Consider the following 103,003-nt stretch of genomic DNA (forward strand, 5'->3'; position numbering starts at 1 on the left):
CCTGTTAAAGAGCGGTGCCGATCGCTGCGTCGTCATCACCGGAACTGTTTTGTTTCCGCTGTTTCGTTCGCTGCGTCAGCTGAGGAGGCGAACTATACGCCCGGGACCCACACCCGTCAACACCTTTCGCCACAAAAAATGCAAAAAGATGGCGGAAGAACACGCAAACCATTGATAAACCATCAATATGACACAAAAAGAATTTCAGCTCTTCATGAAAAACGCCGCGATCCGCGGCGTTTTCGCTGCACTCCGTGCCCTGCTACGCGGCCTCAAGGCTGCGCGGGAGCGGCCGGCGGCTTCAGATAGGGCAGAAAAGCGTCCACCACTTCCGGCGCGTCCGGTTTCGTGCGGGTGGAGATGCTCACCACCTTGCTCGCGCCCGGCAGGATCAGGTACTTGTGGAAGTTCCACACCGGCGCGTCGTCGGTGGCGGCGATCAACGCCTTGAAGAAAGGCTGCGCGTCGCCGCCGCGCACGTGGCCCTTGCCGGCCATCGGAAAGGTCACGCCGTAATTGGCCTGGCAGAACGCGCCGATCTCGCTGGGCTGATCCAGTTCTTGGAAGAAATCGTTGCTGGGAAAACCGATCACCACCAGGCCGCGCGGACCGTATTGCTTATATAGAGACTCCAGCTGGGTGAACTGCGGCGTGAAGCCGCAATGGCTGGCGGTGTTGACCACCAGCACCGGCTGCTCCGCGTACTGGCACAGATTGATCTCGCCGCCCATCAAGCCCGGCACCTTGTAATTGAGCAATGGCGGGCACGCGGCCAAGGCGGCCTGCCCCCATAGCAACAGCAGATATCCCCAACGTTTCATGACGACCTCCCCGCCGGATGCGCCACCCGGCTTTGCTCCAGATATAAGAATAGGGCAATGCGCCCGCGCACTGCCCCATCCTCTCACATCGCGGCGGCACGCGCCGCCGGCCTGTCATTCCGGCTGGCTGGCGATTTCCGCGCGCACCTTGTCCATGTCCAAGTCCCGCAGGCTCTGCAGCAACTGCTCGAACTGCGCGCCCATCATCGCGCCGGCCTGGTTGAAGACCATGATGCCATCCTTGATGGCGATCAGCGTCGGAATGGAGCGGATATTGAAGTGGGCGGCCAGGTCGCGCTCGTCTTCGGTATTGATCTTGCCGAACACGATGTCGGCGTGCTTTTCCGCCGCCGCCTCGAACACCGGGCCGAACATCTTGCACGGGCCGCACCACGGCGCCCAGAAGTCCAGGATGACCAACCCTTCTTCCCTCATATTGGCGTTGAAATTGTCGGCGGTGAGGTTGATATAAGACATGGCGGCTCTCTTTCGTAATCGGGTGGCCCGCCAGCGGCGGGCTGTCTGCCATCAAGATATGAGCGGCCCCGGGCCATTGCAAGCGATCGCGCCGGTTGTATTTTTCAATCCGGCCGATAGCCCGCTCAGCCGACGAAGGGCAAAGCCAGGTACAGCTTGATCACGATGGCGTTGACGATGTCGATGAAGAAAGCGCCCACCATCGGCACCACCAGAAAGGCCAGATGCGAGGGGCCGAAGCGCTCGGTCACCGCCTGCATATTGGCGATGGCGGTGGGCGTCGCGCCCAGGCCGAAGCCGCAATGGCCGGCCGCCAGCACCGCGGCATCGTAGTTGCGCCCCATCACGCGGAAGGTGACGAACACGGCGTACAAAGCCATCGCCAGCGTCTGCAGCAGCAACAGGGCGAAGATAGGCAAGGCCAGCGCCGCGAGGTCCCACAGCCGCAGCGACATCAGCGCCAGCGCCAGGAACAGCGACAGGCTGACGTTGCCCACCACCGATACCTCGCGCTCGAAAACCTTGTACCAACCCAGCGCCGCCAAGCCATTGCTGATCAGCACGCCGACGAACAGCACGCAGACGAAAGTCGGCAGCTCGAAAGCCGTGCCTTTCAGCAGGCCGCCGAGAAAAGTGCCGCCCAGCAGGCAGACCGCGATCAATGCCAGCGTTTCGATGAAGGAATGCGGCGTGATCAGCCGCTGCGCGTCCGGCTGCTCGAAGCCTTGCGGCGGCTGATCGGCGTTGTGCTCGGCGCCCGGCGTATTCACCCGCTTGACCAGAAAGCGCGCCACCGGCCCGCCGATCAGGCCGCCCAGCACCAGGCCGAAGGTGGCGCAAGCCATCGCCAGTTCGGCGGCGGAGGCCAAGCCGTACTTGTCGGCGAAGGTGCCGCTCCAGGCGGCGCCAGTGCCATGGCCGCCGGACAAGGTGATCGATCCGGCCAGCAAGCCCATCAGCGGGTCCAGCCCCAGCGCGCTGGCCACCGCCACGCCCAAGGTGTTCTGCACCAACAGCAGGCCCACCACCACGCCGAGGAAGATGCCTACCGACTTGCCGCCCTGCTTCAGGCTGGCCAGGTTGGCGGTCAGGCCGATGGCGGCGAAGAAGGCCAGCATCAGCGGCGTTTGCAGCGAGGCGTCGAAGCGCACCTCCACACCGGAAAACTGCCGCGAGGCCAGCAAGGCGGCCGCGACCAGCAGGCCGCCGGCCACCGGCTCGGGGATATTGTAGGTGCGCAGCGCGCCGCTATGGGCGACCAGTTTGCGCCCCAGCAGCAGGACCAGCGAGGCGGCCACCAGCGTGCCGTAGAAGTCGAGTTGGATCATCGGTTCTCCCTTTATCGTTTTCGAGCGAAAACGCGTCCGCGGCGCGGCGCAGACAAACCGATGAATCAGGAAGGCATGGAGGCGCTCCACATCCCGCCGCTGGCGCGGCGAGGCGGCGCGAAGGCCGCCGGCTGGCTGGTCGGCGACTCCATGCGGAAACGCGCTTTCTTATAGGAGAGCGGAAGCGGAGAAAAAGTTCGCGTAAAAACTTTTTACAATCAGCGGCATGCGTTCGTCAGCCGCGGCTGATCTGCCAGCACTGGTGGATCTTGCGGTTGCGGAAGTCTTCCGGCACCGACTGCTCGCTGATATCGCGGATCTGATAATCGCCGCGCAGACGCTCGTCCAGCGCGAAGCTGCGCAGGTTGTTGGAGAAGTACAGCTTGCCGCCCGGCGCCAGCAGCGCCATCGCGTAGTCGATCAGCCAGACGTGGTCGCGCTGCACGTCCAGGATGTCGCGCATCTTCTTGGAGTTGGAAAAGGTGGGCGGGTCCATCACGATCAGATCGAACTGCTTGCCGGCGTCCACCGCCTCTTCCAGATACTGGAACACATCGGCGCGCACCAGCTTGTGCCGGGACGAGTCCAGGCCGTTCAGCTCGAAATTGCGGCGCGACCAGTCCTGGTAGGTATTGGACATGTCCACCGTCTCGGACGACGCCGCGCCGCCGGCGCCGGCGTAGACGGTGAAGCTGCCGGTATAAGCGAACAGATTGAGGAAGCGCTTGCCTGCCGCCTCTTCGCGCACCCGTTTGCGGGTGTTGCGGTGGTCGAGAAACAGGCCTGTGTCCAGATAGCGGTCCAGATTGACGATGAAGCGCTGGCCGAATTCCTCAACGATGAAATCGTCACCCTCGCGGCCCACCTTTTCGTATTGGCTGACGCCCTTCTGGCGGCGGCGGTTCTTCAGCGTGACGGCGGCAGCGGCAATGCCGGTCACTTGCTCGATAGCCGCCACCACCGCGTCTATCCAGGCGCGGTAGTCGTCGTCGGCCATTTCCCAGCCGGTGTCGTACTCCTGCAGATGCACCTTGCCGCCGTAGATGTCGACCGCGAACGGGAACTGCGGCACGTCCTTGTCGTAGGCGCGCCAGGCGTCCAGCCCCTGGCGGCGCGCCCATTTGGCGTAATGCTTGTAATTCTTGGCCAGACGGTTGGCGAAGGCGCTGACATCCTGCATGGCTATCCTCGAGACGGCAAAACAAACGCGCCAGACGAATCTGGCGCGGCTGGTGATTCAAAACCGCATTATAAGCGCTATTGCTGCGAATACATCGCCAGCATCTTGCGATAGACCGGCTCCGGCAGGTATTGGCGGATCATCCCTTCCCAGCCGCGCGGCCCCACCAGGCCCTTGACCATGGTGGACGACACCTCGGCGTATTCGCGCGGCGGCAGCAGGAACAGCGTGGTGATGTCCGGGTGCAGGTCGGAGTTGATGTAGCGCATCGTGCGTTCATATTCATAGTCGCTGGCGGTGCGGATGCCGCGCACGATGTAATTGGCTCCCACGCTTTGCGCGTAGTTGACCAGAAACTGGTTTTCAAACACGTCCACCCGCAGCTTGCTGAAGCCGGCGGTGACTTCGCGCAGCAGCCCCACCCGCTGTTCGACATCGAAGGTGCAGTGCTTGTCCGGGTTCACCCCGACCGCCACGATGAGTTCGTCGAACAGTTCCACGGCTTCGCGAATCATCCACAGGTGGCCATTGGTCACCGGATCGAAGCTTCCGGCATACACGGCTCTCTTCAATTGACGTTTTCCTTTGGATTTTGGCATGAGTTCCATGGCGAATGTATCTTGCGAAGGCGGGAGGGTAAAGGAATATTTGTGCGATGCGGCAAAACGGCGCCGCACCGCCCACATTGTCAAAATTCTGTCACAACTGGCAGTTGATCATCCAGTTGACGCCGAATTTATCACTAAAACAGCCAAAAAGCGCATTCCAAAAAGTCTTGCCCAGCGGCACCGTCACCTGCCCCCCGGCGCTGAGCGCCGCGAAAGCCTTCTCCGCCGCCGCGGTGTCGCCGTCCAGGTTGATCGACAGCACAATCTGCTGGCTGGGCGGCGCCGGCCGGTCGGTGTCGGAAATCATCAGCACATTGGCGCCGAACGCCAGCCGGGCGTGCATCACCCAGTTCGGGTCGATATCGCCCATCGGCGGCGTGTCCTTCGGCGCGTCCGAATAACGCATCAGCATCGCGATGTCGCCGTTCAAGGCCTCGCGGTAGAACTGCAGCGCCTCTTCGGCGCGTCCGTTGAAATTGAGATACGGATACACATGCATGGCAAGCCTCCGTCAGTGGTGGGAAAGCCAGTGTACGCCCGCGCTTACGACAATGAAATGAAAAAAGCCCGCGCCTTGACCGCGCGGGCTTGCTTGTCGGCAGGGCCAAGGCCTAGCCGTTGATCTCCTCGGCGCGGTGGCAGGCCACCATCCGCGCATCCAGCTCGCGCAGCTGCGGCACCTCGCTCTTGCAGCGCTCGTTGGCATGCGGGCAGCGCTTGTGGAAGGCGCAGCCGGACGGCGGATTGAGCGGGCTGGGCAGCTCGCCCTCGATCTTGATCTTGACGCGGCGGTCCTCCGGATGGATGGACGGCGTCGCCGACAGCAACGCCTGGGTGTACGGGTGCAGCGGCCGGTCGTAGACGCGGTCCTTGGCGCCCACCTCCACCGCGCGGCCCAGATACATCACCATCAGGTCGTCGGCCACGTGCTCCACCACCGCCAGGTTGTGCGAAATGAACACATAGGCGGTGTTGAACTCTTCCTGCAGGTCCATGAACAGGTTCAACACCTGCGCCTGGATCGATACGTCGAGGGCCGAGGTCGGCTCGTCCGCCACCACGATCTTGGGGTTCAGCATCATCGCGCGGGCGATGGCGATGCGCTGGCGCTGGCCGCCGGAGAACATGTGCGGATAGCGGAAGTAGTGCTCCGGACGCAGGCCGACGCGGGCCATCATGCCCCTGACCTTCTCTTCCCGCTCCTTCGCCGACAGCTCGGTATTGATCAGCAGCGGCTCGGACAGCTGGTCGCCGATTTTCTGCCGCGGATTCAGGGAGCCGTACGGGTTCTGGAACACCATCTGCACCTTGCGCCGCATCGCCTTCAGCTCGGCGCCGCCGGCCTTGGCCGCATCCTGGCCGTCGAGGATCAGCGAACCGGAAGTCGGCTGCTCGATCAGCGTCAATTGGCGCGCCAGCGTGCTCTTGCCACAGCCTGACTCGCCGACCACCGCCAGCGTGCGGCCGGCCGACAATTCGAACGATACGCCGCCCAGCGCCTTCACCTGCGCCTTGGGCTTGAGCCAGCCCTGCGCCACATCGTAGTAACGGGTCAGGTCCCGCGCTTGCAAAACGCTAGTCATGCTGCTTCTCCTTGGCCAGCAACGGGTAGTGGCAACGCACCGCGCCATTCGGCTGCGGCGTGAGTCCCGGCCGCTGGCTGCGGCAGTTCTCCTGCACATACGGACAACGCGGCGACAACAGGCAGCCGCTCGGACGGTCGTATTGTCCGGGCACGATGCCGGGCAACGTCGCCAGCCGGCGCGCGCCCTTGCTGTGCTCCGGAATCGACGACAACAGCGCCTCGGTATACGGATGGGCCGGCTGGCGGAAAATGCCGGGCACGCCGCCCACCTCCGCCGACTGGCCGGCGTACATCACCACCAAGCGCTGCGCGACTTCGGCCACCACGGCCAGATCATGGGTGATCAGGATCAGCGCCATGTTCTGGCTCTTCTGCAGACTCACCAGCAGCTCCATGATCTGGGCCTGGATGGTGACGTCGAGCGCGGTGGTCGGCTCGTCGGCGATCAGGAGCTTGGGGTTGCAGGCGATGGCCATCGCGATGGCCACGCGCTGGCTCATGCCGCCGGACAGCTGGTGCGGATAGGCGTCCAGCCGCGAAGCCGCGGCCGGAATCTCCACCTGCTGCATCAGTTCCAGCGCGCGCGCTTTCAAGGCGGCGCCGCGCAGGCCCTGGTGCACTTTCAGCACTTCCATGATCTGGTAGCCGACGGTATAGCTGGGATTCAGCGCCGTCATCGGATCCTGGAAGATCATCGAGATATCCTTGCCGACGATCTTGCGGCGGCCGCGCGCGGAGATGGTCAGCAAGTCTTTGCCGTCGAAGCTCAGCTCGTCGGCGACGATGCGGCCCTGGCCTTCCAACAGGCCCATCATCGCCATCATGGTGACCGATTTGCCGGAGCCGGACTCGCCGACGATGCCGACGATTTCCCCTTGCGCCACAGTCAGGTCCAGCCCCTCCACCGCGCGGAAGGGATTTTTCTCGGCGCCGAACTCCACCGACAGATTCTTGATTCGCAACAGACTCATGTTTCTTATCCTCAGGCGGCGCGCTTCAGCTTCGGATCCAGCGCGTCGCGCAGGCCGTCGCCCATCAGGTTGATCGCCAGCACCGACAGCAGAATGGTCAGGCCCGGCAGCGTCACCACCCACCAGGCGCTCTCGATGTAATCGCGGGCCGAGGCCAGCATGGTGCCCCACTCGGCGGTCGGCGGCTGCACGCCCAGGCCCAGGAAGCCCAGCGCGGCGATTTCGAGAATGGCCGAGGAAAAGCTCATGGTGGCGTGCACGATCAGCGGGGCCATGCAGTTGGGCAGCACGGTGACGAACATCAGCCGGAACAGGCCGGCGCCCGCCACCCGCGAAGCCACCACGTAGTCGCGGTTCAGCTCGGTCATCGCCGAGGCGCGGGTCAGCCGCACGTAAGCCGGCAACGACACGGTGGCGATGGCGATCATCGCGTTGGTCAGGCCGGGGCCGAGGATGGCCATGATGGCCACCGCCAGCAGCAGGGACGGCAACGCCATCATGATGTCCATCAAGCGCATGATGGAAGCGCCCAGCGCCTTCGGGAAAAAGGCGGCCAACAGCCCCAGCACCACGCCGGGGATCAGCGCCATCAGCACCGACATCAGGCCGATGAACAGCGACAGTCTGGCGCCGTGGATCAAGCGTGACAGGATGTCGCGGCCCAACTCGTCGGTGCCGAACAGGAACTGCACGCTGCCGCCGGCCTCCCAGGCCGGCGGGGTCAGCATGTGGTCGCGGTACTGCTCGATCGGGCTGTACGGCGCGATGACAGGCGCCAACAGCGCACAGGCGACGATGAACAGCACGAAGATCAGGCCGGCGACCGCGCCCTTGTTGTGGGAAAAGCCCTGCCAGAACTCCTTCAGCGGAGACGGATAAGACAGCGCCAGGTCGGCCGGGGCCGCGTTTTGCTTGGTTTGGCTCATAATGCGTCCCTGCTTACTTGGCGTGACGGATGCGCGGGTTGGCGATGCCGTACAGGATGTCGACGATGAAGTTGGTGACGATCACCAGCGTGGCCACCATCAAAATGCCGTTCTGCACCACCGGGTAGTCGCGGCGGGCGATGGCGTCGATCAGCCATTTGCCGATGCCGGGCCAGGAGAAGATGGTCTCGGTCAGCACCGCGCCGCCCATCAGCGTGCCCACTTGCAGGCCGATTACGGTCAGCACCGGGATCAGCGCGTTGCGCAGCGTATGGATGAAGATAACGCGGGCGGGCGACAGGCCCTTGGCGCGCGCGGTGCGCACGTAATCCTCGCGCAGCACTTCCAGCATCGACGAGCGGGTCATCCGCGCAATCACCGCCAGCGGAATGGTGCCCAGCACGATGGACGGCAGGATCAGGTGGCTCAGCGCGCTCTTGAACGCGCCGGCGTTGCCTTCCGGATCGGCCATCTCGGCCAGATAGCTGTCGATCAGCATGAAGCCGGTGCGCGGATGGATGTCGAACATCAGGTCCATGCGGCCCGACACCGGCGTCCAGCCCAGCTTGACCGAGAAGAACATGATCAGGATCAGGCCCCACCAGAAGATGGGCATCGAGAAACCGGTCAGCGAAATGCCCATCACGCCGTGATCGAATAGCGAGCCGCGCTTGATCGCGGCCAGCACGCCGGCCAGCAAGCCCCAGACGACGGCGAACAACAGCGCCGACAGCGCCAGCTCCAGCGTGGCCGGGAACAGGGTCTTGAACTCGGTCCAGACGCCCACCTTGGTCACCAGCGATTCACCCAGATTGCCGTGCAGAAGGTTGGTGACATAGTCGAAATATTGCGCGTACAAAGGCTTGTCCAGCCCCAGACGATGCAGCGCCTCGGCGTGCAGTTTGGGATCGAGCGTGCGCTCGCCCACCATCACTTCCACCGGGTCGCCGGGAATCATGCGGATCAGGCCGAACGTGAGCAGCGTGATGCCGAAGAAGGTGGGCACCAGCAGGCCCAGCCTCCGCAGAATGAATGCAAACATGGATAAACCTCTCCTGGACGCAGGCGCGGCCTCGAACGCCGCGCGCGCCATCTAACCCAGACATCGCGTGCAAGGAATCGACACAGGAAAGGAAAACGGATCGCCTCTCGGCGAAGGGAGAAAAAAGGGTGCCGGGCAGCGGACAGGCAACTAAACCACCCACCAGCCTTAGCTGCAGCCACTGCCGCGGCGAGGAAAACGATATCAGCGTCCCTCTTCCCGCGGCTTGACGCAGGTCAAGCCGGCTGCAAGCCGCCCCTCCCGCGTTCCACTCCATTCCTGTGCAGATACTGCCATGTCGGCGCCGGCGCCCTCTCTGCCGGACGGCTGTCAACGCCTACACTTGTCGCCAGGCGGCGGGGAGCGAGCTCCCCGCCGCCTCGTTCTGAAATAACGCCTTTTTCAGGCCAGCCTTACTTGATGCTGACGCCGTAGAAGGAGTTCATGCCGAACGGACTGACCTTGAAGCCCTGCACCGACTTCAGCATCGGCTGGTTGACGGTGGAGTGCGCGATGGTGGTGTAAGGCAGTTGCTGCTTCACGATCTCCTGCGCCTTCATGTACAGCTTGGTGCGTTCGGCGACGTTGGCGGTGGTCTTGCCCTTCTGGATCAGGTCTTCGAACGGCTTGTAGCACCACTTGGTGAAGTTGTTGCCGTTCAGCGCCTCGCAGCCCAGCTGGGTGCTCAGCCAATTGTCCGGATCGCCGTTGTCACCGGTCCAGCCGATCAGCATCGCATCATGCTCGCCCGCCTTGGAGCGCTTGATGTATTCGCCCCATTCATAGGAAGTGATCTTGGCCTTGACGCCGATCTTGGCCCAATCGGACTGGATCATCTCGGCCATCAGCTTGGCGTTGGGATTGTACGGGCGCTGCACCGGCATCGCCCACAAGGTGATCTCGAAACCATTGGGGTAGCCGGCCTTGGCCAGCAGCGCCTTGGCCTTGGCCACATCGTACGGCGCGTCCTTCAGGCTCTTGTTGTACGACCACTGGGTCGGCGGCATCGGGTTGGTCGCGGCTTGGCCGGCGCCCTGGTACACCGCTTGCAGGATGGCCTTCTTGTTGATGGACATGTCCAGCGCCTGGCGCACTTCCAGCTTGTCCATCGGCTTATGCCGGACGTTGTAAGCCAGATAGCCCAGATTGAAGCCTGCTTGCGAGATCACGTGCATTTTCGGATCCGCCTTCATCGCCGGGATGTCGGTCGGGCGCGGGAAGGTGGTGATCTGGCACTCGCCGGCCTTCAGCTTCTGGTAGCGCACCGAGGCGTCGGTGGTGATGGCGAACACCAGGTTGTCAACCTTGGGGCCATCCACTTTGTCCCAGTACTGCTTGTTGGCGACGAAACGGATCTGCGCGTCCTTCTGGTAGCGCTTGAAGATGAACGGGCCGGTGCCGACCGGCTGCTGGTTGATCAGCTGCGGCTTGCCATCCTTCAGCAGCTTGTCGGCATACTCGGCCGACTGGATGGAGGCGAAGCTCATCGCCATGTTCTGCACGAAGGCGGCATCCACCTTTTTCAGGCCGAACTTGACGGTATACGGATCGAGCTTCTCGATCTTGACGATGTTCACGTCCATGCTCATGTCGGAGAAGTACGGGAACTCGGTCGGGTAGGCTTTGCGGAACGGATGGTTCTTGTCGATCATGCGGTTGAAAGTGAACAGCACGTCGTCGGCGTTGAAATCGCGGGTCGGCTTGAAGTAGTCGGTGGTCTGGAACTTCACGCCCTTGCGCAGATGGAAGGTGTAGGACAGTCCGTCAGCGGAAACATCCCATTTTTCGGCCAGGCCCGGCACTACCTTGGTGCCGCCGCGCTGGAATTGCACCAGCCGGTTGAATACGGTTTCGGCCGAGGCGTCGAAGTCGGTGCCGGTCGTGTACTGGCCGGGGTCGAAACCCGCCGGACTGCCTTCCGAGCAGAACACCAGAGTACCCGCGGCATGCGCCGCCAATGAAGAGCCCGCGACCACGCCAGCAACCAGCAGCTTCTTGAAAGCTTGCATAATGTTTCCCTTTTCCTTTGTACAGACCGTTAAAGTCTTTTTCTGATAGTCAACCTGAGCCTTGAGACTTGGCTGGTGGGGGATACATTATGCACAGAGGGCGCTTTTGACAAGCGCCCTCTGGCTTTTTTATGCGGACGGCAGCCGCGATCGCGGCAGCCAAGGCGGCGGACTATCGCTTCTTCAGCACCACCGACCCGACGGAATAGCCCGCGCCGAAAGAAGAAATGACGCCGACATCCCCAGCCGCAAGATCATGCGAATGGAGATGGAAGGCGATGATGGAGCCGGCCGAACTGGTGTTGGCATAACGATCCAGAATCACCGGCGCCTCCACATTGTCGGCCTCGCGGCCCAGCACTCGCTTGGCGATCAGCTGGTTCATCGCCAGGTTGGCCTGGTGCAGCCAGAAACGGCGCACGCCCTCCGGCGCGATGTCCAGGCTGCCCAGATGCGCGACGATGTGCTCGCCCACCATCGGACACACCTCTTTGAATACCTTGCGCCCCTGCTGAATGAACAGCTTGTCCGGCTGGCCGACGCCGGCCTCGTCGCAGCGGTTCAGGAAGCCGAAGTTATTGCGGATATTGTTGGAGAACACCGTGGCCAGCTTGCAGCCCAGCACTTCGAAACGCTGCGCCGAAGTGGCCGCGTCGGCGCGCTCCAGCACCACCGCGGTGCAGGCGTCGCCGAAGATGAAGTGGCTGTCGCGGTCGCGGAAGTTCAGGTGGGCCGAGCAGATCTCCGGGTTCACCATCAGCACCGCGCGCGCCTGGCCGGTGGCGATGGCGCCGACCGCGGTCTGGATGCCGAAGGTGGCGGACGAGCAGGCGACGTTCATGTCGAAGGCGAAGCCGGCGATGCCCAGCGCCTGCTGCACCTCGATCGCCATCGCCGGATACGGGCGCTGCATATTGGAGCAGGCGACGATCACCATGTCGATGTCGGCGGCGGCGCGGCCGGCGGCTTCCAGCGCCTGGCGCGCGGCGGCCACAGCCATCTCGGCCTGCAGCGACAATTCGTCATTGCCGCGCTCCGGCAGATGCGGCGCCATCCGCGCCGGATCCAGCACGCCGCCCTTGTCCATCAGGAAGCGCTGCTTGATGCCGGAGGCCTTTTCGATGAATTCGGCGCTGGATTCGGCCAGTTCCGCCACCTCTCCCGCGTCGATGGCCGCCCGGTTGGCGGCATTGAAGTCGCGGACGTAGGCGTTGAACGCCTCCACCAGCTCGGCATTGCCGACGGCATGGGGCGGGGTGAACAGGCCAGTCCCGCTGATAACAACCTTATGCATGTTGATTTGTCCTTTTTCACCCGCGGGCGCGGGAGCAAACATGGCGGCCAGCCTATGCGGCCGAATATTGCCGCGATTTTACACAAGCCCCCGCAAAAAGTAAGAAATCCATAGCCCGCAACAAGTTAAACCTAGTAAAATGCTCGACTTTGCGGCATGCGGTGGCGGTTGCGCCTGACAAATACTTGACTAATTTAGTCGGATATTGGGTATAATCCGTACAGTACCACCACCCACCGGAACGAAAAACATCATGCGCCTCACCACCAAAGGACGTTTTGCCGTCACAGCCATGCTGGACCTCGCCATGCGCGAGGAAGGCGGCCCGGTCACGCTGGCCGGCATCAGCGAACGCCAAAGCATCTCGCTGTCCTATCTGGAGCAGCTGTTCGGCAAGCTGCGTCGCGCCGAGCTGGTCGACAGCGTGCGCGGTCCCGGCGGTGGCTACACGCTGGCCAAGGAGACGCACGAAATCACGGTGGCCGACATCATCGTCGCCGTGGACGAACCGGTGGATGCCACCCAGTGCGGCGGACGCGAAAACTGCCGCGGCAGCCAGCGCTGCATGACCCATGACTTGTGGACCAACCTCAACGTCACCATATTCGACTACCTCTCCAAGGTGAGCCTGGCCAGCCTGGTCGCCGAGCAGCACGCCAAGGAGACCAGCGTGGTGCAGGACAAGCGCGATAGCTGTAGCACCCCTCACCTTGCCGCTGCCAGCCGAGCCCTGTAAGCGCCCCGAAATCTTGTGGAGATTATGCAAATGAGCCAGCCCAAGCTGCCGATCTATCTGGATTACTCTGCCACCACGCCGGTGGACCCGCGCGTCGCCGAAAAAATGATTCCCTACCTGACCGGGAAGTTCGGCAACCCCGCCTCGCGCAGCCACAGCTTCGGCTGGGAAGCGGAGGAAGCGGTGGAAAACGCGCGCGCGGAAGTGGCCAAGCTGATTGGCGCCGATCCCAAGGAAATCGTCTGGACCTCCGGCGCGACCGAGTCCGACAACCTGGCGATCAAGGGCGCCGCCCAGTTCTACAAGAGCAAGGGCAAGCACCTCATCACCGTCAAGACCGAACACAAGGCGGTGCTGGACACCTGTCGCGAACTGGAGCGCCAGGGCTTCGAAGTCACCTATATGGACGTGCAGGAAAACGGCCTGCTCGACCTGGAGGCCTTCAAGGCCGCCATCCGCCCGGACACCATCCTGGTGTCGGTGATGTATGTGAACAATGAAATCGGCGTGATCCAGGATATTCCGCAAATCGGCGAAATCTGCCGCGGAAAAGGCATCATCTTCCACGTCGACGCCACCCAGGCGCCGGGCAAGGTCAAGATCGACCTGAACACGCTGAAAGTGGACCTGATGAGTCTGTCCGCGCACAAGGCTTACGGCCCCAAGGGCATCGGCGCGCTGTACGTGCGCCGCAAGCCGCGCGTGCGCCTGGAAGCGCAGATGCACGGCGGCGGCCACGAGCGCGGCTTCCGCTCCGGCACCCTGGCCAGCCACCAGATCGTCGGCATGGGCGAAGCTTTCCGCATCGCCCGCGAGGAAATGGACGGCGAATGCGAACGCATCCGCATGCTGCGCGACCGCCTGTGGAACGGCATCAAGGACATGGAAGAGGTCTACATCAACGGCGACATCGACCAGCGCGTGCCGCACAACCTCAACGTCAGCTTCAACTTCGTCGAAGGCGAGAGCCTGATCATGGCCATCAAGGATCTGGCCGTGTCCAGCGGCTCGGCCTGCACCTCCGCCTCGCTGGAGCCGTCCTACGTGCTGCGCGCGCTGGGACGCAACGACGAGATGGCGCACAGCTCGATCCGCTTCACGCTGGGCCGCTTCACCACCGAGGAAGAGATCGACTTCACCATCGCCCTGCTGAAGTCCAAGATCGGCAAGCTGCGCGAGCTGTCGCCGCTGTGGGAGATGTTCAAGGACGGCGTGGACCTGAATAGCGTTCAATGGGCGGCCCACTGAGCCGATAACGGATTATCGGCCGCGGCAACTCCAACCGCCGCGGCCCGCAGGAGAAAAGACATGGCATATAGCGAAAAGGTAATGGACCACTACGAGAACCCGCGCAACGTGGGTTCCTTCGACAAAGGCGACGACAGCATCGGCACCGGCATGGTCGGCGCGCCGGCCTGCGGCGACGTGATGAAGCTGCAGATCAAGGTGGGCGCGGACGGCGTGATCGAAGACGCCAAGTTCAAGACCTACGGCTGTGGCTCCGCCATCGCCTCCTCGTCGCTGGTGACTGAGTGGGTGAAGGGCAAGTCGCTGGACGAGGCGCTGACCATCAAGAACACCGCCATCGCCGAAGAACTGGCGCTGCCGCCGGTGAAGATCCACTGCTCCATCCTGGCCGAAGACGCGATCAAGGCCGCGGTGGAAGACTATAAACAGAAACACGGCAAGTAAACCGGGGAACGGTCATGGCACTTACTCTCTCCGAACGCGCCGCCGCCCACATCAGCGCCTTTATCGCCAAGCGCGGCAAAGGCCTGGGCGTGCGCCTGGGCGTGAAAACCTCCGGCTGCTCCGGCATGGCCTACAAGCTTGAATTCGTCGATGTCGCCAGCGACGACGACGTGCGCTTCGACAGCCACGGCGTCTCGATCTTCACCGACGCCAAGAGCCTGGCCTACCTGGACGGCACCGAGCTGGACTACGCCAAGGAAGGCCTGAACGAGGGCTTCAAGTTCCACAACCCCAACGTCAAGAACGAGTGCGGTTGCGGCGAGAGCTTCAACGTCTGACCCCTCGCGGCCGGGCGGAGCGTTGGCGCGGCACGCGTCATCCTCCGCCTTGCGCTTTTGCCGGCCGCCCAGCCCCCTGCCTCTCTGGAAGCCTGATGAACACCGATTTCAGCCAAGACTTCTTCAGCCTGTTCGGCCTGCCGCGCCGCTTCGCCATCGACAGCGCCCTGCTCGACAACGCCTGGCGCGCTGCCGCGGCCCAAGTGCATCCCGACCGCTACGCCGCCAGCCCCGATGCCGAGAAGCGCAGCGCGCTGATGCTGTCCACCCGCGTCAACGAGGCTTACCGCACGCTGAAATCGCCGCTGTCGCGCGCCCGCTACCTGCTGCAACTGTCCGGCGTGGACACCCAGGAAGAGAGCAATACCGCAATGCCGGGCGACTTCCTGATGGCCCAGATGGAGTGGCGCGAAGACATAGACGATGCCCGCCGCGACCTCGCCCGGCTGGAAGCGCTGTCCAGCCGGCTGCGCGCCGAAGCCAATGCACTGCAGGCGGCGCTGGCACAGGCGCTGGACAGCCGCGCCGACTTGGACGGCGCCACGGTTCTGGTGCGAAAATTGCGATTCATGGAAAAGCTGGACCAGGAAATCGGCGACGCCATCGAAAGCCTGCTGGACTGAAACCGGCCGCGACGCCGCCCTGAGCAACGACACAAAGACCACCACGACATGGCTCTACTGCAAATCGCCGAACCCGGCCTCTCCGCCGCTCCCCATCAACACCGTCTGGCCGTGGGCATAGACCTGGGCACCACCAACTCGCTGGTCGCCACCGTAAAAAGCGGCTCCGCCGTCGTGCTGCCGGACGAGCACGGCTGCAGCCTGCTGCCGTCGGTGGTGCGCTACGTCGACGAAGGCGAACCGGAAGTGGGCTACGAGGCGCAGCGCGAACAAAACCGCGATCCGCACAACACCATCGTCTCGGTCAAACGCTTCATGGGCCGCGGCCTGTCCGACCTGAAAGACGCCGGCAGCCTGCCCTACCGCTTCGTCGACGCCCCCGGCATGGTGCAACTGCACACCCGCGCCGGCGTGAAGAGCCCGGTGGAAGTGTCGGCCGACATCCTGCGCGCGCTGAAGGTCCGCGCCGAAGCGAGCCTCGCCGGCGAGCTGACCGGCGCGGTGATCACCGTGCCCGCCTATTTCGACGACGCCCAGCGCCAGGCCACCAAGGACGCGGCCCGCCTGGCCGGCCTCAACGTGTTGCGCCTGTTGAACGAACCCACCGCCGCCGCCATCGCCTACGGCCTGGACAACGGCAGCGAAGGGACTTATGTGGTGTACGACTTGGGCGGCGGCACGCTGGACGTGTCCATTCTCAAGCTCAGCCGCGGCGTGTTCGAAGTGCTGGCCACCAGCGGCGACTCCGCGCTGGGCGGCGACGACTTCGACCACCGCGTGTTCTGCTGGGTGCTGGAAAGCGCCGGCCTGTCCGGCCTGTCCGCTCACGACATGCGCCTGCTGCACACCCGCGCCCGCGAAGCCAAGGAAGCGCTGACCGACCACGCCGGCACCCGCATCACCGCGATACTGTCCGACGGCCAGACGCTGGATCTGGAACTGGACCAAGCCACCTTGCACGCCATCACCAAAACGCTGGTGGACAAGACGCTGCTGCCGGTGCGCAAGGCGCTGCGCGACGCCAAGATCACGCCCGAAGACATTCAAGGCGTGGTGATGGTGGGCGGCGCCACCCGCATGCCGCACGTGCAAAAAGCCGTCGCCGACTTCTTCGGCCGCGCGCCGCTGACCAATCTGGACCCGGACAAGGTTGTCGCGCTGGGCGCCGCCATCCAGGCCAATGTGCTGGCCGGCAACAAGCAGGACGACGAGTGGCTGCTGCTCGACGTGCTGCCGCTGTCGCTGGGCATCGAGACCATGGGCGGCCTCACCGAAAAGATCATCCCGCGCAACAGCACCATCCCGGTGGCGCGCGCGCAGGACTTCACCACCTTCAAGGACGGCCAGACCGCGATGTCGATCCACGTGCTGCAGGGCGAGCGCGAACTGGTGTCCGACTGCCGCAGCCTGGCCAAATTCGTGCTCAGCGGCATTCCGCCGATGGTGGCGGGCGCTGCGCGCATCCGCATCACTTTCCAGGTGGACGCCGACGGCCTCTTGGCCGTCACCGCGCGCGAGCAAACCTCCGGCGTGGAGGCCAGCATCGAGGTCAAGCCGTCCTACGGCCTGTCCGACGACGAGATCAGCCGCATGCTGACCGAATCGATGAGCCATGTGCAGGAAGACATCGAAGCGCGCAAGCTGCGCGAAGCCATCGTCGACGCCGACAGCCTGGCGGAAGCCACCCGCAACGCGCTGGCCGCCGACGGCGACCTGCTCTCCGACGCCGAGCGCGCCGAGGTGGAAACCGCGGTCGCCGCCATCGCCCAGGCGATCGCCGGCAATGTGACCCGCCGCATCAACGAGGCCACCGCCGCGCTCAACCACGCCACCGAAACCTTCGCCGCCCGCCGCATGGACCGCAATATCCAGCGCGCGCTGAAGGGCCACAAGATTACCGATTTGTAAGGATACGCCCCCATGCCGCGCATCATCGTACTGCCCCACGCCGACCTATGCCCGGAAGGCGCCGTGATAGACAACGCCGAAACCGGCCAGAGCATCTGCGACGTGCTGCTGGCCCACGACATCGAGATCGAGCACGCCTGTGAGATGTCCTGCGCCTGCACCACCTGCCACTGCATCGTGCGCGAAGGCGGCAACTCGCTGAACGAGGCCGACGAACTGGAAGAAGACTTGCTGGACAAGGCCTGGGGCCTGGAAGCCCAGTCGCGCCTGTCCTGCCAGGCCATCGTCGCCGACGAGGACCTGGTGATCGAGATTCCGCGCTACACCATCAACCACGCCCGCGAACATCACTGAGCCAGGAGACGCGCAATGAAATGGACCGACGTCAACGACATCGCAATCGAGCTGGCCGATGCCCATCCGGAAGTGGACCCGAAAACCGTCCGCTTCGTCGACCTGCACAACTGGGTGGTGGAGCTGCCCGGTTTCGATGACGACCACAGCCGCGGCGGAGAACGCGTGCTGGAAGCCATCCAGCAAGCCTGGATAGACGAGGCGGAATAATCCCATCCTCCTGACCGGCCGCGAGCGGGGCTCCCCGCCCCAGCCATAGCTCGCGCCGGCGCCTTCCCTTCCCGCTCGACACTCCCCTTTCCGCATCGCGCAATGCGCCACAGCCACGCCACCAACCCAAGTTTCTCCTGTCAGCCGACTCCCGCCCCGCCCTCCGGCAGCGTCAGCGCTCGCGCTCCGCTCCTGCGCGCCGAATCCGCTCTCTAAAAAATCCAAAATAAATATTAATTTGGATTGACCAATGTCAAACATTGTCTAAAATGACAAATTCATAGTGACGCAAGCGGAGAACCTCTGTGGAAACAGTTGAAGCATTGAAATTCTTGTCGCCGGAAGAAATCCCTCATCTGGCAGAACGCTATGGCACGCCTCTTTTTGTGTACGATCTGGACACCATCAAGAGAAACTACGACTACTTCAGCCAAATACCGGCGCCGTACGGCCTTACCGTGCGCTATTCCGTAAAGGCCAATCCGACTCGCGCCATCCTGGCCTATTTCAACCAGCTGGGCGCCTCGTTCGATGTCAGCTCGGTGTGGGAAGCCCGCCGCTGCGTCAATGCCGGCATTGATGCGAGCAAAATCCTGATCACGGCGCAGGAGGTGTCCGCAGGCTGGGAAGAACTGTGCGAAGCGGGGATGGAATTCGATGCCGGCTCGCTGCAGCAGCTGCGCGCTTACGGCGAGAAATTCCCGGGCGGCCAGGTTTCCCTGCGCATCAATCCGGGCTTTGGCTCCGGCCTGGTCAAGAAGCTCACCAGCGGAGGCGACCACTCCAGCTTCGGCCTGTGGTACGCCCAGTTTGACGAAGCCCTCGCGCTGGCCGAGCGTTATTCCCTTTCCATCAAGCGCATCCACCTGCACATCGGCTCCGGCCATGATTCCGGCATCCTGGAAAAAACGGTCAATCGCGCGCTGGAACTATGCGCCCGCGCGCCTGGCGTCACCCATCTGAACCTGGGCGGCGGCTACAAGGTCACCGCGCTGAACAGCGACCCCCAATACGATCACCACGCGGTAGGCGCTCGCATCAGCGCTTCGCTGGAGCAGTTCCACCGCGAAACCGGACGCCAACTGCATCTGGAAATGGAGCCCGGCACCTTCGCCATGGCATTGGCCGGCTCACTGATCACCCGGGTCATCGACGTGGTCAACACCGGCGGCGATGGCTATCGCTTCATCAAGATTGACGGCGGCCTCACCGAACTGATGCGCCCGTCTTACTACGGCGCGCTGCACCCATTGGTCGTGGTCAAGAAGGATGGCTCGCTGGGAACCCATGACGTCACTCCGCAGATGGTCTGCGGCCACTGCTGCATCGCCGGAGACAGCCTGACGCCGGTAGCGGGCAATACGGAAGATTTCACGCCGGTGCCGCTGGCCCGCGCGGAAATCAACGACTATCTGGTGGTGGAACGCACCGGCGGCTACGCCGCCAGCATGAGCGTGAAAAATTTCAACTCCTATCCGGAGGCCGCCGAGGTCTGCCGCGCCGGCAAAGGCAGTTATCACAAGATTCGGGAACGCCAGACCCTGGAGCAGATGACGCAGAACGAGCGCGACCTGCCTCTGGAGCGTTGAGCCCGCCCAGCCGCCAACAACCCCTCCCTTTCCAGGCAAGCGCCAAGCTTGCCTATGAGCCGCCGGCAAGCCAGGCATCGCCGGCGGCGGGGAGACTGTTGCCCGGCGGATCCGGTTTCACACCCGCAACTTAGTTTTGCATGGCCCAACTCAGTTTCCCCCACTCCCTCGCGGAGAGTTCAGGTTCAGGAAACGCTGTCACTTTAGGAGCAAATGTGAGTACGACGAATACGACCGCATACGATCTTCTGGCCGGCGATTTGGAAGGCAGCACCGATGTGCAGCTCGCGCCGGTCAAGGGCCAGGATTTGCGCCGCAACCTGCCGCGCGAATACTTCGTTAAGCGCCCCGCCCTGTTCACCGCCAAAATCCTGTTCGCCTTCGCCCTGATCGCCTTGGGCTGGTACGGCATCTGGTACGCGCTGACCACACCCGTCACCACCGTTTCGATACTGGCGGCGGTTGGCGGCTTTTTCCTGAACGGCCTGATTTACGCCCACCTGATCGAGCTGCAGCACGAATGCCTGCACTGCCACGCCTTCAAGTCGGTGAAGCTCAACCGTCTGTTCGGCGCTCTCGCCGGCGTATTCATGTTCAGCTCCCATTCGCACTACCGCTACGACCATCTGCGCCACCATGCCTACCTTGGCACGGAACGCAATCTGGAGCACTTCGACTACCGCTTCAATGATCTCAACTCGCTGACCGGCTTCGCCATCGCCTTCTTCGACTTGAACCGTTACAAGCGCGTATTCAACATCCTGGCCGCCGCCCTGACCGGCAAGCCGATAGCCGGGGTCGCCAAAGAGGAAGCCCAACGCCACATCAAGCAGGAGTATCTGATCTACGCGCTGGCCTTCATTGCCAGCGTGATCGCCTCGCTGCATTTCCACACCTGGCTATTCGCCCTGGCCTGGTGGCTGCCGACGCTGATCATCGCCGAAGGCGCCCACTTCATGATCGAGATGCCCGAACACTACGGGCTGAATACCCAAACCGCGCCCGATGTGCTGGAAAACACCCGCACCATCCGCACCAACCCCATCATCGCCTGGTACGTGAACGGCAACCACACCCACACCGCCCATCACTTTCACCAAGGCGTGCCCATGTGCAACGTCAAAAAGCTGAACGCGCTGATCAAGCCGCAATTGCAAGTCGTGGAAACCTCGTACTTCGCGTTTTATTGCGATGTGATCCGCGGACGAATCAGCCACCGCTACGACGCGACTTGCATGGCCAGATGAGGATGATGGTTAGCGTTGCCGATCATGCAACTCGGCTCAATGAATATTTCTTATAAATAACTTTGCCCGGCGCCCGATGACTAATGACAGTCGATCGGGTGCTGAGGTATAAGAAGTTGAGTTGAATAATTCGCAACACCCTAACTTGAATGGAAACAGGCTCATGAAGAAAGTTGGTTTGGTCGGTTGGCGAGGCATGGTCGGCTCGGTCCTGCTGCAACGCATGCAGGAAGAGAACGATTTCCATGGCATTGATCCTCACTTTTTCAGCACATCCAACGCCGGCGCCGCGGGTCCCGCCATCCATGGCGCCACCCACCTGCTGAAGGACGCCAACGATATCCGATCGCTGGCGGAAATGGACATCATCATCACCTGCCAGGGCGGCGACTACACCAAGGCAATCTACCCGGAGCTCAAGGCCAGCGGCTGGCAAGGCTACTGGATCGACGCCGCCTCGGCGCTGCGCATGGACAAAGACTCCTGCATCATCCTCGACCCGGTCAACCGTCCGCAGATTGACCAAGCCATTCAAGATGGCCTCAAACTGTTTGTCGGCGGCAACTGTTCGATCACGCTGAGCCTGATGGGCCTTGCCGGCCTGATCAAGGCCGACTTGATCGAATGGATGAGCCTGATGACCTATCAATCCGCCTCCGGCGCCGGCGCCAAACAGGTCCGCGAGTTGATCGCCCAGAGCGGCTACATCAGCTCTCGCCTGGAGCAGGAAGGCCTGACGAAGCAGGATTCGATTCTGCCGCTGGTCAAACGCGTCTGCGAACTGATCTCCAGCCCGGAGCTCCCGACCGAAGCGCTGGGAGCGCCGCTGATGGGCAGCATCATCCCCTGGATCGACAGCGATCTTGGCGACGGCAATAGCCGCGAGGAATGGAAGGGCGAGGTGGAGACCAACAAGATTCTCGGCCTGGCGCCCGGCACGATTCCGGTCAACGGCCTATGCGTGCGCGTCGGCGTGATCCGCTGCCACAGCGCGGCCATCACCATGAAGTTGAAGCGCGAGGTCAATGAACAGGAATTCGCCGCACTGGTGAAGGACGCGCATCCGTTCGTCAGCTACGTGCCCAATAACAAGCAGCAGAGCGTCACGCAGCTGACCCCTGCCGCGATCAGCGGTTCGCTCAAGGTGGGCATCGGCCGCTACAAGAAAATGTCGCTTGGACAAGAGCCTATCTATTCGGTGCTCACCGTCGGCGACCAGCTGCTGTGGGGCGCAGCGGAGCCGCTGCGCCGCATGCTGAACATCCTCCTCGGCCGCGCATGATGACAACCAGGGCGGCGCCTGCCGCGCCGCCCGCTTAAGGAAGCATTATCTTCATGGGATACCTCGCTGCTTACGGATGGTGCCTGGTTACCGCCTTTTCGATGCTGTTGACCGGCGAAGTCAGCCAGCGGCTGAGTCCTTTCATCGTCTGCTTTTTCACTTTCGCGCTGGCGACAGCCATTTTCCTGTCCTACAACGCGCGCCATCTCGGATCCCTCTGGCGCCGCATCCGCGAAAAACGCGTGCAGGGCCCGGTGCTGGCCATCAATCTGAGCAGCTTCGCCAGCTGGGGCTTGATGATCTACCCGCTCACCTATCTGCAGCCCACCTTGGTCGCCACCATGATTCTCGGCATCAATCCGTTGGCTACCGCCCTGATTACCCGCCTGTTTCTCAAACAGCGCTCGCCGGACAAGCTGGTGGTCACCAGCCTGGCCCTGTTCGCGGTGATCGTTTTCCTTTCCTACCGCAGTTGGCAAGGCGAAAACAGCATCCCTGGCACGCCTCACCAGCAAATCGCGCTCTCGCTGCTATGCTGCGTGCTCTCCGGCATCGCCACTTCGGTCAACAACATCCTGACCAAAAGAATCATGTCGAATGCTTTCGGCATCATCGATGTGATGTGCATGCGTTTTTACTTCACCATCCTGATTTCCGGCGTCATCGGTTTCTCCAGCCATCAGGTGGCGCTCAATCAGGATCTGGCGGTTTCCATCCTGCAAACCACGCTGGTATTCGTGGTGGTGCCGTTGATCCTGCTGCAGATCGCTTTGAAGAAGCTGGATCCGCTGCGCGTCGCCATCATCTCGCCGCTGATGCCGGTGCTGGTGGTATTGATGCAACTGTATGGCAATATCGCCGCCCTTTCCGCCGCCGCCATCGGCGCCGCGCTGGCCACCTGGCTGCTCGTATCATTGGGCACCTATTGGGCCATGCAGAAAAACTGACCGTTCCGAACGCCTGGCGCCAAGCCAGGCGACTCGCCAGACCGCAGTGTCAAGACGATGCGGGCTCGGCGGCCCCGGATGATTCTCTTATCGTCGCAAAGGATGCCGTAAATGTCGAAATTGTATTTGAAGCCCAATACCATCCTCGAACCCTTGCTGTGGAACTGGCACGCATGGTCGCATCTGATGAGCCCGCTGACCGCATCCATGCACATCAAAAACCGCCATCTGCGCATCATGCAGCGCTTTGTCGAAACCGGCAGCAAGCCTCAGGTCAAGAACCAGAAATTCGAAGGCGGCCCAGTCGTGCAGCTGGACGGCTCCTTTGCCCGCGATGTGGAGCGCTTGCTGAACAAGACCCTGGACGAATGCCAGGACCTGATCGCGCTGGCGGAAGGCATCGAAGACGCGTCGCAAAAAGTGCTGGAGCCCGCCGGGAAAACCCTGGAGCCGCTGTACGACTCGCTGCAGCCGGCAGTCAAGGGCCTGCTGGAGCTGGTATACAACCTCGACTTCCAGCCTGGCCTGAAGTTTTACGAATCACTGGTGTGGCAAGACTATTACTCCACCCAGCCGCAGGCCATCGCCTTCTCCCAGATCCACTCCGACCGGCGTCCTTTCATCCTCGGCACGCCGGTGCTGTCAACCGCGGACAATCTCGTTCTGCCGCTGCCGTTCGCCTCGTCCATCATCGACGACATCCAGCGCTCCACCCAGCACGGCATTGAGCGGCAGACGCTGCTGGACCAGCTGCAGCTCGATCCCTCCCAGCTGGACTCCTTGCTGCGCTTTTTCAGCACCGAGCCGATCGCCACCCGCCACAAGCGCTACGACGGCGAAGGCGTGCGAGTGCGCTATTACGGCCACGCCTGCTTGCTGATCGAGAGCAAGGACACCGCCATCCTGATCGACCCGCTGATCAGTTATGACTACCCGGCCGAGATCGAGCGCTTCACTTACAGCGACCTGCCGGATCAGATCGACTACGTGCTGATCACGCATGCCCACCAGGACCATTTCTCCATCGAGACCTTGCTCAAGATCCGCCACCGCGTGAAGAACATCGTGGTGCCGCGCAACAACCGCGGCGACCTGGTCGATCCGTCGCTGAAGCGCATCCTGCAGCACATGGGCTTCGCCAATGTGATCGAACTGGAGGAAATGGACCAGGTGCCGCTGCCGCATGGCGAAATCACCGCCATACCGTTCATCGGCGAGCACGCCGAACTGGATATCCAGACCAAGCTGGTTTACAACGTCCGCCTGCATGGCCGCTCCTACTTCGCCGGCGCGGACTTGAACAATTTCGACGGCGATGTCTACCGCCGCTCGTTCCGCAAGCTGGGCGAGATAGAAGTCGTCTTCATCGGCATGGAGTGCGACGGCGGCCCGATCCACTGGCTGTACGGGCCGCTGATCACCCGCAGCTATGACAAGGAAGCCACCCGCAGCCGCACGCTGTCCGGCTCCGACTGCGCCAAAGCCAGCGCGCTCATCGAAAGCATAGGCGCCAAGCATGCCTACGTTTACTCCATGGGAGAGGAGCCCTGGCTGAACTACATCATGAACATCAATTACTCCCCGGAAGCGCTGCAAATCATCGAGTCGGACCGTTTCATCCGGCAAAACCAGCAGAACGGGCTGCACTCACGCCGCCTGTTCGGCAAGGACGAGTGGCTGTTCTCCTGACGGCCTCACCTGCCACGGCGGCCCGCCGGGCCCGGTCGGGCCTGGCTCGCTGACGGACGCTTTGCGCGGCCGCGACGGAAACGCTTCCGCACTTCCACAAAACAATAAGGAGTTGCCCATGCCTCAACGCAACAAACTCGTCATTATCGTGGATGCCTATGGCCCCGCCCGCCACTTCCGCCACTACTTGCAGCAGCAGGGCTATCTGTGCGCGCACCTGCTCGGCACCCCCCAACCGCTGCCGCGGCTGAAGCTCACCGAGCTGGATCGTTACGATGCGGCCTTGATCCATCACGGCGACCTCGCCGCCACCGCGCGGCGCATCGAGGAGCTGGCGCAGGAACTGGATGCGGAACTGCAGGAGATTCTGCCGGGCGTGGAGCCCGGAGTGCTGCTGGCGGACCAGCTCAGCCATCGCTTCCAGTTGCGCAGCAACGGCATCGCGAAAAGCCTGGCGCGGCGCGACAAATCGGTCATGGCGGATGTCCTGTCCGCCGCCGGCGTCAAGGTGCCATCGTATTGCCGCACCGCCAGCCTAGACGAGGCGCTGGCGTTTTCCCGCGGCCAGCAATGGCCGCTGGTGCTCAAACCGCTGGACAGCGCAGGCACCAACGGGGTGTTCTTCTGCCATTCCGAACAGGAACTGGCCCACGCCTTCGATCAAGTGATGGGCGCCGAGAACAATATGGGCCTGATCAACCAGGCGGTCTTGGTGCAAAGCTTCCTGCAAGGCAAGGAGTACATGGTCAACACCGTCAGCCGCGACGGCCGGCACCTGATAACGGATATCTGGTTTGCCGAAAAGACCCGGATCTCCGGCTATGCCTACATCTACGACAAAAACCACTTGATCGACAGCGGCTCGGCAGAATACGCGCTGCTGCGCGACTACGTCTTCACGGTGCTGGACGCGCTGGATATCCGCTATGGCCCCGCCCACGCCGAGGTCATCATCACGCCGGACGGGCCGGTGCTGGTGGAAGTGGCTTCCCGCATCAGCGGCGGCGTCGATCCGGAATTCAACCAGCTTTGCCTGAGCCATGACCAGATCACGCTGACCCTGGAAAGCTATCTGCGGCCGGACGCCTTCCTGCAGCGCATCGGCCAGCGCTACCAGATCCGCAAGCATGGGCTGCAGCTGTTCCTGTCGTCCAGCCAGGCCGGCGTCGTGACGGCATTCGACTTCCCGGAACATTTGTCGCGGATCGCCAGCGTGGTGAACTACAACCTGAAACCCAAGGTAGGCGATACGCTGGCGAAAACGATAGATCTGAGCAGCTCGCTGGGCATCGTCCACCTCGCCGCGGACGACCAGGCCACGCTGCAGGCCGACTACCAGCACATTCAGCATCTGCTCGCGCGGCATCTGCAGTTTGCCTAGGCGATGATCTGGCGCAAGGGGCCGCCCGGCGCGCCTCTTGCTCCCGCCCGGGAATTGGCGTCAAATGGCCGGATAGCCCTGCGGAGGTGGACATGTTCACGCTGGTCATAGGCAACAAGAACTTCTCGCCCTGGTCGCTGCGCCCCTGGCTGGTGCTGAAAATGCTGGACGAACCGTTCAAGGAACAGCAGATCGATCTTTACCTATCCGACAGCAAGGCCCGCATTCTCGCCGCCAACCCCGCCGGCAAGGTGCCGGTGCTGGTCGACGACAAGCTGCGGGTCTGGGACTCGCTGGCGATCTGCGAATACCTGGCAGAGTGTTTCCCCGCCGCCGGCTTATGGCCGGACGATAGCAAGCTGCGCGCCGTCGCCCGGTCCATCATGGCGGAAATCCACTCCGGATTCGCCGCTTTGCGGCATTCCTTGTCGATGGACATCTCGCTCAGGCAAATAGACTACGAAACTTCGCCCGCGGTGGAATCGGACATCGCGCGCGTCGTGTCGCTCTGGGAAGAGCATAGACAGCGGCATGTGGCTGACGGCGAATTCCTGTTCGGCCGCTTTTCCATCGCCGACGCGTTTTTCGCGCCGATCTGCACCTGCTTCGAAACCTACAACGTCAAGCTGCCGCCGGTATCGCAGGCCTACGTCCGCCATATCCTGTCGCTGCCCGCCATGCAGGAATGGTATCGGGCTGCCCGCCAGGAAAGGCAGCGGCAAGCTTAGTCAATTCTGTCGCAAATCGAGTGGAACAACGCGCCATAAGTCATTAGAATGGCGCGTTTTTTATTTTTTCATTACACCGAGGAATCCGACATGAGCACCCCCTTCATCATTGGCGTGGCCGGAGGCAGCGGCAGCGGCAAAACCACGGTTACCAACAAGGTGCTGGAAACCATTGGTTCCGAGATGGCGGCGGTGATCATCCAGGATTACTACTATCGCGACCAGAGCCACCTGACCTTCGAACAACGGCTCGGCACCAACTACGACCATCCGCAAGCCTTCGACTGGCCGCTCTTGATCTCGCACATCGACGATCTGCGCAACGGCCGCGCCATCGAGATGCCGGTGTACGACTTCGCCAACCACACCCGCTCCGACCAGACCATCACCGTGCAGCCGGCGCCGGTGATCGTGATCGAAGGCTTGTTCCCGCTGTACGACGCCGCGCTGCGCGAAATGATGTCGCTGAAGATCTTCGTCGACACCGATTCCGACGTGCGCTTCATCCGCCGCCTGAAACGCGACATCGCCGAGCGCGGCCGCACCATGGAAAACGTGATCGAGCAATACCTGTCTACCGTGCGCCCGATGCACAACCAGTTCATCGAGCCGACCAAGCGCTTCGCCGACGTGATCCTGCCGCACGGCGCCAATGATCCGGCGGTGGACATCATCACCACCAAGGTCGCCAGCCTGATGGTGTGACGGCCCCGCGCGCCAAGCCATGAAGCCGCCCAAGGGCGGCTTTTTGCTTGCCCGATTGACGCCGCGGGCCGCGCAGGCGGACAATCGCCGCTCGCGCCATCCGGCGCTTCCACACCGAGACAAACATGCACACCATCAAACCGCGCAATCCGCTGGCTTGCGCCGCCATCCTGAAAAAGGGCGGCGCCCACGGCCGCAGCCGCTCCGGCCAGCGCCAATCGCAAAAACAGGCGCTATGGGCCGAACTGGATCAAGACTGGAATCTGGAAGCCGATCTTCCGCCATCGCCGCTCGCGGCTCGCGCCGGCCAAGACGCCGACGAGGCTTTTTCGCCGCGCCAAGCCCCAAAAGAAACAGGCCATCGCAAGATGGCCTGTTTCTTTTGGGCGCATGCCGCCTGACAATCCGGCACACTTCGTTTACACAGAATCACACGCCGCGCCGGTAAAATGCGGCATCGCCTCATTCAAGATGGACATACCGCCATGAAATGGATCGCCACCACCCTGCTGATGTTGCTGCTGGCCGGCTGCGGCTCGCTGGGCCTGAAGAAGCCGCAAGTCGGCCTCAGCAATATCGAACCCGGCAACAGCACGCTATTCGAACAGAACTTCACCGTAACCCTGCGCATCCGCAACCCCAATCCGATACCGCTCAGCGCCAGCGGGCTGAATTTCGAACTTATGCTGGGCGGCGAAAAACTGGGCGGCGGCGCCAGCAACCAGGCCTTCAGCGTGCCGGCCCAGGGCGAGAGCCTGGTGCCGCTGCAGGTTCACACCTCGCTGGCCGCCTGGATCCGTCAGCTCGCCAACTGGCAAAAGCTGCCCGACGGCAAGCTGGATTACCAAATCCGCGGCGAGCTGCAAGGCCTGAACGGCCTGGCCACCCTGCCCTTCGACAACAAGGGCGAATGGAAGCTGCCAGCCCGGGGCCGCTAAACCTCACTGGCGCGGCAACGCCACGCAGTCGTTGCCGTCGAAGCTGACGCTCAGCACTTCCTGGGTTTTCTTGTCCACCACGAAATTGGTGGTGCACTTGTAGTGAATGGTGCCGCCGCCGCTGACGCCGTCGCTGACCCAACGGCCCGGGGTTTCCACCACCTTGGTCTGGCCGTTGCTGTCGGTCACGCTCAGCTTGGTGCCGGGCTCGTAGCGGGTGTTCTGGGTCAGCGGCTGCTGCTGGGTGCTTTCCTTGACATAGGCATACAGCGTGTTGCCGTTGGGCATCTTCAGGCTGTTGCTGGGCGCGCCCCACTCGGCCAGCAGTTCGTTGACGTCGCGGCCTTGCCAGCGGTACACCTTTTGCGCATAGCCCTGCTGGGTGGGAATCATCGAGCAGCCGGCCGCCAGCAAAGCCAGCAGCGGTAAGCACAGCTTCTTCATCGTTTGCCTCGTCTGATTAGCAGATTCGGCCATTGTCACGTCTGTTGCGCGAAAACGCCAGCGCCGGCAATCCGCCATCGCTGCCGCCGGCGTCGACGGCGCCGCCCAAAACCAAACCCCGCGCCTGACGGCAGCGGGGTTGGGCAAGACATCGGCAAGCGCTTACAGCTTGAAGCGGCTGAAGGCCTCCTGCATGCTGCGCGCCACGCCGTCCAGGGTTTTCAGCGTCTGCTGCGCGCTTTGCAGCGCGGCGTCGGAATCCAGAATCTTGTTGTTGATGGATTCGGTGCTCTGCGCCATCGCGGTGGTGGCGTTATGCTGCTCGCCGGTGGACAGCGCCACGTCGCCGATCTTCTCCACCACCTGCCGCATCGCGCGGGTGATGTCCACCAGCCGCTCTCGCGCCGCCTCGGTCTGCGCGGCGCTGCTGTCCACCGCGCCGATGGTGCTGTTCATATTGCCCACCGCCTTGCCGGTTTCGGACAGGATGTTTTCCACCATCTTGCCGATCTCCACCGTCGCCGAACCGGTGCGCTCGGCCAGCTTGCGCACTTCGTCGGCCACCACCGCGAAGCCGCGGCCCTGCTCGCCGGCGCGCGCCGCTTCGATCGCCGCGTTCAAGGCTAGCAGATTGGTCTGGTCGGCGATGTCGCTGATCACGCCGGTGATCTTGGAGATCTCCTGCGAGCGTTGCTCCAGCGACGCGAGCAAGCCGGATAGTTCGCCCACCGACTGGCTGGTGCGCGCCATCGCGCCGCTGATGCGCTGCAGCTCCTCGGCGCTGGCCTGGGAGTTGGCGCCGGTGTCGCGCGCCAGTTCGTCGGTTTCGCGGGTGGCGTCGGCGATGTGCGAGATGCTCACCGTCACCTGCTCGATCGCCGCCGCGTTGGAGCTGGAAATGTCGGCCAGCGTGTGGGAATCCTCAGCCAGCCGCTCCACGTCGCCGCCGACCGCGATCACGCCGTCGGCCAGCTGCACCGCCTCGCTGCGCAATTCGCGGAACAGGCGGTTCAGGCGGCCGACGAACTGGTTGAAGGCTTCGGCCATTTGCGCCACTTCGTCGTCGCCGGCCGCTTCGATGCGGCGGGTCAGGTCGCCTTCGCCCTGGGCGATCTCGCGCAAGGCGTCGCGCACCTGCAGCAGGCCCTTGAGCAGGCGGCGCAGATAGGCGCCTGCCAGCAGCTGGGTCAGCGCCAGCACCGCCAGCAGCGCCAGCAGCATGTCCACCATCATCTGGCGCAGCGGCGCGTCCAGCAATTCGCGGTCCACCACCACGCCCAGCACCCAGTCGCTGCCGGCCACCGAGCTGAGGCGCAGCAACCGGCTGCTCCCCTCCAGCTCGACCGTCGCCAGTTGCTGCTTGTCCAGCAGGCTGCCGATGCGGTCGGCGTCCATGCCGGGCATCAGGTCGGACAGCGGCTTGAGCGCGGTGTCGGCCTTCGGGTAGGCGATCAGCTTGCCATCCTTGCCCATCAGGAACACGAAGCCGTTGCCCGGCAGCGATACCGACAGCACCGACTTCACCAACTGGCCGATGGCGATGTCGCCGCCGACCACCTTGTTGCCGCCCGGCAGCGCCTGGGCGATGGTGATCACCAGATCCTTGATCGACGCGCTGGCCGGCTGGTAAGGCGCGGTGACGATGGTCTGGCCGCTGGCCTTGGCCATCTTGAACCAGCCGCGTGAAGCGGGATCGTACTCCGGCGTCGGCTTTTGCTTGCCGGGAATGGAGTAGACCATGCCCTTGGTGTCGCCGTCGCCGACGAAGAGCTGGGTGTAGCCGCCGGCCTCGGCCAGCTGCTGCAGATAGAGAGTGGGATCGGCTTCGTTGCCGTGGCGCAAGGCGCTGGAGATGATCTGCCGGCGCTGTTCCAGCCAGGCCGACACGAAGCGCTGCTGGCCGGTGATGGCCAGGTCCAGTTGGGTATCCACGCTGTCGGACAGGCTGTCGCGGAATTTGTAATAGGCGCTGACGGCGGTGCTGCAGGTAGCCACCAGGATGGCCAGCGCCAGCAGCAGGGCGATCTTGCTACGGATGGATTTCATGGCAATCAGCTTCTCATCGACTGTTGCCAACCCGCTGCGCGCGAAACAGGGCCGGTGCGCCAGGCCCTTTTCGCAGCAAACCGCCCACGCATCGCTGGGGGCCAAGTCCATGCCTGGAGCTTGATAGACTGTCGTTTGGCGAGTTGGCGTTTTTAGACCGGGGGATTGTAAACAACGCTTACAAATACCGCGATAGATTAAAACACAAATACTCGAACAGCCTGATTGTCATACCAATAATAGTGACCCGACATGGCATTTTCGCCACACCGGCCGCAGCCGGCGCGGCAAATCCGCCTGCCTGGTCTTTATAGCTTGAAGCGGCCAAACGCGCCCTGCATGCTGCGCGCCAGCTGATTCAACGCTTCCAGCGTCTGCATCGCGCCTTGCAGCGCCGAGTCGGAATCCAGTATCTGGTTATTGATGGATTCGGTGCTTTGCGCCATCGCGGTGGTGGCGTTGTGCTGCTCGCTGGTGGACAAGGCGACGTCGCCGATCTTGTCTATCACCTGCTGCATCGCGTCGCTGATGGCGATCAGGCGGCCGCGCGCCTGGCTGGTCAGGTCCACGCTGGTATCCACTGCCGACACGGTGCGCTGCATATTGCCCACCGCCTTGCCGGTTTCGGACAGAATGTTCTCCACCATTTGGCTGATTTCCACCGTCGCCTTGCCGGTGCGCTCGGCCAACTTGCGCACCTCGTCGGCCACCACCGCGAAGCCGCGGCCCTGCTCGCCGGCGCGCGCCGCTTCGATCGCCGCGTTCAAGGCCAGCAGATTGGTCTGGTCGGCGATGTCGCTGATCACATTGGTGATTTTGGATATCTCCTGCGAACGCTGCTCCAGCGACGCCAGCAGGCCGGACAGCTCGCCCACCGCCTGGCTGGTCTGCTCCATTTCGCTGCTGATGCGCTGCATGTCGCCGGCGCTCTCGCGCGAATGCTCGCCGGTGTTGCGCGCCAGCGTGTCGGTTTCGCGCGTCGCTTCGGCGATGTGCGAGATGCTGACGGTCACTTCCTCGATCGCCGCGGCATTGGAGCTGGAGATGTCGGCCAGCCGGTGCGAATCGTTGGCCACCTGCTTCACCGCGCCGCCCACTTCGATCACGCCGTGCGCCAGTTGCTCGGCCTCGCCGCGCAGTTCGCGGAACATGCCGTTGAGGCGGCCGACGAACTGGTTGAAGGCCTCGGCGGTCTGCGCCACTTCGTCTTCGCCATGCACCTCGATGCGGCGGGTCAGGTCGCCTTCGCCCTGCGAGATTTCACGCATCGCGTCGCGCACCTGGATCAGGCCGCGCAGCAGGCGGGTCAGGTAGCCGGAGCTCAGCGCCACCAGCACCAGCAGCACCACCGCCACGCCGCCGGCGATCAGCCAGATCAGTTGGGTCACCGGCGCCAGCACCGCGTCTTCGTCGGCGGCCACGCCCAGCACCCAATCGGTGCCTTCCACCTGGCGCAGGTCCACCAGGAAGGTCTTGCCATCGATCTCCATCGGCGTCACATCGCCGCTGGCCACCAATTGCTGGAAGCGGTTGTCGTCCAGCGCCGGGATCAGCTCGCTCACCGGCTTCAACTCCTGGCCCGGCTTCGGATAGGCGATCACCTTGCCCTGGCGGGTCAGCAGGAAGGCATGGCCGTCGCCGGCCAGCTTGATGTCCAGCACCGACTTCACCAGCTTGTCGATCAGGATGTCGCCGCCGACCACGATCTCCTGGCCCTGCGCCTTGTCGGCGATGGTGATCACCAGCTTGTCCTTGGTTTCCGGCTCGGAATCCTTATACGGATCGGTGACGATCAGCCCGCCCTGCGCCTTGGCCTGCTGATACCAGGGGCGCTGCGCCGGCTGATAGTCGGCGCTCGGCTTCACCCGGCCCGGCACAGAGTAGAACATCTCGCCGCTGTCGCCATGGCCGGCGTAGATGATGTTGAAGCCGCCGCCCTTGGCGATCTGTTGCAGATAGTAGCTGGCCTGCGGATCGCCGGCCTTCGACAGGCTGGCGCTGATCAGGCTTTTGCGCACGCCCAGCCATTCCGATACCAGTCCGCCCTGCAGTTGCAGCACCTGGGTGACTTCGCGCTTGGCTTCGTCGTAAGCGTGGTTGCGGATATTCAGGCAGGCGATGATGGCGACGCTTAGGGTGGCGACCAGGATGGAAACCGCCGTCAGCAAGATGAGCTTGTGTCGGATGGAGCGCATAAGATGATTAGCCGATGCTGATAAAAGGGCTATTATCCGTCATAGCCAACAACATGCATCGTTAAAAATAACATTATATTTAAATAATATTGCGGTCTTTAAATCAAATTACTCAGAAAATATCGCCGAATGATTGCTGCCAGCGCTCGGCCAGCCGCGCGGATTGATCCCGCACCAGCGCGTTGAAGAAGTTTTGCAGCGGATCGGCATTGCGGCGCGGATGCCACAAGTGCTCGATGCCGATCTGCAATTCGGCGTCGGCCAGCCGCTGCGCGGCCAGGCCGTTGTCTCCCCTGCGCAACACCCCGGCGATCAGGTCCGGCAGCACCGCCACCGCCGGCAGCTGCGCCAGGACGGCCGGAATCGCCAACAGGCTGGCGGTGGAGGCGATCACCCGCCGCTTCAGCCCCTGCCCGCTCAGATAATCATCCACCAAGCTGGCGCTGTCGCCGGCGTAGGAAGTATGGATGTGCGGCGGCCGCGCCAAGTCTTCGGCCCGCAGCGTCTGCGGCATCCGGATTTGCGCGGCGTGGTAGAAACAGACGAAGCGGCTGACGAACAGCGCCTGCCGGCCCAGCCGCGCGGAGGCATGCGGAAAATAGCCTATCGCGCCGTCTATCCGCCTCCGCTCCAGCGCGTCTTCCACCTCGCCGGCCGGCATCGCCACCACTTGCAGGCTCAATCCCGGCGCCTGCGCCTGCAGGGCGACGATCAGCGCCGGCAGCAAGGCCGCCTCCAGCAAATCGGGCATCGCCAGCCGGTATTCGGCCCGCAGCGCGGCCGGATCGAAAACCTGCGGCCGCAACAGCCGCTGCCCCTGCTCCAGCCAAGCCTCCAGCGGCGGCAGCAAGGCCTCCGCCAGCGGCGTCAGCTCCATGCGCCGGCCATGTCGGCACAACAGTTCGTCGCCGGTCAGCGCGCGCAGACGCTTGAGGATGTGGCTGACCGCCGGCTGGCCCAGGCATAGCCGCTCGGCGCTTTGGCTGACGCTGCGGGTACTGAGCAGCGCATGCAGCGCCACCAGGCTGTTCAGGTCCAGCTTGCGCAGCTGGACCGCATCAATATTATTCACAGTAATATTTTAGATGAAAAACATCGATTTTATTAAATAAATCGGGCTTTCTACACTGGGCGCATCCCCATCGCCGGATTCGCCTTCATGTCCCAAGCCCCCTCCGCCCGCCCGCTGCCGCGGCTGCTCGCCATCATGCTGATCGCCTGGCTGGAATTCCTGCAGAACGGCATGCTCAATTTCGCCTCCTCCCACGTGATGGGCGGCGTCGGCGCCGGGCCGGAGGAGTTCAGCCTGGCGGCCATGGCTTACGCGCTGTGCGCGGTGGTGGCGCTGTTCAACCACCAATGGTGCGTCGAGCGCTTGGGCTCGCGCCGCCATCTGCAAATCTCCCTGCTGCTGTTCGGCCTGGGCGCGCTCCTGGCCGCCAATGCCCAGACTCCGGCCGCCTTCATCGCCGGGCGGGCAGTGCAGGGCCTGGGCGGCGCGGCCTTCTTCACCGCCGCCAGGCTGGAGGCTGCCCAGCTGCCCCCGGCCTGGCGCGCGGCCGGGCTGGTGGCCTTCGGCCAGGCGCTATTGCTCGGCTCGGCGCTGGGGCCGCTGCTGGGCGGCATGATATTGCGCGCCGGCAGCTGGCGCGGCATCTTCTGGGCCATCCTGCCCTGCCTGCCGGCCGCCTGGTGGGCGGCGCGGCAACTGCCCCTGCGCCCGCCGGCGCCGCAAGCGCCGCGCTATCACCCCGCGGCTTTCATCTGGCTGGTGGCTGCGGCCTTTCTGCTGCAGTGGCTGATCCAGCAACTGCCCTACCAGCTGTTCGGCCATCCGCAATGGCTGCTGGGTTTGCTGGCGGCCGCGCTGGCTTGCTGCGCCGCCCTGCGCCTGCGCCATCCCGGCGGCGCCAGCGACCGCGAGCGCTGGCGGGCGCTGAAGCAGCCGGGCTACCTGCTGGGTCTGTTTTGCTACGCCTGCTGCTACCTGCTGGTTTCGGCCAATAGCTACATCCTGCCGGCGGTGGCCATCCAGGCGCTGGGCTTCGACGTGCCGACCAGCGGCGCGCTGCTGGCCGTCAGCTTCTTCGCCGGCATGGCCGCGTCCCTGCTGTACGCCGTCCTGCTGCGCTCGCGCCGCCCGCCCAGCCTCGCCGCCGCCATGCTGTGCGGCTGCCTGTTGCTGGCGCTGTACGGCTGGCGGATGAGCGCGCTGAACGCCGAAGCCAGCCAGCTGCGGCTGACATTGACGCTGCTGCTCAACGGCGGCTTCATGTCGCTGTTCATCATGGCCACCGCGCAACGCGCGTTCCGCGACATCGCGCCGGCCGCCTTCGGCCACGCGTATCAAACCAAGAACATCGTGCGCCAGGTGTCCATCTCCGCCGGCGTGGCGCTGGCCACCGTGTTCCTGCAGGCGCGCAACGCGCTGCACTACAGCCGGCTGGGCGAGAATTTTTCTTGGAATACGCCACAGTTTGTCGAGGTTTTGCATCAAATGCGACAATTGATGCCCGAATTGAGCGATACTCAACGCTTGGGAGTGCTGGCCGGCGAACTCGCCCGGCAGGCCACGCTGCTGTCCTGCCTGGACTTTTTCCGGCTGGAAAGCGGCATCGCGCTGGGCCTGGCCGCTGCCATCGCCTGCCTGCGCAAGCGGATGTGAGCGCCGGCTCCCGACTGTGTCCGTGTCATCAGGAAGAATCATCATGCGTAAAAGCGGCAGCCAATCGCCGACCTTTGACAAGATCATCGAAGCCAGCCTGCAGCTGTTCAACCAGGAGGGCGAGCGGGTGATCACCACCAACCACATCGCCGAGCGGATGAACATCAGCACCGGCAAGCTCTACTACCACTTCCGCAACAAGGAAGAGATAGTCAATGAGCTGTACCAGCGCTACGTGAAAGGCATGGGTGAACAACTGTCCGCCGCCATCAACCATTGCAACTCGATAGAGGCGATGGTGGGCGCGATGGAAAAGACGCTGCGCCACATCTGGAGCTTCCGCTTCCTGCCGCAAAGCCTGCCCAGCCTGTTTTGCGTCAACCCGACGCTGGCCGAGAACCACCAGCAGATTTCGCGTGGCCAGCTCAGCGACAAGCTGGCCCAGCTGTTCGCCCGCCTGCGCGAACAGGGCATGCTGCAAGGCGACGACAGCCAGCTGCAGCACCTGGTCCAGCATTTCCAGATGGTGCAGACCGGCTGGATCAACACCATCAAGCAGAACGCCAGCCCGGCCGAGCTGGAAAAACTGATCCAGTCCGGCTGCCGCAGCCTGATGTATCTGCTGACGCCCTACGTCAGCCCGCGCTTCCAGTCGCCGTTCGAGCGCGCCTGCGCGCGCTTCGCCTGATACGCCTGCGTCCCCGCGGGCATCGCCTTTGGCGTACCCGCGCGCTGCGAGGCGCTAAATAAAAAAACACCCCGCGATCGCTCGCGGGGTGTTTTCGCTCAGGCCAGGAAAACCGGGCTTAGATCATGCCTTTGCTTTTCAGCAGTTCGAACATGGTTTTGCCGATTTCGGCCGGGCTGCGGGTGTAGGCGATGCCGGCCTTCTCGAAAGCCTTGAACTTCTCTTCCGCCGTGCCCTTGCCGCCGGAGATGATGGCGCCGGCGTGGCCCATGCGCTTGCCCTTCGGCGCGGTGACGCCGGCGATGTAGCCGACTACCGGCTTGGTCACGTAGGACTTGGCGAACTCGGCCGCTTCTTCCTCGGCGGAACCGCCGATTTCGCCGATCATCACGATGGCGTCGGTGTCCGGATCATCCTGGAACAGGCGCAAGGCGTCGATGTGGCTGGTGCCCGGGATCGGGTCGCCGCCGATGCCGATGCAGGTGGACTGGCCCAGGCCCAGCGCGGTGGTTTGCGCCACGGCTTCGTAGGTCAGGGTGCCGGAGCGGGACACGATGCCGATGCGGCCCGGGTTGTGGATGTGCCACGGCATGATGCCGATCTTGCACTCGCCCGGGGTGATGATGCCGGGGCAGTTCGGGCCGATCAGGCGGATGCCGGCTTCGTCGACGGCCTTCTTCACGTACAGCATGTCCAGAGTCGGCACGCCTTCGGTGATGCAGACGATCAGCTTCACGCCGCTGTCGATGGCTTCCAGGATGGAATCCTTGGCGAAGGCTGCGGGCACGTAGATCACCGAGGCGTCGGCCTGGGTCTGACGCACGGCGTCCTTCATGGTGTTGAACACCGGCAGGCCCAGGTGCTCGGAACCGCCCTTGCCCGGGGTCACGCCGCCTACGACCTTGGTGCCGACCTTCAGCGCCTGTTCGGCGTGGAAGGTGCCGTTCTTGCCGGTGAAGCCTTGCACCAGCACTTTGGTGTCTTTGTTTACCAATACGCTCATTTTGTATTCCTCAGCTCAGTGCGGGTCTCAGGCCACGGCCTTGACGGCGGCGACGATCTTCTCGGCAGCGTCGTTCAGACCCTGGGCGGAAGTCAGTTTCAGGCCGGATTCGTCCAGGATCTTGGCGCCCAGCTCGGCGTTGTTGCCTTCCAGACGCACCACCACCGGCACGGTCACGTTCACTTCCTTCACGGCGGCGATGATCGCTTCGGCGATCATGTCGCAGCGGACGATGCCGCCGAAGATGTTGATCAGCACGCCTTGCACCGAGGTGTCGGCCAGGATCAGCTTGAACGCTTCGATCACGCGCTCTTTGGTGGCGCCGCCGCCCACGTCCAGGAAGTTGGCCGGCTGGCCGCCCTTCAGCTTGATGATGTCCATGGTGGCCATCGCCAGGCCGGCGCCGTTCACCATGCAGCCGATATTGCCTTCCAGGGCCACGTAGTTCAGGTCGAACTCGGAAGCCTTCACTTCGCGCTCGTTCTCCTGGCTCTTGTCGCGCTGGGCCAGCAGTTCCGGGTGGCGGTACAGGGCGTTGGAGTCCAGGTTGATCTTGCCGTCCACGCAGGCCAGCTCGCCGTTTTCGCGCAGCGCCAGCGGGTTCACTTCGAACAGGGCGAAGTCGTTTTCGACGAAGGCCTGGTAGGAGCCCAGCATCAGCTTGGAGAACGCGGCGACTTGCGCGCCGGACAGGCCCAGCGCGAACGCGGCGTCGCGCGCCTGGAACGGCTGCATGCCGACCAGCGGGTCCACTTCGATCTTGATGATCTTTTCCGGGGTTTCTTCAGCCACCTTCTCGATTTCCACGCCGCCTTCGGTGGAAACCATGAACACGACGCGCTGGCTGCCGCGGTCCACCACGGCGCCCAGGTACAGTTCGCGCTGCACCGGGTACATGTCTTCGCAGACCAGAACGCTGTTCACCGGCTGGCCGGCGGCGTCGGTCTGGTAGGTCACCAGGTTGGTGCCGATCAGGGTCTTGGCGACTTCGGCGGCTTCTTCGCGGCTCTTCACCACTTTGACGCCACCGGCCTTGCCGCGGCCGCCGGCGTGCACCTGGGCCTTGACGACGGCGAATTTGCCGCCCAGCTTGTCGTAAGCGGCAGCCGCTTCTTCCGGCGACTTGGCCAGAATGCCTTGTTGCACCGGCAGGCCGTAACGGCTCAGCAGCTCTTTCGCTTGGTATTCATGCAGGTTCATCTATGGTTTCCTTTATTGGAAATCAGACGGGGACACGCCCCATCCTAATCTGCTTCCGCCGCATTTGCGGCAGCCATCACTTTGCGGGAACACGTTTTACCATCTTGTCAGTCCCCATAACAAGAGAACTCCGACAAGCGCCACCCCCAGTGGCATCGGCAGGCGGCTCCTGGCCTTCTCTGAACAGATGAATACTGAACAGGGAAAACCAAGCGCCGCCACAAGCAGCACAACCCCATGCAATCCATCCAGCGCGCCAGCTTCGTCAAAGGCGATCTTCACCGCCCACAGTAGCGAGCCCACCATCAGCAATATCGCGATGATAGCCAGATGCATGGTCAGGGTCATGCCGAGTTCCCGCGCAACTTAGCCGTGCAACGCGCGCTTGTCGGCGGCGAGCGCGGCTTCGTGGATCACTTCGGACAACGACGGGTGGGCGTGGACGATGCGCGCCAAGTCTTCGCTGGCGGCCTTGAACTCCATCGACACCACGCCTTCGCTGACCAGCTCGGACACCATCGGGCCGATCATGTGCAGGCCCAGGATGCGGTCGGTCTTGGCGCAAGCCAGGATCTTCACCGTGCCTTGCGCCTGGCCCAGGCCCAGCGCGCGGCCGTTGGCGCCGAAGCCGGAGGTGCCCTTCTTGTACTCGACGCCCTCGGCCTTCAGCTGCTCTTCGGTCTTGCCGACCCAGGCGATTTCCGGCGAGGTGTAGATCACCCACGGAATCACGCCGAAATCGACATGCGGCTTCTGGCCGGCGATGCGCTCGGCCACGGCCACGCCCTCTTCCGACGCCTTGTGCGCCAGCATCGGGCCGCGCACCACGTCGCCGATCGCCCAGACATTGGGCAGATTGGTGTGGCAGTGCTCGTCCACCGCGACGAAGCCGCGCTCGTCCAGTTGCAGGCCAACAGTCTCGGCGCCCAGGCCCTGGGTGTTCGGCACGCGGCCGATGGAGACGATCAGCTTGTCGAACTCGGCCTTCACCGCTTCGCCGTTCAATTCGTAATTGACGGTGACGCTCTTCTTGCCAGCCTTCACTTCGCCGATCTTCACGCCCAGCTTGATGTCGAGGCCCGTATCTTTAGTCAGCGTCTTGAAGGCTTCCTTGGCGATCTGCTGGTCGGCGGCCGCCAGGAAGGTCGGCATCGCTTCCAGAATGGTCACCTCAGCGCCTAAACGCTTCCAGACAGAGCCCATTTCCAGGCCGATCACGCCGGCGCCGATCACGCCCAGGCGCTTCGGCACGGCGGAGAGCGCCAGCGCGCCCTCGTTGTCCAGCACCAGCTGGTTGTCGGTGGCCAGGCCCGGCAGCGCGCGCGGGCTGGAGCCGGTGGCCACGATCACGTGGCCGGCTTCCAGCGTGTCCACCACCGCGCCGTTGTCGGTGACTTCGATCACCCACTTGTCGCCCTGGCGGCCCTTGAAGGCGGCCAGGCCGTGGATGTTGGCGACCTTGTTCTTCTTGAACAGGAAGCTGATGCCCGAAGCGTTCTTGGTGATGATGTCGGTCTTGCGGGCCAGCATCTGGCCGACGTCCATCTTGGCGCCGGACACGCTGATGCCGTGCTTGGCGAAATCATGCTGCACCGCGTGGAAGTTTTCCGACGACTGCAGCAGCGCCTTGGACGGAATGCAGCCTACGTTCAGGCAGGTGCCGCCCAAGCTGGGCTTGCCTTCCGGGTTTTTGAACGCGTCTACGCAGGCGGCGCTGAAGCCCAGCTGGGCCGCGCGGATGGCGGCAACGTAACCGCCTGGGCCGCCGCCGATCACTACCACATCAAACTGTTGGCTCATGGTATTCCCTTGGGATCAGGCCTTGCCGACTTTGAACAGCAAGGCCCCGAAAGCGATCATGAACAGCGCGATGACGATCTTGCCCACCCGGCTGTAGCTGTCCTCACGCACGCCGCGCTGATGCTTCTTCCAGGTCAGGAAGAGCAGCACCACGCCGGCCAGCACCGAGGCCACGCCGTAAAACCAGTCAGGCAGATTCATTCTCGCTCCGTTCTTGCAGATTCAGACAGGCCGGCTCGCGCCGGCCCTTGTCGTTACAGGTCGAGGATCAGGCGGGCCGGATCTTCGATGGCGTCCTTGATCGCCACCAGGGACAGCACCGCTTCGCGGCCGTCGATGATGCGGTGGTCGTAGGACTGGGCAAGATACATCATCGGGCGCACCACGACTTGACCGTTCTCAACCACGGCGCGCTCCTTGGTGGCGTGCATGCCCAGGATCGCCGATTGCGGCGGGTTGATGATCGGGGTGGACATCATCGAACCGAAGGTGCCGCCGTTGGAGATGGTGTAGGTGCCGCCGGTCAGCTCTTCCACGGTCAGCTTGCCTTCCTGGGCGCGCTTGCCGAAGTCGGCGATCTGCTTCTCGATGTCCGCCAGGCTCAGCTGGTCGGCATTGCGGATCACCGGCACCACCAGGCCGCGCGGGCTGCCTACCGCCACGCCGATGTCGAAGTAGCCGTGGTAGATGATGTTGTTGCCGTCGACGGAGGCGTTGACGATCGGGTACTTCTTCAACGCCGAAACCACAGCCTTGACGAAGAAGCCCATGAAGCCCAGCTTGATGCCGTGCTCTTTCTCGAACTTGTCCTTGTACTTGTTGCGCAGGTCCATCACCGGCTTCATGTTCACTTCATTGAAGGTGGTGAGGATGGCGTTGGTCTGCTGGCTCATCACCAGGCGCTCGGCCACGCGCTGGCGCAGGCGCGACATCGGCACGCTCTGCTCCGGACGGCCGGACAGGATGCCGGCGATGTTGACGGCGGCCGGGGTCGACGACAGCGCCGCGCCGGAGGACACCGGGCCGGCTTGCGACGGGGCGGCCGGCTTGGCGGCGGCTTGCACGTCTTCCTTCAGGATGCGGCCGTCGCGGCCGGAACCGGCGACATTCGCCAGGTTCACGCCGGTTTCGGCGGCCAGCTTGGCGGCGGACGGCATGGCGGCGGCGCCTGCCGCCGGCGCGGCGGCCGGGGCTTGAACCGGAGCCGGCGCGGCTGCCGGAGCGGCGGCTGCCGGGGCAGGAGCGGCGTCGCCGGCTTGGGCTGCGGTGTCGATCTTGGCGATCAGCTGGCCGGACACCACGGTGGCGCCGTCCTGCTCGATGATCTCAACCAGCACGCCGGCTTGCGGGGCCGGCAGCTCCAGCACCACCTTGTCGGTTTCCAGGTCGATCAGGTTTTCGTCGCGCTTGACGAATTCGCCGACCTTTTTGTGCCAGCTCATCAGCGTGGCTTCGGATACGGATTCCGGCAGTTGCGGGACTTTGACTTCAATCAGCATGTTCTTCTCCATGGCGGGACGGCGGCCGGCCGTCCCTGACTTTCTCGTAGGCTCAGCGGGCGACCGACATCGCTTCTTCGACGAAGGCTTTCAGCTGGGCGACGTGCTTGCTCATATAACCGACCGCCGGCGACGCCGACGACGGGCGACCGGCGAACGACAGTTGCTGCTTGGCGGACAACAGGCCTTCCAGGCGGTGGCGGATCTGGTACCAAGCGCCCTGGTTGCGCGGCTCTTCCTGCACCCACATCACTTCCTTGGCCTGGGTGTAGCGCGCCAGCTCGGCGGCCACCTGCTCGGTCGGGAACGGGTACAGCTGCTCGATGCGGACGATGGCGATCTCATCTTCCAGACCGCGTTCCTTGCGGCCGGCGGCGAGGTCGTAATATACCTGGCCGGCGCACAGCACCACGCGCTTGACCTTCTTCGGATCCTTGACGATGGCGTCGCCGATCACCGGGCGGAAGCTGCCGCTGGTCAGGTCTTCGATCGGGCTCATCGAATCCTTGAAGCGCAGCAGGCGCTTGGACAGGAAGATCACCAGCGGCTTGCGGTACGGGCGCAGCACCTGGCGGCGCAGCATGTGGAACATCTGGCCGGCTTCGGACGGCATCACCACTTGCATATTGTGCTCGGCGCACAGTTGCAGCCAGCGCTCCAGGCGGGCGGAGGAGTGCTCCGGGCCCTGGCCATCGTAGCCGTGCGGCAGGATGGTGGTCAGGCCGCACAGACGGCCCCACTTGGTCTCGCCGGAAGAGATGAACTGGTCGATGGCCACCTGGGCGCCGTTGGCGAAGTCGCCGAACTGGGCTTCCCAGATCACCAGCTGGTCGGGAGCGGAACAGGCGTAGCCGTATTCGTAGGCCAGCACCGCTTCCTCGTTCAGGATGGAGTCGATCACCAGGAAATCGGCCTGGTTGTCGGACATATTGCGCAGCGGCACATAGGCGCCCTGGTCCCAGCGCTCGCGGTTCTGGTCGTGCAGCACCGCGTGGCGGTGGCTGAAGGTGCCGCGGCCGGAGTCTTCGCCGGAGATGCGCACGCCGAAGCCGTTGGTCACCAGGCTGGCGTAGGCCAGCGTCTCTGCCATGCCCCAGTCGACATTCTGCTCGCCGGCGGCCATCGCCTTGCGCGCGGCCAGCACTTTCTGCACGGTCGGGTGCAGCTTGAAGCCTTCCGGCAGCGAGGTGAACTTGTCGGTCAGGCGCTGGATGTCGGCCTGCGGCAGCGAGGTGTCGGTCGGGTGCGCCCAGTGGGTGCCCAGGTACTGGCTGAAGTCCAGCGCGTGTTCGCGGCGGTAGTTGGTCAGCGCGGTCTGTTCGACATGCTCGCCCTTGTCCAGCGCGTCGCGGTAGGCCTGGATCTGCGCGTCGCCTTCTTCCGCCTTCAGCACGCCCTCCTGCACCAGGCGCTCGGCGTACATCGCGCGCACGCCCTGGTGCTTGGCGATCTTCTTGTACATCATCGGCTGGGTCAGGAAGGGATCGTCGCCTTCGTTGTGGCCGAGCTTGCGGTAGCACACCAGGTCGATCACCACGTCCTTCTTGAAGGTCATGCGGTAATCCAGCGCGGCCTGCATCACGTAGCAGACGGCTTCCGGATCATCGCCGTTCACGTGCAGGATCGGCGCTTCGATCATCTTGGCCACGTCGGTGCAGTACATCGTCGAGCGGATGTCGCGGGTGTCCGAAGTGGTGAAGCCCACCTGGTTGTTGATGACGATGTGGATGGTGCCGCCGGTGCCGTAGCCGCGGGTCTGCGACAGGTTGAAGGTGCCTTGGTTGACGCCCAGGCCGCCGAAGGCGGAGTCGCCGTGGATCAGCACCGGAACAGCGGTCTTGCGTTCCGCGTCCTTGCGGCGCTCCTGGCGCGCGCGCACCGAGCCCTCCACCACCGGGTTGACGATTTCCAGGTGCGACGGGTTGAACGCCAGCGACACGTGCATCGGGCCATTGGCGGTCGGGATGTCGGACGAGAAGCCCATGTGGTACTTCACGTCGCCGGAAGCCATCTGCTGGGCGGCCTTGCCTTCGAATTCGGCGAACAGGTCGCGCGGCTGCTTGCCCAGGGTGTTGACCAGCACGTTCAGGCGGCCGCGGTGGGCCATGCCGATGATCAGTTCCTGCACGCCTTGCGCGGTGGCGTTCTGGATCAGGTGGTCCAGCGCCGCGATCGCGGATTCGCCGCCTTCCAGCGAGAAGCGCTTCTGACCGACGTACTTGGTGTGCAGGTAGCGTTCCAGCGTTTCCGCCGCGGTGATCTGCTTCAGGATGCGCTGCTTCTTGGCCGCGTCGTAGCGCGGGGTGGACAGGTCGCCCTCGAAGCGCTTCTGCACCCAGTGTTTTTCATCGGACTGGGTGATGTGCATGAACTCGACGCCGATATTGCCGCAGTAGGTCTGCTTCAGGCGCGCCAGGATGTCGGACAGCGGCAGCTTCTGCGGGCCCACCAGCGAGCCGACGTTGAACTGCACCGCCATGTCGGCGTCGGTCAGGCCGTGGGTGGCCGGATCCAGTTCGCGCAGCGTCTGCTGGTCCATCCGCTTCAGCGGGTCGAGGTTGGCCTGGCGCGAGCCCAGCACGCGGTAGGCCGAGATCAGCTTGAGCACGCCCACCTGCTTCTGCATCGCGTCCCAGTCGGCGGCGGCGCTGCTGCGCTGGCCGGACAGCGGCTTCTTGGCCAGCTGGATGAACGACTCCTGGATCGGCTGGTGCGGCACGTCGCGCTCGGCGGCGCCCGGCGCCTGCGCCAGCTTGTCGAAGTAGTCGCGCCACTCGTTCGGAACCGAATTGGCGTCAGCGAGGTACTGTTCGTACAGCTCCTCGATGAACGGTGCATTCCCACCGAACAGGTAAGAATGGCTGTACATGGATTGCATCATGATCTGGCTACCCTTTGTCTTTACGTTGCAGCATTCACTCAAAGCGCTTGGGCAAGGCGGCCTTGCCCCAGCGCTCTGTAAAAAAGGGCTGGCTGAAGCCCCCGCTTCAACCAACCCTGGTGTTTCACATCAGCGCTTCGCCACTTCCACGAAGTCGCGGCGCGGAGCGCCGGTGTACAGCTGGCGCGGACGGCCGATCTTCATGCCCGGGTCGCCGATCATCTCGTTCCAGTGCGCGATCCAGCCCACGGTGCGGGCCAGCGCGAAGATCGGGGTGAACATCGAAACCGGGATGCCGATCGCGGACAGCACGATGCCGGAGTAGAAGTCCACGTTCGGGTACAGCTTGCGCTCGATGAAGTACGGGTCGTTCAGGGCGATCTTTTCCAGCTCCATCGCCAGCTTGAACTTCGGGCTGTCGCCCAGGCCCAGTTCCTTCAACACTTCGTCGCAGGTCTGCTTCATGATGGCGGCGCGCGGGTCCATGTTCTTGTACACGCGGTGGCCGAAGCCCATCAGCTTGTAGCGCTTGTCCTTCACGCCCTGCATGAAGTCGGCCACATTGTCCACCGAGCCGATCTCGTCCAGCATCTTCAGCACGGCTTCGTTGGCGCCGCCATGCGACGGGCCCCACAGGCAGGCGATGCCGGCGGCGATACATGCGAACGGGTTCGCGCCGGAGGAGCCGGCCAGACGCACGGTGGAGGTGGAGGCGTTCTGCTCGTGGTCGGCGTGCAGGGTGAAGATGCGGTCCATCGCGCGGGCCAGCACCGGGTTCACCTTGTACTCTTCGCACGGGGTGGAGAACATCATGTGCAGGAAGTTTTCCGCGTAGTTCAGGCCGTTTTTCGGGTAGGAGAACGGCAGGCCCTTGTTGTAGCGGTAGGCTTGGGCGGCGATGGTCGGCAGCTTGGCCACCAGGCGGTGGGCCGAGATGCGGCGGTGTTCCGGATTGGAGATGTCCAGCGAGTCATGGTAGAACGCGGACAGCGCGCCCACCACGCCCACCATCACGGCCATCGGATGCGCGTCGCGGCGGAAGCCCTTGAACAGGCTCATCAGCTGGTCGTGCAGCATGTTGTGGCGCATCACGCCGCGTTCGAATTCCTTGCGCTGCGCCGCGGTCGGCAACTCGCCGTTCAGCAGCAGGTAGCACACTTCCAGATAGTCGCTCTTCTCGGCCAGCTGCTCGATCGGGTAGCCGCGGTAGTACAGATGGCCGAGGTCGCCGTCGATGAAGGTGATGCCGGATTCGCAGCTGGCGGTGGCGAGGAAGCCCGGGTCGAACGTGAACATCCCGGTCTTGCCGAAAGAGCGGATGTCTACGACGTCCGGACCCAGCGAGCCCCCCAGGACCGGCAGGTCGATGGAGTCCTTACCCTCGTTGTAGCTGAGCGTGACTTTGCGATTAGTTTCCACAGCAATACTCCCAGTCGGTTTATATCGTTGTTGTTGGAGTGGTTTCGGCCTTACAGCGATCGGAGGATCGCCACAATGGCCATCTCTTCCGGATCCTCGAGATCGGCCTTGCCGCTGACGATATCCAGAAAATCGGTGTCGGCCAGATCCAGCAGACGGCGGTAGGCCTCGATCTCGGCCGGGGCCAGCCGCCCGAACGGCCCGGCCAGGAATTTCTCCAGCACCAGGTCCAGTTCGAGCAGGCCGCGGCGCGAGCGCCAGCGCATCCGCTTCAGTTCTATCGGATCGTAAGTCGTCATACCGCGCGCTTGACCATCAGGTCCTTGATCTTGCCGATCGCCTTGGTCGGGTTAAGGCCCTTCGGGCAGACGTCGACGCAGTTCATGATGGTGTGGCAACGGAACAGGCGGTACGGGTCCTCCAGATTGTCCAGACGCTCGCTGGTGGCTTCGTCGCGGGTATCGGCGATGAAGCGGTAGGCGGCCAACAGGCCGGCCGGGCCGACGAACTTGTCCGGGTTCCACCAGAACGACGGGCAGGACGTCGAGCAGCACGCGCACAGGATGCACTCGTACAGGCCGTCCAGCTCCTTGCGGTCCTCCGGCGACTGGCGGCGCTCGCGTTCCGGCGGCGGCGTGTCGTTGATCACGTACGGTTTGATCGAGTGGTACTGCTTGAAGAACTGCGCCATGTCCACGATCAGGTCGCGCACCACCGGCAGGCCCGGCAACGGACGCAGCTCGATCGGCTGCTTCAGGCCGCGGAAGTCGGTGACGCAGGCCAGGCCGTTCTTGCCGTTGATGTTCATCGCGTCGGAGCCGCAGACGCCTTCGCGACAGGAACGGCGGAAGCTCAGCGTGTCGTCCTTGATCTTCAGCTTGACCAGCGCGTCCAAGAGCTTGTGCTCGGTGGCGTCCATCTCCACGCTGATGTCCTGCATGTACGGCTTGGCATCCTGGTCCGGGTTGTAGCGGTAGATGCGGAATTTGATGGTTTCGGTAGTCATCTCTGGTTCAACCCTTAGTAGGTGCGGGCCTTCAGCTTGATCGTGTCCACGGTCAGCGGCTGCATGTTCACCGGCTTGTACTCCAGGCGGTTGCCGTCGCGGAACCACAGCGTGTGCTTCAGCCAGTTGACGTCGTCGCGGCCGTTCGGGGTGGCCTCGGTGTCCAGCGCGTCGTCGCGGACGTGGGCGCCGCGGCTTTCGGTGCGGGCATTGGCGGAAACCATGGTGGCCTTAGCCACTTCGATCAGGTTCTCCAACTCCAGCGCCTCGATGCGGGCGGTGTTGAACACCTTGGACTTGTCGCCGATTTCGGTCTTGGCGACCATGTCGGCCACTTCCAGGATCTTTTCCACGCCTTCGGCCAGCATGTCCTTGAAGCGGAACACGCCGCAGTGGGCCTGCATGGTGCGCTGCAGCGCGGCGCGAGCCTCGTGCACCTGCACGCCGTTGGTCTGGTTGTCCAGACGCGCGACGCGGGCGACCGAACGCTCGACGTCGGCCATAGCCAGCTCCGGCAGGTCTTCCGGATGCTGCTTGATGAATTCGATCATCGAGTTGGCCGAGCTCTTGCCGAATACCAGCAAGTCCAGCAGCGAGTTGGTGCCCAGGCGGTTGGCGCCGTGCACCGACGCGCACGCGCATTCGCCGGCGGCGTAGAAGCCATGCACCGCCTCGCCGTGGATCACCACTTCGCCGTGGTAATTGGTGGGGATGCCGCCCATCTGGTAGTGGCAGGTCGGCACCACCGGAATCGGGGCCTTGATCGGGTCCACGCCGGCGAACTTGATCGAGATCTCGCGGATGCCCGGCAGCTTGGACATGATCACCTCGGGGTCGAGGTGGGTGATGTCCAGCAGCACGTGATCCTTGTTCGGACCGCAGCCGCGGCCTTCGTTGATCTCGGTCACCATCGCGCGCGACACCACGTCGCGGGAAGCCAGGTCCTTGGCGTTCGGCGCGTAGCGCTCCATGAAGCGCTCGCCCTGCGCGTTGCGCAGAATGCCGCCTTCGCCGCGCACGCCTTCGGTGATCAGCACGCCCGCGCCGGCCACGCCGGTCGGGTGGAACTGCCAGAATTCCATGTCTTCCAGCGGGATGCCGGCGCGCGCCGCCATGCCCACGCCGTCGCCGGTGTTGATGAAGGCGTTGGTGGAGGAAGCGAAGATGCGGCCGGCGCCGCCGGTGGCAAACAAGGTGGCCTTGGCCTGGAACACCACGATTTCCGAGGTTTCCATTTCCATGGCGACCACGCCCTGCACGCGGCCTTCGGCGTCGCGGATCAGGTCAAGCGCCATCCACTCGACGAAGAAGTGAGTGTTGGCGCGCACATTGCGCTGGTACAGCGCGTGCAGCATCGCGTGGCCGGTGCGGTCGGCCGCGGCGCAAGCGCGGCGAACCGGCTTGCCTTCGCCGAAGTCGGACATGTGGCCGCCGAACGGACGCTGGTAGATGGTGCCATCCGGATTGCGGTCGAACGGCATGCCGTAGTGCTCCAGCTCCACCACCACTTTCGGGGCTTCGCGGCACATGAATTCGATCGCGTCCTGGTCGCCCAGCCAGTCCGAACCCTTGACGGTGTCGTACATGTGCCAGTGCCAGTTGTCCGGCTCGGAGTTGCCGAGCGAAGCGGACACGCCGCCCTGGGCGGCCACGGTATGGGAGCGGGTGGGGAAAACCTTGGACAGCACGGCGGTCTTCAGGCCGGCTTCCGACAGTTGCAGCGCAGCGCGCATGCCGGCGCCGCCGGCGCCCACGACTACCGCATCAAAATGACGAACAGGAATACCCATTACAGCCCCCAAACCACTTTAACGGAATAGATGAAACAGGAAACCAGCCAGACGATGGTGAACATGTGCAGCGCCAGGCGGATGCCCACCGGCTTCACATAGTCCATCCACACGTCGCGGATGCCCACCCATACGTGCAGGAACAGCGCCAGCAGCGTGGTCTGGGTCAGCACCTGCACCCAGGTATGGCTGAAGAGGTCTTTCCAGCCTTCATAGCCGGACGGCAGCGCCAACAGGAACAACGCCAGGGCCACGGTGTAGATCACCATCACCACGGCGGTGACGCGCTGCATCACCCAATCGCGCAGGCCGTAGCCGGCGCCGACAACATTGCGGTTTACCATAGAGCGATGCCTCCCAGAACCAGGGTCAGCGCCAGGCTGACGACCAGCACGGTCTTGGCGGTGGCGCGGGCGGTCTCAAGTTCCAGACCTTTGTGAATATCGAGAAACAGGAAGCGGATGCCGGCGCAGAAGTGATGCATGTAAGCCCAGATCAGGCCCAGCAGCACCAGCTTCATCAGCGGGTGGGCGACCACGGCGCGGTAGGTTTCAAACGATTCGGCCGAACTGAGCGAACCGTGCAGCAGATAGATCAACAGCGGGAGGGAGAAGAACAGCGCCACACCACTGACCCGGTGCAGGATGGAGACGAAGCCCGGCACGGGCAGTCTGATCCTGGCCAAGTCCAGATGCTTCGGTCTTTGCTTCTGCATAAGGCTTTCCTTGGATGTTTTTTGTGACCAAGAGGGTTACATGGCGACCGCCCACCACGGGAGGCCGCCCGGCCGGCTCTGCCCTTGTGTCGGGCGATGCCTGCCTTTACCTGGCACATTGCCGACGATTCATTTGCAATATGCGCCGGGGATTCTAACAAATCTCGGACTACCCCGTACTGCTTCCGAGTCTTTTAATCTGCGTCAAAGCGGCCAGCCTTCAGCCGTGTTTCACTGTATAAGCCAGCTGGTGCGTCAGGCAGTAGCGCTGCCGCCATTCCAGCGGACTGCCGTCCATGCCTTCGGACAAGCGCAGCAGGCACAGCGCCGGCACATCGGCCACCATGCCGGTCACGCCCAGAAGCCCCGCCTCTTCCCGCGGCAGCATCTCGGCGCGGAACTGCTCGCTGCGCACGCGCACGCGCACGCCGAAACGCTGCTGCAAGGTGGCGTAGACGCCGGCCGAATTGCGCAGCCAGCGCGCTTCCATGCCATCGAATCTTTCCGCCGGCAGCAGCACGTCGTCCAGCGCCACCGGCGCGCCGTGCCAGCGCCACAGCTGGCGAATTCTCAATAAAGGCGCCAGGCGCCGCAATTGCAACGCGTCGGCGATGTCCTCGCTGGCGTTCAGCCGCGACAGGCCCAAAAACTCCCGCGCCAGATCGTCCGGCTGCTCGCCGAACAGCCCAGGCGTCAGCAGCGCCGCGTCGCCCCAGTCGCCCGGCACCGGGGCCACATAGGTGCCGCGCCCCTGCTGCCGGTAAAGCAGGCCGGCGGCCTCCAGTTCGGACAAGGCCTTGCGCACCGTGCCTTGGCTCGCGCCCAGCTCGCCAGCCAGCTCCCATTCGCTGGGCAGCGCCTCATGCGCCTGCCACTCGCCCTCGCCCATTCTTTCCAGCAGCCGCTGTTTGACCTGGGCATAAAGCGGCTGTCTTTTCAGGGTATTGGCCGTCATGGTCTGTGTTTTAACACCAAACAAATCAAGCGTAAAGGCAAGTCTTATATAAGACACAAGACTTAAACGAGCGTTTGATGCCATATTCTTGACTGATTAGTCCAAATCGATAAACAGCCGTGATACACTCAGGCCACACCTATACTGCAGGGCAACATCTGCAGCTCATTATCGGATAAGTCAAAGGAGAGTCCGCCAATGAAAGCCCCCGTTCGCGTTGCCGTAACCGGCGCTGCCGGCCAGATCGGCTATAGCCTGCTGTTCCGTATCGCCAGTGGCGAAATGCTGGGCAAGGACCAGCCGGTCATTCTGCATCTGCTGGATCTGCCGCAAGCCCAAACCGCGCTGAAGGGCGTGATGATGGAGCTGGAAGACTGTGCCTTCCCGCTGTTGGCCGGCATGGTGGCCACCGACGACCCGAACGTGGCCTTCAAGGATGTCAAGGTTGCCCTGTTGGTCGGCGCCCGCCCGCGCAGCAAGGGCATGGAGCGCAAGGACCTGCTGGAAGCCAACGGCGCCATCTTCACCGTGCAGGGCAAGGCGCTGAACGACCACGCCGCCCGCGACGTCAAGGTGCTGGTAGTCGGCAACCCGGCCAACACCAACGCCTGGATCGCGATGAAGTCGGCTCCGGATCTGGACCCGAAAAACTTCACCGCCATGTTGCGTCTTGACCACAATCGCGCGCTGTCGCAGATCGCCGCCAAAACCGGCAAGCCGGTGGCTTCGATCGAGAAGCTGGCGGTATGGGGCAACCACTCGCCGACCATGTACGCCGACTACCGCTTCGCCACCATCGACGGCCAATCGGTTAAAACCCTGATCAACGACGACGTGTGGAACCGCGACGTGTTCCTGCCCACCGTGGGCAAGCGCGGCGCCGCCATCATCGAAGCGCGCGGCCTGTCCTCCGCCGCCTCCGCCGCCAACGCCGCCATCGACCACATCCACGACTGGGTGCTGGGCAGCAATGGCAAATGGGTGACCATGGGCGTGCCGTCCGACGGCTCCTACGGCATCCCGGAAGGCGTGATGTACGGCGTGCCGGTAGTATGCGAAAATGGCGAATACAAACGAGTTGAAGGCTTGGAAATCGACGCGTTCAGCCGCGAGCGGATGGACCTGACCCTGGCCGAACTGGAAGAAGAGCGCGCAGCCATCGCTCACCTGTTTGGCTGATACCCGAGCCGGATCGAAGAAAGCGCACCGCAAGGTGCGCTTTTTGTCTTTGGTCAAACCGCCATTCCGCATTTGCATTTATTGATTACCATCGACTGCCATTTGGAGTAGAGCATGATTGAAGTTGAAGTCCTGAACCAAATCGCGGCCAAGATCGAAGACCTGGCCGCCCGCGCCGCCGATATTCGGGGGTATCTTTGACTACGACGGCAAAAAAGACCGTCTGGAAGAAGTAAGCCGCCTCACCGAAGATCCGGATATCTGGAACGATCCGAAAAAAGCCCAGGACCTGGGCCGCGAGCGCAAACAGCTGGAAGACGTGGTGCTGGTGCTGGACAGCATCAACGCCACCCTCGCTGACAGCCGCGAACTGTTCGACATGGGCAAGAGCGAAGACGACGACGACACCATCCTCGCCGTGCAAGCCGACCTGGAAGGCGTGGAAGAGAAAGTGGCGAAGATGGAATTCCGCCGCATGTTCCACGACCCGATGGACCCCAACAACTGCTTCCTGGACATCCAGGCCGGCGCCGGCGGCACCGAAGCCCAGGACTGGGCCGGCATGCTGCTGCGCATGTACACCCGCTACGCCGAACGCAAGGGCTTCAAGGTGGACGTGCTGGAAGTGTCCGAAGGCGAAGTGGCCGGCGTCACCAGCGCCACGCTGAAGATCGAAGGCGAATACGCCTACGGCCTGTTGCGCACCGAAGTGGGCGTGCACCGCCTGGTGCGCGTGTCGCCGTTCGACTCCAACGCCCGCCGCCACACCTCGTTCTCGTCGGTATTCGTCTACCCGGAAGTGGACGACAGCTTCGAGATCGACATCAACCCGGCCGACCTGCGCGTGGACACCTACCGCGCCTCCGGCGCCGGCGGCCAGCACATCAACAAAACCGACTCGGCGGTGCGGATCACCCACATCCCCACCAACACCGTGGTGCAGTGCCAGAACGACCGTTCGCAGCACCGCAACCGCGACGAGGCGATGCAGATGCTGCGCGCCAAGCTGTACGAGCTGGAACTGAAAAAGCGCAACGAAGCCAAGCAGGCGCTGGAAGACACCAAGACCGACGTGGGCTGGGGCCACCAGATCCGCTCCTACGTGTTCGACCAGTCCCGCATCAAGGATTTGCGCACCAGCCACGAGGTGGGCAACATCAAGGGCGTCATGGACGGCGACCTGGACGGCTTCATCGAAGCCAGCCTGAAGCACGGCGTCTAAGCCAAACCGGCCGGCTCCCCGCGGGAGCCGGCCAAGCCGTTTTTATTGTTTTGCCGCAGGAACCCAACCCGGCACGGAGTCATCATGTCTGATCACGAACAAGCACCGGCGCAAAGCCAAGACGAAAACCAGATCATGGCGGAACGCCGCCTGAAACTGCAGGCGATCCGCGAAAAAGGCATCGCCTACCCCAACGACTTCAAACGCAGCCACTTCGCCAAACCGCTGCAGGACGACCACGCCGCCAAAGAAGCGGAAGCGCTGGAAGCCGAAAAAATCGAAGTCGCCGTCGCCGGCCGCATGATGCTGAAACGTGTGATGGGCAAAGCCAGCTTCGCCACCCTGCAGGACGTGAGCGGCCGCATCCAGGCCTTCATCTCCCGCGACAACGTGGGCGAAGACGTCTACGCCGACTTCAAGCGCTGGGACCTGGGCGACATCATCGCCGTCAAGGGCGTGCTGTTCAAGACCAAGACCGGCGAACTGACGGTGCAGGCCAGTGAAGTGCGCATGCTGTCCAAGAACATCCGTCCGCTGCCGGAAAAATTCCACGGCATCAGCGACCAGGAAACCAAATACCGCCAGCGCTACGCCGACCTGATCATGAGCGAGGAAAGCCGCGACACCTTCATCAAGCGCTCCAAGATCGTGCAGAAGGTGCGCGACGTGATGGTGGGCGAAGGCTACCTGGAAGTGGAAACCCCGATGATGCACCCGATTCCGGGCGGCGCGTCGGCCAAGCCGTTTGTCACCCACCACAACGCCCTGGACATGCCGCTCTACCTGCGCATCGCCCCGGAGCTGTACCTGAAGCGCCTGGTGGTGGGCGGCCTGGAACGCGTGTTCGAAATCAACCGCAACTTCCGCAACGAGGGGATGAGCACGCGCCACAACCCCGAGTTCACCATGATCGAGTTCTACGAAGCGTACAGCGACTACCAGCGCATGATGGAGATGACCGAAACCATCATCCGCGAATGCGCGCTGGTTTCCTGCGGCGCCACCACCGTGAGCTACCAAGGCAAGGAAGTGGACCTGGGCAAGCCGTTCGACCGCTTCACCATCGTGGAAGCGATCAAGCACTACAACCCGCAATACACCGACGCGCAACTGTCCGACTCCGCCTGGGTGGCCAGCGAGATCAAGCGCCTGGGCGGCAAGCTGCCCCCGGCGCCGGGCCTGGGCAGCCTGCAGCTGGCGCTGTTCGAAGAATGCGCCGAGTCGCTGCTGTGGAACCCGACCTTCATCATCGACTACCCGGTGGAAGTCTCCCCGCTGGCGCGCGGCTCCGACACCCAGCCGGGCCTGACCGAGCGCTTCGAGCTGTTCATCGTGGGCCGCGAGCACGCCAACGGCTACTCGGAGTTGAACGATCCGGAAGACCAAGCCGCGCGCTTCCAGGCGCAAGTCGCCCAGAAGGATGCCGGCGATGATGAGGCGATGCACTACGACGCCGACTACATCCGCGCGATGGAATACGGCCTGCCGCCGACCGGCGGTTGCGGCATCGGCATCGACCGCCTGGTGATGCTGCTGACCGATGCGCCGTCTATCCGGGATGTGATCTTGTTCCCGCACATGCGTCCGGAGTAAGCTTTAGCGAGTTGACATTGGGCTAAAGAGAAAGCCGCTCACTGCAAGGTGGGCGGCTTTATTTATATTTAAAAAATACCTTGGGTTTTATTTCCACCCAACAAAGTGACAGGAGAAAAAAATTAAAAAAACAAATACAACCCAAGTCAAGATGTAAAAATAAGTACTTGCAAACTTCCAAGCCAAAGTAGCACAAAATGACTCAAAGCATGTCATTGCAGGAACATTATCCGACTTTCTAAATTCATCTGAAAATCTATGCTTACTAATAAAGTAGGTATCATCGACTGGCTCATGATTATATGAGCAAGAGGTACGAATCTTAGCGTATTCTAAAGCTAGCTTCTCATACTGTTCCACTGTGAGAGAAGGAGCTTTTTTTTCACACTCGACAATGATTGAAATACGCGTTTGAAAATCATTAAGCTCTTCTGCATTTCGATAAAGAGCATCAGCCTTAACTCCACTCCCCCCCGCCCACTCAACCAGTGTCAATACCAAAATCAACAAACCAAGACAAGCAGAAATAGCAGTCAGATAATTATCCAAAGAAGAACCTGATATGACAAAAATCTTCTGTATAAATGCAACCGCTATAATAGAAGCTGAGAATAAAGATAAGCTTAACGTTGAAAATATATCTTTTCGCCGTATTCGCCTCGCAGAATTATACCTAGCACTAGCAGTACGCCAAGCCTTTTTCCGAAGCTCTTCCAAACTGTCTTTCATGCGCCTCCTGCCTATTTAGGGCAGACCTCTCCAATACAATCTATTATATCCTCTCCCACAAAATTTATAGTGGAAGGTTCCGATTTTACGGACCTAGAATCAGGTAATGTTCACTTCCGCCCCCAATGCAACTAAAGTCCATCGAGAGGTATGCGCATGCATTGAGAGGTCTGCTTAGCTATTCTACTACAATCTCATCAATACACAACCCCTTCATCCGCATGCATTGATGACAATACAAACCTCTTATAGCTTTGAAATCGGCTTTCTATTTGCTCATCACTCAAAGACTCATCTGGTGCGACTCTACCCCTCGCTACTAAAAATTCTAACTTATCAACCAAACTAACAATTGAATCATAATTTTTAACATAGCCACCTGTCGGGTTAAACTTCATCTCCCAGTATGCTCTAGACAATTTTTTCAAATTGGGTGGGGCCGTAAAATCAAACTCACCAAGCCGGCCAAACAAATTACTAATCGCATTGTCAATTCTATACAGCAAACTCATATCATTTATCTGATTAAAATATGCAATCCAACCATATCTTTTATTATCTGATATAGCACCAGCCACCTTCTCATTTAGCTCAGAAACAAATATATCTTTTAACCTGCTTGAATTTAAATAACTTAATCTTTCCAGTCTTTTACTTTTATTATGTCTAAAATCACTAAACTTTGCTGCAATGGACTGCAAAAACCTTTCAACTGTGGCATGCCTAACCGTGAGAGTATCACCATCAAAACGATATCCAAGGTATAAAAATGGCTCGCATCGCCTTCCAAAGTGTGTCTTTTCTGAACTTAAGGGATGTAGTTTCAACCCCCTAGTCTGAAGCCTCCTTTTCAAGGATTTAAATGCAAATTCCACACTATCTCTCTCACCATACATTAACACATCATCTACATACCGATGATACCCAACACCCATCCCCACCATACCATCATCTATTGGCTGCATATAGATAGATGACAATATATTTGATATAGCAAGACCCTGAGGTATTCCACACGCCCTCTTATATTTATGATATAAATTTTTAGAGCAATTTTTCGGAACCGTCGGAGTAACCAAAGAGCTCTTAATCAGTTTCAATGCAATTTTCGATTTAATACGGCGAGAAAGCAGTGCAATCAACCTACTTATATCTACATCATCATAAAATGTAACAATATCTGCCCCACAAACCCACGTGGAATCCATAGGTAGCTCAGCTAACTTTCCAGAAATATCCCGAATATATACGCTTGCGATGTTCCTAGTAACTCTTTCAGGATAGATTATCGACAGAAACTTATTTAGCTGGGAAAGAATTATTCTATCGCGTATTGTTGGAACGGAAATTAATCTGGGTGGCTTTTCTCTATTTTTTACCTTAAGAACCTCTAAGTAAGGAGAAAATCTATACGTCCCATTTATACTTTTCTCACAAGCCAAATATATTTCCGCAGCAGCCCTCGATGAAAATTGAAAGCCATTAATCCTATCAATACCTTTTGCGGAACTATTTTTATATTTCGCCTGATAAATATCAATCAAAAAATGAGCCGAAAAAAGGCTGCGAAACAAGCCATCATCATCAATCACCCCATCATTATACTTTTTAACTATGCCCTCTATCATAACAAAAAAGCCTCTATAAAATAAATACCGCAACCTTTACGCAAAAGCTATCAATTAAACTATACCGCTCTAACTATAACATTAACCACATAATATATATTTGTTTGGTGTCCGCTCCGCGGACTGATCCTTTAATGCCGGTTCCGCCCGGCTTGACGGGTCCATTTCTTTTGCTTCGCCAAAAGAAATGGACGAAAGAAAAGGCGACCCAACAGCGCTGCGAAACCCCGCCTCCAAAGCCCTTTCCAAGGCGCCGCCGAACTCGCGGGGCGCTAACGTCGCCCCGCTCAAACAAACGGCGGCTTAAAACCTTGGAAAGGGCTTCGGAGTCGGCTTGCGCTGATGGGATAGGGGCAAGTTGGTTCGACTCTACAACCAGCAAAAAGCAAAGACATTGAGATGATACAACATCAGCATAACTCATTCATCATGTCAGCAAGTTTGAAGCTCTCCATGACATGGAGGAAGACAAGCCTGTAGGAATCTTGGTCAGCAGTTCTGAGATATCCACACGGTAGTGTGGACTGGCAGACGAGAAACAAGCACGTTTGCGACGTGCCCCATCCCCTTCAAGCCTGCCGTCGGGTGGCAGGCCCGAGGTTTTAAGCGGCTGCCTGTTTGAGTCCCGCGACGTTAGCGCAGGACGAGTTCAGCCGCGCCTCGGGTCTGACGGGAACCGGCGGGAAGCCGCAGGCCAGGCTTGCAGGGTGGCCGGGATACCGAGTGAGGCCATAGAGCAGGCAAATATCCCCTCCCTGCCGCCGGGCAGCCCCGGCAACCCAAATCATCATCCGCGCAGCGGATTCCCAAAAGCACATCACAGGCAAACCGCCCGCTACTTGCTCGCCTTATCCAGCAAGCCGCCAAACATCTCCGGGTCAACCAAGTCTCTCAGCGCCACGCCCAAGGCGTCGGCCAATGCTCCCATATTGTCGATGGAGACATTGCGCTCGCCGCGCTCGATCTCTGACACATAGGTTCTGCTCATCCCCGCCTGCAAAGCCAACGCCTCCTGCGACACATCGTGCAGACGTCTGGCAATCCGCAGGTTGCGGGCGAAAACCGCGCGGGCGGTTAAGGGTTTTGTTGTGTTTTCCATACCCCGATAGCATCAGCGCTTGCTAGCGCTCAAGCCACACGGTATGATTTGCAAAATGTTAACTATAAGTGACTTTTTGATTGTTATTGATATCTTCATGACACTCATTATGTGCTATGCGCTGCTTTGCCAGCCACACATGGGGGTGCTTATGCAGAAAATTCCCATTCCGTGATCTACGGCGCTTTGCCGCTCCCGCTCTGTCTTGACCACATGCAGAACGTTGCCCACCCGACCACGACAACGTTCAATCAAAATGAGGGTTTTGCCATGCCTAGCATCACCCGCAGTTCATCGCATCTCGCGCTTTCCCTGAAAAACCGCCACCCCGCCCGCAGCCGTTGGCTGCTGCACAACCCAGTCCCCACCCATCCGCCCAGCCTGCTGGCCATGACCCGGCTGCACGAAGCCTTTGCCGCCTTGCAAGAGCAACTGGCCGGCAAGGATCAAGCCAAGGTCAGAGAACCGGCCGCGCGCGTGGCGCATTTGTGCCACGACATCGAGCAGGCGGTGGTGGAGTCCATCTGCCACCTCGCCCATGGCCAATTGGGTTTGCAATCCGTGATCGAGCTGCTGGCTTGCCTGGGCGACGATGTCCGCCTGCCTTCCAGCCGCATCACGGAGTTGCTGTCGCCGCTGGACAAGCGCATGGACGAGTCGCTGTCGCTGCTCACCCGCGTGCTGTAAGCCCTGCTCCATGAGCCAACAGCCTGCCCGCTTCCCAGCGACAGGCTGTTTTTGATTCGACGGATTTTGTAGGGTGGAATCCCGGCAAAGCCGGGAGTTCCACCGCAATGCGATTCACTGCGATATGGCGGTGCAATGCCCGGCTGAACAATGGCTGCATCCAATCGTTTCAAGCCGGGTATTGCACCCTACGCTTGCGACGCCCGCCAGCCCTCCAGCCGTATCACCGAGTTGCTGATGCCGCTGGGCAAGCGCATGCACGAGTCGCTGACACTGCTCACCCGCGTGCTGTAAGCCCTACATATCTCGCACAAACATTAAAACGTATACGATGCGCCCTATTCCCCTTCAGCACGCGCCGGGCAAAAAGCGTTGGGCGGGGTTTTAAGACGCCGGCGGTTCGACGCCGCGCGACATTCGCGCGCGGCTAGTTCCGGCGGCTCCTCGCCCGGCGCTTTTTGGCCGGGGTTTCGCGGGCTGCTGGGGCGGCCTGGGGTCGAAAGGGGGCTGGCCGCGCAGCCCCCTTTCCCGTTTGCCGGGCGGAACCGGCACTTAAACATCGTCCGCGCAGCGGACTCCATGCCGCGCGCAAGCTATGGCGGGCCGTGGCGGGAGCATCATTCCGATGCGCCGGTGGTGAAGCCGGTACGCCAATCCCGCCATGCGCCTGCCGCCCTGCCCCGCAAGCGGCAGGTCAAAGCGCTTCACACGTCAATTCCAAATCGATATAGTCTGCCGGGTTGCCGCGCCGCGCGCGGCTGCGCTTCTTGGCGCCACATGGAGATGCAGATGAGCGAGAAATACACCGGGCAGTGCCTGTGCGGCGCAATCCAGTATGCCGCCGCCGCCGAACCGCTGTTCACCGGCAACTGCCACTGCCTAGATTGCCAGCGCAGCTCCGGCAGCGCCTATATTCCGGCCATGGTTTTTCCCGAAGCGGCGGTGGAAATTGTCGGCCAGGCCAAATACTTCGCAACCACCGCCGATAGCGGCAATACCCACAGCCGGGGCTTCTGTCCGAACTGCGGCTCGCAATTGTTCGCCAGATTCAGCGCCATGCCCGGCCTGCTGGGCATCAAGGCCGGCACGCTGCACGACACCTCGCGCTACGCGCCCAAGCTGGATTTTCACGTGGCCAGCGCCGCGGCCTGGGACTACATGAATCCGCAGTTGCCGAAGAAGCCGGGGCCGGCGCAAGGCTAACAAGCCCATAGCCCGTCCACATCCGGTCTGTCAGCCCCAATCAGCAGCCAGTCCGCCCGCTGGCTGTTTTCATTCGCAGCCTTTCCAACGCCGTGGCATCGCCTGGCCATGAGCACGCTTTTCCTGCCGGCCTCACCGTCAGCGGCAGGCTCTCCACTCGTCGATTAATGCCAATGACATCTATCGGCTTTATAAATAGCCGGCTGACGCGCCATGCACCAGGCGCGCGCGATTGCCCACCCCCAGGAGACGTTCAATGAACATGCCATTCGCGGCCTGGATGCGCCGCCTTGCCCCGGCCGCCTTGCTGCTGCTAGCCGCCCACGCCAGCGCCGCCACCGAAACCATCGTGATGATCCGCCACGGCGAAAAACCGGACCAGGGCCTCGGCCAGCTGACCTGCCAGGGCCTGAACCGCGCGCTGGCGTTGCCGCGGGTGCTGACCAGCGCCTTCGGCGCGCCGGACGCCATCTTCGCGCCCGATCCCGCCACCCAGGTGTCCGATTCCGGCGCCAACTACTACTATGTGCGGCCGCTGGCGACGATAGAGCCCACCGCCATCAGCCTGGGCCTGCCGGTCAACACCGCTTACGGCTTCACCCAGACCGCCGACCTGGCCTCGCGGCTGCTGGCCTCCGACTATGCCGGCTCCACCGTGTTCGTGGCTTGGGAGCACAAGAAGATCGTCACGCTGGCCAAGCAGATCTTCGCCAACCTCAACCAATCCGCCAATATTCCGGCTTGGTCGGGATCGGACTTCGACAGCATCTACGTCATCACCATCAATAGCTCCGGCAGCCGCCGCACCGCCTCGTTTTCCATCCAGGCCCAGGGCCTGAACGGCCAGAGCACGGCCTGCCCCGGCCCCAACTAGCCGCAGACGGCGGGATGGCCTGCGCCATCCCGCCGTGTTTTCTAGCCGCCATTCCGCCCCGCAGTCGCCGTGATCCAATCGGAAATAATCAACCGCGCGATATTTCCACGCATTGCGAATCAAATTAAGACGCCTTCTTATTGGTAATGTCGAATCATTCGTATTTACGCTTAATTTTATCGATTCATGCCAAGCCTCTCCCTCCGACATATGGCAAACCATCATAAGCTATTGAAAATAATCCGTATTTACACTTAGTTTTTATTCAAAAAAGGGGGAAATATAAAAAACAACACTAATACTCAAATCTCAGCCAGCCTACTGACGGAACTCATCGCCATGACTGTGTCCAAGAAAATCCTTCTGCTGATTCTGCTCTCCATCCTGGCCCAGATCGGCATCAGCGCTTACAGCCTCCATACCCAGTCCCAGCTGGCCGACACCGCCACCAGCTTCGCAAACGTCGACTATCCCAGCCTGATTAACTTAGGGCAGTTCAGCAATGCGGTGGGAACGCTGCGCTTGGCCGGCCTGCACGAATTGACCTCCACCACCGCCGCCGACCGCGCCGCGGCCAGAAGCAAAGTCGGCGACGCCTACCAGAGCGCCAAGGCGGCCTTGGGCGAATACCAGAAAATGATCAACGACGATGAAGACCGCGGGCACTTCAACGACGATGGCCGCCTGCTGGACCAATACTACGCGGCAATGCAGCCTATGCTGGCAGCGGCGGAGCGCAACAATCTGGAAGACGCGCTCAAGATTCGCGCCGATGCGGTGACGCCGGCCGGCAATGCGCTGACCAAGGCGATCAGCGCCCACATCGACTACAACAAGCGCTATGTCGAAAAGGAAGTGGCCGAGGCCCAGGCCTTGATCGGCAGCACCCGCGTCATCACGCTGGCCACCACCGCGGTGCTCACCCTGCTGCTGGGGGCGCTGGGCCTGCGCACCTACCTATCCATCACCCGTCCGCTGCATGAGCTGAACCACGCGATGAACCAGATCGGCGAGCGCCTGGACTTCACCCGCCAGGTCAAGGTGCATAACGCCAAGGACGAAATCGGCAATACCGCCGCCGCCTTCAACCAGCTGGTGCAGCGCATCCGCCACAGCCTGCGCGACATCCTGCACAACTGCGGCAAAGTGGCGGGCTACAGCGCCGACCTCGGCCAGGCCGCCAACCACGTGCAGACCGCGGCGGAAAACCAGAACCAGGCCTCCGCTTTCATCGCCGCCACCATGGAGCAGCTGACCGTCAGCATCAACCACGTCGGCGATCGCGCCGAGCAAAGCAACCAGCAAAGCGAAGAGGCCAGCCGCCACGCCGGCAACGGCCACCAGGTGATCGCCAAGACCGTGGAGGAAATCCGTTCCATCTCCGATACCGTCGGCCACGCCAATACCAGCCTCACCGAACTGGAGGCGCAAAACAGCCGCATCGCCAACTCGGTGGGCAGCATCAAGGACATCGCCGATCAGACCAATCTGCTGGCGCTGAATGCCGCGATAGAAGCGGCGCGCGCCGGCGAAACCGGGCGCGGCTTCGCCGTGGTGGCGGATGAAGTGAGAAAACTGGCCGAGCGCACCGCCATCCTCACCAGCGAGATCGACCAAGTGATACGCGGCGTCACCGACACCTCGCGGCAAACCACCAGCCGGATGAGCGAAACCCAGCAACTGGTCGCTTCCGGCGTGGTGTGCGCCGACGAGGCGATGACAGCCATCGGCGAAATAGGCAAATCATCCGGCACCGCCATGCAGATGGTCAGCGAAATCACCGACGCCATCCGCGAACAGGCCAATGCCTGCAACAGCATCGCCAACCAGGTGGAAAAGATCGCCCAGATGGCCACCCAGTCCAGCGCGGCCGCGCAGCAAACCGCCACCACCGCCCAACAGCTGGACAAGGCGGTGCTGGCGATGAACGAGGCGGTCAAACGCTACACGCTGTGAGGCCAGGCGGCCGGCGTCAAGGGCTGGCGAAGCGCGCCGAGTATTGCCAGGTGAAGCAGCCGCTGCTGTCTGAAAACAACTCCTTGGTCTGGTCGTCGGCCGCCCGCAGCCGGGTGCGCAGTTGTTCCAGCGGCAGCGATGCCAGCGCCGGAGCGTTGAGCGGACGAATCAGCGAGCGCACCACGGTTTCGCCGCTCAGCTCCTCCAGTCGGCAGCGTATGCCGGAAATCGCGTCATTGCGCTCCTCGGCCAGCGCGCCCACCTGGCTGCGGAAGTCGGCCTGCTCGTCCTGCAGCGCTTTCAGCATCGCGTTCAGCTGGTTGAGCTGCTTGAGCTTGGGGGCGGCCTGTTCCGACAACCGCTTCCAGCCTGCCTGCTGCTCGGCCGACAGTTGCAGTTCGCCCTTTTTCAGCCGCGCCGCCAGGCCCACGTAACGCTTGACGGTTTCATCCCCCATCAGCGCCGCCACCGCCTGCTGCGCCGTCGCCGTTTTCTGCGCCCCCTCCTGCTGCCGCTTTTCCAGCCAGTCCTGCCGGGCGGCGAAAGCCGACAAGTCCGGCAGCAAGATGGAAATCGCCGTCTCCTGGCTGGCGCGCGCGCCGACGCGGGCTATGCGCACCGACTTCGCGGCGATGGCGCAACCCATCGCGCTGTCGATATCGACTTCATCGGCGACGATCACGCAGCGGCTGGCCTCGGCGATGCGCACCTGCCGGCCGATCACCAGCGCGTTTTCCGCGCGCTGGATGGTGATGTCGCCGCGCTCGGCGCGCACCTGGGCGTTGGACACCATGCCCTCGACGCTGATCGGCCCGTCGTCGTTCAGCGCGGCGCCGCCCACCAGGTTTTGCTTCAACAGGATGCGGCCGCCGGTGGAGCGGACCGTGCCGTACACGTCGTTGCACAGGGTCAGGTTCTTGCCGGTGACGATCCGGCGCTCCTGCACTTCGCCGTGCTCTTCGTATTCGTCGCCCTGCAAGGCCAGGTCGCCGGTGGTGCGGACACTAACGCCTTCGCGGTTGACGATCTTGTCGACGATGGCGATCTGGTTGGTTTCGGCGTCGATGCTGAGAAAGCCGTCGCGCACCGCGACGATGAACTCCTGGCCCTCCATCTCCCGCACCTCGGTGCCTTCGCCGGCCAGGGTGGCCAGGTCGAAATCGCGCGGCGCGGCGATGGGGATCACGCAGCCGTCCAGGCCGCGCCCCGGCCGGCTGGGCACACTAGGTGTCTTCATCAGCAGCGCCGTATTCGCTTTGATTTGCGGGTAGCGGTTCTGGAACTGGGTCAGGTCCACCCGGCCGCCGGACAGTTTGCGCGGGTGGTCGTCGCGGCGGATCGCCGCCGTCTTCTCCTGCACGCCGGCGTCCACCCCGGGCACCGGCGGCTGCGGACAGGCGATCAGAAAACGCCCCACCTTGCGCTGGGCCAGGCAGTCGTCGATGACGGCGCGGTTCAGCCCGAAGCGGATGCCCTGCTGCCACAGATGGGCGACCATCTCGTCGAACTCCAGCCGGGAAGGCAGGGTTTGCGACTCTTCGCGCTGGCCGACCACCATCGGCTGGCCCGCCGGGTCGCGGCCGTAGACCGGCGTCGCGACGTTTCTGGTCAGGAACACCTGCTCGAACAGGTATTCAACGCCGGCCTCCACCTGGATCACCGCGTGATACAGCGCGCGCCGTTCCTCGGCGAAAGACAGGATGCATTGCGCGATCCGCTGCCCAGGGCCGGCGTTGGCCGCATCGAAGTCGTACAGGTAGTAACACAGTTTCGGGTAATCGAGGCCGGACAGGAAAAAACCGGCGGCGAAGATCTGGTCTATCGCCTGGCGGAAGGCTTCGGCGCCGCTCAATAGCTCGGTCGCGACAAAAAAGCCGTCGGCGCGCAGTTGGATGAAATCCGGCAGGGTGAACGGCTGGCCGGGATCGGGCGCGGAGCCGGACCCGGAAGGCGGGTGTTGCGGGAGATCTGTCGTGCTTGCCATGATCGCGCCTGCCTGAACATGCCGCTGATTGCCGGCCGCAGCCCCCAGCTTGCGCGCAAGCACGGCCCGCGGAGAAAGGAAGCCGCGCCCCCTTTCTACAAAGGTAGCAAACTCATGCCGGCTTTGCGCGCCCGGCGCGCGGCGCCGTCCACCTCGCCAGCCTGCGGCATTCCTTTTGCATTAAAATGATCATCAGGCGCACAGTCCGCGCAGACGCCGCCAGGCTGGCCAACCCCATCACCAGGGATTGAGGTATCGCATGAAACAGGATTTTGTCATCAGAGCCGCGCAAACAGGCGATTACGCCGGCTGGCGGCCATTGTGGGACGGCTATAACGCGTTTTACGGCCGCGCCGGCGACACCGCGCTGCCGGAGGCCATCACCGCGCAGACCTGGGCGCGCTTTTTCGACCCGGCCGAGCCGGTGGACGCGCTGCTCGCCGAGCAAGACGGCCGCATCATCGGCCTGGTCCACACCGTCATCCACCGCAGCACCACCCGGCTGGCGGACGTCTGCTATCTGCAAGACCTGTTCACCGCGCCGGAGGCCAGGGGCCGCGGCGCGGCGCGCGCGCTGATCGAGGCGGTGTATCGGCAGGCAGCCGCGCGCGGCTGCAACCGCGTCTACTGGCAAACCCACGACAGCAACCGCGCGGCGCGCGCGCTGTACGACAAAGTGGGCGAGAACAAGGGCTTCATCATCTACGGCCTGGAGCTGCCGGCCTAAGCGCCGCCGGCCCTCCCCCGCCGCTCGCTTTACTGCCAGCGCCCCCAGCGTACCGCCAGCGAGGCCAGCGCCAGCAGCGCGGCCAGCGTGGTCACAGCCAGCCAGCCCCATTGCGCCAGCAACATGCTGCCGCACACCGCTCCGCCCGCCATGCCGATGAACACGCTGACGAACAGCACCGCGTTCAGGCGGCTGCGCGCGCCGGGGTCGATGCCGTAGACGATGGTCTGGTGCGCAATCAGCGAAGCCTGCACGCCGAGGTCGAAACCCACGGTGCCCAGGCCCAGCAGCCACAGCTGGGCGACGGGGTCCAGCAGCGGCATCAGGCACATGGCGGCGAAGGACAGCGCGCTCAGCCCCGCGCCCAGCCGGGCCACCACCGCCGGGCCGCGGCGGTCGGCCAGATGGCCGGCCATCGGCGCGGCCAGCGCGCCGGCGGCGCCGGCCAGGCCGAACGCCCCCGCGGCGGCGCTGCCCAGATGAAACGGCGCCGCGTGCAGCATCACCGCCAAGGTGGACCAGAAGGCGCTGAAGCCCATCGACAGCAAGCCTTGCGCCAGCGCCGCCTGGCGCAGGCTGGCGTGGCGGCGCAGCAGCGCCCATAGCGAAGCCAGCAGTTGGCGATAAGGCAGGGCCGTGGTCGGCGCGAACTTCGGCAGCCACAGCCAGGCGGACACGCCGATCAGCGCCACCCCGCCGGCCGCCAGCATGAACATGCTGCGCCAGCCCCAGTGCCCGGCCACCACGCCGCTCACCACCCGCGACAGCAAGATCCCCATCAGCAGGCCGGTCATCACCGTGCCCACCACCTTGCCGCGCCGCTGTTCATGCGCCAGGGTAGCCGCCGCCGGCACGATGTCCTGCGCCAGCGTGGCCGTCAGGCCGATGGCCAAGCTGGCCGCCAATAGCCAAGGAAGCGAAGGCGCCATTGAGCAGGCCAGCAGCGCCAGCACCAGCAGCGCCGCCTTGGCCAGGATGATGGCGCGCCGGTCGTGGCGGTCGCCCAGCGGGGCCAGCAGCAAAATCCCCAAGGCGTAGCCCAGCTGCGTCAGCGTCGGCACCAGGCCGATCTCACGGCTGCCGGCGCCAATGTCGGCGGCCAGAATGCCCAGCATGGGCTGGCTGTAATACAACGAGGCCACCGACAGCCCCGCGCCGGCGGCCAGCAGGAAAGTCAGCGCCTTGCCAGGCTGGTCGGCGCGCGACGGCGCGGCGGCCAAAATCTGGTCATGCGTTTTTTGGATGGAAGTCATCGGGGTGGGCTCCGTTTCACGAATGCCCGCAGTGTGCATGCCGCCGCGCTGCGATGGTAGTGGGCCGCCGCGCAGATTTGTTATACATTTTACGTATGAAAAAACCCATCATCAGCGATCTGTACCCGCAGCCGGGCGTCAGCCTGCCGGCCAGCGCCGGCGACCGGCTGGAACTGATGCAGACCTTCGTCCGCATCGTCGAGGCCGGCAATCTGTCGGCGGCGGCCCAGCAACTGGGCACCACCCAGCCGACCATCAGCCGCCGGCTGCAGGCGCTGGAAAAATCGCTGGGAATGAAGCTGTTGCAGCGCTCCACCCACAGCATGCGGCTGACCGACGACGGCGAACGCTGCTTCGCCCGCGCCAAGGAGCTGCTGGCCGGCTGGGCCGCCTTCGAATCCGACCTCAGGGGCGCGCGCGAAGAGCCGGAGGGCATGCTGCGGGTGGTGGCGCCGCACGCCTTCGGCCAGGAAAGGCTGGTACGGCCGCTGGCCGATTATCTGCAGCGCTATCCGCGCATGAAGGTGGAGTGGTTGCTGCACGACGACAGCGCGGCGCAGGACTTCATCGCCGCCGGCATAGACTGCGCGATCCAGGTCGGCGAGGTGACCGATTCGTCGCTGGTGGCGATCAAGCTGGCGGAAGTGCCGCGCATCGTGGTGGCGTCGCCGGCGCTGCTGGCGGGCGGACCCATCCCGCAAACCCCGGCCGAGCTGGCCGGCCTGCCGTGGCTGGCGCTGCGCACCTACTACCGCCACGAAATCCGCCTGCGCCGCGTCGACGGCGAAGAAGAGGCACGCCTGCCGATAGAGCCGCGCCTGAGCACCGACAGCCTGTACGCGCTGCGCAGCGCGGCGCTGATGGGGCTGGGGGTCGGCGTGGGTTCGGCCTGGGTGATGACGGAAGACCTGGCCGCCGGCCGCCTGATCCAGCTGACGCCGGACTGGCAGGCCGCGCCGCTGCCGGTCAGCCTGGTGTATCCGTACAGCCGTTTTTATCCGGCGCGGCTGCGCGGCTTCGTGGAGGTGATGCGCGCCGCGCTGCCCGACGCGATCCGCGATTAGCCGCCCGCCTCGCAGCGCGTCCGGCCGCCCAGCCGCCTGGCCAGCTCGGCCGGCCCCTTCGGCGGATCGGTCAGGAACACCCGCGCGCGCAGCTGGTAATCGATGACCGCGGTGAGGTCGCCGCAGGGCAGGAACACCAGCCGCAATGAGGCCGGATCGTCGTACTTGGGCAAGTTCAACAATACCCGGTGCGGGGTGGGCGCCTGCGGCTGCCCGCCCGGCCGCGCCGGGCTCTGCGTCCACTCCACCAGCGCCTGCAGCCCGGGGCGCCACTGCCGGGGCAGGCCGTAGCAGCAGGTGTCGGTGTGGATGCGCTGGAAAGTGGAGCCGTTGAACGACTTGCTGTCGCGGATATCGTAGACGTCGGCGTTCTCTTGCTCGCCGGCGTAGCGGTTGACCACCATCATGTAGGAGCCGTTGAAATAGACATCGCGGATCCACACCTCGGGGTCGGTTGAAATCGCCGCGCCGCCCACCCCGATCTCGCCGGGGGCGATCGCCTTGTCGGCTATCACGATATAGCCGCCGCCATCCGCCGGCCAGCCGGCGCAGCCGGTCAGCCACAGCGTCAAACACCAAACCACCCATCCGAATCGCATGTTCATTCCTCGCCCAAGCTCCCTGTCACTCGCCGGCCCGCGGCGGCTGGCAATCGCCGGCCGCGCCCAAGCGGCGGCGGATTTCTGCCTCATACGCCTGGCCGCCGGGCAAATTCCCCATCACGCGGCGAATGTCTGCGGCGTCGATCAGCACGGCGACGCGCTTGCATGGCAGGAACACCAGCTCCAAATGATACGGGCTGGCGTAGCGCGGCACCTCGACATTCAGCGCCAGCAGCACGCGGTTGTTGTCATGCATATCGCGCCAGTGATCGAGCTCGCGGGTGGTCGTGCCGCCCGGCCCGTACGGCGGGCGCTTGCTGCCATCCGCATTGCGTTCGGGGCTGGGGTCCTGCGTCCATTTGACGATGGCGCGCCGACCCGGCTGCCATTGCTCGGGCAGCCACACGCTGCAGGTGTCGCCGCTGCTGCTGCACACGCTGTTGCCGTCGAAGCTGGCGAACAGCACCTGGGAGGATGGATCGACATTGACGAAGGTGGCGGAAACCAGCTTGCGCTTGGCCGATTCCGGCGTTTGGCACGCCGCCAGGCCGGCGCAGACCGTCAGCCACAATAGTTTTTTCGCAAACGCTTTCCAATCAGGCAAAACCGCCCTCCCCTTCATCGCCGCCAGCCGGCTGAAACCAGCGCCCGATGATAATCCAAAGCGCCGCTGGCGGCACCGTCACGCCGTCGCCGGAAACGGCTGCCACATCTCGACGATGCGGCCGTCCTGGTACACGGCGATGGCGCCGAACTGCTGCAGCACCGCCTCGCTCTGGCGCGGGCGGAAAAACACCGTGTCGTCGACCTTCAGCGCCTGCCGGCCGGAACCCAGCAACACCTGTTGATTCGACGACGCGCCATACAGCGCGCTGCCGGCCAGCCCCGGCGGCGAAACCGGATCGGCCAGCCAGTTGCCGCCATAGAGAAAGTAGGCGCGCCGCGCGTTGACGTCCCAGGCGCGCAGCAGCCCGCCCAGCCACTCGACGCCGTAGGGCAGTTGGAAACGCGGCAACGCCTTCAGCACCGGCGCGGCGATGAAACAGGCCGGCAGCAGGTCGGCCAGCAGCGCGCTGTCGAAATCGCCGGGCTTCACCAGCGCCGAGCCCAGCGCCACCTCGTTCTCCACCCCGGAGCCGTCGTACAGCCGGTAGGTCGGCGAGCCGCCGGCATTGAAGCAAGGGCTGCCGGAGCCGGCCATCAGCCCCGGCCAGGCCTTGATTTGCTCGGCGAAGCCGGCGTACGCCTGCCGCGCATGGGCGTGCGCCCGAGCGCGCAGGCCGGGCAGATCGGGCAGCTTGGCGACGTGGGCGTCGTAGCCCATCAACCCGGCCCATTGCAGCCGGGGCTCGGAACGCAGGATGTCCAGCATCGCCCGCATCTCGTCGCCGCCGGCGATGCCGCCGCGGTGCAGGCCGACGTCTATCTCGAAATTGACGCGCAGCCGCAGCCGCTGCGCCCGCGCCAGCTCGCGGTATTGCGCCAGCCGTTGCGGGGTGTCGACCAGCCATTGCAGCTGCCGCTCGGGCTGAAAAGCGCCGGGCGGGAAACCGCGGTAGAAGGCCAGCGCGGCGGCGGCTGGCAGCGGCTTGCCCAGCAAAATGTCGTGGTCGCCCTCCGCCATCGCCAACAGCTGCGGCAAGCTGAACAACATGTGCCGGCGAGTGCCGGCCAGCGCCGCCGCCTCGCGCAACAGCGCCGGACACGGCAGCGATTTCACCACCAGCCGCAGCGGGATGCGGCCGTTCAGATTGCGCAGCACCTGGCCGACGTTGGCGCGCAGCCGCTCCCGGTCCAGCACCAGCGTCGGCGTGGCGATGCCGGCCGCGCGCAACGCGGCCGACAACTGGCGGAAATAACCATCGTGCGGGCTGCCGCGCTCGCCGGGGCGCAACGAACCTAGCAACGCCGCCGCGCCGGCCGCGCCGCCTGCGGCCAATAGCTGGCGCCGGCTCCACTGCGGCCGCTTCATGTCCTTATCCCGAACACCCGGCGCAGGTGCGGGTTGAGCAGCCGTCCGTCCGGGTCCAACTCACGCCGCAGCTGCAAGAAGTCGTTCCAGCGCGGGTAGAGGGCGGCGAAATCCGCCGCCTGGTGCGCATGCAGCTTGCCCCAGTGCGGCCGGCCCTGGTATTTGCGGAAGATGGGCGCGATGTCGCTCACCAGGTAATCGCAAGCCTCGCCGGCCGCCGCGTGCACGGCGATGGAGCAGGAGTCGCGCTGGTAAAAGGGGCTGAGCCAGGCGTCGTCGGCCTGGACGAAGCGAAACTCCATCGGAAAGAACACCTCGTTGCGACGCTCCAGCCGGCTGATCACCGCGCGCGCGCAGGCGATGCCGGCCTCGCGCGGCACATGGCATTCCGACTCGTTGAAACGCGTCGGCCTGGCGGTGGACAGCAGCCGCCAGGACTTGTCCCGCGCCTGCTCGACCAGCCCCGGGTCTATCAGTTTGCGCGCCACCCAGCGCCGCAGCTCGGGCGCGCGGCCCAGCCAGTCGCGCAGCCGGCGCAATTCGCGCAGCATGTCTTCATCCTGCGAATCCGGATGCGATACCGCGCCATCGGCGCTGATGTCGTGGGTGATGGCGGCGGCGTAACCGGTGAAGGGCAGATAGAAGAATTCGAAATGGCGGTGCCGCCGCGCCAGTTCCGGCGCCGCCTCCAGCATCTCGCCCACCGGTTTCAGCCAGAGCCGGCGCCGCAGCGAATACGCCGGCACCACCCGGATGCCGGCCTCGACTATCACCCCCAGGCAGCCCAGCGACACCCGCGCCGCCTGCAGCAGCTCCGGCTGCCGCTCCAGGCTGCATGCCAGCGCCTCTCCGGCCGGAGTCAGCAGCCGCAGCGACAGCACGTCGGCATGCAGCGCCGGCAGCTGCGCGCCGGTGCCGTGGGTGGCGGTGCTGATGGCGCCGGCGAAAGTCTGCGCGTCCACGTCCGGCAGATTGCGCAGCGCCAGGCCATGGCCATCCAGCTGGCGCGACAACTGCGACAGCCGGGTGCCGGCCAGCACGGTGGCGGTCAGCGCCTGCTGGTCCTGCGTTTTCAGGCCGGACATCCGGTCGAGCGACACCAGCCGGCCGCCGGTGGGCACCAGCGGCGAAAACGAATGGCCGGAGCCGACGCAGCGCAGCGGGCCGCCGCCGCGCAGCAGCGCCGCCAGTTCGGCTTCGTCGGCCGGCGTGGCCAGCGCCTGCGCCCGGCACTGGTTGAGGCCGCTCCAGCTGCGCCACAGATAAGCGCCGGCAGGCTTGGCCGCGGCTGGCGCGCCGGGGCGAGCCGCCAGCCCGGCCAGCATGGCGGCGCCGCCCAGCTGCAGCCAGCGGCGGCGAGTGACGGCGGCCGGCTTCATGAACGCGCTCCCGCCGCCGCGCCGGCCATGAAGACGATCAGGCGCCGCAGCTCCTCGTCGCTGCAGTCGTTGCAATACCCCATCGCCGGCATCGTCTTGAAACCGTCGCGCGCGTGCGCGAGCAAAACCGGCATGCCCTGCCGCAGCCGCGGCGCCCAGGCCGCGGCGAAGGCGGTCAGCGGCGCCTGGCTGGCCGCCGCGCCATGGCAGCCCAGGCAGGAGCGCTCGTACTTTTCGGCCAGCCGGGCATCGGCCGGGCGCAGCGTTTCGGCTTTTTGCAGATCCGCCGATTGCGGCTTGCCGTCCTGGCAGGCCCCCAGGCAAAGCAGCGCGCCGACGGACAGCGCGCGCCGCGCATCAAGCGCGAATGGAATGGGCATATCGAACTCGCTCCGGATGGCGGGAGCGCAGCGCTCCCGGACAAAACCAGAGCATCGCGCATCCGCGCCGGCCGGCCCCCAGCACAAGGGACAGGTCCGCCCGCCTCCCGGCCCGCCCACCCCGTATTCGCCCTAGGTAGATACGCCGATAACAATCCGCAAGCCGCCGCTTACACTCCAGTTAACATCGCCCACCCTCGCCCTTTTGCCCGGCTCCGGCGGCCAGCCGGGCCAGCCTCCTCCGTCGCCGCCACCACCATGCAAAGGATCCCGCGCCATGACCATCCATCCCGCAGACGGCTACCCGCACACCAGCAAGCATTACGCCTATTCCGCCGGCGACCGGGCCAGGCAGTGCTTCCAGTTCGTCCGCGACATCGACGCCGCGATGCGCGCCAACTATTCCGCCAATATCGAAGCGATAGGCCGCAACATCTATCCCATCCTGTTCGCCGAATCCACCTTCGACGGCGGCCGCTACACGCTGGTGGTGAATCCCGACATCCGCCACGTCAAGGAAAACGTCTGTCCGATCTACGACCAGTGCAAGGCGATCTCGCACATTCCGCTGGGCATCTACTCCATCCTGTCCGCCTACCAGTGCGACTCCACCCTGCAGCAGTGGGCGCCGGCGCTGGCCGCCTACCATGACCAGATCCAGCATGTGCACGACCATCTGGACGAGCTGGAATGGCCGGATGCCGGCATCAGGCAGGCCAACCGCGAGATCCTGCACGCGTCGCTGCATTTCATCCGCCACACGCTGGAGCGCGGCCGCTACGATATGGAGGAGTTCAGCCACTACTCGCGCAAGCTCACCGCGCAGATCGTGCTGAACCAGACCACCGCCGCGCAGAACCAGGTGCGGGTGATGTCCGACACGCTGCGCGAATGGAAGGCGATGCTGGGCGACCGGTGGCGCGATCTCTACGTGGTGGTGTCGGCGCTGTGGACGCTGTCGCAGGAGAGCGCGCACGAGGAGATCATCGGCGCCTTCATGGACGAAGACCGCCGCGAAACCCACATGATTGTTTCGGAGACGCCGCATTCGGTGGACGACGCCCAGGCGCTGCTGGGCCGCATCGTCGGCGACCGCATCATGGCGGAGATGGTGTTCTCGCCGCACGGCACCGAGACCGAGAAGGAAAACATCTATTCGCTGTCCACCAAGCGCGACCTGCTGTCGCAAGCCATTGAAAAAGCCATCGCCGAAGGCGCGGGCGGCACCGCCGTCTGCCCCCACCTGTCGCGCTGAGCCGCATCCGGCCCCGCCCGGGGCCGGGTCGAGCGCCGCCGTGTCCGTCCCCCATCCCTAAAAGCCGGCGCGGCCGCGCCGCCGTACATGCTGTTACGGTTATGAACAGATACAAACAGCAATCAGTCGTCGCGGTTTCTTTGCGGCTGCGAAACAAAATGCCGCCATAGTGCAAGCATACGCAATGCGCGTTCCAACAAAAGGAAGCATGCCATGAAACACGTGATGACAGCCGCGGCGCTGATCGCCGCCTCCCTGACCAGCCTGCCCAGCCAGGCCGCCGATGTCGGCGTTTCCATCAGCGTCGGCCAGCCCGGCTTCTACGGCCAGATCGACATCGGCGGCTACCCGCCGCCGCAAGTGGTCTATCCGCAGCCGGTGATCATACAGCCGGTGCCAGTCGGCCTGCCGCCGCTGTACCTGCGGGTGCCGCCCGGCCACATGAAGCACTGGGACCGCCACTGCCGCGAATACCATGCCTGCGGCCGCCGAGTCTTCTTCGTCCGCGACGACTGGTACAACCGCGTCTACGTGCCGCACTACCAGCAGCGCCATTTCCCGCATCATGACGGCTACGAGCACCGCGACCACCACGAAGAGCATCGCGACGAACATCGCGACTACCCGCGCGACCGCTAAGCCCCGCCGCGCCGTCCAGCCGGACCGCCGCCCAGCCCAGCTGGCGGCCGTCCGGCTTTTCATCGTACGGACGGCGCGCGCTTCATAGAAATTAACCACGCCGCATTGGCATGAACCCGCCGCCAGCGCGCCAAAGCCGAAGCATCGCGCCCAATCCGCGCCGCCATCGCCGAGTTCATGCCAAACCGCCGCTGCCGACGGCGGGAGTGCGGCGTTTTGCCGCAGGCCGGCGCTGGAACAGATGCGCATACTTTCGCTGCGCATGACATCTAAAAAGGGGGAAAACCATGCCGACTCGCCATGCTGTCCATCGCCGCCTGCTGCCCGCGCTGCTGTTGCTGGCGCCTTCCGCATCCGCGCTGGCCTGCGCCAGTTGCGGCTGCACGCTCAGTTCCGACTGGGAAAGCCAGGGCTTCGCCACCCAGCCCGGGCTGAAAATGGATATCCGCTACGACTACCTGAACCAAAACCAGCTGCGCAGCGGCAGCGGCACCATCACGCCAGCAGCCGCCAGCCAGCTGAACCAGGGCAATCAGGAAGTGGAGCAGTACACCCGCAACAATTACCTGACGCTGGGTTTCGACTATGCCTTCTCTCCAGCCTGGGGCGTCAATGTGCAGGTCCCGTACATAGACCGCAGCCACAGCACGCTGGGCACCGGCTCCGACGGCGCCAACGCGGCCAGCGGCGGCGGCGCGTACGACTCCAGCACCTCCGGCCTTGGCGACATCAAGGTGATAGGCCGCTATCAGGGCTTCGCCGCCGCGCGCAATTTCGGCCTGCTGTTCGGCCTGAAGCTGCCCACCGGCAGCCATAGCGAAACCGGCGTCTCCACCGATCCGGCCAATCCGGGCGCCGCCGCGCCGATAGACCGCGGCCTGCAGCCGGGCACCGGCACCACCGACGCCATCGTCGGCGCCTACTATTACGGCGACCTTGGCCGCAGCTGGAGCTACTTCACCCAGGCCACCGTGCAAAGCGCGCTGGACAGCGCCAACCAGTACCGGCCCGGCACCGGCGTCAACCTGAACCTGGGCGTGCGCTATGCCGGCTTCTCCGGCTGGATGCCGCAATTGCAGCTCAACGCCCGCTACGTGCGACACGACGCCGGCGACAACGCCGACACCGTCAGCACCGGCGGCACGCTGGTCTACCTGAGCCCCGGCCTGACCGTGCCGCTCACCCGGCGGGCCTCGGTCTACGGCTTCGTGCAACTGCCGCTGTACCAGCACGTCAACGGCGTGCAGCTGGCGCCGCGCTACACCACGTCGATAGGCGCGCGCTACGCGTTCTGAGTCATCCGCGCTTAAGCGGGCTGGCCCAGCGCCGCTCCTGCCGCAGCTTGTCCGCCAGTTGGTCGGCGGACAGCGGGCGGCTCAGCCAGTAGCCCTGCAGCACATCGCAATTCAGGCCGGCCAGCACCCTGGCCTGCTCGGCGTTCTCCACGCCTTCGGCCACCACCTCCAACTGCATCGCGTGCGCCAAGGAAATGATGGTTTCCACCAACGTCATCGACTCGGGCTCGTCCAGCATGCCCATGACGAAGGAGCGGTCTATCTTCAGCGCCTGCACCGGCAGCCGCGCCAGATAGGCCAGCGACGAATAGCCGGTGCCGAAATCGTCCACCGCGATGGCCACGCCCAATTCGCGCGCCTCGCGCAGCTTGGCGATGCCGCCGTCCACATCCTCCATGATCTGGCTTTCGGTGATCTCCAGATCTATGCCGTGGTCGGCGCCGTACGGCGCCAGCACCTCCGCCAGCATCGCCACGAAATCCGCTTGCCCCAGCTGCCGCGGCGAAACGTTGACGGCGACGCGCGGCGACGCCAGCCCGGCTTCGCGCCAGCCGCGATGGTCGCGCGCCGCCTGCTCCAGCGCCCAGCGACCGGCTTCCACGATCAGGCCCAGCTCCTCCAGCAGCGGCACGAACTGTTCCGGCGACACCAGGCCGCGCTCGGGATGGCGCCAGCGCAGCAGCGCCTCCACGCCCACCAAGTGATGGCTGTTGGCCTCGACCTTGGGTTGGTAGTGCAGCTCGAACTGCCCGCGCGCCAACGCGGCATGCAGCAGATTGCCCAGTTCCAGCGCCGCCGCCGCCCGTTCGGTCATCTCCTGCCGGTAAAACAGGCTCTTGGCGCCGGCGGCCTTGGCCCGCTTCAGCGCCGACTCGACATGCTCCATCAAATCCGAAGCCTGCGCGCCATCGTCCGGATACATGGCGATGCCGAATTTGGCCGATAGCCGCAGCTCGGCGCCGCCTATCTCCATCTGCGCGTCCAGGCATTCAAGCTGCAATTTCTGCACCTGGCGGGCCGCCTCCTCCTCCCCGCCCGCCTGCGGCAGGATCAGCGCGAACTGGTCGGCGCCGATGCGCGACAGCTGCGAGGCATCCTGCACATGCCGAAGCAAGCGGTCGGCGAAACGCTGCAGCACCTGGTCGCCAATGACGCGGCCGAACACGTCGTTGATGGACTTGAAATGCTCCAGATCGAGAAACGCGATGGCGAAGCGGCGCTCCGCCGCGTCGGTGATGCGTTGCGCCAGCCGCTCCGCCAGCAGCCCGCGGTTGGCGAGGCCGGTCAGGCTGTCGTAATAGGCCAGGTAGTCCAATCGCTCCGTCTGGCCGATATGGCTGAGCGCGAAGGCGATATCGCCGGACAACTCGCGCAGCAGCTGCACCTCCTGGCGATCGAAAGCGCCGCTTGCCTCGGAAAACAGCGCCAGCACCGCCTGCGCCCGTCCATCCGTCACGATCGGCAGGCAAGCCACCGCGCGCAGGCCGCGCGCCATCAGATCCCGAGCCAGCGCCCGCAAAGAGGGGTCCGCTTGCACATCGTTGCATACCACCATTTCCTGTTCGCGCACCGCCCGGCAAGCCGGCCTGTCGGCAAACGGCGAATCGGCGCGCGCGCTCAGGCGGATCAGCGCCCGATAACTGTCGTCCTCGCCGCAAAAAGCCGCCACCTCGCCGTCGCCGCTTTGCGGATCCATCACGCCTATCCAGGCCATGCGGTAAGCGCCATCCTCCACCGCGATCCGGCACACGCCGTCGAACAGCTCCCGCCGCTGATGGCAGCGCACGATCAGCGTATTGACGCGGCTGAGCAGCCGGTACACCCTGCCAAGCCGCTCCACGCTCTGACGCAGCAGCGACTGCTGCAACGCGATCGCCAGTTGCTGGGCGAATACGTCCGCCACCTCCTGCTGCGCTTCGCTGAACGCGCCCAATTTGTCCGATGCCAGATTCATCATGCCCAGCAACTCGCCAGCCGCCATCAGCGGAATGCGGATATACGATTGCATACCCTGCAGACGCAGCCTCTCCAGCGTGGACGAGCGCCTTGGCAGCGCGTCCAGATCATCCACCCGGCAAACCAGCCCCTTCTTCAGCCTCTCCAGATCCTCGAGGCCGTAGCTGATCAGCGTCAGCCGCTGGCCGGGATCGTAGCTGGCGCCGGGCTCGCGCTCCACCGCCAGCACCCGGGTAGCGCCCGCCTCCCAGTCGACGATCATCGCGGTGGCGCCCCAGAACGGCAGCAGGCGCCGCAAATAGCGCAGGCCCAGCTGCGCCACCTGTTCCGGCATGCCGGCTGCCAGAATGGCGCGCGCCAGCTCATTCATGGATTCCAGCTGCTGCAAGTGGCGCCGCAACTCGGCCAACGTGTTCTCGCGCTCGCTGACGTCTCGCAGGATAACCGTGTAGCTGCGCTCTCCCGCCACCTCCAGCCGCGAAATCGACGCCTCCAGATCAAACAGCTCGCCGCCGGCTCGCATGCCCTGGATCTTTCCCTGGCCGCCCATCCGCCGGCTGCTCGCCATCCCCCGGCCGAAAGCCTCCACCTTGCCGCGGTGGAGTTCGCTCAACATTGGCGGCAACAGGCGGTCCAGCGGCTGACCCAGCATCGCGTCGACGCTGTAGCCGAACATCCGCTCGGCCGCCGGATTGAACAAAGTGATGCGCTGACCGGCGTCTATGCTGATCACCCCATCCATCGCCGAACGTATCATGCCGGCGTAGCGCGCCTCGCTGTCGCGCAGCTCCCGCTCCGCCGCCTGCTGCAGGGTCAGGTCCTGGGTCACCTTGGCATAGCCTTGCAACTCGCCGTCGTCGCCGCGGATCGCGTACAGGATGGCGCGCGCCCAGAAACGGCTGCCGTCGCGCCGCACCCGCCAGCCTTCGTGCACATCGCGGCCCTGCTGCGCCGCATTGGCAAGCAATTGTTGCGGCACGCCTGCCGCCTGGTCTTCTGCGGTATAGAAACAATCGAAAGAACGGCCGACGATTTCCTCGGTCGTATACCCCTTGATTCCCTGCGAGCCGTTACTCCAGTTCAGCACTAGGCCCTCCGGCGACAACAGGAAAAAAGCGTAGTCGGTGATCGAGTCGATCAGCAACCGGAACTCGTGCTCGATCCTTAGCAGCGCCTGCTGCGCGGCATGCTGGGCGCTGACATCCAGCACCACGCCGTGGATATGCTCGCCCCCGCCGAAACGCACCTGGCGAAAGGACAGCAGCGCATACAGCACGCTGCCGTCGGAGCGGCGGAGCGCCACCGGCGCGCCTTGCACGCAGCCTTGCTCCCGCAATGCCGACACAATGGCCTGACGGTCGGCGACGTCCTGCCAGATGCCCAGCTCGCCCGTCGTGCGCCCCAGCACAGCCTGTTCCTCCAGACCAAACATATCCAGAAAAGCCTCGTTCACCTCCTCCAGCAGGCCGTCGGCCAATCGCGAGATCGCCATCGCCACCGGGCTGCCCTCGAACAGCGCGCGAAAACGCTCGTCGCTCTGCCGCAGCGCTTCGGCGTCGGCGCTCTGCCGGCGCAGCGCCGCCTCCAGCTTCGCTTTCCCCTGCAGGTGGATTTCGCTCACCAGGCTGAGCAACACGCCATTGAGCGCCAACAGGCTGAGCGACAGCAGAAACGACATCGGGCTGCCCGCCATATCCGGCGTCGAGGTGAAAAACAGGTAGCCGATGACAGAGGTGATCAGACCGGTGGACAGCAAGCCCGGCCCCACGCCGCCCAATAAGGCGCTCAGGCTTATCGGTATCAGAAACAGCAGCATCCGGTGGTGCTTGCCGAACTCCGGATGCAATTGCGCGCGCATGCCGATGACCAGCAGCGAACTGACGATGGCGAACAAATAGTCGGAACCGTGCCGGCGTCCGGCCACCTCATCACCGGGCCGCCGCAAGCGGCGCAAGCCATGGAACAGCAGGATGGCGGTGGCCGCCACATACAGCGCGTCCCAGCACAGGGTCAGCCTGACTTGCCACTGCCGACTCGCCATGCCGCTCTGCAGCCAATCCGGCATGGTCATCATCAATAAAGTCAACAGCGCGTACCCGAGCGCCAGCGCCGCCGGCTGATGGCGCGGGCGCGCGGCCAGCCAGCGCGGCAAGCGGCCAGGCGGGGCCAGTTTGGACAGGCTTTCTTCCGGCAATTGCCGCAAGGCAAGATACAGCAAGGCCGCCGAGACAAAAGTGAACAGACCGTCCCAAGCCAGGCCGCCGACCACCCCTCCTATGGCGCGGTCGGTGTCCACCAGCACATCCGGCACGATGATCCAGATCGAAGCGATCACTGCATAAGCCGACGTGACCACCCAGGTCAGCCCGTTCTTGCGCGCCGTCATCCGCCCTCCCATGCGCATTCATCCGATAGGTCTTAACTGAGTATGGCAAGCATTTGCGGCCAGGCCAGCGCGATTTCACCGGTTCCGAACGTGATTTTCAGCCATGAAAAAGCCCGCGGGGCTAGCCGCGGGCCGGGGACGGATGGCTGGCGGCGTCAGCTTTGCGGCAGCAGGCTGTCGCGCGTCAGCAGCGCGGCGAAGTCGTCGGCCGGCAACGGCTTGGCGATCAGGTAGCCCTGGACGAAATCGCAGCCCTCCTGCTCCAGGAACTGCCATTGCTCCATCGTCTCCACGCCTTCGGCCACCACCTGCATGTTCAGGTTCTTGGCCATATTGATGATGGCGCGGGCGATGGCGCTGTCGTCGGCGTCCTGCGGGATGTCGCGCACGAAGGAGCGGTCGATCTTCAGCTTGTCGGCCTTGAAGCGCTTCAGGTAGGACAGGCTGGAGTAGCCGGTGCCGAAGTCGTCGATCGACAGCCGGAGGCCCATGTTCTTCATATTGTCTATGGTCTGGATGGTGGCCTGCGCGTCTTCCATGATGATGCTCTCGGTCACCTCGATGTCCAGCGCGTGGCCTGGCAGGCCGCTGGAGGCCAGCGCGTGCTGCAGCTGTTCGGCCAGATCGGGCTGGCGGAACTGCAGCGCCGACAGATTGACCGCCAGCGTCAGCTCCGGCAGGCCGGCCTGGCGCCAGGCCACCAGCTGGCGCGTGGCTTCGCCGATCACCCAGTTGCCGATCTGCACGATGAAGCCGCGCTCTTCCGCCACCTGGATGAAGCGCACCGGGCCCAGCAGGCCCAGCGACGGGTGGTTCCAGCGGATCAGCGCCTCGGCGCCGACGATGCGGCCGCTTTGCATCTCCACTTGCGGCTGGTAGTGCAGCACGAACTCGTCGCGCTCCAGCGCGAAGCGCAGCTGGCTTTCAATCGCCAGGATTTCGCGGGCGCGGGCGTTGAGGTCGGCGGTGTAGAACTTGTAGCTGTTGCGGCCGGACGATTTGGCGTGGTACATCGCCGCGTCGGCGTTGCGCACCAGGGTTTCGTAGTCGCGGCCGTCGTCCGGATAGACGCTGATGCCGATGGACGGCGTGATGGTGATCACGTGGTTGTGCAGCTCGATCGGGTTGGCGAACACCTCGCGCACCCGCTCGGCCGCCAGCGCCGCCTCGCCCGGATCGGACACCAGCGGCAGCAGCACGATGAATTCGTCGCCCCCCTGGCGCGCCAGCATTTCGCCCGGCCCCAGCACAGTGCGGATGCGGTCGGCCGCCACCTGCAGCAAGGTGTCGCCGGCCGAGTGGCCCAGCGATTCGTTGACGGTCTTGAAGCGGTCGAGATCCAGCAGCAGCAGCGCCAGCCGCTGGTTGTCGCGCACCGCGTTGTGGATGGCCAGCTCGACGCGGTCCTGCATGTGCATGCGGTTGGGCAGGCTGGTCAGCACGTCGAAGTGGGCCAGGAACTGGATGCGCTCGTCGGCGGCCTTGCGTTCGGTCAGGTCGCTGAAGATCGCCACGTAATGGGTGATTTCCTCCAGGCTGTTGCGCACCGCGTTTATCGCCAGCCATTCCGGATACACTTCGCCGTTCTTGCGGCGGTTCCACAGTTCGCCCTGCCAGGAGCCGTCTTCGGCGATGGCCTGCCACATCTGGTCGTAGAAGGGCTGGTCGTGGCGGCCGGACGACAGGATGCTGGTCTTCTGCCCCAGCACCTCGTGCTGGGTGTAGCCGGTGATTTCGGTGAAGGCGCGGTTGACGCTGCGGATGCGGCGGTCGGCGTCGGTGATCATGATGCCTTCGACGGTATTTTCGAACACCTTGGCCGCCAGCTGCACCCGCTCTTCGGCGGCGCGCTTTTCCGAGATGTCGCGCACCATCCGCCACACCGCGTTGATGCGGCCGAAGGCGTCGCGCATCGCCACCGTCTTGACGCTGACCGGCACCTGGTTGTCGAACCGGTTCAGATAGGTGGCTTCGAATTCGTCGCAATAGCCGAAGCGCAGCACCTTGTTGTCGAGGTTGAAGCGCTCCAGCGCCTCGCTCTCTTCGGCCACCAGGCTCCAGAAGTTCTGCTGCTTGAGCTGGTCCAGGCTGTAGCACATCAGATTGAGGAAGGCCGGGTTGGCGTCTATCACCTGGCCGTCCAGCGAGCTGATGACGATGCCGTCAAGATTGGACCAGAACAGCTCGCGGTATTTGTTCTCCGAGCGGCGCAGCGCGTCCTCCACCTCGCGGCGGCGGGCGATGTCGGCCTCCAGCGCCAGCGTCTTGGCGCGCAATTCGTCGACCAGCCGCTTCAATTCGGAGCGGGTCCACTCCAGGTGGGTGCCGAGCCGGCCCAGCTCGTCGCGGCGCGACCACTCGAACGGCGTATCCAGCTTCAGCTCGGCCAACAGCCGCGCCTGCTCGGTCAACAACCGCATCGGGCTGAGGAAGCGCGAGTGCAGGATGCTCATGATCAGCATGATGGACAGCACCAGCTGCGCCGCCAGTATCATCAGGATGTTCTTCACCTGGTTGCTCAGCGCGATGGCCAGGTTCTCGTTGTCGAACTCCATCGTCACCTGGCCGATGGCCTCGCCGCGGTAGATCACCGGCTTCTCGACGTAGGACACGCTGCCGATGCGGCGCTCGCTGCGCACCGAGGACAGGAATACCTGGTTGGACTGGGTGTCGGTGACGCGGATGGAAATCACGCGCGGGTCTTCCATCACCGACGAAATCAGCGGATTGCCGGCCTGGCGGCTGAGGTTCCACAGCGGCTCCTGCATGCCCAGCGCGACGATGTCGAGCAGACGGCGCTGGTCGGTTTCCAGCTGGGTGGTCAGGTTGTCCTTCTGAATGTTGAAGCTGAGATAACTGATGATGGAGGCCGGAATCAGCAAGCCGAGTATCACGGCGATGAGAAACACATCCCTCAGATTCAAGCCAGAGCTGGCGGTGGATTTATCGTCTGCTTGTTGAGCCATGTCGCGCTAGTCTTTGTTCGCCGAAAAGTCGGTGATCGAATGCCCTGAGTTGAATTCGTTTGTGCAATCAGCAGTATACACCGGCCGCCGCCGGCTTTTGGCCGGAATATTCACCAGTCATCGCTCCTCGCCATTTTCAAGCACATCCGCGGCCGGCGCGCGGCGGATATTAAGGAATCGGCGCCGCGCATTGCCTTGCCTTGCCGCTGGGCCTAAAATCCACGACACTTTTTGACCAAGCATTCAGGATATGAACCATGCCGCAGTCACGTTATGAAAAGATTATCTCCGCCCGCTGGATCATCACCGTGGAAACTGACGGCGAAGTCCTGGAAAACCACGCAGTCGCGATCAAGGATGGCAGGATTGCCGCCATTATTCCAGCGGCGCAGGCCGCCGGCCTGGATGCGGACGAACGGCTGGAGCTGCCCGATCACGTGCTGATGCCCGGCCTCGTCAACCTGCACGGCCACTCGGCGATGACGCTGCTGCGCGGCCTGGCCGACGACAAGGCGCTGATGGACTGGCTGACCAACCATATCTGGCCGGCCGAAGGCAAGCACGTCCACGACGACTTCGTGTTCGACGGCGCGCTGCTGGCGATGGGCGAGATGATACGCGGCGGCACCACCACCATCAACGACATGTACTTCTACAACGCCGCGATGGCGCGCGCCGGCCTGGCGTCCGGCATGCGCACCTTCGTCGGCTGTTCCATCCTGGAATTCCCGACCAACTACGCGGCCAACGCCGACGACTACATCGCCAAGGGCATGGCCGAACGCAGCCAGTTCCTGGGCGAAGACCTGGTCACCTTCACCCTGGCGCCGCACGCGCCCTACACCGTATCGGACGACACCTTCCGCAAGGTTGTGACGCTGGCCGAGCAAGAAGACATGCTGATCCACTGCCACATCCACGAAACCGCGGACGAAGTGAACAACAGCGTCAAGGAACACGGCCAGCGCCCGCTGGCCCGCCTGCAGCAGCTGGGCCTGCTGTCGCCGCGCCTGGTGGCCGCCCACATGGTGCACCTGAACGACGCCGAGATCGAACTGGTGGCCAAGCACGGTCTCTCCACCGCCCACAACCCGGCCTCCAACATGAAGCTGGCCTCCGGCATCGCCCCCATCCCCAAGATGCTGCAGGCCGGCATCGCGGTCGGCATCGGCACCGATGGCGCCGCCTCCAACAACAAGCTGGACATGCTGGCGGAAACGCGCCTGGCCGCGCTGCTGGCCAAGGTGGGCACGCTGGACCCGACCTCGGTGCCGGCCGCCGCCGCCATCCGCATGGCCACGCTGAACGGCGCGCGCGCGCTCGGCATCGCCGACAAGACCGGCTCGGTCAAGGAAGGCAAGGACGCCGACCTGATCGCCATCGACCTGTCGGCGCTGGAGACCGCGCCGGCCTTCGATCCGATCTCGCACGTGGTGTACGCCGCCGGCCGCGAGCAGGTCAGCCACGTCTGGGTCAAGGGCCGCGCGCTGCTGGCCGGCCGCAAGCTGACCACCCTGGACGAATCCAACTTGAAAACCCGCGCCGACGATTGGCGCAACCGCATCCTGGCGAAGTAAACGCATGAGCAATGTAGACGAACTCGAAATCGACAAATTCAGCCAGCTGGCGCACAAGTGGTGGGACAAGGACAGCGAATTCAAGCCGCTGCACGAGATCAACCCGCTGCGGCTGGACTTCATCGACCGCCACGCCTCCCTCGCCGGCAAGAAAGTGCTGGACGTCGGCTGCGGCGGCGGCATCCTGGCCGAGAGCATGGCGCAAAAAGGCGCGCAGGTGACCGGCATCGACCTGGCCAAGAAATCGCTGAAGGTAGCGCAGCTGCACAGCCTGGAGTCCGGCGTGCCCATCGACTACCGCTGCGTGGCGGTGGAGGATCTGGCAGCGGAGATGCCGGGCGCCTTCGACGTGGTGACCTGCATGGAAATGCTGGAGCACGTGCCCGATCCGCAAAGCGTGGTGCGCGCCTGCGCCCAATTGGTGAAGCCGGGCGGCTGGGTGTTCTTCTCCACGCTGAACCGCAACGCCAAGGCCTATCTGCTGGCCGTGGTCGGCGCCGAGTACGTGCTCAACATGCTGCCGCGCGGCACCCATGAATACGCGCGCTTCCTCAAGCCGTCGGAGCTGGGCCGGATGACGCGCCATGCCGGCCTCAGCCTGCAGACGCTGAGCGGCATGGGCTACAACCCGCTCACCCGCATCTACTCGCTGAACGACGACACCGCTGTCAATTACCTGATGGCCACCCGCCTGCCGGCCGCCTGAAACGGGACCGACTCCGCCAAGCCCGGCCCCGCGCCGGGCTTTCTTCATTCCGCGTCCAAGTTTGGCTTTTTCTGCCCTCAGGCAGGCTTTTTCGCAAAAAGCGTGTCAAACAGCATAAAAATCCAGGGCACCCCGTCAACACAACATCAAAACATGCGTTTTAACCCTCTGGTTGATATCATGGCCGCCCCAAGCCGGGCGGCTCGACGCGCGCCCGGCGGCATGGCAGTGCCGCGGGCCAGGCTTGGCCGCGGCATTTGGATACAAACAGGCTGACCAACAAAATATTGCCGGACAATCCTGCATGGCCATGCCGTACAATACTTATGAAAACGAAAAAAACGCTTTCCGGAGATGATTCATGACTTTCAAGGCCAACGACCTGCTGACCGAGCAGATCGCCCAATACCTAGGCAAACAGATCATCCAGGGCGACATGCAACCGGGCGAGCGCATCCAGGAATTGCGGATCGCCGCCGAACTGGAGGTCAGCCGCGGCTCGGTGCGCGAGGCCTTGCTGATATTGCAGCGCCGCCATCTGGTGGACATTTTCCCGCGCCGCGGCGCGGTGGTGGCCAGCATAGGCGCGCGCGACGTGCGCGATTTCTTCGACCTGTGGTTCCTGCTGCTGGACCGGGTGGCGCAAAACCTGGCCGCCGGCTGGCAGAACGACGACCTGGCGCGCTTCATCGAGCTGATGGCCCAGCTGGAGGAAGACAACCGCCGCGATGACCTGCAGGCCTTCTACGAGCACGGCATCGAATTCCTGTCGGCGCTGTACAACCATGCCGACAACCGCTACCTGACCGATACCCTGAACGACATGCTGCCGCTGACCCAGCGCTGCCTGTACGCGATACTGCGCGCCGGCAAGAGCCAGATGGACAACACCTACCGTTTCCTGGAAAGCCTGCTGAAGACGCTGATCGCGCGCGACACCAGCCGGCTCAAGCAAATGGTGGCCACTTTCGGCCAGGAATACAGCCAGCTGGCGCAAACCGCGGCCGAGGCGCTGGAAGGCCGCCGCTAAGCCACCGCTTGCCGGCGCCCGCCGCCCATGAAAAAAGCCGCCGGCTTCCAGTTGGAAACCGGCGGCTTTTTGTCGCCGCGGCTCAGCGCCGCAGGTAATTGACGAAGGCGTAAGCCAGGCCGCCGGCGCTGACCGCTTCCTCGCGCGAGGCCTGCCGCCAGTCGGCGGCGGAAAATTCAGGGAAGTGGGCGTCGCCGTCGTAGGCGTCGGCGATTTCGGTCAGGCACAAGCGGTCGGCCACGGCGATGGCCTGCCGGTACAGCTCGGCGCCGCCGATCAGGCACACCTCCTCCACCGCGCCGGCCAGCGCCAGCGCCTCCTCCAGCGAGTGGGCGACTTCCGCGCCGTCCGCCCGCCAATCGGCCTGGCGGGTCACCACGATGTTGCGCCGGCCCGGCAGCGGCTTGCCGATGGAGTCCCAGGTCTTGCGGCCCATGATCACCGGCTTGCCCAGCGTGGCCGCCTTGAAATGCCTCAGGTCTTCCGGCAGATGCCAGGGCAGCTGGTTGTCCACACCTATGGTGCGGTTGGACGCCATCGCCGCCACCAGGGTCAGCCGCGGTTTGTTCTGCGCCGTCATACCGCCACCGCCGCCTTGATGTGGGGATGCGGGTCGTAGCCTTGCAGCTCGAAGTCTTCGAAACGGAAGGCGAACAGATCCGTCACCGCCGGATTGAGCTTCATTGTCGGCAGCGGACGCGGTTCGCGCGTTAATTGCAATTGCGCCTGCTCCAGATGGTTGCTGTACAGGTGGGCGTCGCCCAGCGTGTGGATGAAATCGCCGGCCTGCAGCCCGCATACCTGCGCCACCATCATGGTGAGCAAGGCGTAGCTGGCGATATTGAACGGCACGCCGAGGAAAATGTCGGCCGAACGCTGGTACAGCTGGCAGGACAGCTTGCCGTCGGCCACGTAGAACTGGAACAGGCTGTGGCACGGCGGCAACGCCATCTGGTCCACCAAAGCCGGGTTCCATGCCGATACGATCAGGCGGCGCGAGTCCGGATTCTTCTTGATCATGCCCAGGAGCTGGCTGATCTGGTCGATATGGCGGCCGTCCGGCGCCGGCCAGCTACGCCACTGGTAGCCGTACACCGGGCCGAGGTCGCCGTTTTCGTCGGCCCACTCGTCCCAGATCGACACGCCGTTTTCCTTCAGATAGCGGATATTGGTGTCGCCGGACAGGAACCACAGCAGTTCATGGATAATGGAGCGCAGATGGCACTTCTTGGTGGTGACCAGCGGAAAACCGTCGGCCAGGTTGAAGCGCATCTGGTAGCCGAACACCGAGCGCGTGCCGGTGCCGGTGCGGTCGGCCTTGTCGTGGCCATGCTCCATCACATGGCGCATCAGGTCGAGATACTGTTGCATGTTGGCGATCCCATCGATAATCGCTGCATTGTACCGCCTGCGCCGCCGGCAAGCGAGGCTGCGGCGCTGGCCGGAACAGCCCGGCATAGGCTACCATTCAGTTTAAAATCAAGACAAAAGCATTATTAAAGCGAGCCCATGGCAGAAGATTCCGACCTCGAACGCACCGAACCCGCGTCAGCCAAACGGCTGTCCATGGCGCGGGAAGACGGCAACATCCCCCGCTCGCGGGAGTTGTCGACGTTCGCCGTCACCATGGCCGGGGTATCGCTGCTGATGAACCTGGGCGGCAAGATCGGCACCTTCCTCGGCGACACCATGCGCCACCTGCTGACCTTCGACCAGAGCACGGTGCAAAGCACCGAGCCGGTGCTGCTGCGCTTCAAGGAAGCCATTTTCGGCGCGCTGTGGCAATTGGCGCCGTTCTTCGCCGGCCTGGCGCTGGTGGCGCTGTTCACGCCGATGCTGGTAGGCGGCTGGAACCTGACGCTGAAAGCGATCGGCCCCAATTTCGGCAAGCTCAACCCCTTGCCCGGCATCAAGCGCTTGTTTTCGCTGAACGCCGTCACCGAAGGCTTCAAAGCCATTCTGAAAAGCCTGCTGATAGGCGGCATCGCCACCTGGTACATCTGGCGCGAGCGCGGCGAAGTCATCGGTCTATTGGCGATGCCGCTGGAATCGGCCATCCTGAAGATGACCGACCTGATCATCCACACCTTCTTCATCGTCGCCTCGGCGATGATCCTGCTGGTGGCGATAGACGTGCCCTACCAGCTGTGGAGCTACTACAAGAAGCTGCGCATGACCAAGGAAGAGGTCAAGCAGGAATACAAGGAAGCCGAAGGCTCGCCGGAAGTGAAGGGCCGCATCCGCCAGATGCAGCGCGAGGCGGCGCGCAAGCGAATGATGCAGGAGGTGCCCAAGGCCAACGTGATCGTCACCAACCCGACCCACTTCGCGGTGGCGCTGAAATACGACGACACCATGCGCGCGCCGCAGGTGGTGGCCAAGGGTTCGCTGAAGCTGGCGGAAAAAATCGTCGACACCGGCAAGGGCAGCCATGTGCCGGTGATGCGCTCCCCCAGCTTCGCGCGGGCGCTGTACTTCAACGCCGAGCTGGGCGAGGACATTCCGGCGCCGCTATACGCGGCGGCGGCGCAAGTGCTGGCCTATATCTTCCAGCTGCAGCAATACCAGGCGGTCGGCGGCCTCGCGCCGGTGTTCCCGGACAAGCTGGAAGTGCCCGCCGAGCTTGACCCCTACAGCAAACGTCCGCAAGATTCGGCGCCTGAAGAAAGCCTATAAGCCAGCATGGACTCCATCCTACAGATCCTCCGCAGCCTCAAGATCTCCCAGCTCGCCGGGCCGGTGCTCATCATCCTGATCCTGACGATGATGGTGCTGCCGCTGCCGCCGGTGCTGCTGGACATCTTCTTCACCTTCAACATCGCGGTGTCGGTGATCGTGCTGCTGGTCGGCATCAATGTCAGGAAGCCGCTGGATTTCTCGTCCTTTCCCTCGGTGCTGCTGGTCACCACGCTGCTGCGGCTGTCGCTGAACGTCGCCTCCAGCCGGGTAGTGCTGCTGGAAGGCCATACCGGCCCGGACGCCGCCGGCAAGGTGATCGAATCGTTCTCCCACTTCCTGGTGGGCGGCAACGTCGCCATCGGCATCGTGGTGTTCGTCATCATCACCATCATCAACTTCGTGGTGATCACCAAGGGCGCCGGCCGGATCGCCGAAGTGTCGGCGCGCTTCACCCTGGACGCGATGCCGGGCAAGCAGATGGCGATCGACGCCGACCTCAACGCCGGCCTGATCGGCGAGGACGAGGCCCGCAAGCGCCGCTCCACCATCGCCGAGGAAGCCAACTTCTTCGGCGCGATGGACGGTGCCTCCAAATTCGTCCGCGGCGACGCGATGGCCGGCATCATGATCATCCTGATCAACATCATCGGCGGCCTGATCGTCGGCGTGGTGCAGCACGACCTGCCGGCCGGCCAGGCGGCCGAAACCTATACGCTGCTGACCATAGGCGACGGCCTGGTGGCGCAGATCCCGGCGCTGATCATCTCCACCGCCGCCGGCATCGTGGTGTCGCGCGTCGGCACCGAACAGGACATGTCGGAGCAGTTCCTGACCCAGCTGTTCACCAAGCCGCAGGTGCTGTACATCACCTCGGCGGTGATAGGCATGATAGGCCTGATCCCCAACATGCCCCATCTGTCCTTCCTGCTGATCGCCGGCGCGCTGCTGCTCCTGGCCCGGATGATGGAGCAACGCCGGCTGCGCGACTTGGCCCGCGAACAGCAGGCCGCCCAGCCGCCGGCGCCGCCGGAGCAGCAAGGCGCGGAAGTCAGCTGGAACGACGTCCAGCACGTCGACCAGCTCGGCATGGAAGTGGGCTACCGGCTGATTCCGCTGGTGGACCGTACCCAGGACGGCGAGCTGCTGCGCCGCATCCGCGGCATCCGCAAGAAGATCGCGCAGGATCTGGGCTTCCTGGTGCCGCCGGTCCACATCCGCGACAATCTGGAAATCAAGCCCAACGCCTACCGCATCCTGCTCAAGGGCGTGGAGCTGGGCAAGGGCGAGGCCTATATCGGCCAGTTCCTGGCGATCAACCCCGGCCGGGTCAGCAAGGAGATCGCCGGCAACGCCACCACCGACCCAGCCTTCGGCCTGCCGGCGGTATGGATAGAGGCCGGCAAGCGGGAAGAAGCGCAATCTCTGGGCTATACCGTGGTGGATGCCAGCACCGTGGTGGCCACCCATATCTCCAACCTGCTGCAAACCCACTCAGCCGAGCTGCTGGGCCGCGAAGAAGTGCAGGCGCTGATAGACCACCAGGCCAAGGAATCGCCGAAACTGATAGAAGACCTGGTGCCCAAGGTGGTGCCGGTCGGCACGCTGCAGAAAGTGCTGCAACAGCTGTTGAACGACGGCATCCACATCCGCGACTTCCGCACCATCGTGGAAACGCTGGCCGACCATATCGGCGTCACCCAGGATGTGGACGAGTTGACCGGCTCCGTCCGTACCGCGCTGTCGCGGGTGATCGTGCAGCAGCTCTTCCCGGGCGAAGCCGAACTGCCGCTGATGACGCTGGAGCCTCAGCTTGAAAACGTGCTGATGCAGGCGGTGCAGTCCAAGGCCGGCGGCGGACTGGAGCCCGGCCTGGCGGAAAACCTGCTGTCCAGCGCGGCGCAACAGACCGAACAGGTGGAGATTCAGGGTTACAATCCGGTACTGCTGACCGCACCCGGCCTGCGGCCGCTGCTGGCGCGTTTCCTGCGCCGGGCATTGCCGCAGCTGCGTGTGATTTCGCATAATGAGATTCCGGACAATAAATCCATTCGTATAATTGCGGTAATCGGCGGCAGCAAGGGCTAAGGGCTAATCAATAATGGTGGTGAAAAAGTTCTTCGGGAAGACCACTCGAGACGCACTCAGGCAAGTTCGCGAAGAACTGGGGGCGGACGCCCTCATTTTGTCCAATCGGCCCACCATGGGCGGCGGCGTCGAAATCATGGCGGTGGCCGACGCCGACGTCGCCAACCTGGCCAGCACGCTGTCCACCTCCAGCAGCAAGCACCCGCCGCGCAACGCGCCGCCGGCGGTGAACCGCCCGCAGCAGCCCGCGCCCATCCCGCCCAACGGCAGCGCGGTGAACCGCGCCATCGCCCGCACCTACGCGATGCCGGTGGAGCCGCTGGAAAGCCCGGCGGCGCCGCGTCTGGAAAGCGCCCCTCGGCCGCGGATGGAGCCGGTCTACGCGCCGCCCGAGCCGGCGCAGGCCCCGCCGCGCCAAAGCGCGCAACCGGTCCGTCCAGCCGCCGCGCCCCAGCCGGCCCAAGCGCGCCCGGCGGCGCGGCCGCCGCAAATGCCGGCGTCGCCGCCGCCGACGCTGTCCCACGCCAATGGCGAGGAGCCGGAACAAATGGCGCAGGAACTCAGACAGATAGGCGACGAGATCAAGCTGCTCAGAAGCCTGCTGCAAAGCCAGCTGGCCAGCTTCGCCTGGTCCGACATGGAGGGCAAGGCGCCCAATCGCATCGAGCTGTTCAAGCACCTGCTGGCGATGGGCTTCTCCGCGCAGCTGATCCGCCAACTGATTGAAAAAATGCCGGCGCAATACCAAGCCGAAGTGGCGGTGAAATGGGCGCGCTCGGCGTTGGTGCACAATCTGAAATGCGCCGACGCCGACCGCGAGGTGATGGACCGCGGCGGCATCTTCGCGCTGGTCGGCCCCACCGGCGTCGGCAAGACCACCACCGTGGCCAAGCTGGCCGCCCGCGCGACGATGCGCTTCGGCGCCCAGCACGTGGCGCTGATCACCACAGATAGCTACCGGATCGGCGCGCAGGACCAGTTGCGCATCTACGGCAAGATCCTGGGCGTGCCGGTATTTTCCATCCAGAACGAGGGCGACCTGCAGCTGACGCTGGCCGACCTGTCCAACCGCCACATCGTGTTCATCGACACCGTCGGCATGGGCCAGCGCGACGCGCGCGTGCTGGCGCAGATCGACATGCTGCGCACCGCCGGCCGGCCGATAGAGCGGCTGCTGCTCTTGGCCGCCAACACCGACGGCCATACGCTGGAAGACGTGGTGAAACGCTACCGCGGCGACGGCCTGGCCGGCTGCATCCTGTCCAAGATAGACGAAGCGGTGGCGCAAGGTCCCAGCCTGGATGTGATCATCCGCAACCGGCTCAAGCTGTATTTCATCACCAACGGCCAGCGCGTGCCGGAAGACCTGCACTCGGCCAACGCCGCCTTCCTGGTGGACCGCGCGATGCGCGCGCAGCAGATAGGCTCGCCGTTTTCGCTGCAGGCCGATGAATTGCCCATCATGCAGGCGGCTCAGGCCGGATGGCTGTGAACGCGATGACGGATCAAGCCGCCAGCCTCCGCCTGCTCGCCGCGCAGCAGAACCGCGCTCCCAGCTTCGCCTTCATCGGCTCGGAGCGCTCCGGCACCAGCACCGTGGTGACCGAGTTGGCGCTGGGCCTGGCCTATGCCGGGCTGCGGCCGCTGGTGGTAGACTGTTGCCTGGGGCAGGTGCAGACGCGCCGCCTGGGCGTCCCCGCCACCGCCACGCTGGAAAGCCAGGTGGTCAACGCCGGCGGGCTGGACGACATGATGATCACCTCGCGCCAGGGGGTACAGCTGGTCAATCTCTATGCGCGGCCGGAACAGCGCGCGCTGTTCTCCGCCCAACTGTGGCTCAGGCTGGGCAGCGAATTCGGCGCGCAGGAGCGCGACGCCTCGGCGCTGCTGATCGACGTGCCCAACCCCGGCCTGGACGCCATCCCCGCCAGCGTGGCCGACAACCTGGTGCTGGTGCTGACCCCGGCCGCCGAATCGCTGACCGCCGCCTACGCCAACATCAAGCGCCTGGCCAGCCTGTACGGCCGCCAGCGCTTCAATGTGCTGATCAACCGCGCGCGCCATCTGGACGAGGCGCGCGAGCTGTTCACCCGCCTGTCGGCCGTCACCAGCGAATTCCTGACGGTGTCGCTGCGCTGGGTGGGCTTCGTGCCGCAGGACAGCGCCGTGCGCCGCAGCCAGACGCTGCACCGTCCGATGATGGAAGCCTTCCCCGACAGCGAGGCCGCCGCGGCGTTTTCCCAGCTGGCGGCGGTGCTGCTGCATTGGGACGCGCCGGAAACCACACGTGACAATACCGGATACATGGACTTGCTGATTGCCGCCTCGCGCGACTGGGCCGAGGCAGATGGAGCCAAACCCCTATGAACCCGTCCTTTCGCCGATCGGGCTACGCCAATGCGGCCCCCAGCGTCGAGATAGACGTGGAGGCCCACGCGCCGCTGGTACGCAAACTGGCCAGCATCATGATCGCCCGGCTGCCGGCCTCGGTGGATCTGGGCGACCTGATCCAGGTCGGCATGATCGGCCTGATCGAAGCCGCGCGCCAGTTCGACCCGGCGCAGGGCGTGATGTTCGAAACTTTCGCCAGTCAGCGCATCCGCGGCGCGATGCTGGACGAACTGCGCCGCGAGGACTGGCTGCCGCGCCAGGCGCGCCGCCAGGCCCGCCAGATCGAAGAAGCGATCGCCCGGCTCGAACAGCAGCTCGGCCGCGCGCCGCTGGAGTCGGAAATCGCCGCCGAGCTGGGCGTGGAGCTGGAGCAGTACCAGGACATGCTGGGAGAATGCAAGGGCACCACCCTGCTACACTTCGAGGACTTCGCCAGCGACGACGAGAACCCGCACAACCCGGTGGCCAACGTCGCCGACGACGATTCGCCGGACCCGCTGGCGACGCTGGCCGACGACAGCTTCCGCCAGCATCTGATCAGCGCGATCAAATTCCTGCCCGAGCGCGACCAGCTGGTGATGGCGCTGTACTACGAGCAGGAGCTGAACCTGAAGGAAATCGGCGCGGTGCTCGGCGTCACCGAGTCCCGGGTCTGTCAGCTGCACAGCCAGGCCATCGCCAGGCTGCGGGCAAAACTGAAAGACTGGCTGTAAGGGAAGGCCCGGTTTGCGTGATGCCGGGCTTCAGACCAGATCAATAACGGAAACACCTTGTGGACAAGATCAGTCTTATCGCCATCATCCTGGGCCTGACCGCCATCGTCGCCGGCCAGGCCATCGAAGGGGGCAGCCTCGGCTCGCTGATGCAGCTGACCGCCTTCATGATCGTCATCGGCGGCACCACCAGCGCGGTGATGCTGCAAAGCACGCCCAAGCAGTTCATGGCCGGCCTGCGCATGGTGCGCTGGATCTTCCGCCCGCCCAATTTCGACCACGAGAAAATGATCCGCGAAGTGGTGAACTGGAGCCAGACCTCGCGCAAGGGCGGCCTGCTGGCGCTGGAAGGCGTGATCAATCAGCAACGCGATCCCTTCACCAAGAAAGCGCTGCAGATGCTGGTGGACGGCACCGAGCCGGACACGCTGCGCGCGGTGATGGACGTGGAAATCAGCATGTTCGAGCACGCCCGCAAGCAGGCGGCGCGGATCTGGGAATCGGCCGGCGGCTATTCGCCGACCATGGGGATTCTGGGCGCGGTGCTGGGCCTGATCCACGTGATGGAAAACCTCTCCGACCCATCCAAGCTGGGCGGCGGCATCGCGGTGGCCTTCGTCGCCACCGTCTACGGCGTCGGTTCGGCCAACCTGTTTTTCCTGCCGGTCGGCAACAAGCTCAAACACTTGGTGGCGTCGGAGCTGGCGATGAAAGAGCTGGTGGTGGAGGGCATAGTCGCCATCGCCAACGGCGAAAACCCGCGCATCATCGAAAGCCGGCTGCGCGGCTTCCTGGCGATGCATGAATAAACCGCTACCGCGTTAGCTCGCAAAAAAGGCAAGCCAGGGGGGCTTGCCTTTTGGCTTTGCGCTGTCAGCTCACTGCGCCGCCAGTTCCCGCTCCGGCTTGCGCAGCTCGCTCTCCAGCAACTTGTAGTAGTCCAGATCGAAAGCCGGCTCGCCATCCAGTTCGCCGCCGTTGCGGCGCGAACCAAGGTAGCACCAGCGGTCGAACAGATGCTCGACCACGTCGCCGCACACCTCGTCGCGCTCCACCACCGCCACCGCCCCTTCGAACGGCCACTGCCTGACCTTCAGGCGCTGCAAGGCCGACACCAGGCGCAGATTATGGCTGTCCGCGCCCTCCTTGCCGACGCAGGCCCCGCGGCAGCGATTCAGGCTGTAGGCGTTGCAGGCTACGCCCTTGCGGCTGGTCACCTGCTCCACCCCCAGCACCGCCTGGCACAGCCCCTGCGCCAGCGCGATCTGCGCCAGCGCCTTGCGCGCCTCGCGCGCGTGGCGGAACAGGCCGTAAAGATCGGTGGTGCGGCTGAAATCGATATCCTGCGCCGACACCGCGCGCAGCCGCGCGAAACCGTCCTCCTCCACCCGCAGTTGCAGCGAACAGGCCTCGCTCAACATCCGCGCGCGCGGGTTATGCAGCGGCTGATAGGCGCGCAGCCACTGCAGCTCCTGCAGATGCGCGCCGAATTCGCCCAGGCTCTCCCGCCACTCCACCCGCGCCACCGGCTCGTCGATGCGCACCTCGTGGCTCTTGTGTCCGGGCTTGGCCTTGGCGAAATGCCCCAGCACCTTGCGGTACAGATTGGCGGCGCGGCCGACATACAGCGCCTCGCCCGCCGCGCCGAACAGCGCATAGACGCCAGCCGAATCAGGCAGCTCCTCGATCTGTTGCTGCAACTGCGGCGCAAGATCGCCAAGTTCGGCCGGCTGCGACAACAGTTGCTCCGCCTCATGCGCCAGGCGCCCCTGTCCCAGCTCCCCTTCCGCGATCCGCAGGAAGCGGTACACCGCCTCGGCATCGGCCAGCGCGCGGTGCCGCTCCGGCATGTCTATGCCGTGACGCGCCACCAGGCTATCCAGGCTGTGCTTGAAATGCTGCGGATACAGCCGGCGCGACAGCTTGACCGTGCACAGCGCCCGCGTCTGGAAGCGCAGGCCGTGGCGGCGAAATTCGTTCTTCAGCAACCCGTAGTCGAAGCGGGCGTTATGCGCCAACAACAGGCGGCCTTGCAACCGCGCCAGCAGCTCCTCGGCCAGTTCGGCGAATGGCCGCGCCGCGGCCACCATCTCATTGCTGATGCCGGTCATGTTTTCGATGAACGGCGGAATCGGCTGGCCGGGATTGACCAGCCAGGCATGGCGCTCCACCCGCTCGCCGTCGATCAGGATCACCCCCACCTCGGTGATGCGGTCGCGGCTGATATTGCCGCCGGTGGTTTCCAGATCGACGATGGCGCAGGGTTGTTCAAACAGGGTATTCAATCTATCCATCGCTTTCAGTCGTGCGGCGCCGCGCGCCGGACATGCCATTCGCCAGGCCATGTTGGAAGGCCGCGACAGCAATTGCGGGCCAGTTTACCGGCTTTGCAAAAAAAAGTCCCACGAGGTGTTGACAGGCCAAATGGCCCTCTATATTATTCACCTCCTCGCAAGACACAACGTCTCGCAAGGCAGTGCACCCGTAGCTCAGTTGGATAGAGTATCTGGCTACGAACCAGAGGGTCGGGCGTTCGAATCGCTCCGGGTGCACCAAAAATCAGCGTCCCTATAGTTTAGCGGTTAGAACACCGCCCTTTCACGGCGGTAGCCGGGGTTCGATTCCCCGTGGGGACGCCAAAGCTGCACCCGTAGCTCAGTTGGATAGAGTATCTGGCTACGAACCAGAGGGTCGGGCGTTCGAATCGCTCCGGGTGCACCACAGTTTCAGTCCCTATAGTTTAGCGGTTAGAACACCGCCCTTTCACGGCGGTAGCCGGGGTTCGATTCCCCGTGGGGACGCCAGAATGAAAAGAAAGCCCGTCATCTCAGCATGACGGGCCTTCTTCATTCCCGATCCGCCGTTCTAGGCGGCAAAGCTATTCACCAGCATTCCCGCCACGCCCAGCAGCAGCACCGCCGTGATCCTCTGCATCAGGCGCTGTCTTCTCGGCTGATCCAGCACATGCTTGATCCGCTGCCCGAAATAACAATAGGAACACCCGCTGGCGAACTGCAGCAGCAGAAAAGTCAGCCCCAGGATGGCGATGTCCGCCGCCCGGCTGCCCGCCCGCCCGGCAAACTGCGGGAATACCGCGCTGAACATCAGAATCGTCTTGGGATTCGAAAATCCGGTCAGCATGCCCTTGATGAACAACTGGCCGAATCTCATATCACTCGACAAACCCGCCACTTCCATCCGCACGCCCTTGCTGGTCCATTGCCGATACGCGAGGTAAAGAATATAGCCCACGCCGGCGATCTGGATCGCACTCATGACAAACGGGTCGTTTTTCAGCAGTTCGGACAAGCCGATGGCGAATATCAAAATGGAAACCAGGTACGAAGCCGAAGCACCCAACTGCGCGGGAATGGAGCTACGCAATCCATTCCTCAACCCAAGACTCATCAAGAAAACCGTCATGGGACCAGGACTGAACGTCGTCGTCGCGCAGAAAATAAGGAAATAAGAAAATTGCTGCACTTGCCTCTCAAAATGGTAAGCTTGAAAAAAACCCCATGCATGGCAATGGGGAAAGGGTAGAAAGGGTAGTATGTTTTGGCTGCCAAATTCTGAGTGCCGGTGAAGTAAATCCAATCTTTTCATCTTAACTCACACATGCTGCTTTAGTTAAAAGTCTAACTCTGGTTTGTATTTCTGTAATGATTTTCACTCCCTCTTGCAAATCCACCATATGAATCCCAGGCTTTCCAAACCCGGAAGTCTTCGTATCATCAAGCGGAATCGCATAGCGTTGAATATAGCGTTGATAATCCTTTAGCAGCAAATTGCAAACTCGCAACATTGCTCTTGGATTATTAGTCAGGACAGCATGCCCCAACAGGTCAAAATTATGCAAAGCATCAGCCAGCTGAAAAATACCCTTGCCATTCAGCAAGCGACAGCCCCGGCTATCTATTTTCTCGCTGCGCTGCCGAATCGTAGTTGCAACGTGAGCCGCATAGTACAAAAGCCTTGCCAGCTCGCTTGTTAAGTTAAGCTCCTGCGTACTCATTGCTCACCTCGTTTTATTAATTTCAACCCGCCAACCGATTGATCTCCGCAAATCAGATTAACCACAAACCCCAAATTCACACGAAGTAGAATAAATTCTGAGTAAGCGTTACTTTTAGATCAAAACACAGCTATCATGCACGCCTGAAAGAACGAATACCATTCAAATGGTATAACGCTCCACATGATCTGATTAATTTCTCCCACGTACTGCAGCGGAAAATATTTAGCTAAAGATTTTTAATGACCTACTCAGAATTGACCCAGACAAGACGAAGCAGTCCACCAGCGATCACATGCGCACAGAATAGGTCTCGGGATTGATTCATAACAGATAAAGCCTGGCTTCAAATGACAGGACTTTACCGGTAAAATCCCCGGCAAAGTCAAAAGGACCACGATGCCAATCTCCCCGATCGCCTTTCATCCAGGCAGTCCCAAGGTTCAGCAAATCGTCGAATCCCTGAGCGAAGCCATCCTGCAGGGCACCATCCCTGCGGGCAGCAAGCTGCCATCGATCCGCGAGCTGACGCGCCTATTTGGAGTTGGGAAATTCACGGTCATCGACGCGCTGGATAGGCTGCGCGGCTGCCATCTGGTGTCATCCCGGCAAGGCCGGGGCTTTTTCGTCTCCCCGCTCAATGCGGCGCCGACTGCGGCGCCGCTGGCCGACTTGATGCCGCAAGACCTGATCAGCATCCTGCGCCGCTCGCTGATAGCCGACAACGGCGCCATGCGCCCCGGCAGCGGCCACCTGCCGGAAAGCTGGCTGGATACCGACGCCTACCGCCAGGCGATGCGCGCAACCGTGCGTTCGCCGCTGCTGAGGATATCCGGCTACGGCAGCCCGGCCGGCTATCTGCCGCTGAGGCAAGCGTTGCAGCAGCGGCTGAGCTTGCAAGGCATGACCGTCCAACTGGAACAGATCGTCACTACCGCCAATACCGTGCAAGCGATAGACATGCTGCTGCGCCTGCTGCTGCGCCCCGGCGACACCGTGCTGCTGGACGATCCCTGCTATTTCAACTTTCACGCCAATCTGGCGCTGCATGGCGCCAGCGTCGTCACCATCGCCCGCAACACCGGCGGCATCGATTTCGATCAGCTGGAAACGCTGCTGGCCGCCCGAAAGCCGCGCATCTACCTGACCACCTCCCTGCTGCACAATCCCACCGGGCACTCTTTCACACCCGCCCAATCCTACCGCCTGTTGCAGCTGACCAAGCAATACGGCTGCCACATCGTGGAAGACGACCTATACGGCGACCTGCACAGCTCGCCGCCGCCGCGGCTGGCCGCCCTGGCCGGCTTTGATCATGTCAGCTACCTCTCCGGCTTTTCCAAGGTGCTGAGCGCCAACACCCGAGCCAGCTACGTGGTGACCACGCCCGACCTGTCGGCCAAGCTGTGCCATTTGAAATTGATGAGCGGCGGCATCACGTCGGAGCTGCTGGAACAACTGCTTTGCCGCATGCTGACCGAGGGCAGCTACGGCAAGCACCGCAATCGCCTGGTGGTTCGCCTGCTGGAGTCCGGTTCCCGGGTGGCCGAGTGGCTGCGGCAGAGCGGCTGCGAGCCGGCCCACTCCTTTGACGGCGGCATGTTCATCTGGGCGCGGCTTCCCGCCGGCATCGATGCGGAAGAACTGGCGCAACGCGGGTTGGAACAAGATCTGGTGCTCGCGCCGGGCACGCTGTTCAGCCGGAATCCCGACGCGCGCCGCTTCATGCGCTTCAATGTCGCCAGCAGCGACGATGCCGGCGTCGCCCACAGATTCGCCATGCTGCTGAGCCAAGCCCGCGCCGCCAGCAGGGTCTGACGTTCCGCCGAGCGGTCAGGAAGCGCCGCCCTTCAACCCTCCCGGCAAAGATGCAACACCCTGTCGCCGGCATATATGCCTAAAGCATTAATACTTCTATTTTTCTTGAAAGCATGAAAATGACATGGTGTTAGATTGTATTCTTCGAAATTTCTATGGGATCAGACCCTGTCTGATGAATTTCTGTGAGAATCCAACACAAGATAAACACATATGTCATTCCCGCCTTGCTCGGCCTCGCGGCCGTTCCGGCGATGGCCGCTGCCGGCGATGCCGACAGCGCGGCGCTGGAGCGCGTCACCGTTACCGGCTCGCGCATTTCCCGCTCCGCCCAGGAAGGCCCGACCAGCGTCACCGTGCTGACCGGCAGCGACATCGAAAAACAGGGCTACACCAATGTCTACGACGCGCTGAACAGCCTGCCGCAAAACACCGGCTTTACCCAGGGCGCCGACTTCGGCAACACCTTCACACCGGCAGCCAACGCCATCAGCCTGCGCGGCCTGGGGCCCAACCACACGCTGACGCTGATCAACGGCCGCCGGGTCGCCGATTACCCGACGGCGTACGACGGCTCGGTCAACTTCGTCAATCTGGCCAATATTCCGGCCGCGATGATAGACCGGATAGAAATCCTCAACGGCGGCGCTTCCGCCATCTACGGCTCCGACGCCATCGCCGGCGTGGTCAACGTCATCCTGAAAAAGAAGACCGATGGCGTGGACGTCAACGTCAAGGTCGGCGCCAGCGAGCACCATGGCGGCGAGAATGGCAGGCTGCAATTGAGCGGCGGCCACAGCTGGGATCAACTCAGCTTGGTCTACGGGCTGGAGCTGAGCCAGCGCAACGCCATCTGGAGCAACCAGCGCGGCTTCATGGCCGACAACAGCTCGGACGGCTCCGCCCCAACCACCATCTGGTCGCAACAGATCAAACAGGGGCCGAACAAGGGGAAATACATAGGCGCAGGCGATTGCAGCGCTTTTTCCAGCCTGTTCAACGGCAGCGTCCGCCCCTACACGATCAATAGCCGGACCGGCAACGGCGTGGTCTGCGCCAGCGGCCAGGCCAGCCCGGACTACTGGACCATCCAGACCGCCAACCAGAGCCAGAACGGCTACCTGAGCGCCAATTACCAGCTCAACGAGCACGCCGAGCTGTTCAGCGATGCCCTGCTCGGCTTCAATCACACCGAAAACAACACCCGCGGCCCGGCCTGGACTTCGCTGGGCGGATCCAGCCAATACTTCCTCAACCAAAACACCGGCCAATACGAGCAATGGACCCGACGGCTGGCGCCGGAGGAAATCGGCGGCGCCACCGTCTACAACCGCAAATGGGACGACCTGTCCGCCAACCTCACCTTCGGCGTGCGCGGCGACCTGCCCGGCACCAGCTGGAACTATGAAGCCGCGTACAACGCCTCGATCTACACCAGCCAGCAGGCCGCGCCGAGGCTGCTATCCAACGTGGACAGCTTCTTCCTTGGCCCGCAGCTTGGCACCGACAGCAACGGCATAGGCATCTACGCGCCCAACGCGGCCCACTTCGCCGCCCCGATCACGCCGGCCCAATTCAACAGCATCGTCGGCAGAAGCTTCGAGCAGGACAAGTCCTGGCTGCAGGCGCTGAGCCTCAGCGGCAGCGGCGACCTGTTCAAGCTGCCCGCAGGCGCGGTCAAATTGGCCGGGGCGCTGGAATGGGGCAGCCAGGGCTTCAGCAACGATCCCGACATCCAGCTGGGGCAAGGCGTGTTCTATCGAGCCTCGCCCGGCAGCCATGCCGGCGGCACCCGCGCGCGCCAAGCCGCCGGCGCGGAGTTGTTCATTCCGCTGCATAAGCGCCTGAACGTCACCCTATCGGGCCGCTACGACCGCCTGGCCATCGCCGACAGCAGCGTCGGCAAGTTCACTTATGGCAGCGGCCTGGAATTCCGCCCGCTGGACACGCTGCTGCTGCGCGGCAACTACGCCACCAGCTTCCGCGCGCCGGACATGAACTACCTGTTTCTGACGCAAAGCCGCGGCTACTATCCCAGCGTGACCGACTACTGGCGCTGCCAGCAGGCGGGCCAGCCCACCGCCACTTGCGACTACAAGGACCTGACAGCCAATTTCGTCAAAAGCGGCAATCCGGACCTGAAGCCGGAAAACGGCAAATCCTACGGCTTCGGCTTCGTTTGGTCGCCCAGCGCCGACGCCGACCTGTCGCTGGACTACTGGAACATCAGCATCAACGACCTGGTGACCGACCTGGATCAGGACAAGATTCTGCGCGACGAGGCGGCTTGCCGCAGCGGCCAGCTGGACAGCAACTCCAGCCTGTGCCAGGACGCGCTGCGACGGGTGCAGCGCAACCCGGCCAACGCCGTGCTGGACCCGGGCGCCATCAACCAGATCCTGACCAATCCGATCAACGCCGCCAACGAACGCACCAGCGGCATAGACCTGAACGGCAAGCTGCGCTGGCGGACCGCGAAATGGGGCCGCTTCCAGCTGCAGGCCAGCTACTCCCAGGTGCTGACCTTCACCTATCAGCAATTCGCCGGCGACCCCACCCAGGACAGGCTGCAAGACCTGAGCAACAGCGACTGGCGCAACAAGCTGAGCGCCAGCCTGGGCTGGAGCATCGGCAACTGGTCGTCCACCCTGCAACTGACGCGCTACGGCAAGGTGCCCAACAACGCCCAAACCGGCTACCTGACGCCCACCATCCTGGCCAATCTGAGCCTAGGCTATCAGCTAAGCAAGCAGACTTCGCTAGGCCTGATCGTCAACAACCTGCAGGACTTCATCAAGAAAGACTACAGCGACGGCTCGCCGTTCTATCCGGTCGGCACCTACCTACCCTACGGCCGCCAGGCCTGGCTGGAGCTGAATCACCACTTCTGAAATCGCACCGCGCGGAAAATGAAAAAACGGGATGCATTGCATCCCGTTTTGCATGAATCGGCATTCAAGCCGCTTCCCGTGGAAAAGGCGGCCTGAATGCGATGGAAGAAAATAGAAAAAGCCCAGCATTTTCATGCTGGGCGTTTTTCTTGTAAT

Annotated in this window: 91 protein-coding genes and 4 tRNA genes; 48 read left to right on the forward strand and 47 right to left on the reverse strand. The window is 63.4% G+C overall.

The features are described from left to right. Positions 1-272: 272 nt before the first annotated feature. The 12 genes from MY55_RS16740 to MY55_RS16795 form a co-directional block, all read right to left on the reverse strand. Entirely contained in the window at positions 273-821 is a 549-nt protein-coding gene (locus tag MY55_RS16740; protein ID WP_043580543.1) for a glutathione peroxidase, read from the reverse strand. A gap of 114 nt (positions 822-935) precedes the next feature. Then, the gene (trxA, locus tag MY55_RS16745) at positions 936-1,298 is read right to left on the reverse strand and encodes a thioredoxin (RefSeq protein ID WP_065202750.1); all 363 of its coding nucleotides are present in this window, start codon (positions 1,296-1,298) and stop codon (positions 936-938) included. A gap of 125 nt (positions 1,299-1,423) precedes the next feature. After that, on the reverse strand, positions 1,424-2,626 hold the full coding sequence (gene gltS, locus MY55_RS16750; protein ID WP_047236494.1) for a sodium/glutamate symporter: 1,203 nt from the start codon (positions 2,624-2,626) through the stop codon (positions 1,424-1,426). A gap of 235 nt (positions 2,627-2,861) precedes the next feature. Next, positions 2,862-3,806, reverse strand: coding sequence for a class I SAM-dependent methyltransferase (locus MY55_RS16755; RefSeq protein ID WP_047236495.1), 945 nt, complete (start codon positions 3,804-3,806; stop codon positions 2,862-2,864). A 77-nt stretch (positions 3,807-3,883) separates the two neighbouring features. Continuing rightward, entirely contained in the window at positions 3,884-4,405 is a 522-nt protein-coding gene (gene coaD, locus MY55_RS16760) for a pantetheine-phosphate adenylyltransferase (protein WP_047236496.1), read from the reverse strand. Between the two features lie 100 nt (positions 4,406-4,505). After that, on the reverse strand, positions 4,506-4,913 hold the full coding sequence (locus MY55_RS16765) for a VOC family protein (protein WP_043580534.1): 408 nt from the start codon (positions 4,911-4,913) through the stop codon (positions 4,506-4,508). A 112-nt stretch (positions 4,914-5,025) separates the two neighbouring features. Next, entirely contained in the window at positions 5,026-5,997 is a 972-nt protein-coding gene (locus MY55_RS16770; RefSeq protein ID WP_043580532.1) for a peptide ABC transporter ATP-binding protein, read from the reverse strand. Then, the gene (locus MY55_RS16775) at positions 5,990-6,970 is read right to left on the reverse strand and encodes an ABC transporter ATP-binding protein (protein WP_043580530.1); all 981 of its coding nucleotides are present in this window, start codon (positions 6,968-6,970) and stop codon (positions 5,990-5,992) included. The genes MY55_RS16770 and MY55_RS16775 overlap by 8 nt, the downstream gene beginning before the upstream one ends. Before the next feature lie 11 nt (positions 6,971-6,981). After that, the gene (locus MY55_RS16780; protein ID WP_043580528.1) at positions 6,982-7,896 is read right to left on the reverse strand and encodes an ABC transporter permease subunit; all 915 of its coding nucleotides are present in this window, start codon (positions 7,894-7,896) and stop codon (positions 6,982-6,984) included. 13 nt (positions 7,897-7,909) lie between these two features. Next, complete coding sequence (locus MY55_RS16785) at positions 7,910-8,938, reverse strand: ABC transporter permease subunit (RefSeq protein ID WP_043580527.1); 1,029 nt, start codon at positions 8,936-8,938, stop codon at positions 7,910-7,912. 413 nt (positions 8,939-9,351) lie between these two features. Continuing rightward, on the reverse strand, positions 9,352-10,947 hold the full coding sequence (locus tag MY55_RS16790) for an ABC transporter substrate-binding protein (protein WP_043580525.1): 1,596 nt from the start codon (positions 10,945-10,947) through the stop codon (positions 9,352-9,354). 172 nt (positions 10,948-11,119) lie between these two features. Then, positions 11,120-12,241 (reverse strand): beta-ketoacyl-ACP synthase III, encoded by a 1,122-nt coding sequence (locus MY55_RS16795; protein ID WP_047236498.1) that lies wholly within the window; start codon positions 12,239-12,241, stop codon positions 11,120-11,122. Positions 12,242-12,494: 253 nt separating this feature from the next. Here MY55_RS16795 and iscR point away from each other — a divergent pair, with 253 nt between their 5' ends. The 18 genes from iscR to MY55_RS16885 all read left to right on the forward strand — a co-directional run bounded on the left by iscR (position 12,495) and on the right by MY55_RS16885 (position 28,608). Continuing rightward, a complete protein-coding gene (gene iscR / locus MY55_RS16800) occupies positions 12,495-12,977 on the forward strand; it encodes a Fe-S cluster assembly transcriptional regulator IscR (RefSeq protein ID WP_043580521.1) in 483 nt (160 codons plus the stop codon). A gap of 30 nt (positions 12,978-13,007) precedes the next feature. Then, the gene (locus MY55_RS16805) at positions 13,008-14,225 is read left to right on the forward strand and encodes an IscS subfamily cysteine desulfurase (protein WP_065202751.1); all 1,218 of its coding nucleotides are present in this window, start codon (positions 13,008-13,010) and stop codon (positions 14,223-14,225) included. A gap of 60 nt (positions 14,226-14,285) precedes the next feature. Continuing rightward, positions 14,286-14,669, forward strand: coding sequence for a Fe-S cluster assembly scaffold IscU (gene iscU, locus MY55_RS16810; RefSeq protein WP_043580517.1), 384 nt, complete (start codon positions 14,286-14,288; stop codon positions 14,667-14,669). Between the two features lie 14 nt (positions 14,670-14,683). Next, positions 14,684-15,007: an iron-sulfur cluster assembly protein IscA gene (iscA, locus tag MY55_RS16815; protein ID WP_043580516.1), complete on the forward strand. Its 324-nt coding sequence runs from the start codon at positions 14,684-14,686 to the stop codon at positions 15,005-15,007. Positions 15,008-15,102: 95 nt separating this feature from the next. Further along, positions 15,103-15,630, forward strand: a complete 528-nt coding sequence (gene hscB, locus MY55_RS16820; RefSeq protein WP_043580513.1) for a Fe-S protein assembly co-chaperone HscB — start codon at positions 15,103-15,105, stop codon at positions 15,628-15,630. 48 nt (positions 15,631-15,678) lie between these two features. After that, entirely contained in the window at positions 15,679-17,538 is a 1,860-nt protein-coding gene (gene hscA / locus MY55_RS16825) for a Fe-S protein assembly chaperone HscA (protein ID WP_043580511.1), read from the forward strand. Between the two features lie 12 nt (positions 17,539-17,550). Beyond that, the gene (fdx, locus tag MY55_RS16830; RefSeq protein WP_043580509.1) at positions 17,551-17,892 is read left to right on the forward strand and encodes an ISC system 2Fe-2S type ferredoxin; all 342 of its coding nucleotides are present in this window, start codon (positions 17,551-17,553) and stop codon (positions 17,890-17,892) included. Between the two features lie 15 nt (positions 17,893-17,907). Beyond that, on the forward strand, positions 17,908-18,102 hold the full coding sequence (gene iscX, locus MY55_RS16835; RefSeq protein ID WP_043580506.1) for a Fe-S cluster assembly protein IscX: 195 nt from the start codon (positions 17,908-17,910) through the stop codon (positions 18,100-18,102). A 305-nt stretch (positions 18,103-18,407) separates the two neighbouring features. Then, the gene (locus tag MY55_RS16840; protein WP_047243487.1) at positions 18,408-19,691 is read left to right on the forward strand and encodes a type III PLP-dependent enzyme domain-containing protein; all 1,284 of its coding nucleotides are present in this window, start codon (positions 18,408-18,410) and stop codon (positions 19,689-19,691) included. A 215-nt stretch (positions 19,692-19,906) separates the two neighbouring features. Next, positions 19,907-20,938 (forward strand): fatty acid desaturase family protein, encoded by a 1,032-nt coding sequence (locus MY55_RS16845; protein ID WP_208856056.1) that lies wholly within the window; start codon positions 19,907-19,909, stop codon positions 20,936-20,938. Between the two features lie 163 nt (positions 20,939-21,101). Beyond that, positions 21,102-22,220 (forward strand): aspartate-semialdehyde dehydrogenase, encoded by a 1,119-nt coding sequence (gene asd / locus MY55_RS16850; protein ID WP_043580501.1) that lies wholly within the window; start codon positions 21,102-21,104, stop codon positions 22,218-22,220. A 53-nt stretch (positions 22,221-22,273) separates the two neighbouring features. Beyond that, positions 22,274-23,167, forward strand: a complete 894-nt coding sequence (locus tag MY55_RS16855) for a DMT family transporter (protein ID WP_076098360.1) — start codon at positions 22,274-22,276, stop codon at positions 23,165-23,167. A 111-nt stretch (positions 23,168-23,278) separates the two neighbouring features. After that, positions 23,279-24,856, forward strand: a complete 1,578-nt coding sequence (locus MY55_RS16860; protein WP_047236502.1) for an MBL fold metallo-hydrolase — start codon at positions 23,279-23,281, stop codon at positions 24,854-24,856. Positions 24,857-24,974: 118 nt separating this feature from the next. Then, entirely contained in the window at positions 24,975-26,237 is a 1,263-nt protein-coding gene (locus MY55_RS16865; RefSeq protein ID WP_052258411.1) for an ATP-grasp domain-containing protein, read from the forward strand. Between the two features lie 92 nt (positions 26,238-26,329). Continuing rightward, positions 26,330-26,965, forward strand: a complete 636-nt coding sequence (locus MY55_RS16870; RefSeq protein ID WP_047258560.1) for a glutathione S-transferase family protein — start codon at positions 26,330-26,332, stop codon at positions 26,963-26,965. A 90-nt stretch (positions 26,966-27,055) separates the two neighbouring features. Continuing rightward, positions 27,056-27,670 carry a uridine kinase gene (gene udk, locus MY55_RS16875; protein ID WP_043580607.1) on the forward strand — a complete coding sequence of 205 codons (615 nt, stop codon included), beginning with the start codon at positions 27,056-27,058 and terminating at the stop codon, positions 27,668-27,670. A gap of 125 nt (positions 27,671-27,795) precedes the next feature. Beyond that, on the forward strand, positions 27,796-28,071 hold the full coding sequence (locus tag MY55_RS16880; protein WP_043580494.1) for a hypothetical protein: 276 nt from the start codon (positions 27,796-27,798) through the stop codon (positions 28,069-28,071). 84 nt (positions 28,072-28,155) lie between these two features. After that, positions 28,156-28,608 carry an LEA/WHy family protein gene (locus MY55_RS16885; RefSeq protein ID WP_065202752.1) on the forward strand — a complete coding sequence of 151 codons (453 nt, stop codon included), beginning with the start codon at positions 28,156-28,158 and terminating at the stop codon, positions 28,606-28,608. Between the two features lie 3 nt (positions 28,609-28,611). Here MY55_RS16885 and MY55_RS16890 read toward each other — a convergent pair whose 3' ends face one another. From MY55_RS16890 to MY55_RS16905, 4 genes are all read right to left on the reverse strand, one after another. Then, entirely contained in the window at positions 28,612-29,052 is a 441-nt protein-coding gene (locus tag MY55_RS16890) for a hypothetical protein (RefSeq protein WP_065202753.1), read from the reverse strand. A 162-nt stretch (positions 29,053-29,214) separates the two neighbouring features. Next, complete coding sequence (locus MY55_RS16895) at positions 29,215-31,098, reverse strand: methyl-accepting chemotaxis protein (RefSeq protein WP_043580604.1); 1,884 nt, start codon at positions 31,096-31,098, stop codon at positions 29,215-29,217. 308 nt (positions 31,099-31,406) lie between these two features. After that, a complete protein-coding gene (locus MY55_RS16900; RefSeq protein WP_047236503.1) occupies positions 31,407-33,293 on the reverse strand; it encodes a methyl-accepting chemotaxis protein in 1,887 nt (628 codons plus the stop codon). A 112-nt stretch (positions 33,294-33,405) separates the two neighbouring features. Next, positions 33,406-34,365 (reverse strand): LysR family transcriptional regulator, encoded by a 960-nt coding sequence (locus MY55_RS16905; RefSeq protein WP_047236504.1) that lies wholly within the window; start codon positions 34,363-34,365, stop codon positions 33,406-33,408. Between the two features lie 87 nt (positions 34,366-34,452). Here MY55_RS16905 and MY55_RS16910 point away from each other — a divergent pair, with 87 nt between their 5' ends. Both MY55_RS16910 and MY55_RS16915 read left to right on the forward strand, forming a co-directional pair. Next, positions 34,453-35,958, forward strand: coding sequence for an MFS transporter (locus MY55_RS16910; RefSeq protein ID WP_043580487.1), 1,506 nt, complete (start codon positions 34,453-34,455; stop codon positions 35,956-35,958). Between the two features lie 43 nt (positions 35,959-36,001). Next, positions 36,002-36,646 (forward strand): TetR/AcrR family transcriptional regulator, encoded by a 645-nt coding sequence (locus tag MY55_RS16915; protein WP_052258408.1) that lies wholly within the window; start codon positions 36,002-36,004, stop codon positions 36,644-36,646. A 118-nt stretch (positions 36,647-36,764) separates the two neighbouring features. Here MY55_RS16915 and sucD read toward each other — a convergent pair whose 3' ends face one another. The 14 genes from sucD to MY55_RS16985 all read right to left on the reverse strand — a co-directional run bounded on the left by sucD (position 36,765) and on the right by MY55_RS16985 (position 50,914). Continuing rightward, complete coding sequence (sucD, locus tag MY55_RS16920; protein WP_047258561.1) at positions 36,765-37,649, reverse strand: succinate--CoA ligase subunit alpha; 885 nt, start codon at positions 37,647-37,649, stop codon at positions 36,765-36,767. A 27-nt stretch (positions 37,650-37,676) separates the two neighbouring features. Beyond that, positions 37,677-38,849, reverse strand: coding sequence for an ADP-forming succinate--CoA ligase subunit beta (sucC, locus tag MY55_RS16925; protein ID WP_043580483.1), 1,173 nt, complete (start codon positions 38,847-38,849; stop codon positions 37,677-37,679). A 96-nt stretch (positions 38,850-38,945) separates the two neighbouring features. Next, positions 38,946-39,197: a hypothetical protein gene (locus MY55_RS16930; protein WP_047258562.1), complete on the reverse strand. Its 252-nt coding sequence runs from the start codon at positions 39,195-39,197 to the stop codon at positions 38,946-38,948. A gap of 18 nt (positions 39,198-39,215) precedes the next feature. After that, on the reverse strand, positions 39,216-40,649 hold the full coding sequence (gene lpdA, locus MY55_RS16935; protein WP_065202754.1) for a dihydrolipoyl dehydrogenase: 1,434 nt from the start codon (positions 40,647-40,649) through the stop codon (positions 39,216-39,218). Between the two features lie 15 nt (positions 40,650-40,664). Beyond that, complete coding sequence (locus tag MY55_RS16940; RefSeq protein ID WP_043580479.1) at positions 40,665-40,850, reverse strand: hypothetical protein; 186 nt, start codon at positions 40,848-40,850, stop codon at positions 40,665-40,667. Between the two features lie 53 nt (positions 40,851-40,903). After that, positions 40,904-42,148: a 2-oxoglutarate dehydrogenase complex dihydrolipoyllysine-residue succinyltransferase gene (gene odhB / locus MY55_RS16945; protein WP_043580478.1), complete on the reverse strand. Its 1,245-nt coding sequence runs from the start codon at positions 42,146-42,148 to the stop codon at positions 40,904-40,906. 52 nt (positions 42,149-42,200) lie between these two features. Beyond that, complete coding sequence (locus MY55_RS16950; protein ID WP_043580476.1) at positions 42,201-45,029, reverse strand: 2-oxoglutarate dehydrogenase E1 component; 2,829 nt, start codon at positions 45,027-45,029, stop codon at positions 42,201-42,203. Between the two features lie 129 nt (positions 45,030-45,158). Next, positions 45,159-46,448 carry a citrate synthase gene (gltA, locus tag MY55_RS16955; RefSeq protein ID WP_043580473.1) on the reverse strand — a complete coding sequence of 430 codons (1,290 nt, stop codon included), beginning with the start codon at positions 46,446-46,448 and terminating at the stop codon, positions 45,159-45,161. A gap of 50 nt (positions 46,449-46,498) precedes the next feature. Beyond that, complete coding sequence (locus MY55_RS16960) at positions 46,499-46,747, reverse strand: FAD assembly factor SdhE (protein WP_043580471.1); 249 nt, start codon at positions 46,745-46,747, stop codon at positions 46,499-46,501. After that, positions 46,744-47,454, reverse strand: coding sequence for a succinate dehydrogenase iron-sulfur subunit (locus MY55_RS16965; RefSeq protein ID WP_047236507.1), 711 nt, complete (start codon positions 47,452-47,454; stop codon positions 46,744-46,746). Before MY55_RS16965 ends, MY55_RS16960 begins: the two co-directional genes overlap by 4 nt. Before the next feature lie 14 nt (positions 47,455-47,468). Further along, positions 47,469-49,244, reverse strand: coding sequence for a succinate dehydrogenase flavoprotein subunit (gene sdhA / locus MY55_RS16970; RefSeq protein ID WP_043580467.1), 1,776 nt, complete (start codon positions 49,242-49,244; stop codon positions 47,469-47,471). Next, positions 49,244-49,588 carry a succinate dehydrogenase, hydrophobic membrane anchor protein gene (gene sdhD, locus MY55_RS16975; RefSeq protein WP_043580465.1) on the reverse strand — a complete coding sequence of 115 codons (345 nt, stop codon included), beginning with the start codon at positions 49,586-49,588 and terminating at the stop codon, positions 49,244-49,246. Before sdhD ends, sdhA begins: the two co-directional genes overlap by 1 nt. Next, complete coding sequence (gene sdhC, locus MY55_RS16980; protein ID WP_043580463.1) at positions 49,582-49,959, reverse strand: succinate dehydrogenase, cytochrome b556 subunit; 378 nt, start codon at positions 49,957-49,959, stop codon at positions 49,582-49,584. The genes sdhD and sdhC overlap by 7 nt, the downstream gene beginning before the upstream one ends. Before the next feature lie 220 nt (positions 49,960-50,179). Then, positions 50,180-50,914: a GntR family transcriptional regulator gene (locus MY55_RS16985; RefSeq protein ID WP_065202755.1), complete on the reverse strand. Its 735-nt coding sequence runs from the start codon at positions 50,912-50,914 to the stop codon at positions 50,180-50,182. 198 nt (positions 50,915-51,112) lie between these two features. Between MY55_RS16985 and MY55_RS16990 the strand changes: the two genes are divergently transcribed. The 3 genes from MY55_RS16990 (at position 51,113) to lysS (ending at position 54,908) form a co-directional block, all read left to right on the forward strand. Then, a complete protein-coding gene (locus MY55_RS16990; protein WP_065202756.1) occupies positions 51,113-52,093 on the forward strand; it encodes a malate dehydrogenase in 981 nt (326 codons plus the stop codon). A 114-nt stretch (positions 52,094-52,207) separates the two neighbouring features. Next, a protein-coding gene (prfB, locus tag MY55_RS16995; RefSeq protein WP_101706234.1) for a peptide chain release factor 2 occupies positions 52,208-53,315 on the forward strand; the annotation gives its coding sequence in 2 pieces (ribosomal slippage) (positions 52,208-52,291 and positions 52,293-53,315; 1,107 coding nt in all). Positions 53,316-53,399: 84 nt separating this feature from the next. After that, entirely contained in the window at positions 53,400-54,908 is a 1,509-nt protein-coding gene (gene lysS, locus MY55_RS17000) for a lysine--tRNA ligase (RefSeq protein ID WP_065202757.1), read from the forward strand. Between the two features lie 87 nt (positions 54,909-54,995). Here the strand turns inward: lysS and MY55_RS23715 are convergent, their stop codons facing one another. The 3 genes from MY55_RS23715 to MY55_RS17005 all read right to left on the reverse strand — a co-directional run bounded on the left by MY55_RS23715 (position 54,996) and on the right by MY55_RS17005 (position 58,364). After that, a complete protein-coding gene (locus MY55_RS23715; RefSeq protein WP_157889355.1) occupies positions 54,996-55,637 on the reverse strand; it encodes an SLATT domain-containing protein in 642 nt (213 codons plus the stop codon). Between the two features lie 197 nt (positions 55,638-55,834). Further along, positions 55,835-57,265, reverse strand: a complete 1,431-nt coding sequence (locus MY55_RS22805; protein WP_081284731.1) for a reverse transcriptase domain-containing protein — start codon at positions 57,263-57,265, stop codon at positions 55,835-55,837. Positions 57,266-58,100: 835 nt separating this feature from the next. Further along, positions 58,101-58,364 carry a helix-turn-helix domain-containing protein gene (locus MY55_RS17005; protein ID WP_046155361.1) on the reverse strand — a complete coding sequence of 88 codons (264 nt, stop codon included), beginning with the start codon at positions 58,362-58,364 and terminating at the stop codon, positions 58,101-58,103. A gap of 270 nt (positions 58,365-58,634) precedes the next feature. On the opposite strand from MY55_RS17005, the gene MY55_RS17010 reads away from it, so the two are divergent. From MY55_RS17010 to MY55_RS17025, 5 genes are all read left to right on the forward strand, one after another. Continuing rightward, the gene (locus tag MY55_RS17010) at positions 58,635-59,051 is read left to right on the forward strand and encodes a DUF1484 domain-containing protein (protein ID WP_065202758.1); all 417 of its coding nucleotides are present in this window, start codon (positions 58,635-58,637) and stop codon (positions 59,049-59,051) included. 150 nt (positions 59,052-59,201) lie between these two features. Then, on the forward strand, positions 59,202-59,345 hold the full coding sequence (locus tag MY55_RS23175; RefSeq protein WP_208856058.1) for a DUF1484 family protein: 144 nt from the start codon (positions 59,202-59,204) through the stop codon (positions 59,343-59,345). Between the two features lie 495 nt (positions 59,346-59,840). Continuing rightward, positions 59,841-60,254 (forward strand): GFA family protein, encoded by a 414-nt coding sequence (locus tag MY55_RS17015; protein WP_065202759.1) that lies wholly within the window; start codon positions 59,841-59,843, stop codon positions 60,252-60,254. A 256-nt stretch (positions 60,255-60,510) separates the two neighbouring features. Next, complete coding sequence (locus MY55_RS17020) at positions 60,511-61,128, forward strand: hypothetical protein (RefSeq protein ID WP_052877978.1); 618 nt, start codon at positions 60,511-60,513, stop codon at positions 61,126-61,128. Between the two features lie 339 nt (positions 61,129-61,467). Then, a complete protein-coding gene (locus MY55_RS17025; protein ID WP_065202760.1) occupies positions 61,468-63,084 on the forward strand; it encodes a methyl-accepting chemotaxis protein in 1,617 nt (538 codons plus the stop codon). Positions 63,085-63,100: 16 nt separating this feature from the next. Here the strand turns inward: MY55_RS17025 and MY55_RS17030 are convergent, their stop codons facing one another. Further along, the gene (locus MY55_RS17030) at positions 63,101-65,068 is read right to left on the reverse strand and encodes a flagellar assembly protein A (RefSeq protein WP_065202761.1); all 1,968 of its coding nucleotides are present in this window, start codon (positions 65,066-65,068) and stop codon (positions 63,101-63,103) included. 259 nt (positions 65,069-65,327) lie between these two features. On the opposite strand from MY55_RS17030, the gene MY55_RS17035 reads away from it, so the two are divergent. After that, entirely contained in the window at positions 65,328-65,795 is a 468-nt protein-coding gene (locus MY55_RS17035) for a GNAT family N-acetyltransferase (protein WP_065202762.1), read from the forward strand. A gap of 29 nt (positions 65,796-65,824) precedes the next feature. Here MY55_RS17035 and MY55_RS17040 read toward each other — a convergent pair whose 3' ends face one another. Further along, on the reverse strand, positions 65,825-67,048 hold the full coding sequence (locus tag MY55_RS17040; protein ID WP_065202763.1) for an MFS transporter: 1,224 nt from the start codon (positions 67,046-67,048) through the stop codon (positions 65,825-65,827). A 95-nt stretch (positions 67,049-67,143) separates the two neighbouring features. Between MY55_RS17040 and MY55_RS17045 the strand changes: the two genes are divergently transcribed. Continuing rightward, a complete protein-coding gene (locus MY55_RS17045; protein ID WP_076098058.1) occupies positions 67,144-68,112 on the forward strand; it encodes a LysR family transcriptional regulator in 969 nt (322 codons plus the stop codon). Here MY55_RS17045 and MY55_RS17050 read toward each other — a convergent pair. From MY55_RS17050 to MY55_RS17070, 5 genes are all read right to left on the reverse strand, one after another. Beyond that, a complete protein-coding gene (locus tag MY55_RS17050) occupies positions 68,109-68,711 on the reverse strand; it encodes a DUF3304 domain-containing protein (RefSeq protein WP_157889356.1) in 603 nt (200 codons plus the stop codon). The two genes, MY55_RS17045 and MY55_RS17050, sit on opposite strands and share 4 nt — an antisense overlap. A gap of 25 nt (positions 68,712-68,736) precedes the next feature. Further along, the gene (locus tag MY55_RS17055) at positions 68,737-69,318 is read right to left on the reverse strand and encodes a DUF3304 domain-containing protein (RefSeq protein ID WP_157889357.1); all 582 of its coding nucleotides are present in this window, start codon (positions 69,316-69,318) and stop codon (positions 68,737-68,739) included. Between the two features lie 78 nt (positions 69,319-69,396). Then, positions 69,397-70,686, reverse strand: a complete 1,290-nt coding sequence (locus tag MY55_RS17060; RefSeq protein WP_065202766.1) for an alanine racemase — start codon at positions 70,684-70,686, stop codon at positions 69,397-69,399. Beyond that, on the reverse strand, positions 70,683-72,065 hold the full coding sequence (locus MY55_RS17065) for a D-arabinono-1,4-lactone oxidase (RefSeq protein WP_065202767.1): 1,383 nt from the start codon (positions 72,063-72,065) through the stop codon (positions 70,683-70,685). The genes MY55_RS17060 and MY55_RS17065 overlap by 4 nt, the downstream gene beginning before the upstream one ends. After that, positions 72,062-72,445, reverse strand: a complete 384-nt coding sequence (locus MY55_RS17070; protein WP_043580442.1) for a c-type cytochrome — start codon at positions 72,443-72,445, stop codon at positions 72,062-72,064. The genes MY55_RS17065 and MY55_RS17070 overlap by 4 nt, the downstream gene beginning before the upstream one ends. Before the next feature lie 277 nt (positions 72,446-72,722). Here MY55_RS17070 and MY55_RS17075 point away from each other — a divergent pair, with 277 nt between their 5' ends. The 3 genes from MY55_RS17075 to MY55_RS17085 all read left to right on the forward strand — a co-directional run bounded on the left by MY55_RS17075 (position 72,723) and on the right by MY55_RS17085 (position 75,634). Continuing rightward, the gene (locus tag MY55_RS17075; protein ID WP_043580440.1) at positions 72,723-73,700 is read left to right on the forward strand and encodes a hypothetical protein; all 978 of its coding nucleotides are present in this window, start codon (positions 72,723-72,725) and stop codon (positions 73,698-73,700) included. A 213-nt stretch (positions 73,701-73,913) separates the two neighbouring features. Beyond that, positions 73,914-74,339: a hypothetical protein gene (locus MY55_RS17080; protein WP_065202768.1), complete on the forward strand. Its 426-nt coding sequence runs from the start codon at positions 73,914-73,916 to the stop codon at positions 74,337-74,339. Positions 74,340-74,626: 287 nt separating this feature from the next. Further along, the gene (locus tag MY55_RS17085; RefSeq protein WP_065202769.1) at positions 74,627-75,634 is read left to right on the forward strand and encodes a transporter family protein; all 1,008 of its coding nucleotides are present in this window, start codon (positions 74,627-74,629) and stop codon (positions 75,632-75,634) included. Position 75,635: 1 nt separating this feature from the next. Here MY55_RS17085 and MY55_RS17090 read toward each other — a convergent pair whose 3' ends face one another. Then, positions 75,636-79,976, reverse strand: a complete 4,341-nt coding sequence (locus tag MY55_RS17090) for an EAL domain-containing protein (RefSeq protein ID WP_065202770.1) — start codon at positions 79,974-79,976, stop codon at positions 75,636-75,638. Between the two features lie 155 nt (positions 79,977-80,131). Beyond that, positions 80,132-82,942, reverse strand: a complete 2,811-nt coding sequence (locus tag MY55_RS17095; protein ID WP_065202771.1) for an EAL domain-containing protein — start codon at positions 82,940-82,942, stop codon at positions 80,132-80,134. Positions 82,943-83,199: 257 nt separating this feature from the next. Between MY55_RS17095 and MY55_RS17100 the strand changes: the two genes are divergently transcribed. The 3 genes from MY55_RS17100 (at position 83,200) to MY55_RS17110 (ending at position 86,255) form a co-directional block, all read left to right on the forward strand. After that, complete coding sequence (locus tag MY55_RS17100) at positions 83,200-84,519, forward strand: TRZ/ATZ family hydrolase (RefSeq protein WP_065202772.1); 1,320 nt, start codon at positions 83,200-83,202, stop codon at positions 84,517-84,519. A 4-nt stretch (positions 84,520-84,523) separates the two neighbouring features. Beyond that, the gene (gene ubiG, locus MY55_RS17105) at positions 84,524-85,225 is read left to right on the forward strand and encodes a bifunctional 2-polyprenyl-6-hydroxyphenol methylase/3-demethylubiquinol 3-O-methyltransferase UbiG (protein WP_043580428.1); all 702 of its coding nucleotides are present in this window, start codon (positions 84,524-84,526) and stop codon (positions 85,223-85,225) included. A 361-nt stretch (positions 85,226-85,586) separates the two neighbouring features. Then, a complete protein-coding gene (locus MY55_RS17110; protein WP_043580426.1) occupies positions 85,587-86,255 on the forward strand; it encodes a GntR family transcriptional regulator in 669 nt (222 codons plus the stop codon). Between the two features lie 82 nt (positions 86,256-86,337). Here MY55_RS17110 and MY55_RS17115 read toward each other — a convergent pair whose 3' ends face one another. Further along, entirely contained in the window at positions 86,338-86,835 is a 498-nt protein-coding gene (locus MY55_RS17115) for a dihydrofolate reductase (protein ID WP_065202773.1), read from the reverse strand. Beyond that, complete coding sequence (locus MY55_RS17120; RefSeq protein WP_065202778.1) at positions 86,832-87,626, reverse strand: thymidylate synthase; 795 nt, start codon at positions 87,624-87,626, stop codon at positions 86,832-86,834. Before MY55_RS17120 ends, MY55_RS17115 begins: the two co-directional genes overlap by 4 nt. Positions 87,627-87,764: 138 nt before the next feature. On the opposite strand from MY55_RS17120, the gene flhB reads away from it, so the two are divergent. From flhB to MY55_RS17150, 6 genes are read left to right on the forward strand one after another with little or no spacing between them, the layout of a single operon-like run. Continuing rightward, entirely contained in the window at positions 87,765-88,931 is a 1,167-nt protein-coding gene (gene flhB / locus MY55_RS17125) for a flagellar biosynthesis protein FlhB (protein WP_043580423.1), read from the forward strand. Between the two features lie 6 nt (positions 88,932-88,937). Beyond that, the gene (gene flhA / locus MY55_RS17130) at positions 88,938-91,019 is read left to right on the forward strand and encodes a flagellar biosynthesis protein FlhA (RefSeq protein WP_043580421.1); all 2,082 of its coding nucleotides are present in this window, start codon (positions 88,938-88,940) and stop codon (positions 91,017-91,019) included. Between the two features lie 13 nt (positions 91,020-91,032). Beyond that, the gene (flhF, locus tag MY55_RS17135; protein ID WP_043580419.1) at positions 91,033-92,511 is read left to right on the forward strand and encodes a flagellar biosynthesis GTPase FlhF; all 1,479 of its coding nucleotides are present in this window, start codon (positions 91,033-91,035) and stop codon (positions 92,509-92,511) included. A 5-nt stretch (positions 92,512-92,516) separates the two neighbouring features. After that, positions 92,517-93,386: a MinD/ParA family ATP-binding protein gene (locus MY55_RS17140; protein ID WP_043580578.1), complete on the forward strand. Its 870-nt coding sequence runs from the start codon at positions 92,517-92,519 to the stop codon at positions 93,384-93,386. Further along, positions 93,383-94,123 carry an RNA polymerase sigma factor FliA gene (locus tag MY55_RS17145; RefSeq protein ID WP_043580417.1) on the forward strand — a complete coding sequence of 247 codons (741 nt, stop codon included), beginning with the start codon at positions 93,383-93,385 and terminating at the stop codon, positions 94,121-94,123. The genes MY55_RS17140 and MY55_RS17145 overlap by 4 nt, the downstream gene beginning before the upstream one ends. Before the next feature lie 59 nt (positions 94,124-94,182). Further along, positions 94,183-94,932, forward strand: a complete 750-nt coding sequence (locus MY55_RS17150; protein WP_043580415.1) for a flagellar motor protein — start codon at positions 94,183-94,185, stop codon at positions 94,930-94,932. A 69-nt stretch (positions 94,933-95,001) separates the two neighbouring features. Here MY55_RS17150 and MY55_RS17155 read toward each other — a convergent pair whose 3' ends face one another. After that, positions 95,002-96,417 (reverse strand): exonuclease domain-containing protein, encoded by a 1,416-nt coding sequence (locus MY55_RS17155; RefSeq protein WP_043580413.1) that lies wholly within the window; start codon positions 96,415-96,417, stop codon positions 95,002-95,004. Between the two features lie 184 nt (positions 96,418-96,601). Here MY55_RS17155 and MY55_RS17160 point away from each other — a divergent pair. The 4 genes from MY55_RS17160 (at position 96,602) to MY55_RS17175 (ending at position 96,927) form a co-directional block, all read left to right on the forward strand. Then, positions 96,602-96,678, forward strand: a tRNA-Arg gene (locus tag MY55_RS17160). Between the two features lie 9 nt (positions 96,679-96,687). Continuing rightward, positions 96,688-96,762: transfer RNA gene (locus MY55_RS17165), tRNA-Glu, on the forward strand. 5 nt (positions 96,763-96,767) lie between these two features. Further along, positions 96,768-96,844, forward strand: a tRNA-Arg gene (locus tag MY55_RS17170). 8 nt (positions 96,845-96,852) lie between these two features. Next, positions 96,853-96,927, forward strand: a tRNA-Glu gene (locus tag MY55_RS17175). A gap of 61 nt (positions 96,928-96,988) precedes the next feature. On the opposite strand, the gene MY55_RS17180 is transcribed toward MY55_RS17175, so the two are convergent. Further along, complete coding sequence (locus MY55_RS17180; RefSeq protein ID WP_065202774.1) at positions 96,989-97,606, reverse strand: LysE family translocator; 618 nt, start codon at positions 97,604-97,606, stop codon at positions 96,989-96,991. A 124-nt stretch (positions 97,607-97,730) separates the two neighbouring features. Next, complete coding sequence (locus MY55_RS23720; protein WP_146008445.1) at positions 97,731-98,138, reverse strand: hypothetical protein; 408 nt, start codon at positions 98,136-98,138, stop codon at positions 97,731-97,733. A gap of 399 nt (positions 98,139-98,537) precedes the next feature. On the opposite strand from MY55_RS23720, the gene MY55_RS17185 reads away from it, so the two are divergent. Then, positions 98,538-99,956, forward strand: a complete 1,419-nt coding sequence (locus tag MY55_RS17185; protein WP_065202775.1) for an aminotransferase-like domain-containing protein — start codon at positions 98,538-98,540, stop codon at positions 99,954-99,956. A 254-nt stretch (positions 99,957-100,210) separates the two neighbouring features. Further along, positions 100,211-102,847, forward strand: coding sequence for a TonB-dependent receptor plug domain-containing protein (locus MY55_RS17190; protein ID WP_081284737.1), 2,637 nt, complete (start codon positions 100,211-100,213; stop codon positions 102,845-102,847). Positions 102,848-103,003 lie beyond the last annotated feature (156 nt).

It is taken from the genome of Chromobacterium subtsugae (genome assembly GCF_001676875.1).
In the GTDB taxonomy this organism is placed as follows: domain Bacteria; phylum Pseudomonadota; class Gammaproteobacteria; order Burkholderiales; family Chromobacteriaceae; genus Chromobacterium; species Chromobacterium subtsugae.

Bases quoted from the DNA above. Each gene is read 5' to 3' on its own strand.
- coaD (WP_047236496.1), bottom strand. From the start codon at position 4,405: ATGCCAAAATCCAAAGGAAAACGTCAATTGAAGAGAGCCGTGTATGCC.
- MY55_RS16965 (WP_047236507.1), bottom strand. From the start codon at position 47,454: ATGACTACCGAAACCATCAAATTCCGCATCTACCGCTACAACCCGGAC.
- MY55_RS23720 (WP_146008445.1), bottom strand. From the start codon at position 98,138: ATGAGTACGCAGGAGCTTAACTTAACAAGCGAGCTGGCAAGGCTTTTG.
- MY55_RS17120 (WP_065202778.1), bottom strand. From the start codon at position 87,626: ATGCAACAGTATCTCGACCTGATGCGCCATGTGATGGAGCATGGCCAC.
- sucC (WP_043580483.1), bottom strand. From the start codon at position 38,849: ATGAACCTGCATGAATACCAAGCGAAAGAGCTGCTGAGCCGTTACGGC.
- MY55_RS17090 (WP_065202770.1), bottom strand. From the start codon at position 79,976: ATGACGGCGCGCAAGAACGGGCTGACCTGGGTGGTCACGTCGGCTTAT.
- flhA (WP_043580421.1), top strand. From the start codon at position 88,938: ATGGACTCCATCCTACAGATCCTCCGCAGCCTCAAGATCTCCCAGCTC.
- MY55_RS17145 (WP_043580417.1), top strand. From the start codon at position 93,383: ATGAACCCGTCCTTTCGCCGATCGGGCTACGCCAATGCGGCCCCCAGC.
- MY55_RS23715 (WP_157889355.1), bottom strand. From the start codon at position 55,637: ATGAAAGACAGTTTGGAAGAGCTTCGGAAAAAGGCTTGGCGTACTGCT.
- MY55_RS16930 (WP_047258562.1), bottom strand. From the start codon at position 39,197: ATGACCCTGACCATGCATCTGGCTATCATCGCGATATTGCTGATGGTG.
- MY55_RS16880 (WP_043580494.1), top strand. From the start codon at position 27,796: ATGCACACCATCAAACCGCGCAATCCGCTGGCTTGCGCCGCCATCCTG.
- MY55_RS17190 (WP_081284737.1), top strand. From the start codon at position 100,211: ATGGCCGCTGCCGGCGATGCCGACAGCGCGGCGCTGGAGCGCGTCACC.
- MY55_RS17060 (WP_065202766.1), bottom strand. From the start codon at position 70,686: ATGAAGCGGCCGCAGTGGAGCCGGCGCCAGCTATTGGCCGCAGGCGGC.
- MY55_RS17095 (WP_065202771.1), bottom strand. From the start codon at position 82,942: ATGGCTCAACAAGCAGACGATAAATCCACCGCCAGCTCTGGCTTGAAT.
- MY55_RS17185 (WP_065202775.1), top strand. From the start codon at position 98,538: ATGCCAATCTCCCCGATCGCCTTTCATCCAGGCAGTCCCAAGGTTCAG.
- fdx (WP_043580509.1), top strand. From the start codon at position 17,551: ATGCCGCGCATCATCGTACTGCCCCACGCCGACCTATGCCCGGAAGGC.
- MY55_RS17025 (WP_065202760.1), top strand. From the start codon at position 61,468: ATGACTGTGTCCAAGAAAATCCTTCTGCTGATTCTGCTCTCCATCCTG.
- MY55_RS16755 (WP_047236495.1), bottom strand. From the start codon at position 3,806: ATGCAGGATGTCAGCGCCTTCGCCAACCGTCTGGCCAAGAATTACAAG.
- MY55_RS16890 (WP_065202753.1), bottom strand. From the start codon at position 29,052: ATGAAGAAGCTGTGCTTACCGCTGCTGGCTTTGCTGGCGGCCGGCTGC.
- lpdA (WP_065202754.1), bottom strand. From the start codon at position 40,649: ATGAGCCAACAGTTTGATGTGGTAGTGATCGGCGGCGGCCCAGGCGGT.
- MY55_RS17035 (WP_065202762.1), top strand. From the start codon at position 65,328: ATGAAACAGGATTTTGTCATCAGAGCCGCGCAAACAGGCGATTACGCC.
- odhB (WP_043580478.1), bottom strand. From the start codon at position 42,148: ATGCTGATTGAAGTCAAAGTCCCGCAACTGCCGGAATCCGTATCCGAA.
- MY55_RS16990 (WP_065202756.1), top strand. From the start codon at position 51,113: ATGAAAGCCCCCGTTCGCGTTGCCGTAACCGGCGCTGCCGGCCAGATC.
- sdhA (WP_043580467.1), bottom strand. From the start codon at position 49,244: ATGGGTATTCCTGTTCGTCATTTTGATGCGGTAGTCGTGGGCGCCGGC.
- MY55_RS16855 (WP_076098360.1), top strand. From the start codon at position 22,274: ATGGGATACCTCGCTGCTTACGGATGGTGCCTGGTTACCGCCTTTTCG.
- MY55_RS16780 (WP_043580528.1), bottom strand. From the start codon at position 7,896: ATGAGCCAAACCAAGCAAAACGCGGCCCCGGCCGACCTGGCGCTGTCT.
- MY55_RS17065 (WP_065202767.1), bottom strand. From the start codon at position 72,065: ATGAAGCCGGCCGCCGTCACTCGCCGCCGCTGGCTGCAGCTGGGCGGC.
- MY55_RS17155 (WP_043580413.1), bottom strand. From the start codon at position 96,417: ATGGATAGATTGAATACCCTGTTTGAACAACCCTGCGCCATCGTCGAT.
- MY55_RS16870 (WP_047258560.1), top strand. From the start codon at position 26,330: ATGTTCACGCTGGTCATAGGCAACAAGAACTTCTCGCCCTGGTCGCTG.
- sdhD (WP_043580465.1), bottom strand. From the start codon at position 49,588: ATGGTAAACCGCAATGTTGTCGGCGCCGGCTACGGCCTGCGCGATTGG.
- MY55_RS17080 (WP_065202768.1), top strand. From the start codon at position 73,914: ATGAAACACGTGATGACAGCCGCGGCGCTGATCGCCGCCTCCCTGACC.
- hscA (WP_043580511.1), top strand. From the start codon at position 15,679: ATGGCTCTACTGCAAATCGCCGAACCCGGCCTCTCCGCCGCTCCCCAT.
- MY55_RS16795 (WP_047236498.1), bottom strand. From the start codon at position 12,241: ATGCATAAGGTTGTTATCAGCGGGACTGGCCTGTTCACCCCGCCCCAT.
- MY55_RS16775 (WP_043580530.1), bottom strand. From the start codon at position 6,970: ATGAGTCTGTTGCGAATCAAGAATCTGTCGGTGGAGTTCGGCGCCGAG.
- lysS (WP_065202757.1), top strand. From the start codon at position 53,400: ATGTCTGATCACGAACAAGCACCGGCGCAAAGCCAAGACGAAAACCAG.
- MY55_RS17010 (WP_065202758.1), top strand. From the start codon at position 58,635: ATGCCTAGCATCACCCGCAGTTCATCGCATCTCGCGCTTTCCCTGAAA.
- MY55_RS16790 (WP_043580525.1), bottom strand. From the start codon at position 10,947: ATGCAAGCTTTCAAGAAGCTGCTGGTTGCTGGCGTGGTCGCGGGCTCT.
- MY55_RS16910 (WP_043580487.1), top strand. From the start codon at position 34,453: ATGTCCCAAGCCCCCTCCGCCCGCCCGCTGCCGCGGCTGCTCGCCATC.
- ubiG (WP_043580428.1), top strand. From the start codon at position 84,524: ATGAGCAATGTAGACGAACTCGAAATCGACAAATTCAGCCAGCTGGCG.
- MY55_RS17075 (WP_043580440.1), top strand. From the start codon at position 72,723: ATGACCATCCATCCCGCAGACGGCTACCCGCACACCAGCAAGCATTAC.
- trxA (WP_065202750.1), bottom strand. From the start codon at position 1,298: ATGTCTTATATCAACCTCACCGCCGACAATTTCAACGCCAATATGAGG.
- MY55_RS17085 (WP_065202769.1), top strand. From the start codon at position 74,627: ATGCCGACTCGCCATGCTGTCCATCGCCGCCTGCTGCCCGCGCTGCTG.
- MY55_RS16900 (WP_047236503.1), bottom strand. From the start codon at position 33,293: ATGCGCTCCATCCGACACAAGCTCATCTTGCTGACGGCGGTTTCCATC.
- MY55_RS17020 (WP_052877978.1), top strand. From the start codon at position 60,511: ATGAACATGCCATTCGCGGCCTGGATGCGCCGCCTTGCCCCGGCCGCC.
- MY55_RS16950 (WP_043580476.1), bottom strand. From the start codon at position 45,029: ATGATGCAATCCATGTACAGCCATTCTTACCTGTTCGGTGGGAATGCA.
- MY55_RS17100 (WP_065202772.1), top strand. From the start codon at position 83,200: ATGCCGCAGTCACGTTATGAAAAGATTATCTCCGCCCGCTGGATCATC.
- MY55_RS17030 (WP_065202761.1), bottom strand. From the start codon at position 65,068: ATGGCAAGCACGACAGATCTCCCGCAACACCCGCCTTCCGGGTCCGGC.
- MY55_RS16895 (WP_043580604.1), bottom strand. From the start codon at position 31,098: ATGAAATCCATCCGTAGCAAGATCGCCCTGCTGCTGGCGCTGGCCATC.
- MY55_RS17115 (WP_065202773.1), bottom strand. From the start codon at position 86,835: ATGACGGCGCAGAACAAACCGCGGCTGACCCTGGTGGCGGCGATGGCG.
- sucD (WP_047258561.1), bottom strand. From the start codon at position 37,649: ATGAGCGTATTGGTAAACAAAGACACCAAAGTGCTGGTGCAAGGCTTC.
- MY55_RS16865 (WP_052258411.1), top strand. From the start codon at position 24,975: ATGCCTCAACGCAACAAACTCGTCATTATCGTGGATGCCTATGGCCCC.
- sdhC (WP_043580463.1), bottom strand. From the start codon at position 49,959: ATGCAGAAGCAAAGACCGAAGCATCTGGACTTGGCCAGGATCAGACTG.
- MY55_RS16940 (WP_043580479.1), bottom strand. From the start codon at position 40,850: ATGAATCTGCCTGACTGGTTTTACGGCGTGGCCTCGGTGCTGGCCGGC.
- MY55_RS16805 (WP_065202751.1), top strand. From the start codon at position 13,008: ATGAGCCAGCCCAAGCTGCCGATCTATCTGGATTACTCTGCCACCACG.
- MY55_RS16785 (WP_043580527.1), bottom strand. From the start codon at position 8,938: ATGTTTGCATTCATTCTGCGGAGGCTGGGCCTGCTGGTGCCCACCTTC.
- MY55_RS17050 (WP_157889356.1), bottom strand. From the start codon at position 68,711: ATGCGATTCGGATGGGTGGTTTGGTGTTTGACGCTGTGGCTGACCGGC.
- MY55_RS16915 (WP_052258408.1), top strand. From the start codon at position 36,002: ATGCGTAAAAGCGGCAGCCAATCGCCGACCTTTGACAAGATCATCGAA.
- MY55_RS17070 (WP_043580442.1), bottom strand. From the start codon at position 72,445: ATGCCCATTCCATTCGCGCTTGATGCGCGGCGCGCGCTGTCCGTCGGC.
- MY55_RS22805 (WP_081284731.1), bottom strand. From the start codon at position 57,265: ATGATAGAGGGCATAGTTAAAAAGTATAATGATGGGGTGATTGATGAT.
- iscX (WP_043580506.1), top strand. From the start codon at position 17,908: ATGAAATGGACCGACGTCAACGACATCGCAATCGAGCTGGCCGATGCC.
- MY55_RS17110 (WP_043580426.1), top strand. From the start codon at position 85,587: ATGACTTTCAAGGCCAACGACCTGCTGACCGAGCAGATCGCCCAATAC.
- udk (WP_043580607.1), top strand. From the start codon at position 27,056: ATGAGCACCCCCTTCATCATTGGCGTGGCCGGAGGCAGCGGCAGCGGC.
- MY55_RS16860 (WP_047236502.1), top strand. From the start codon at position 23,279: ATGTCGAAATTGTATTTGAAGCCCAATACCATCCTCGAACCCTTGCTG.
- flhF (WP_043580419.1), top strand. From the start codon at position 91,033: ATGGTGGTGAAAAAGTTCTTCGGGAAGACCACTCGAGACGCACTCAGG.
- MY55_RS17045 (WP_076098058.1), top strand. From the start codon at position 67,144: ATGAAAAAACCCATCATCAGCGATCTGTACCCGCAGCCGGGCGTCAGC.
- MY55_RS17015 (WP_065202759.1), top strand. From the start codon at position 59,841: ATGAGCGAGAAATACACCGGGCAGTGCCTGTGCGGCGCAATCCAGTAT.
- MY55_RS17005 (WP_046155361.1), bottom strand. From the start codon at position 58,364: ATGGAAAACACAACAAAACCCTTAACCGCCCGCGCGGTTTTCGCCCGC.
- hscB (WP_043580513.1), top strand. From the start codon at position 15,103: ATGAACACCGATTTCAGCCAAGACTTCTTCAGCCTGTTCGGCCTGCCG.
- MY55_RS16740 (WP_043580543.1), bottom strand. From the start codon at position 821: ATGAAACGTTGGGGATATCTGCTGTTGCTATGGGGGCAGGCCGCCTTG.
- MY55_RS16885 (WP_065202752.1), top strand. From the start codon at position 28,156: ATGAAATGGATCGCCACCACCCTGCTGATGTTGCTGCTGGCCGGCTGC.
- asd (WP_043580501.1), top strand. From the start codon at position 21,102: ATGAAGAAAGTTGGTTTGGTCGGTTGGCGAGGCATGGTCGGCTCGGTC.
- flhB (WP_043580423.1), top strand. From the start codon at position 87,765: ATGGCAGAAGATTCCGACCTCGAACGCACCGAACCCGCGTCAGCCAAA.
- iscR (WP_043580521.1), top strand. From the start codon at position 12,495: ATGCGCCTCACCACCAAAGGACGTTTTGCCGTCACAGCCATGCTGGAC.
- MY55_RS16765 (WP_043580534.1), bottom strand. From the start codon at position 4,913: ATGCATGTGTATCCGTATCTCAATTTCAACGGACGCGCCGAAGAGGCG.
- MY55_RS17140 (WP_043580578.1), top strand. From the start codon at position 92,517: ATGACGGATCAAGCCGCCAGCCTCCGCCTGCTCGCCGCGCAGCAGAAC.
- MY55_RS23175 (WP_208856058.1), top strand. From the start codon at position 59,202: ATGGCTGCATCCAATCGTTTCAAGCCGGGTATTGCACCCTACGCTTGC.
- iscA (WP_043580516.1), top strand. From the start codon at position 14,684: ATGGCACTTACTCTCTCCGAACGCGCCGCCGCCCACATCAGCGCCTTT.
- iscU (WP_043580517.1), top strand. From the start codon at position 14,286: ATGGCATATAGCGAAAAGGTAATGGACCACTACGAGAACCCGCGCAAC.
- gltS (WP_047236494.1), bottom strand. From the start codon at position 2,626: ATGATCCAACTCGACTTCTACGGCACGCTGGTGGCCGCCTCGCTGGTC.
- MY55_RS16770 (WP_043580532.1), bottom strand. From the start codon at position 5,997: ATGACTAGCGTTTTGCAAGCGCGGGACCTGACCCGTTACTACGATGTG.
- MY55_RS16985 (WP_065202755.1), bottom strand. From the start codon at position 50,914: ATGACGGCCAATACCCTGAAAAGACAGCCGCTTTATGCCCAGGTCAAA.
- MY55_RS16960 (WP_043580471.1), bottom strand. From the start codon at position 46,747: ATGACGACTTACGATCCGATAGAACTGAAGCGGATGCGCTGGCGCTCG.
- MY55_RS17040 (WP_065202763.1), bottom strand. From the start codon at position 67,048: ATGACTTCCATCCAAAAAACGCATGACCAGATTTTGGCCGCCGCGCCG.